Source organism: Polaribacter sp. (assembly GCF_024639685.1).
GTDB lineage: Bacteria > Bacteroidota > Bacteroidia > Flavobacteriales > Flavobacteriaceae > Polaribacter.
On record NZ_JAHEHX010000018.1, the window covers coordinates 57672 to 173014 of the forward strand.

Annotated in this window: 102 protein-coding genes, 6 tRNA genes and 2 pseudogenes (2 of these 110 cut by a window edge); 59 read left to right on the plus strand and 51 right to left on the minus strand. The window is 31.3% G+C overall.

Annotated features, from left to right (window positions below; genetic code table 11):
* From Q0L44_RS05320 to Q0L44_RS05440, 25 genes are all read right to left on the minus strand, one after another.
* A protein-coding gene (locus tag Q0L44_RS05320) for a DUF3467 domain-containing protein (protein ID WP_296636266.1) crosses the window boundary here: on the minus strand, positions 1-281 show its 5' portion. Its footprint begins 31 nt before the window's first position; the window shows 281 of its 312 coding nt (coding positions 1-281); it begins with the start codon at positions 279-281; the stop codon falls past the left edge of the window.
* Positions 282-395: 114 nt separating this feature from the next.
* Positions 396-4670 (minus strand): DNA-directed RNA polymerase subunit beta', encoded by a 4275-nt coding sequence (rpoC, locus tag Q0L44_RS05325; protein WP_296636269.1) that lies wholly within the window; start codon positions 4668-4670, stop codon positions 396-398.
* 78 nt (positions 4671-4748) lie between these two features.
* On the minus strand, positions 4749-8558 hold the full coding sequence (gene rpoB, locus Q0L44_RS05330) for a DNA-directed RNA polymerase subunit beta (protein WP_296636272.1): 3810 nt from the start codon (positions 8556-8558) through the stop codon (positions 4749-4751).
* 143 nt (positions 8559-8701) lie between these two features.
* Complete coding sequence (gene rplL / locus Q0L44_RS05335) at positions 8702-9079, minus strand: 50S ribosomal protein L7/L12 (protein WP_296636274.1); 378 nt, start codon at positions 9077-9079, stop codon at positions 8702-8704.
* A 49-nt stretch (positions 9080-9128) separates the two neighbouring features.
* Complete coding sequence (rplJ, locus tag Q0L44_RS05340) at positions 9129-9647, minus strand: 50S ribosomal protein L10 (RefSeq protein WP_296636277.1); 519 nt, start codon at positions 9645-9647, stop codon at positions 9129-9131.
* Between the two features lie 19 nt (positions 9648-9666).
* Positions 9667-10356, minus strand: coding sequence for a 50S ribosomal protein L1 (gene rplA / locus Q0L44_RS05345; RefSeq protein ID WP_296636280.1), 690 nt, complete (start codon positions 10354-10356; stop codon positions 9667-9669).
* A gap of 19 nt (positions 10357-10375) precedes the next feature.
* Positions 10376-10813 carry a 50S ribosomal protein L11 gene (rplK, locus tag Q0L44_RS05350; RefSeq protein ID WP_296636284.1) on the minus strand — a complete coding sequence of 146 codons (438 nt, stop codon included), beginning with the start codon at positions 10811-10813 and terminating at the stop codon, positions 10376-10378.
* A 70-nt stretch (positions 10814-10883) separates the two neighbouring features.
* Positions 10884-11432: a transcription termination/antitermination protein NusG gene (gene nusG / locus Q0L44_RS05355; protein ID WP_296636287.1), complete on the minus strand. Its 549-nt coding sequence runs from the start codon at positions 11430-11432 to the stop codon at positions 10884-10886.
* Positions 11433-11441: 9 nt separating this feature from the next.
* On the minus strand, positions 11442-11630 hold the full coding sequence (gene secE, locus Q0L44_RS05360) for a preprotein translocase subunit SecE (RefSeq protein WP_015480735.1): 189 nt from the start codon (positions 11628-11630) through the stop codon (positions 11442-11444).
* A gap of 20 nt (positions 11631-11650) precedes the next feature.
* Positions 11651-11722: transfer RNA gene (locus Q0L44_RS05365), tRNA-Trp, on the minus strand.
* A gap of 78 nt (positions 11723-11800) precedes the next feature.
* Positions 11801-12988, minus strand: a complete 1188-nt coding sequence (gene tuf / locus Q0L44_RS05370; protein WP_296636299.1) for an elongation factor Tu — start codon at positions 12986-12988, stop codon at positions 11801-11803.
* 60 nt (positions 12989-13048) lie between these two features.
* A tRNA-Thr gene (locus tag Q0L44_RS05375) sits at positions 13049-13121 on the minus strand.
* A 13-nt stretch (positions 13122-13134) separates the two neighbouring features.
* Positions 13135-13207 (minus strand) — tRNA-Gly (locus tag Q0L44_RS05380).
* 15 nt (positions 13208-13222) lie between these two features.
* Positions 13223-13304 (minus strand) — tRNA-Tyr (locus Q0L44_RS05385).
* Positions 13305-13342: 38 nt separating this feature from the next.
* Positions 13343-13416 (minus strand) — tRNA-Thr (locus tag Q0L44_RS05390).
* Between the two features lie 106 nt (positions 13417-13522).
* Complete coding sequence (gene raiA / locus Q0L44_RS05395) at positions 13523-13831, minus strand: ribosome-associated translation inhibitor RaiA (RefSeq protein WP_296636301.1); 309 nt, start codon at positions 13829-13831, stop codon at positions 13523-13525.
* 3 nt (positions 13832-13834) lie between these two features.
* Positions 13835-14722, minus strand: coding sequence for a tyrosine-type recombinase/integrase (locus Q0L44_RS05400; RefSeq protein ID WP_296636304.1), 888 nt, complete (start codon positions 14720-14722; stop codon positions 13835-13837).
* A 99-nt stretch (positions 14723-14821) separates the two neighbouring features.
* Positions 14822-15019 (minus strand): 30S ribosomal protein S21, encoded by a 198-nt coding sequence (gene rpsU / locus Q0L44_RS05405; protein WP_114425069.1) that lies wholly within the window; start codon positions 15017-15019, stop codon positions 14822-14824.
* 237 nt (positions 15020-15256) lie between these two features.
* On the minus strand, positions 15257-16423 hold the full coding sequence (locus Q0L44_RS05410; RefSeq protein WP_296636312.1) for an acyl-CoA dehydrogenase family protein: 1167 nt from the start codon (positions 16421-16423) through the stop codon (positions 15257-15259).
* 19 nt (positions 16424-16442) lie between these two features.
* Complete coding sequence (locus tag Q0L44_RS05415) at positions 16443-17021, minus strand: helix-hairpin-helix domain-containing protein (RefSeq protein ID WP_296636316.1); 579 nt, start codon at positions 17019-17021, stop codon at positions 16443-16445.
* Positions 17011-17343, minus strand: coding sequence for a hypothetical protein (locus Q0L44_RS05420; protein WP_296636318.1), 333 nt, complete (start codon positions 17341-17343; stop codon positions 17011-17013). Before Q0L44_RS05420 ends, Q0L44_RS05415 begins: the two co-directional genes overlap by 11 nt.
* Positions 17344-17357: 14 nt before the next feature.
* Positions 17358-18941, minus strand: a complete 1584-nt coding sequence (locus tag Q0L44_RS05425) for an alanine/glycine:cation symporter family protein (protein ID WP_296636321.1) — start codon at positions 18939-18941, stop codon at positions 17358-17360.
* A gap of 86 nt (positions 18942-19027) precedes the next feature.
* Positions 19028-19927: an SDR family oxidoreductase gene (locus Q0L44_RS05430; RefSeq protein ID WP_296636324.1), complete on the minus strand. Its 900-nt coding sequence runs from the start codon at positions 19925-19927 to the stop codon at positions 19028-19030.
* Positions 19928-20926 carry a potassium channel protein gene (locus Q0L44_RS05435; protein WP_296636327.1) on the minus strand — a complete coding sequence of 333 codons (999 nt, stop codon included), beginning with the start codon at positions 20924-20926 and terminating at the stop codon, positions 19928-19930.
* Positions 20927-20928: 2 nt separating this feature from the next.
* Complete coding sequence (locus Q0L44_RS05440) at positions 20929-21165, minus strand: PspC domain-containing protein (protein WP_296636330.1); 237 nt, start codon at positions 21163-21165, stop codon at positions 20929-20931.
* 99 nt (positions 21166-21264) lie between these two features.
* Between Q0L44_RS05440 and uvrA the strand changes: the two genes are divergently transcribed.
* The 6 genes from uvrA to Q0L44_RS05470 all read left to right on the plus strand — a co-directional run bounded on the left by uvrA (position 21265) and on the right by Q0L44_RS05470 (position 34089).
* On the plus strand, positions 21265-24087 hold the full coding sequence (uvrA, locus tag Q0L44_RS05445; RefSeq protein WP_296636332.1) for an excinuclease ABC subunit UvrA: 2823 nt from the start codon (positions 21265-21267) through the stop codon (positions 24085-24087).
* Between the two features lie 58 nt (positions 24088-24145).
* Positions 24146-24853, plus strand: coding sequence for a TIGR00730 family Rossman fold protein (locus tag Q0L44_RS05450; RefSeq protein ID WP_296636335.1), 708 nt, complete (start codon positions 24146-24148; stop codon positions 24851-24853).
* A gap of 3 nt (positions 24854-24856) precedes the next feature.
* Entirely contained in the window at positions 24857-26134 is a 1278-nt protein-coding gene (locus Q0L44_RS05455; protein ID WP_296636337.1) for a T9SS type A sorting domain-containing protein, read from the plus strand.
* Between the two features lie 115 nt (positions 26135-26249).
* Positions 26250-28943, plus strand: a complete 2694-nt coding sequence (locus tag Q0L44_RS05460; protein ID WP_296636339.1) for an aminopeptidase — start codon at positions 26250-26252, stop codon at positions 28941-28943.
* 146 nt (positions 28944-29089) lie between these two features.
* Positions 29090-31543 (plus strand): thiamine pyrophosphate-dependent enzyme, encoded by a 2454-nt coding sequence (locus Q0L44_RS05465; protein WP_296636342.1) that lies wholly within the window; start codon positions 29090-29092, stop codon positions 31541-31543.
* A gap of 122 nt (positions 31544-31665) precedes the next feature.
* Positions 31666-34089 (plus strand): zinc-dependent metalloprotease, encoded by a 2424-nt coding sequence (locus Q0L44_RS05470; protein WP_296636344.1) that lies wholly within the window; start codon positions 31666-31668, stop codon positions 34087-34089.
* Between the two features lie 3 nt (positions 34090-34092).
* On the opposite strand, the pseudogene Q0L44_RS05475 reads toward Q0L44_RS05470, so the two are convergent.
* A pseudogene (locus Q0L44_RS05475) lies at positions 34093-35312 on the minus strand (DUF2851 family protein).
* 112 nt (positions 35313-35424) lie between these two features.
* Between Q0L44_RS05475 and Q0L44_RS05480 the strand changes: the two are divergent.
* The 9 genes from Q0L44_RS05480 to Q0L44_RS05520 all read left to right on the plus strand — a co-directional run bounded on the left by Q0L44_RS05480 (position 35425) and on the right by Q0L44_RS05520 (position 43538).
* The gene (locus Q0L44_RS05480; protein WP_296636346.1) at positions 35425-36057 is read left to right on the plus strand and encodes an NAD(P)H-dependent oxidoreductase; all 633 of its coding nucleotides are present in this window, start codon (positions 35425-35427) and stop codon (positions 36055-36057) included.
* Between the two features lie 85 nt (positions 36058-36142).
* Positions 36143-37612 carry an aminoacyl-histidine dipeptidase gene (locus Q0L44_RS05485; protein WP_296636349.1) on the plus strand — a complete coding sequence of 490 codons (1470 nt, stop codon included), beginning with the start codon at positions 36143-36145 and terminating at the stop codon, positions 37610-37612.
* A 169-nt stretch (positions 37613-37781) separates the two neighbouring features.
* Complete coding sequence (locus Q0L44_RS05490; protein WP_296636351.1) at positions 37782-38546, plus strand: AAA family ATPase; 765 nt, start codon at positions 37782-37784, stop codon at positions 38544-38546.
* A gap of 1 nt (position 38547) precedes the next feature.
* Complete coding sequence (locus tag Q0L44_RS05495; RefSeq protein ID WP_296636354.1) at positions 38548-39432, plus strand: ParB/RepB/Spo0J family partition protein; 885 nt, start codon at positions 38548-38550, stop codon at positions 39430-39432.
* On the plus strand, positions 39433-40032 hold the full coding sequence (locus Q0L44_RS05500) for a DUF5683 domain-containing protein (RefSeq protein ID WP_296636356.1): 600 nt from the start codon (positions 39433-39435) through the stop codon (positions 40030-40032).
* A complete protein-coding gene (gene dapB, locus Q0L44_RS05505; RefSeq protein ID WP_296636359.1) occupies positions 40033-40734 on the plus strand; it encodes a 4-hydroxy-tetrahydrodipicolinate reductase in 702 nt (233 codons plus the stop codon).
* Positions 40735-40814: 80 nt separating this feature from the next.
* Entirely contained in the window at positions 40815-42515 is a 1701-nt protein-coding gene (gene lepB, locus Q0L44_RS05510) for a signal peptidase I (protein WP_296636361.1), read from the plus strand.
* Between the two features lie 28 nt (positions 42516-42543).
* Positions 42544-43140, plus strand: coding sequence for a WbqC family protein (locus Q0L44_RS05515; RefSeq protein ID WP_296636365.1), 597 nt, complete (start codon positions 42544-42546; stop codon positions 43138-43140).
* 92 nt (positions 43141-43232) lie between these two features.
* On the plus strand, positions 43233-43538 hold the full coding sequence (locus Q0L44_RS05520) for a DUF6122 family protein (RefSeq protein WP_296636368.1): 306 nt from the start codon (positions 43233-43235) through the stop codon (positions 43536-43538).
* Here Q0L44_RS05520 and Q0L44_RS05525 read toward each other — a convergent pair.
* The 5 genes from Q0L44_RS05525 to Q0L44_RS05545 are packed head-to-tail and all read right to left on the minus strand — an operon-like array spanning position 43519 to position 50173.
* Complete coding sequence (locus Q0L44_RS05525) at positions 43519-45015, minus strand: oligosaccharide flippase family protein (RefSeq protein ID WP_296636370.1); 1497 nt, start codon at positions 45013-45015, stop codon at positions 43519-43521. The genes Q0L44_RS05520 and Q0L44_RS05525 overlap by 20 nt on opposite strands.
* A gap of 1 nt (position 45016) precedes the next feature.
* Positions 45017-46276 carry a glycosyltransferase family 4 protein gene (locus Q0L44_RS05530; protein ID WP_296636375.1) on the minus strand — a complete coding sequence of 420 codons (1260 nt, stop codon included), beginning with the start codon at positions 46274-46276 and terminating at the stop codon, positions 45017-45019.
* Entirely contained in the window at positions 46273-47463 is a 1191-nt protein-coding gene (locus Q0L44_RS05535; protein ID WP_296636380.1) for a glycosyltransferase family 4 protein, read from the minus strand. The genes Q0L44_RS05530 and Q0L44_RS05535 overlap by 4 nt, the downstream gene beginning before the upstream one ends.
* Complete coding sequence (locus Q0L44_RS05540) at positions 47460-49880, minus strand: YfhO family protein (protein WP_366085154.1); 2421 nt, start codon at positions 49878-49880, stop codon at positions 47460-47462. Before Q0L44_RS05540 ends, Q0L44_RS05535 begins: the two co-directional genes overlap by 4 nt.
* Before the next feature lie 38 nt (positions 49881-49918).
* Complete coding sequence (locus Q0L44_RS05545; RefSeq protein ID WP_296636383.1) at positions 49919-50173, minus strand: DUF4834 family protein; 255 nt, start codon at positions 50171-50173, stop codon at positions 49919-49921.
* 161 nt (positions 50174-50334) lie between these two features.
* Here Q0L44_RS05545 and Q0L44_RS05550 point away from each other — a divergent pair, with 161 nt between their 5' ends.
* From Q0L44_RS05550 to Q0L44_RS05575, 6 genes are all read left to right on the plus strand, one after another.
* Positions 50335-51354 carry a transporter gene (locus Q0L44_RS05550; RefSeq protein WP_296636385.1) on the plus strand — a complete coding sequence of 340 codons (1020 nt, stop codon included), beginning with the start codon at positions 50335-50337 and terminating at the stop codon, positions 51352-51354.
* Positions 51355-51373: 19 nt separating this feature from the next.
* Positions 51374-52519, plus strand: coding sequence for a GTP cyclohydrolase (locus Q0L44_RS05555; protein ID WP_296636388.1), 1146 nt, complete (start codon positions 51374-51376; stop codon positions 52517-52519).
* 124 nt (positions 52520-52643) lie between these two features.
* On the plus strand, positions 52644-53351 hold the full coding sequence (locus tag Q0L44_RS05560; protein ID WP_296636391.1) for a 16S rRNA (uracil(1498)-N(3))-methyltransferase: 708 nt from the start codon (positions 52644-52646) through the stop codon (positions 53349-53351).
* 40 nt (positions 53352-53391) lie between these two features.
* Entirely contained in the window at positions 53392-54033 is a 642-nt protein-coding gene (locus Q0L44_RS05565) for a DUF4159 domain-containing protein (protein ID WP_296636395.1), read from the plus strand.
* Entirely contained in the window at positions 54017-54961 is a 945-nt protein-coding gene (locus Q0L44_RS05570; RefSeq protein ID WP_296636397.1) for a bile acid:sodium symporter family protein, read from the plus strand. Before Q0L44_RS05565 ends, Q0L44_RS05570 begins: the two co-directional genes overlap by 17 nt.
* A gap of 109 nt (positions 54962-55070) precedes the next feature.
* Positions 55071-56132, plus strand: coding sequence for a 1-acyl-sn-glycerol-3-phosphate acyltransferase (locus tag Q0L44_RS05575; protein ID WP_296636400.1), 1062 nt, complete (start codon positions 55071-55073; stop codon positions 56130-56132).
* 111 nt (positions 56133-56243) lie between these two features.
* Here the strand turns inward: Q0L44_RS05575 and Q0L44_RS05580 are convergent, their stop codons facing one another.
* The 5 genes from Q0L44_RS05580 to azu form a co-directional block, all read right to left on the minus strand.
* The gene (locus tag Q0L44_RS05580) at positions 56244-59162 is read right to left on the minus strand and encodes a glycoside hydrolase family 3 N-terminal domain-containing protein (protein ID WP_296636403.1); all 2919 of its coding nucleotides are present in this window, start codon (positions 59160-59162) and stop codon (positions 56244-56246) included.
* 21 nt (positions 59163-59183) lie between these two features.
* Complete coding sequence (locus Q0L44_RS05585; RefSeq protein WP_296636406.1) at positions 59184-59669, minus strand: ABC transporter ATPase; 486 nt, start codon at positions 59667-59669, stop codon at positions 59184-59186.
* 91 nt (positions 59670-59760) lie between these two features.
* The gene (locus Q0L44_RS05590) at positions 59761-60588 is read right to left on the minus strand and encodes a 3'-5' exonuclease (protein WP_296636409.1); all 828 of its coding nucleotides are present in this window, start codon (positions 60586-60588) and stop codon (positions 59761-59763) included.
* A 206-nt stretch (positions 60589-60794) separates the two neighbouring features.
* Positions 60795-62117, minus strand: a complete 1323-nt coding sequence (locus tag Q0L44_RS05595; protein ID WP_296636410.1) for a vanadium-dependent haloperoxidase — start codon at positions 62115-62117, stop codon at positions 60795-60797.
* A gap of 44 nt (positions 62118-62161) precedes the next feature.
* On the minus strand, positions 62162-62698 hold the full coding sequence (gene azu, locus Q0L44_RS05600; protein ID WP_296636413.1) for an azurin: 537 nt from the start codon (positions 62696-62698) through the stop codon (positions 62162-62164).
* A 79-nt stretch (positions 62699-62777) separates the two neighbouring features.
* On the opposite strand from azu, the gene Q0L44_RS05605 reads away from it, so the two are divergent.
* The 5 genes from Q0L44_RS05605 (at position 62778) to Q0L44_RS05625 (ending at position 65346) form a co-directional block, all read left to right on the plus strand.
* A complete protein-coding gene (locus Q0L44_RS05605; protein ID WP_296636573.1) occupies positions 62778-62978 on the plus strand; it encodes a LacI family DNA-binding transcriptional regulator in 201 nt (66 codons plus the stop codon).
* A 9-nt stretch (positions 62979-62987) separates the two neighbouring features.
* Positions 62988-63842 carry a substrate-binding domain-containing protein gene (locus Q0L44_RS05610; protein WP_296636575.1) on the plus strand — a complete coding sequence of 285 codons (855 nt, stop codon included), beginning with the start codon at positions 62988-62990 and terminating at the stop codon, positions 63840-63842.
* A 76-nt stretch (positions 63843-63918) separates the two neighbouring features.
* Positions 63919-64080 carry a hypothetical protein gene (locus Q0L44_RS05615; RefSeq protein WP_296636416.1) on the plus strand — a complete coding sequence of 54 codons (162 nt, stop codon included), beginning with the start codon at positions 63919-63921 and terminating at the stop codon, positions 64078-64080.
* Positions 64077-64883 carry an SGNH/GDSL hydrolase family protein gene (locus tag Q0L44_RS05620; RefSeq protein ID WP_296636419.1) on the plus strand — a complete coding sequence of 269 codons (807 nt, stop codon included), beginning with the start codon at positions 64077-64079 and terminating at the stop codon, positions 64881-64883. Before Q0L44_RS05615 ends, Q0L44_RS05620 begins: the two co-directional genes overlap by 4 nt.
* Positions 64846-65346 (plus strand): cupin domain-containing protein, encoded by a 501-nt coding sequence (locus Q0L44_RS05625; protein ID WP_296636422.1) that lies wholly within the window; start codon positions 64846-64848, stop codon positions 65344-65346. Before Q0L44_RS05620 ends, Q0L44_RS05625 begins: the two co-directional genes overlap by 38 nt.
* Before the next feature lie 60 nt (positions 65347-65406).
* Here the strand turns inward: Q0L44_RS05625 and Q0L44_RS05630 are convergent, their stop codons facing one another.
* From Q0L44_RS05630 to Q0L44_RS05660, 7 genes are all read right to left on the minus strand, one after another.
* On the minus strand, positions 65407-65664 hold the full coding sequence (locus tag Q0L44_RS05630) for a hypothetical protein (RefSeq protein WP_296636424.1): 258 nt from the start codon (positions 65662-65664) through the stop codon (positions 65407-65409).
* A gap of 3 nt (positions 65665-65667) precedes the next feature.
* Positions 65668-65976, minus strand: coding sequence for a thioredoxin family protein (locus tag Q0L44_RS05635; RefSeq protein WP_296636427.1), 309 nt, complete (start codon positions 65974-65976; stop codon positions 65668-65670).
* A gap of 63 nt (positions 65977-66039) precedes the next feature.
* Positions 66040-66681, minus strand: a complete 642-nt coding sequence (locus Q0L44_RS05640; RefSeq protein ID WP_296636430.1) for a peroxiredoxin — start codon at positions 66679-66681, stop codon at positions 66040-66042.
* A gap of 225 nt (positions 66682-66906) precedes the next feature.
* Positions 66907-68070, minus strand: a complete 1164-nt coding sequence (locus tag Q0L44_RS05645; RefSeq protein WP_296636431.1) for a sigma-54 dependent transcriptional regulator — start codon at positions 68068-68070, stop codon at positions 66907-66909.
* A 9-nt stretch (positions 68071-68079) separates the two neighbouring features.
* Positions 68080-68940, minus strand: a complete 861-nt coding sequence (locus Q0L44_RS05650; RefSeq protein ID WP_296636436.1) for a mechanosensitive ion channel domain-containing protein — start codon at positions 68938-68940, stop codon at positions 68080-68082.
* Positions 68941-70266 (minus strand): ABC transporter permease, encoded by a 1326-nt coding sequence (locus Q0L44_RS05655; RefSeq protein ID WP_296636439.1) that lies wholly within the window; start codon positions 70264-70266, stop codon positions 68941-68943. It abuts the gene before it with no gap.
* A gap of 5 nt (positions 70267-70271) precedes the next feature.
* Complete coding sequence (locus Q0L44_RS05660; RefSeq protein WP_296636442.1) at positions 70272-71201, minus strand: ATP-binding cassette domain-containing protein; 930 nt, start codon at positions 71199-71201, stop codon at positions 70272-70274.
* A gap of 176 nt (positions 71202-71377) precedes the next feature.
* On the opposite strand from Q0L44_RS05660, the gene Q0L44_RS05665 reads away from it, so the two are divergent.
* The 5 genes and pseudogenes from Q0L44_RS05665 (at position 71378) to Q0L44_RS05685 (ending at position 78016) form a co-directional block, all read left to right on the plus strand.
* Positions 71378-71833 (plus strand): MarR family transcriptional regulator, encoded by a 456-nt coding sequence (locus Q0L44_RS05665; RefSeq protein ID WP_296636445.1) that lies wholly within the window; start codon positions 71378-71380, stop codon positions 71831-71833.
* A gap of 16 nt (positions 71834-71849) precedes the next feature.
* Positions 71850-74255, plus strand: a complete 2406-nt coding sequence (locus Q0L44_RS05670; RefSeq protein ID WP_296636448.1) for a 3-hydroxyacyl-CoA dehydrogenase/enoyl-CoA hydratase family protein — start codon at positions 71850-71852, stop codon at positions 74253-74255.
* Positions 74256-74340: 85 nt separating this feature from the next.
* Positions 74341-75531 (plus strand): acetyl-CoA C-acyltransferase, encoded by a 1191-nt coding sequence (locus tag Q0L44_RS05675; protein WP_296636450.1) that lies wholly within the window; start codon positions 74341-74343, stop codon positions 75529-75531.
* A gap of 22 nt (positions 75532-75553) precedes the next feature.
* Positions 75554-77362: an acyl-CoA dehydrogenase family protein gene (locus tag Q0L44_RS05680; RefSeq protein WP_296636454.1), complete on the plus strand. Its 1809-nt coding sequence runs from the start codon at positions 75554-75556 to the stop codon at positions 77360-77362.
* A 208-nt stretch (positions 77363-77570) separates the two neighbouring features.
* A pseudogene (locus Q0L44_RS05685) lies at positions 77571-78016 on the plus strand (KTSC domain-containing protein).
* 65 nt (positions 78017-78081) lie between these two features.
* On the opposite strand, the gene trxB reads toward Q0L44_RS05685, so the two are convergent.
* Together trxB and Q0L44_RS05695 are read right to left on the minus strand one after the other, a co-directional pair.
* Positions 78082-79029, minus strand: a complete 948-nt coding sequence (gene trxB / locus Q0L44_RS05690; protein ID WP_296636457.1) for a thioredoxin-disulfide reductase — start codon at positions 79027-79029, stop codon at positions 78082-78084.
* 116 nt (positions 79030-79145) lie between these two features.
* Positions 79146-80231, minus strand: coding sequence for a PQQ-dependent sugar dehydrogenase (locus tag Q0L44_RS05695; RefSeq protein WP_296636460.1), 1086 nt, complete (start codon positions 80229-80231; stop codon positions 79146-79148).
* Positions 80232-80365: 134 nt separating this feature from the next.
* Between Q0L44_RS05695 and Q0L44_RS05700 the strand changes: the two genes are divergently transcribed.
* From Q0L44_RS05700 to Q0L44_RS05830, 27 genes are all read left to right on the plus strand, one after another.
* Positions 80366-80440, plus strand: a tRNA-Pro gene (locus Q0L44_RS05700).
* Between the two features lie 129 nt (positions 80441-80569).
* Positions 80570-81196 carry a flavin reductase gene (locus tag Q0L44_RS05705; RefSeq protein ID WP_296636463.1) on the plus strand — a complete coding sequence of 209 codons (627 nt, stop codon included), beginning with the start codon at positions 80570-80572 and terminating at the stop codon, positions 81194-81196.
* Between the two features lie 2 nt (positions 81197-81198).
* Positions 81199-82623 carry an SDR family oxidoreductase gene (locus Q0L44_RS05710; RefSeq protein ID WP_296636466.1) on the plus strand — a complete coding sequence of 475 codons (1425 nt, stop codon included), beginning with the start codon at positions 81199-81201 and terminating at the stop codon, positions 82621-82623.
* Between the two features lie 4 nt (positions 82624-82627).
* A complete protein-coding gene (locus Q0L44_RS05715; RefSeq protein ID WP_296636469.1) occupies positions 82628-82768 on the plus strand; it encodes a DUF2256 domain-containing protein in 141 nt (46 codons plus the stop codon).
* Positions 82738-84048 carry a DASH family cryptochrome gene (locus Q0L44_RS05720; protein ID WP_296636472.1) on the plus strand — a complete coding sequence of 437 codons (1311 nt, stop codon included), beginning with the start codon at positions 82738-82740 and terminating at the stop codon, positions 84046-84048. Before Q0L44_RS05715 ends, Q0L44_RS05720 begins: the two co-directional genes overlap by 31 nt.
* A gap of 1 nt (position 84049) precedes the next feature.
* Positions 84050-85582, plus strand: a complete 1533-nt coding sequence (locus Q0L44_RS05725) for a cryptochrome/photolyase family protein (protein ID WP_296636475.1) — start codon at positions 84050-84052, stop codon at positions 85580-85582.
* Positions 85572-87062, plus strand: a complete 1491-nt coding sequence (locus Q0L44_RS05730; RefSeq protein WP_296636478.1) for an FAD-binding domain-containing protein — start codon at positions 85572-85574, stop codon at positions 87060-87062. Before Q0L44_RS05725 ends, Q0L44_RS05730 begins: the two co-directional genes overlap by 11 nt.
* A 95-nt stretch (positions 87063-87157) precedes the next feature.
* Positions 87158-87586: a hypothetical protein gene (locus Q0L44_RS05735; protein WP_296636481.1), complete on the plus strand. Its 429-nt coding sequence runs from the start codon at positions 87158-87160 to the stop codon at positions 87584-87586.
* A 12-nt stretch (positions 87587-87598) separates the two neighbouring features.
* Positions 87599-87874, plus strand: a complete 276-nt coding sequence (locus Q0L44_RS05740; RefSeq protein ID WP_296636483.1) for a TIGR03643 family protein — start codon at positions 87599-87601, stop codon at positions 87872-87874.
* Positions 87875-87936: 62 nt separating this feature from the next.
* A complete protein-coding gene (folE, locus tag Q0L44_RS05745; RefSeq protein ID WP_296636485.1) occupies positions 87937-88635 on the plus strand; it encodes a GTP cyclohydrolase I FolE in 699 nt (232 codons plus the stop codon).
* A gap of 2 nt (positions 88636-88637) precedes the next feature.
* A complete protein-coding gene (locus tag Q0L44_RS05750) occupies positions 88638-88862 on the plus strand; it encodes a hypothetical protein (protein WP_296636487.1) in 225 nt (74 codons plus the stop codon).
* Between the two features lie 75 nt (positions 88863-88937).
* A complete protein-coding gene (locus tag Q0L44_RS05755) occupies positions 88938-89153 on the plus strand; it encodes a hypothetical protein (protein WP_296636490.1) in 216 nt (71 codons plus the stop codon).
* Positions 89154-89156: 3 nt separating this feature from the next.
* Positions 89157-89840: an SDR family oxidoreductase gene (locus Q0L44_RS05760; RefSeq protein WP_296636493.1), complete on the plus strand. Its 684-nt coding sequence runs from the start codon at positions 89157-89159 to the stop codon at positions 89838-89840.
* 11 nt (positions 89841-89851) lie between these two features.
* Positions 89852-90325 (plus strand): glutathione peroxidase, encoded by a 474-nt coding sequence (locus tag Q0L44_RS05765; RefSeq protein WP_296636495.1) that lies wholly within the window; start codon positions 89852-89854, stop codon positions 90323-90325.
* A gap of 2 nt (positions 90326-90327) precedes the next feature.
* The gene (locus Q0L44_RS05770; RefSeq protein WP_296636498.1) at positions 90328-90495 is read left to right on the plus strand and encodes a Lacal_2735 family protein; all 168 of its coding nucleotides are present in this window, start codon (positions 90328-90330) and stop codon (positions 90493-90495) included.
* Between the two features lie 136 nt (positions 90496-90631).
* Positions 90632-91420, plus strand: coding sequence for a DUF3050 domain-containing protein (locus Q0L44_RS05775; RefSeq protein WP_296636500.1), 789 nt, complete (start codon positions 90632-90634; stop codon positions 91418-91420).
* Complete coding sequence (locus Q0L44_RS05780) at positions 91421-91903, plus strand: SRPBCC family protein (RefSeq protein WP_296636502.1); 483 nt, start codon at positions 91421-91423, stop codon at positions 91901-91903.
* Positions 91887-93191 carry a deoxyribodipyrimidine photo-lyase gene (locus Q0L44_RS05785; RefSeq protein WP_296636504.1) on the plus strand — a complete coding sequence of 435 codons (1305 nt, stop codon included), beginning with the start codon at positions 91887-91889 and terminating at the stop codon, positions 93189-93191. The genes Q0L44_RS05780 and Q0L44_RS05785 overlap by 17 nt, the downstream gene beginning before the upstream one ends.
* A 48-nt stretch (positions 93192-93239) precedes the next feature.
* Positions 93240-93932: a hypothetical protein gene (locus Q0L44_RS05790; RefSeq protein ID WP_296636507.1), complete on the plus strand. Its 693-nt coding sequence runs from the start codon at positions 93240-93242 to the stop codon at positions 93930-93932.
* A gap of 155 nt (positions 93933-94087) precedes the next feature.
* Positions 94088-94750, plus strand: a complete 663-nt coding sequence (locus Q0L44_RS05795) for a TetR family transcriptional regulator C-terminal domain-containing protein (RefSeq protein ID WP_296636510.1) — start codon at positions 94088-94090, stop codon at positions 94748-94750.
* A 3-nt stretch (positions 94751-94753) separates the two neighbouring features.
* Positions 94754-96064, plus strand: a complete 1311-nt coding sequence (locus tag Q0L44_RS05800; RefSeq protein ID WP_296636513.1) for an AarF/UbiB family protein — start codon at positions 94754-94756, stop codon at positions 96062-96064.
* 45 nt (positions 96065-96109) lie between these two features.
* On the plus strand, positions 96110-96715 hold the full coding sequence (udk, locus tag Q0L44_RS05805; RefSeq protein WP_296636516.1) for a uridine kinase: 606 nt from the start codon (positions 96110-96112) through the stop codon (positions 96713-96715).
* A complete protein-coding gene (locus Q0L44_RS05810; protein WP_296636519.1) occupies positions 96716-97042 on the plus strand; it encodes a septum formation initiator family protein in 327 nt (108 codons plus the stop codon).
* On the plus strand, positions 97035-98381 hold the full coding sequence (locus tag Q0L44_RS05815; RefSeq protein ID WP_296636521.1) for a methylmalonyl-CoA mutase subunit beta: 1347 nt from the start codon (positions 97035-97037) through the stop codon (positions 98379-98381). The genes Q0L44_RS05810 and Q0L44_RS05815 overlap by 8 nt, the downstream gene beginning before the upstream one ends.
* On the plus strand, positions 98374-100437 hold the full coding sequence (gene scpA / locus Q0L44_RS05820; protein ID WP_296636524.1) for a methylmalonyl-CoA mutase: 2064 nt from the start codon (positions 98374-98376) through the stop codon (positions 100435-100437). The genes Q0L44_RS05815 and scpA overlap by 8 nt, the downstream gene beginning before the upstream one ends.
* A gap of 151 nt (positions 100438-100588) precedes the next feature.
* Entirely contained in the window at positions 100589-103792 is a 3204-nt protein-coding gene (gene ccsA, locus Q0L44_RS05825) for a cytochrome c biogenesis protein CcsA (RefSeq protein WP_296636526.1), read from the plus strand.
* Between the two features lie 101 nt (positions 103793-103893).
* Positions 103894-104409, plus strand: a complete 516-nt coding sequence (locus tag Q0L44_RS05830) for a DUF2892 domain-containing protein (RefSeq protein WP_296636529.1) — start codon at positions 103894-103896, stop codon at positions 104407-104409.
* 71 nt (positions 104410-104480) lie between these two features.
* Here Q0L44_RS05830 and Q0L44_RS05835 read toward each other — a convergent pair whose 3' ends face one another.
* The 6 genes from Q0L44_RS05835 to porU all read right to left on the minus strand — a co-directional run bounded on the left by Q0L44_RS05835 (position 104481) and on the right by porU (position 114165).
* Positions 104481-106109, minus strand: coding sequence for a LysM peptidoglycan-binding domain-containing protein (locus Q0L44_RS05835; RefSeq protein ID WP_296636531.1), 1629 nt, complete (start codon positions 106107-106109; stop codon positions 104481-104483).
* The gene (gene guaA, locus Q0L44_RS05840; RefSeq protein WP_296636533.1) at positions 106100-107635 is read right to left on the minus strand and encodes a glutamine-hydrolyzing GMP synthase; all 1536 of its coding nucleotides are present in this window, start codon (positions 107633-107635) and stop codon (positions 106100-106102) included. The genes Q0L44_RS05835 and guaA overlap by 10 nt, the downstream gene beginning before the upstream one ends.
* A gap of 83 nt (positions 107636-107718) precedes the next feature.
* Complete coding sequence (locus tag Q0L44_RS05845; protein ID WP_296636536.1) at positions 107719-108783, minus strand: 3-oxoacyl-ACP synthase III family protein; 1065 nt, start codon at positions 108781-108783, stop codon at positions 107719-107721.
* 263 nt (positions 108784-109046) lie between these two features.
* A complete protein-coding gene (locus Q0L44_RS05850) occupies positions 109047-109529 on the minus strand; it encodes a cytidine deaminase (protein ID WP_296636538.1) in 483 nt (160 codons plus the stop codon).
* Positions 109530-109599: 70 nt separating this feature from the next.
* Positions 109600-110727, minus strand: coding sequence for a type IX secretion system outer membrane channel protein PorV (gene porV, locus Q0L44_RS05855; protein ID WP_296636541.1), 1128 nt, complete (start codon positions 110725-110727; stop codon positions 109600-109602).
* 39 nt (positions 110728-110766) lie between these two features.
* A complete protein-coding gene (gene porU, locus Q0L44_RS05860; protein ID WP_296636544.1) occupies positions 110767-114165 on the minus strand; it encodes a type IX secretion system sortase PorU in 3399 nt (1132 codons plus the stop codon).
* Positions 114166-114367: 202 nt separating this feature from the next.
* Between porU and gldJ the strand changes: the two genes are divergently transcribed.
* On the plus strand, positions 114368-115343 hold the 5' portion of the coding sequence (gene gldJ / locus Q0L44_RS05865) for a gliding motility lipoprotein GldJ (RefSeq protein ID WP_296636547.1). It continues 707 nt past the right edge of the window; only the first 976 of its 1683 coding nucleotides appear in the window; it begins with the start codon at positions 114368-114370; its stop codon lies beyond the right edge, outside the window.

Here is a 115343-nt window from a genome sequence, read left to right on the forward strand (position 1 = left end):
GGAATTGGTGGCTGTTCATAATCTTTAATATCTCCATGTTGCTGCTCAAACTTTTTAATATTATCTGCTAAAGCTTTAGACAAACGTTTGGCATGCTGAGGTGTTAAGATTATTCTAGACTTTACTTTTGCTTTGGGTACACCTGGCATAATATTAATAAAATCTACAATAAATTCTGAAATTGAATGATTTATAATAGCTAAATTAGAGTAAGTCCCCTCTGCTACTTCTTGGCCTAATTCTATATTTAATTGACCCTCTTTATTTTTATTTTCTTCCATTAGTTTTAATTATTTGAATAAAAATACAAAAAATAAAAAAGTTGAATTGAATACTGTAAGGTTTTACAATAAACAATTCAACTTTAAATTTATGAAACGTATTTACGTTTTATATTAGAAACTTTGTTCTATTTCATCTTTTGGTCCAACAATTACTTTGTCATATGATCTCATTCCTGTACCTGCTGGTATTTTCTTACCTACAATTACATTCTCTTTTAATCCTTCTAAAGTATCTATTTTACCACTAACAGCTGCCTCATTTAATACTTTTGTAGTTTCTTGGAAAGAAGCTGCAGAAATAAATGATTTAGTTTGTAATGATGCTCTTGTTATACCTTGCAAAACTTGTTCAGCTGTCGCAGGTCTTGCATCTCTAGCTACAACTAAGTTACTGTCGTTCCTTTTTAATAAAGAATTTTCATCTCTTAATTGACGTGCAGAAATAATTTGACCTGGTTTTAGGTTTTCAGAATCTCCAGCATCTTCAACAACTTTCATTCCGTAAATTGCATCGTTTTCTATAATAAAATCATTTTTATGAATCAGTTGGTTCTCTAAGAATAGAGTATCTCCTGAATCTATAATTTTAACTTTACGCATCATTTGGCGGACAACAACTTCAAAATGTTTGTCGTTAATTTTTACACCTTGTAAACGGTAAACCTCTTGAATTTCATTTACTAAGTATTCTTGTACTGCAGATGGTCCTTTAATTCTTAAAATATCAGAAGGTGTAGTTGCACCATCAGATAATGGCATACCAGCTTTAATAAAGTCATTTTCTTGAACTAAAATCTGATTAGAAAGCTTTACTAAATACTTACTAATATCTCCAGTCTTAGACTCTACAATAATTTCTCTATTACCTCTTTTAATTTTTCCGAAAGAAACAACACCATCAATTTCTGAAACTACAGATGGATTAGAAGGATTACGTGCTTCAAATAATTCTGTTACACGCGGTAAACCTCCTGTAATATCACCTGCTTTTCCAGATTTTCTTGGAATTTTTACTAATGTTTTTCCACTTTCAACAACATCTCCATTATCTACCATTAAGTGTGCACCTACTGGTAAACTATAAGAACGTAATGTATTACCATCATTATCCTCAATTATTAAAGAAGCAATGATTTTTTTGTTCTTAGAATCCGTAATTACTTTTTCTTGGAAACCAGTTTGTTCATCAATTTCTACAGCATAGTTCATACCTTGCTCTAAATTGTCGAACTTCACTTTACCAGCAAATTCAGAAACAATTACACCGTTAAATGGATCCCATTGTACAATAACATCTCCTTTTTTAATTGACTTTCTATCTTTATCAAAAATGATAGAACCATAAGGTAAAATATTTGTACTCTGAGTAATATCTGTTTTCTTATCAATAATTTTAATTTCAGCAGTTCTCGATATTACGATATCTACTTCTTTACCATCATTGTCTTTACCAACTACAGTTCTTAAATCATCGATAACTACTTTACCATCAAATTTAGCAACTAGTTTATTTTCTTCAGAAATGTTTCCGGCAACTCCACCAACGTGGAATGTACGTAATGTTAACTGTGTACCTGGCTCACCAATAGATTGTGCTGCAATTACACCAACAGCTTCCCCAATTTGCACTTTATTACGTGTAGATAAACTTAACCCGTAACATTTTGCACATATACCTCTAGAAGATTCACAAGTTAATGCAGATCTTACTTCTACAGAATCAATACCTGATTCTTGAACAGCGTCAGCTAATTGAGAAGTAATTGATTGATTTGCTTCTAATAAAAGTTCTTCTGTAACTGGATGATATACATTATTTAAAGAAATACGGCCTTCTATTCTATCTGATAGAGATTCAACAATCTCTTCGTTTTTCTTTAATGGAGTAACTTCTAAACCTCTTAATGTACCACAATCTTCTTCATTAATAATAACGTCTTGAGAAACATCGACTAATCTACGTGTTAAATAACCAGCATCTGCCGTTTTTAATGCGGTATCTGCTAATCCTTTACGAGCACCGTGAGTTGAGATAAAGTATTCAAGAATTGATAATCCTTCTTTAAAGTTAGAAAGAATTGGATTCTCGATAATCTCTCCACCACCAGCGGTAGATTTTTTAGGTTTTGCCATTAATCCACGCATACCAGTTAACTGACGAATCTGTTCTTTAGATCCACGAGCTCCAGAATCAAGCATCATATATACTGAGTTGAATCCTTGTTGGTCTTCACGTAAATTTTTCATTGATAATTCAGTTAATCTGTTGTTGGTAGAACCCCAAACATCAATTACCTGATTATAACGCTCTTTTTGCGTTAACATACCCATATTATAGTTTCCTACAATACCATCTACTTCTTTGTTTGCTTCATCAATCATAGATTGCTTTTCTTTAGGGATAATGATATCACCTAATGAGAAAGATAGTCCACCTTGGAATGCAAACTTATAACCCATATTCTTAATTTCATCTAAGAAAGCACCTGTTGTAGGGATATCTGTAGCTTTTAAAATACCACCGATAATTCCACGTAAGTTTTTCTTAGTTAAAACCTCATTAATATACCCAGCTGCAGCAGGAACTTTTTCATTAAATAAAACTCTACCTACTGTAGTTTTAATAATTTTAGTTACCTGTTCTCCGTTTTCATCAATATCTTGAGTTCTAACGTTTATAGATGCATTTAAGTCTACTTTTTCTTCATTAAAAGCTATCGTAACTTCTTCTGGAGAATAGAAAGTTAATCCTTCTCCTTTAATTGGCACTTCTGGAGTAGAGATTCTTTCTTTTGTCATATAATATAATCCAAGTACCATATCCTGAGAAGGTACAGTAACTGGAGCACCATTTGCAGGATTTAAGATATTATGAGAAGCTAACATTAATAGTTGTGCTTCTAAAATAGCTTCTGGTCCTAATGGTAAGTGAACAGCCATTTGATCTCCATCAAAATCCGCATTAAATGCAGAACATGCTAATGGATGTAATTGTATTGCTTTACCCTCAATTAATTTTGGTTGAAAAGCCTGAATACCAAGTCTGTGTAAAGTAGGAGCCCTGTTTAATAAAACTGGATGACCTTTAATTACATTTTCTAAGATATCCCAAACAACTGGTTCTTTTCTGTCGATTATTTTCTTGGCAGATTTAACTGTTTTTACAATTCCTCTTTCAATTAATTTTCTAATTACAAAAGGCTTGTAAAGTTCAGCTGCCATATCTTTTGGCAATCCACATTCAGACAATTTCATTTCTGGTCCAACAACAATTACAGAACGTGCAGAATAATCAACACGCTTTCCTAATAAATTCTGACGGAAACGTCCTTGTTTACCTTTTAATGAATCTGATAAAGATTTTAAAGGTCTGTTAGATTCAGTTTTTACTGCAGATGATTTTCGTGTGTTATCAAATAATGAATCTACAGATTCTTGTAACATACGTTTTTCATTACGTAAAATAACTTCTGGAGCTTTTATTTCAACTAATCTTTTTAAACGATTGTTCCTAATAATAACTCTTCTATATAAATCATTTAAATCTGAAGTTGCAAAACGTCCTCCGTCTAGTGGAACTAAAGGTCTTAATTCTGGTGGTATAACCGGAATTGCCTTCATAATCATCCATTCTGGATTGTTTTCTCTATTCTTCTGAGAATCTCTAAATGCTTCAACAACATTTAAACGTTTTAATGCTTCTGTTTTTCTCTGCTTAGAAGTTTCAGTATTAGCCTTATGTCTTAGTTGAAATGATAATTCATCTAAATCAATTCTAGCTAATAAATCAATTAAACATTCAGCACCCATTTTAGCGATAAACTTGTTTGGGTCTGAATCATCTAAATATTGATTTTCTTGTGGTAACTCATCAGCAATATCTAAATATTCTTCTTCAGTTAAGAAATCCATTTTTTGTAATGGCTCTCCTTCCACATTTTTTGCTATACCTGGTTGAATTACTACGTATCTTTCGTAGTAAATAATCATATCTAACTTTTTAGATGGCAAACCTAAAAGGTATCCCATTTTGTTAGGTAATGATCTAAAGTACCAAATATGAGCAACAGGAACTACCAAATTGATATGCCCTACTCTATCTCTACGTACTTTCTTTTCTGTTACTTCTACACCACATCTATCACAAACAATACCTTTGTAACGTATTCTTTTGTACTTTCCACAAGCACATTCATAATCCTTTACAGGGCCAAAAATACGCTCACAAAATAAACCATCTCTTTCTGGTTTGTGTGTACGATAATTTATAGTTTCTGGCTTTAGTACTTCACCTTTAGAAACTTCTAGAATAGCTTCTGGTGATGATAAACCAATTGAAATTTTGTTAAACTTTTTTACAGTGTACTTTTCTTGTTTTCTTGCCATGTCTTTTAATAAGTATTCAGTTGGCAGTATTCAGTTTTCAGTAACAAAATGCTACTAAAAACTGGTTACTGAAAAAATTTATTCTTCTAATCTAACGTCTAATCCTAAACCTTTAAGTTCATGCATTAATACGTTAAACGATTCTGGTAATCCTGGTTCTGGCATAGCTTCACCTTTAACAATACTTTCGTATGTTTTAGCTCTACCCATAACATCATCGGATTTTACAGTTAAGATTTCTCTTAAGATACTTGATGCACCATATGCTTCAAGTGCCCAAACTTCCATCTCTCCAAAACGCTGACCACCAAATTGTGCTTTACCACCTAATGGTTGTTGTGTAATTAAAGAATATGGTCCTATTGAACGAGCATGCATTTTATCTTCAATCATGTGCCCTAACTTAATCATATAAATGATACCAACTGTTGCTGGTTGATCGAAACGTTTTCCTGTTCCACCATCATATAAATAAGTGTGTCCAAATCTTGGTACTTCTGCTTCATCTGTAATTCCATTAATCTGGTCTAAAGATGCACCATCAAAAATAGGAGTTGCATATTTAGTATTTAATTTTTGACCTGCCCAACCAAGAACAGTTTCATAAATCTGACCAATGTTCATACGTGAAGGTACACCTAATGGATTCAGTACAATATCTACTGGAGTTCCATCTTCTAAGAACGGCATATCTTCAGCTCTTACTATACGTGCAACAATACCTTTATTTCCATGACGCCCAGCCATTTTATCACCTACTTTTAACTTACGTTTTTTAGCGATGTAAACTTTAGCTAATTTTAAAATTCCTGCTGGTAATTCATCTCCAACTGAAATTGTAAATTTCTGACGTCTTAAAGAACCTTGTAAATCGTTTACTTTAATTTTATAGTTATGAACTAATTCACCAACTAAAGAATTTAAGTCACTATCAGTTGTCCAAGAACCTGTTAAATGTACATAGTCATCTACAGAGTTTAACATTTTAAGAGTGTACTTTTTACCTTTTGGTAAAACTTCTTCTCCTAAATCATTAAATACCCCTTGAGAAGTTTTTCCACTAATTAAAGTGAATAATTTCTCGATTAACTCATCTTTTAAACCTTCAAATTTAGAAACGAAAGATTGCTCTAAAGTAGCTACTGCTTCTCTATCTCTAATTCTTTTATTTTTATCTTTTACAGCTCTTCTAAACAATTTTTTATCAATTACTACACCTCTTAAAGATGGAGAAGCTTTTAATGATGCATCTTTTACATCACCTGCTTTATCGCCAAAAATAGCACGTAATAATTTTTCTTCTGGAGTTGGATCAGATTCTCCTTTTGGTGTGATTTTACCAATTAAGATATCACCAGGATTAACTTCTGCTCCAATTCTAATCATTCCATTTTCATCCAAATCTTTTGTAGCTTCTTCAGAAACGTTAGGAATATCGTTAGTTAACTCTTCAGTTCCTAATTTTGTATCTCTAACATCTAAAGAATACTCATCAATATGAATAGAAGTAAATATGTCTTCACGAACTACTTTTTCAGAAATTACAATTGCATCCTCAAAATTATACCCTTTCCAAGGCATAAAGGCTACTTTCATATTTCTACCTAAGGCTAGTTCTCCTTTTTGTGTTGCATACCCTTCACAAAGTACCTGACCTTCTGTTACTCTATCACCTGTTTCTACGATAGGCTTTAAGTTAATAGAGGTACCTTGGTTTGTTTTTCTAAATTTAATTAAGTTATAAGAAACTTCATCAGAATCAAAACTTACTAGTCTTTCTTCATCAGATTTATCATACTTAATTGTTATTTTGTTAGCATCAACATAAGTTACTTCACCTTCTCCTTCAGCGTTTATTAAAATACGAGAATCTTTTGCAACTCTTCTTTCTAAACCAGTACCAACAATTGGAGATTCTGGTCTTAATAATGGCACAGCTTGACGCATCATGTTTGATCCCATCAATGCTCTGTTTGCATCATCGTGTTCAAGGAAAGGAATTAAAGATGCAGAGATAGATGCAATTTGATTTGGTGCAACATCCATATAATCAATCACTTCAGGATTAACTACAGGAAAATCACCTTCTTCACGAGCAATAACTCTTTCTAAAACAATAGATCCATCTTTTTTAAGTTCTAAATTAGATTGGGCTATTTTTTTACCTTCTTCTTCTTCTGCACTTAAATATATAGGTTCATTTCCTTCAACAACACCATTATTCACCTTTCTGTACGGAGTTTCTATAAACCCTAAATTGTTCACTTTTGCAAACACAGAAAGTGAAGAGATAAGACCAATATTCGGTCCTTCTGGAGTTTCAATCGGACATAAACGACCATAATGTGTATAGTGTACATCACGTACCTCAAATCCTGCTCTTTCTCTTGATAAACCTCCTGGCCCTAATGCAGATAATCTACGTTTGTGAGTAATCTCTGCTAATGGATTTGTCTGATCCATAAATTGAGATAATTGGTTTGTACCAAAGAAAGAATTAATTACAGATGATAATGTTTTTGCATTAATTAAATCTATTGGGGTAAACACCTCGTTATCACGAACATTCATTCGCTCACGAATTGTTCTTGCCATACGTGCTAAACCAACACCAAACTGACCTGCTAGTTGTTCTCCAACTGTTCTTACACGTCTGTTAGATAAATGATCAATATCATCTACTTCTGCCTTAGAGTTAATTAACTCGATTAGATACTTAATAATAGTTATTATATCTAACTTTGTTAGTACTTTCTGATCTATAGGTTCGTTTAATTGAAGTTTGGTATTCATTCTAAAACGACCAACCTCACCTAAATTATATCTTTGTTCAGAAAAGAATAATTTATCGATGATTCCTCTTGCAGTCTCTTCATCTGGCGGTTCTGCATTACGTAATTGTCTATAAATATGTTCTACAGCTTCTTTCTCAGAATTTGTAGGATCTTTCTGTAGAGTATTATGAATGATAGCGTAATCTGCCATATGATTGTCTACTTTATGAAGTAAAATCGTCTTGGCACCAGCTTCTATAATTTCTTCTATATGTTCTTTTTCTAAAACAGTATCACGATCAAAAACTATTTCATTTCTTTCGATTGATACTACTTCTCCTGTATCTTCATCTACAAAATCCTCGTGCCAAGTTTTTAAAACTCTAGCAGCTAATTTGCGACCTAATACTTTTTTTAAACCTGCTTTAGAAACTTTAATTTCTTCTGCAAGATCAAATATTTCTAATATATCTTTATCTCTTTCAAAACCAATGGCTCTAAATAAAGTAGTTACAGGTAATTTTTTCTTTCTATCAATGTAAGCATACATTACTTGATTGATATCTGTGGCGAATTCTATCCAAGAACCTTTAAAAGGTATTACTCTTGCTGAATACAACTTAGTCCCATTTGCATGGAAAGATTGCCCAAAGAATACACCTGGTGATCTGTGTAATTGAGAAACTACAACTCTTTCTGCTCCATTGATTACAAAGGTACCAGAGTTGGTCATATACGGAATAGTACCAAGATAAACATCTTGTACAATAGTTTCAAAATCTTCGTGTTCTGGGTCTGTACAATAAAGTTTTAGACGTGCTTTTAAGGGAACACTATGTGTTAGACCTCTTTCAATACATTCTTGAATTGAATATCTTGGTGGATCTACAAAGTAGTCTAAAAATTCTAATACAAATTGATTTCTTGTATCTGTAATTGGAAAGTTATCCATGAAGGTTTTGTACAAACCTTCTTCTCCTCTTTCTTCTGCTTTAGTTTGAAGTTGGAAAAAATCTTGAAAAGATTTTACCTGAATATCCAAAAAGTCTGGATACTCTTTTATCATTTGAGAAGTTGCGAAGTTGATTCTTTCAGTAGTGTTTTTCGTTGCCAAAAGAGAATATTTTTTTGATTAAAATCTGAATTAAAATAAAGAACGAATATATACACAAAATGGTTTAGGCCTAAAAACAGTGTTTTTAGAACCTAAACCTAAATTTGTTATCCCGAATGTTAAATAGGTTCGGGAGTTGTAGCTTACTTAAGCTCTACTTCAGCTCCAGCTTCTTCTAAAGATTTTTTAAGACCTTCTGCCTCATCTTTAGTTACACCTTCTTTAACTGCTGCAGGAGCGCTATCTACGATACCTTTAGCTTCTTTTAATCCTAAACCAGTTAATTCCTTAACTAATTTAACTACAGCTAATTTAGAACCACCTGCTGCTGTTAAGATAACATCAAAATCAGTTTTCTCATCTGCTGCATTATCTCCACCACCTGCTGCTGGACCTGCTACTGCAACTGCTGCAGCTGCTGGCTCAATACCATACTCATCTTTTAAAATAGTAGCTAATTCATTAACTTCTTTTACTGTTAAGTTAACTAATTGTTCTGCGAAATCTTTTAATTCTGCCATTTTAGTTTGTTTTAAAAATTTGTTGTTTTATTATAGTTTATTTGTGCGCTTATTCTTTTTCAGATAAAGTTTTAATAATACCTGAAAGTGTTTGTCCTCCTGATTGTAATGCTGAAATAACATTCTTAGCAGGCGACTGTAATAGTCCAATGATTTCTCCAATTAATTCTTCTTTAGATTTTATATCTACTAAAGCATCTAATTGATCATCTCCAATATAAATAGATTCTTCTGCGAAGGCACCTTTTAAAATTGGTTTTTTAGATTTTTTCCTGAATTCTTTTATCAATTTTGCTGGAGCATTAGCTGCTTCAGAAATTAACATTGAAGTATTACCTTTTAATGTTGTTGGAAGTTCACCAAAATCTTTATCTGATGCTTCCATTGCTTTTGCAAGTAACGTATTTTTAACAACTGACAACTGGACACCAGCTTTAAAACAAGCTCTTCTTAAATTTGAAGTAGTTTGTGCGTCTAATCCAGAAATATCTGCTAAATATAATGTGTTTGTATCTGCTAATACTGCCGTTAAATCTTGTATTACTTGTGATTTTTCTTCTCTAGTCATAATTATAAGTTTTAACGTATTAAACAGTTTTTACTTCAACAGGAATACTAGGACTCATAGTACTAGACATAAAGACACTCTTTACATAAGTTCCTTTAGCTGTTGTAGGTTTCAATTTAATAATAGTTTGTATAAGCTCGTTTGCATTTTCTTCAATCTTTTTAGCATCAAATGATACTTTTCCAATTGCAGCGTGAACAATACCTGTTTTATCAACTTTAAAATCTATTTTACCAGCTTTAACATCTTGTACAGCTTTTGCAACATCCATAGTTACAGTACCTGTCTTTGGATTTGGCATTAGTCCTCTTGGACCTAATACTCTACCTAAAGGACCTAATTTTCCCATAACACTAGGCATGGTAATAATTACATCTACATCTGTCCAACCTCCTTTGATTTTTTGAAGATACTCATCTAATCCAACATAGTCTGCACCAGCTGCTTGAGCTTCTGCTTCTTTATCTGGAGTTACTAGAGCTAAAACTTTTACATCCTTACCAGTTCCATGAGGTAATGTAACAACACCTCTTACCATTTGATTTGCTTTACGTGGATCTACTCCTAAACGTATCGCTAAATCTACAGAAGCATCAAACTTTACATTAGTAATGTCTTTGACTAGCGCTGAAGCAGCTGCTAAATCGTAAGATTGTGTATTATCAACCTTAGCGTAAGCCTCTTTTTGCTTTTTTGTTAATTTTGCCATTTTACTACTTTTTATAAAGTTATGCAGGTGCATTACCTTTTACTGTTAATCCCATAGAACGTGCTGTACCTGCAATCATTTTCATTGCTGAAGATACTTCAAAGGCATTTAAATCTACCATTTTATCTTCTGCAATTACTTTAATTTGATCCCAAGTAACTGATGCTACTTTCTTCCTATTTGGTTCTCCTGAACCTTTTTTGATTTTGGCCGCTTCTAGTAACTGAACTGCTGCAGGTGGAGTTTTTACAACAAAATCAAACGATTTGTCTTTGAAAACAGTAATAACAACAGGTAATACTTTACCTTGTTTGTCTTGCGTTCTAGCATTGAACTGTTTACAAAACTCCATAATGTTAACACCAGCAGCTCCTAAAGCGGGTCCAACCGGCGGCGACGGATTCGCTGAGCCTCCCCTTACTTGTAACTTAACTACTTTACTAACTTCTTTTGCCATTTTAAAAATGTTTAATAATTTATTTTAAGTTGGAAGCCAAAAAATAAATCGGTATATATCTGTGTAACAATTATATCTTTTCTACTTGCATATAACTTAATTCTAATGGTGTTTTTCTTCCGAATATTTTCACCATTACTTCAAGTTTACGCTTCTCTTCATTTACTTTCTCGATGGTACCATCAAAACCATTAAAAGGACCATCTACTACTTTTACTGTTTCTCCAACATTAAAAGGAATTGCAATATTGTCATCTTGAATAGATAACTCATCAACCTTACCAAGCATCCTGTTTACTTCTGATTTTCTCATTGGCACAGGCTCACCACCTTTAACTTCACCAAGAAAACCAATTACACCTGTGATTGCTTTAATTACGTGAGGTACTTCTCCTGAAAGATTTGCCTCAACCATAATATAACCAGGAAAATAAACCCTTTCTCTATTTACTTTTTTTCCGTTTCTTATTTGAACAACTTTTTCTGTAGGTACTATTACTTGATTTACATAGTCAGATAAACCTACTCTAGAAATCTCTGTTTCTATATAGTTTTTTACTTTACTCTCTTGTCCTCCAATGGCTCTAACAACATACCATTTCATTACCGAATCAGCCATAGTTATGTTTTAAAATAATTTAAAGAAGTTATCTAAACCTGTTTGAAAAACATAATCAATACCAGCAACAGCTAAGGCAAATACAATTGTAAAAACCGCAACAGTTACCGTAGTTTTTTGAGCATCTTCTTTAGAGATCCATGTCATATGGTTACTAAGCTCATCAAAAGAGTCTTTAATATATTGAATAAAGTTCATTTTACTATATTTTTTTATTGCACGGGCGGAGAGATTCGAACTCCCGACAGCTGGTTTTGGAGACCAGTGCTCTACCGCTGAACTACGCCCGTTTCCTATTCATTGATAAAGGTATTCCGTAAAAAAACGAAATACCTTTATGATTTTGAAATAATAAAACTAATAAAATATTAGTCTAATAATTCAGTAACCTGACCTGCTCCTACGGTTCTACCTCCTTCACGGATCGCAAAACGTAAACCAACATTTAATGCAATTGGTTGAATCAAGTCTACTGTAATTGTTAAGTTATCACCTGGCATAACCATCTCAACACCTGAAGGTAAATTGATAGTACCAGTAACATCCGTTGTTCTTACATAGAACTGTGGACGATAGTTATTATGGAATGGAGTGTGACGTCCACCTTCTTCTTTCTTAAGAACATATACCTCTGCTTTAAAGTTAGCGTGAGGAGTTACAGAACCTGGTTTACAGATTACCATACCTCTTTTAATATCTTCTTTCGCAATACCTCTTAATAAAATACCAGCATTATCTCCTGCTTCTCCTCTATCTAAGATTTGACGGAACATTTCGATACCAGTAATAGTAGAAGACATCTTCTCTGCTCCCATACCAATAATATCAACAACATCTCCTGTATTAGCAATACCAGTTTCGATACGACCTGTAGCTACAGTTCCACGACCAGTAATTGAGAATACATCTTCAATAGGCATTAAGAAATCTTTATCAACTTCACGTGTTGGCTCTTCAATCCAAGCATCAACCTGCTCCATTAATTCTAAAACAGTATTAACCCACTTCTCTTCTCCATTTAAAGCTCCTAAAGCAGAACCAGAAACAACAGGACCATTATCTCCATCATATTCATAGAAAGATAACAATTCTCTTACTTCCATATCTACTAATTCTAGTAACTCTTCATCATCAACCATATCCACTTTGTTTAGAAAAACAACGATACGTGGAATACCTACCTGACGACCTAATAAGATATGCTCTCTTGTTTGAGGCATTGGTCCATCAGTTGCAGCAACAACTAAAATTGCACCATCCATTTGAGCAGCACCTGTAACCATGTTCTTTACATAATCCGCGTGACCTGGACAGTCTACGTGAGCGTAATGACGATTAGCAGTTTGATACTCAACATGTGATGTATTAATTGTAATACCTCTCTCTTTTTCTTCTGGTGCATTATCAATCTGATCAAAAGATCTAGCTTCAGAGAATCCTGCATCAGCTAATACTTTAGTAATAGCCGCAGTTAAAGTTGTTTTACCGTGATCTACGTGTCCGATAGTACCAATGTTTAAGTGTGGTTTCGAACGGTCAAAAGTTCCTTTTGCCATAATTATTGATTTTAATTCTTAGTTTAAATATATTTAGTGTGTAATAATACTTTTCTAATGAGCCAATGATGGGATTTGAACCCATGACCTCATCCCTACCAAGGATGCGCTCTACCAACTGAGCTACACCGGCTTTGTTGATTTTGAGCGAAAGACCGGGTTCGAACCGGCGACATTCAGCTTGGAAGGCTGACGCTCTACCAACTGAGCTACTTTCGCGTAAAATGTAAAATGTGGGGAGAGCAGGATTCGAACCTGCGAAGACATAGTCAACGGAGTTACAGTCCGTCCTCGTTGGCCGCTTGAGTATCTCCCCTTATTTACTATTTTAATGAACTTTTAGTTTTTTATTAGAGCCGATGGAGGGACTCGAACCCACGACCTGCTGATTACAAATCAGCTGCTCTAGCCAGCTGAGCTACATCGGCTTTTTCTTGCAAAAAAACATCCGCTATTTCTAACGGATTGCAAATGTATAAAGTTTTTTTAAATTCCAAAACTTTTTATTATTATTTTTTTTCTTTTTTTTTAAAATTATGAGATTGATGTATCCCTTAGTTTTTCCTTTGATTTTTTTAATTGTCTTTTTAAACTATCAACCCCTAAATTAACACCCTCCTCAAAGGTTTTTGTTTCTCGCTTAACGATTAATTCACTCCCAGGAATATTAATCTTTATTTCTGTAATTTTATTTTCTTTATCACTTGTGTTTTGGACTTTCAAAAAAACCTCTGCATCCACAATTTTGTCGTGAAACTTTTCTAAACTTTCAATTTTTTTTTCTGTAAATTGAATCAACTTACTGTCTGCGTTAAAATTAACTGATTGTGTAAATACTTTCATAATCTATTCTTTTTTATTGCCCTTTGGGTGAGCTTTGTTATAAACTTTTTTAATTGCATCAAGACTGTTATGTGTATAAACTTGAGTCGAAGCTAAAGAAGAGTGTCCCAATAATTCTTTTACTGAATTTAAATCTGCCCCCTCGTTTAACAGATGTGTAGCAAAAGAATGTCTTAATATATGTGGGCTTTTTTTAACTTTTGATGATACTTTACTAAAATAGGAATTTATTATTCGGTAAACAAGTGTTTCGTATATTTTAATTCCTTTTTCTGTAATAAATAAATGGTTTGAAGTGCTAGAAATTGCACTTCTTAAAACTAAATAGTCCTGAAGTGTCTTTGATGTTGTTACCAATAAAGGAACTAAACGTTCTTTATTTCTTTTCCCAAGTATTTTAATAACCAAGGATGAAAAATCTATATCAACAAGTTTTATATTTATCAACTCAGCTCTTCGGATTCCTGTAGAATAAAATAGCTCAACAATTAATTTATTTCTTATACCTATGAAATCATTCTCATGATCTAAATTATTCAATACACTTGTAACCTCATTAACGGAAAATGGGATTTGAACTTTTTTAGCTGTTTTTAATGATTTATGCTTTACTAGTGGACTTACGTCCAAAATTTCTATTTTTTGCAAATAGCTATAAAAAGATTTTAAAGAACTTATTTTTCTGTTAATAGTTCGGTTTGAATTATTAGATTCTACCAAAAACACTATCCAACTTCGAATTTGCGGATAAATTACATTTTGTAAGTCATGTTCATCAAATTCTTTCGCTACAAACTCTTTAAAATTAAATAAGTCTTTATTGTAAGCTAAGATTGTATGCTTTGAATATTTTTTTTCAAGTAATAAATAGTCTAAGAAAGAAGAAATCAAATATGTAGGTTTATATAGTAAAAATACAAAAAAATAGACCACAAAAAAACTCGTATCAATTTTAGATCGATACGAGTTTAGTTTTTATAAGTTATTTCACTAACCTACTTCTTCTTGTGTTCTTAATCTTTGAACGTAAGAGGCTTTTATTTTTTGAGCTCTTTTAGCTACAGAAGGCTTTGTAAAGTTTTTTCTATTACGCAAGTTCTTCATCGTCTTTGTTCTGTCGAATTTTCTTTTGTAACGCTTTAAAGCTCTATCTATATTCTCTCCTTCTTTTACAGGTATAATTAACATAAGTTTGCACCTCCCTTCATAAGTATCTTAAATATTTTAAAGCAGTTTAACTGCTGATTTGTATTTTTTTGGATTGCAAATGTACTTATAAAAAATGAATTAAAACTTTCTAAACTATTATTATTTAAAATAACACCTTATTGACATACTATACCTTCAAAAATATGGTATAATTTTTCGAAAAATCCAGTATGCAATACTTTATAATTACTTTTAAATTTAAGTAAAGGATAAATTTTAAGTTGCTGGTTTGTATTCCTTCTTATCGATAACCATTTTTGCAATAATCTCTTTTAAGATTTCAGAAGTACCTCCTCCTATCGGGCCAAGTCTACTGTCTCTTAGTAAACGTGCCATAGGATATTCTTCCATGTACCCATAACCTCCTAGTAGTTGTAAAGCATCATAAATAACCTCATCTGCAATTTTTGTTGATAACAATTTAGACATACTTGCTTCCTTTACTACGTAAGTCCCCATGTCTAACCGTTTTGTTATCGAATAATTGTACTCTTTACACATGTCAACTTTACTAGACATTTCTGCAATTTTATGACGCAAAGCTTGAAACTTTGAAATAGATTTCCCAAAAGCTTCTCTCTCCTTCATATAGTCTATAGAGTATTCAGTTGCATATTCTGCTCTAGCATGAGCATTTACACCCATTAAAAGTCTTTCTAAGGCAAAATGTTGCATAATATATGGAAAACCCTTCCCTTCTTCTCCCAGAAGATTTTCAGCTGGTATTTCTACATTGTCAAAAGCTATTTCAGCAGTATCTGACGCTCTCCATCCTAACTTATCTAATTTTGTTGATGATATCCCTTTTGTAGATCTATCGACAATAAATATACTAATCCCATTATATTTATCTTCAGGATTAGTCTTAGCAGCAACTATTAAATAATCTGAGTAAACACCATTAGTTATAAAAGTTTTTGAACCATTTAAAATGTATTTGTCACCCTGCTTTACAGCTATAGACCTCATACCTGCCACATCGCTTCCACCAAAAGGTTCAGTAATACAAAGACAACCAATCATGTCACCTTCAAGACTTGGAACAAGGTATTTTAGTTTTTGCTCATGATTTCCTTCTTTATTAAGGTGAGTCATTGCTAAATATTCATGAGCCCAAATTGCAGCAGCAAAACCTCCTGAATTTATTTTTTGCATTTCTTCCAAGAAAATAATTGTATAAAAAAGGTCCAAATCTAAACCTCCATACTCTTCAGGAGTAGACAGACCGAAATATCCCATCTCTCCAAATTTCTTCCAAATGAATCGCTCTATGGTTCCTGTTTTTTCCCATTTATCAATATAAGGAACAACTTCTTTCTGTAAAAAATCTTTAAAACTCGCACGAAAAGCGTTATGCTCTTCAGTAAAATACATACTGCTCATTTAGAGTAAATTTAAATTATTATTCAGCTACCAAATATAAGACTATTCTATTATATTTATCCAAAGGAAATCCATCTATATTTTTTAATTCTGCTATTGTCTGCAACTCTGCAACTTCATCTCTATAATTAAAAATCTTTTTACAAAGTTCATAATTTATGTAAGGGTTTTTAAGTAATTCCTTAAACTCAACAGTATTTACATTTACTCTTTGAATACTTGGTTTTTGTTGAATTTTAAAAACCGCAATCACTTTATCTGCTACTTCTTTTTCTAAACCCCAAACTTCATAAAGTTGATTAAGGAACGAAAATCCTTGTAATTTAATACGATACTTAATGATTCTCTCTGATAAAGCAGAGCCAATTCCGTTTATCGTTCTTAAATCTTCTACAGTTGCTAAATTAATGTCTTTGGTTGATAGCTTAATTACCTTTTTATTGTAGTTTGTTTTATCATAGGAGGTATAACGGTTTGTACTTTTCCTTTGGTTATTTCTCTTTACAACCCAGTCTGGAAATTTAAAGTAAGGTGCTATTTTATTTATTAAAGAATCTGATACCTTCGTAACATTTTGAAACTCTTTTTTAGAATTCACGAACTTGTTTTTTTTCACGAAAAGCCAATAATCTGTCTATTTCTTCTAAAGACATTCCTAGTCTTTCACCTTTAAAGTCTGAAATATAGTTTGGATTAAAGGGGAATATTTTTGGCTTCCTTTTTTGAATTTCAACTAGCCTGAGACTATCTAATTGTTTTTGAAAAGTCAATAATTTACTTTTTCCTAAATCAATCTTTTCATTAGTAGAAAATGGTGAGGCAAATATTATTACTTGTAGTATAAATAATACTATGACTAATAAAAAAACCCCATTTCTTTGGTTTTTAGTATACCAGAAATGGGATTTTAAAAATTTCATAATTTTAAAAGAGATTAATTCTCTTTAATTGCATTCATATATTTTTTTAATTCTTCTTTTACTTTTGGAGCTAAAATGATTAATCCTACCATATTAGGAACCATCATTGCAAAAACCATAGCATCAGAAAAACCTATCACAGAGCCTAAACTCGCGGCTGCTCCAATTACAACAAATACACAAAAAAGTACTTTATAAGTATATTCCATTTTTTTAGATCTACCAAACAAGTATGCCCATCCTTGAAAACCGTAATAAGACCAAGAAATCATAGAACTAAATGCAAATAATACAACTGCAACTGTTAAGACGTATGGAAACCAAGATATCGCAGATTCAAAAGCACCTGAAGTTAATAAAATAGCATCTGCATCATTTAAAGATGCGTTTGCAGAAGTTACGTTTCCTGTTATAATTAGTACTAAGGCTGTCATTGTACAAACAACAACAGTATCTATAAACGGTTCTAATAATGCAACCATACCTTCACTTGCTGCATATTTAGTTTTAACTGCAGAATGAGCAATAGATGCAGAACCAATACCGGCTTCATTTGAAAATGCTGCTCTTCTAAAACCTTGAATCATAACACCAACTGCTCCACCAGCAATACCCTCAGAACTAAAAGCACCTTCAAATATTTGACCAAATGCGGCACCAATCATATCGTAATTATAAAAAATAACATATAAAGAAGCAGCTACATAAATAGCTACCATAAAAGGAACAATCTTATCAGTTACTTTTGCAATTTTCTTAATTCCACCAATAATTACAATACCTACTAAAAATGCCATAACTAAACCAAAAGCCCAACCATAACCATTTAAAAAAGATACTTCACCACCAGTTATATTTTGCACTAATTGAAATGCCTGGTTTACTTGAAACATGTTCCCACCTCCAAAAGAACCTCCGATTACGAAGATTGCGAATAAAGCTGCTAAAATTTTACCCAAGGTTTTGTTTTTTAAACCTTTTGTTAAGTAATACATTGGACCTCCATACACAGTTCCATCAGCTTCAATATCTCTATATTTTACACCTAATGTACATTCTACAAATTTTGACGCCATTCCTAAGAAACCTGCAACAATCATCCAAAAAGTAGCACCTGCTCCACCAATAGAAACTGCAATTGCAACACCTGCAATATTACCCAAACCAACTGTTGCTGATAACGCCGCCGTCAACGCCTGAAAATGTGAAACTTCTCCGTCATTCCCTTCAACTCTGGCTGTGTCTGGATTATCACCATCTGAAGTAGACACATTACCATCTACTACAATTGCTTTATTCTCTCCTTTACCTTCTAAACTATCGTATTTTCCTCTAACAATATTTATAGAAGTGAAAAATCCTTTGAAATTGATAAAATTAAAGTAAAAAGTAAAATAAGTTGCACCTAAAATTAAAGGAAATAGCACCCAATAAATACTAATTGTATCTGTGAATGGAATTTGATAAAATATAAAATCTACAAACCATCCAGTCGCGTTTCCAAAAGCTTCATCTATTTGCTGATCTAGACCCTTTTCTTGAGCATTTATTAAAATTGGAAATGTTAAAAAAAGTAATGAGAGAAAATTTTTCTTCATAATTGATTTCTATTATTTTAAATTATTAAAGTGCAAGATCTTAAAAAATTGAAGTTTTGCAAAGTTTTATACGTTAAATATGTTTTTTACATTAAGGTTTCTTTAAATCTTTGTAAATCATCTTTAAATGTCTTTGGATAGAAGTTGAGTTCTTTATTTGTTTTTGATAAATCGAAACCAGTTTTAATAGGTCTATTTGCGGTTTGATTTAATGTGGATGTAGAAATTGGTTTTATGTAAGAATGATCTAAGTTAAATACCTCTGCAATTTGTTTGGCAATCTCATAAATACTTAATAATTCTGAAGAAGCAATATTAAAGACTCCAATTGCATTTATATCTATAGAAATTTTACAAGCCATAGCTAAATCTTCCACATATGTTGGTGTTCTAAACTGATCATTTACTATGGTAATTTCTTTCTTATTTTCTAAAGATTCTTTTACCCAAAGCACAATATTACTTCTACTCATATCAAAAACTTTTCCGTACACCAAAATAGTTCTTAATATGGTATAATTAATAGTTGATTTTTCTAAAACCTGTTCTGATTTTAATTTAGATAAACCATAGTAGCTTAATGGATTGGGTTTATCTGATTCTGTATACCAACCTTTTTTCCCATCAAAAATAAAATCGGTAGAAATATGAATTAAATGTGCGTTTATGTTCTTACAAATTTCTGACAACCATTTTACTACTTCTACATTTAAAATATCACAAGCAGCCTTCTTGATTTCACAATCATCAACTTGAGTCATTGCTGCTGTATTAATAATATAGTTGGGATTTATATTTCGAAGTTGCTCTTTTAGATTATCTCTGTTGGTAATATCTATAGACAAATAATTAAAATCGGCTCTACCACTTCTATTTTCACCCAAAGAAAAACCATAAACTCTGTATTTATTTTTTTCTTTTAGCAATAAATTTAAAAGAGATTGTCCTAACAAACCATTGCTACCAGTAATTAGAACTTTAACCATTTAAAATAATTCTCTTAACTTTATGATCTGCTCTGGCCTACCCAAAACAATTAAATGTGCACTGTCTACTAAAACTGTAGATGCCTCTGGGTTAATTATATAATCCTTATCAGGATTTTTAAACCCTATAACTGTACAGCCAGTTTGTCTTCTTAGATCTAAATCCAAGATTGTTTTTCCTCTGTATTTTTGAGGTAAATCGTCCACAATAATCTCTTCTAGATTAGCAGTAGTTTCACCTTCTATCGTTAAACGATCTACAAATTCAATCACATCTGGAGTAGTTACTAAAGAAGCCATATGATCTCCTCCCAATTTATCTGGCATAATTACATTATCTGCACCAGCAATTTTTAATTTACTGTAAGAACTTTCATTTGAAGCCCTGCTAATAATTTTCATTTTGTTATTTAATTGTCTTGCACTTAACACAACAAATAAATTATTTGCATCAGAAGGTAACGCTGTTATTAAATTATCTGCCTCTAAAATACCTGCAGCAATTAAGGTTTCATCTAAAGTTGCATCGCCCTGAATGCATAAATGACCAGCGGCCTCTATCTCTTCTACAATCTCTTTATTTAATTCAACGATTACAAATTTCTGATTGTAATTCATTAGTTTTACAATAGCTTGCCTTCCATTTCTTCCATAACCACAAACAATCGAATGACCTTTTAATTTTGTTATTTTTTTTTCCACTTTTCTATGTTTAAAATAATCAAATAACTTACCACTTACCAAATATTCTGAAAAGGTAGATACCGCGTAACCCAAAATAAAAATACTTGTTAATATTAAAAAAATAGTAAAAATTTTATCTTCAGGTGTAAATGGTTTCACTTCACTAAACCCAACAGTTGTTACTGTTATTACAGTCATATATAAAGCATCTACAAATGAATACTTAGAAATCAACATATACCCTAAAGTACCTGTTGCTAAAACTGATACAATAAGCATTACAATCTTATTAATTTTTGAATCTAATACTTTCATTTTTATAAATCGAAAACAGAACTTCTTTTTGTGTAAATTAAATCTTTTAATTTCATAGCAAAAACAAACGTTAGGTAAAAACCAAATGATAAACCTACTGTAAAGAAAGTTACATAAATAAAGTAGATTCGAACGTTTTTTGCACGCATTCCTAACCTATCTGCTAATCTTTGAAAAAAACCAAAACCGTGTCTTTCAAAAAAATGACGAATTGTATGTATAAACCTTGTGTTTTTCATTTTAATGCAAGATAACAATTCTATTGATTTTTGTTCTTCAGTTTTAAATTAAAAATGCTTTAGAATCCTTAACTTTGTTCTTTTGCAAAAACACCTTATTTGAAAGATCAAGAATACATAGAAGTTTACGGAGCTAGAGCACACAACTTAAAAAATATTGATGTAAAAATACCAAGAGAAAAGCTAGTTGTAATTACTGGTTTAAGTGGTAGTGGAAAATCATCTCTAGCATTTGATACCATTTATGCAGAAGGCCAAAGACGTTATATAGAAACTTTTTCTGCTTATGTACGTCAATTTCTTGGTGGGTTAGAAAGACCAGATGTTGATAAGATTGATGGCCTATCTCCTGTAATTTCTATAGAGCAAAAAACAACAAATAAAAGTCCAAGATCTACTGTTGGTACAATTACAGAAATTTATGATTTTTTAAGACTTCTTTTTGCAAGAGCTGCTGATGCATACTCTTACAATACTGGAGAAAAAATGGTGAGTTATTCTGATGAACAAATAAAAAAATTAATATCTTCAGATTTCGCCAATAAAAAAATTGCAGTTTTAGCACCATTAATCAAATCTAGAAAAGGACATTATAGAGAGTTGTTTGAGCAGATTTCTAAACAAGGTTTTGTAAGAGTAAGGGTTGATGGCAAAATTAGAGAAATAGAAAAAGGCATGCGTTTAGACAGATACAAAACGCATGATATAGAAGTTGTTATAGATCGACTTTTAGTGAATAAAAAATCAGAAAAAAGGTTAGAAGAAACTATAAAAACAGCTTTATATTCTGGTAACAATATAATGATGGTTATTGATGTTGATAATGAAAAACCTCGTTATTTTAGTAGAGAGTTAATGTGTCCAACAACAGGAATTGCTTATCCAAATCCAGAGCCAAATACATTTTCTTTTAACTCACCAAAAGGTGCTTGCCCAACTTGTAATGGTTTAGGCACAACTCAAGAAATCAACTTAAAAAAGTTAATTCCTGATGATAGTGTATCTATCAAAAATGGTGGAATTGTTCCTTTAGGTGAACAAAAAAGCAGCTGGATTTTTAAACAAATTCAGAATATTGCAGAACGTTATAAATTTAAATTAACAGACGCAATTAAAGATATCCCAGAAGACGCTTTAAACATCATCTTAAATGGTGGTAATGAGTCTTTTAATATCGAATCTAAAACAGTTGGTGTAACAAGAAATTATAAAATTGATTTTGAAGGGATCATATCGTTTATAGAAAATCAATACAACAATGCAGAAAGCACTTCTATAAAACGTTGGGCTAAAGGTTTTATGGATGAAGTTACCTGTAAAACTTGTGATGGTAAACGTTTAAAGAAAGAAGCACTTCATTTTAAAATCACAGACAGAAGCATTAGTGATTTAGCTCAAATGGATGTTACTGAATTGGCTAAATTATTTAAAAATATTGAACAGTATCTTTCTGAAAAACAAAACACAATTGCATCAGAAATATTAAAAGAAATTAGAACTCGAATTCAATTTTTATTAGATGTTGGTTTAAACTATTTAACGTTAGACAGAACTTCAAAATCACTTTCTGGAGGAGAAGCACAAAGAATTCGTTTGGCCACTCAAATTGGCTCACAGTTAGTAGGTGTATTGTATATTTTAGACGAGCCAAGTATTGGATTACACCAAAGAGATAATCAAAAACTAATAGATTCTTTAGTAAAATTAAGAGATGTAGGTAACTCTGTGTTGGTAGTTGAGCATGACGAAGACATGATGAAAAAAGCAGATTATGTTTTAGACATTGGGCCAGGTGCAGGTAAACATGGAGGTCAAATTGTAAGTATTGGTACTTATGATGAAATTATAAAAGATGAAACCCTAACTACAGATTATTTAACTGGCAGAAAAAAGATTGCAGTTCCTAAAAAGCGTAGAGAAGGTAATGGAAAAACCATAAAACTTAAAGATGCTTCTGGTAACAATTTAAAAAATGTTTCAGTCGAATTTCCTTTAGGGAAAATGATCTGTGTTACTGGTGTTTCAGGTAGTGGAAAATCTACTTTAATCAATGAAACCCTCTACCCTATTTTAAATGCACATATTTATAGAGGTGTTAAAAAACCTATGCCTTACAAAAAAATTGAAGGCTTAGAAAACGTAGATAAAGTAATTGATATAGATCAATCTCCTATTGGTAGAACACCAAGATCTAACCCTGCAACTTACACCAAAACCTTTGATGAAGTTCGTAGTTTGTTCGCAAAAACTCCAGAAGCTGCAATTCGTGGTTACAAAGCTGGCAGATTCTCTTTTAATGTAAAAGGTGGTAGATGTGAAACCTGTCAAGGAGGAGGAGTTAGAGTTATAGAAATGAACTTTTTACCTGATGTACAAGTAGAATGTGAAACTTGTCAAGGAAAACGTTTTAATAGAGAAACTTTAGAAATTAGATACAAAGGAAAATCTATTTCTGATATTTTAAATATGACTATTGAAGATGCAACAGAATTCTTTAAAAACATTCCTAAAATTCACAGGAAACTAAAAACTATAAAAGATGTTGGTTTAGGGTATATTACACTTGGCCAACAATCTACAACTCTTTCTGGTGGTGAAGCTCAGCGAATAAAATTAGCTTCAGAATTGTCTAAAAGAGATACAGGAAATACCTTTTATATTCTTGATGAACCTACAACTGGGCTCCATTTTGAAGATATTAGGGTTTTAATGGAAGTTTTAAATAAATTAACAGACAAAGGAAACACTGTATTAATTATAGAACACAATTTAGATGTAATCAAATTAGCAGATTACATTATTGATGTTGGTATGGAGGGTGGAAAAAATGGGGGTAAAATATTAGTAAAAGGAACTCCAGAGCAGGTTGCTAAACATAAAACAAGTTACACAGCCAAATTCTTAAAGAAGGAGTTAAATTAAAATTTTAAGTAAACATTAATTAACTAATTTAGCAATCCTTCAGAAAAAAAAAAAGATTATGACGAACGACGATAGAAAGATTAAAGAAAAATTTCAAACAAAAACCTGGAACGAAATTAAAACTAACGATTCGTGGGCCATTTTTAAAATCATGGCAGAATTTGTAGAGGGTTATGAACGTTTAAGTAAAATAGGACCTTGTGTATCTATTTTTGGATCTGCAAGAACAAAACCAGAGCATCCTTATTACAAATTGGCAGAGGAAATTGGTTTTCAATTAACACAAGCAGGTTTTGGCGTTATTACTGGTGGAGGACCAGGAATTATGGAGGCTGGTAACAAAGGAGCAAATAGAGGAAAAGGACTTTCTGTTGGTTTAAATATTGAATTACCTTTTGAACAACATGATAATCCTTGGATTGATACAGGTAAAAGTTTAGATTTCGATTACTTTTTTGTTCGTAAAGTAATGTTTGTAAAATACTCACAAGGATTTGTGGTTATGCCTGGAGGCTTTGGAACTTTAGATGAGCTTTTTGAAGCAATAACCTTAATTCAAACTAAGAAAATAGGACGATTCCCAATTGTATTGGTAGGCTCTAAATTTTGGGGAGGTTTATTAGACTGGATCAAAGACACCTTAATCACAGAAAAAAATATTGGCTTAGAAGATTTAAGCTTATTTAGAGTTGTAGATACTGCTGAAGAAGCTGTTGAACATTTTAATAAATTTTACGCGAAATACAAATTAAAACCTAACTTTTAGACTATGTTTCTAAAGAAACATTTCTTTGTTTTATTTATTTGTTTTGCCTCTTATTTAAATGCACAAACGAACATTAAAGCAATGTTTTACAACACTTTAAACTACAATTCGGACACTAAAAGTCAGGATAGAACATCATACCTAAAAACAATTTTAGATGATATTCAGCCAGATATTTTTATGATTTGTGAACTTAAAAATGAAATAGCATCTAACTACCTCTTTGAAAATGCTGTAGTTCCTTTTAACGCTAATTTTAGTAAGGCTGAATTTAAACCAAGTGAATCGCCTGCAACAAGTTTACTGCAAATGGTTTACTATAATTCTAATAAATTAGAATTGGAATATAATGAAGTTATTCCAACAGCTATAAGGGATATAAATCATTATACATTTATAGTAAAATCAGAAAATTCTAATGACGAAATTAACAGAATTGAAGTTTTTATCACACATCTAAAAGCATCTAGAGGTACTGATAATATGCAAAAAAGACTGGCTTCAGTAGAAAATTTCATAAGAGAACTAGAAAGATTACCAGAAGATAGTTTTGTGCTTTTTGCTGGTGATTTTAATTTTTACACTAGTAATGAACCTGGTTTTCAAAAAATTATTGATGAAAATAATTCCATTCAATTAATAGATCCAATTGATAGACTTTGTCCTGCCTTTCCTGAAAATGGTATTAATTATTTTAATGAAGATAATTACGATTCAACTTATTTTTGGAATAATGAGTCTTTTGCTGATGTACATTCTCAATCTGCTAGAAATGGACAGGTAAATGGAGACGGTTCTGGAGGAGGAATGGATGACAGATTCGATTTTATTATGATGTCGAAAAACTTTACAACTAGCTCTACTTTATCTTATAAAACAGGTAGTTATAAAACTGTGGGTAACAACAGTAACTGTTACAACTCTTTTGTAAGCAACTCAACATGTACAGGCGAATTCTCTCAAGAGTTAAGAAATGCGCTTTATTTTTTTAGCGATCATTTACCTATAACTATGGAAATGGAGTTTAAAGCTAGTGCATTAAATACAAAAAACAACAGCATCATAAATTTTGTAGACACAAACATTGCCAAAAATAGCATTGAGATAAATTTGTCAAAAAATGTAAATCAAATTTTAATTTATAATCAACTAGGTCAGAATGTATTTCATTTAAAAAATGTAATTTCGAATACTTTAAAAATTGATACAGAAAGCTTTGCAAAAGGGATTTATTACATTAAAGTAGACAATTATAAAATTGAAAAAATTATAAAGATTTAATTTGAAGCATTTTTTTAACCTCTTATTTACGATTCTATTTTATACAACGTGTTTTTCGCAAGAGAATGCTATAAAAATAAAAGCCACCTTAAATAGTCTTGAAAACATACTTTTAGTGCAACAAGAAATACTTTTTGTTAATGACTCAGATTCAATTCTCAAAAAAATCTATCTACACAATTGGGCAAATAGTTATAGAGACAGAAAAACACCTCTCTCTAAGCGATTCATTAAAGATTACAATAAAAACCTATATTTTGCCCCAGCACACAAACTTGGTGCAACTGAAATTAAAAATATTACTGTAAATTTTGAGAATACTGATTTTAAAGAAGTAAAAAATAAAGCTGACATTCTAGAAATTGGTTTAAAAAAACCTCTTTTCCAAAAACAAAGTTCTAAAATTAATATTACCTATAGTTTAAAAATTCCTAGTTCAGAATTTACAGGGTATGGAAAAACTGAGGATGGATATCATTTACGATTTTGGTATATAACCCCTGCAGTTTACAAAAATGGCTGGAAATTAATGAGTAATCTAAATATCGATGATTTGTATGAAAAAGCAACAGACTTTGATATAGAAATAGACATTCCAAAAAAATATGTGCTAGAAAGTACACTTTATCAATACAAAACAAAAAAAGACAGGACTGATTATTATTATTTAATAGGTAAACAGAAAACAGATGTTATTATAAGTATTCACGAGAAAAAAAAATATGAAACTTTCAAGACAGACGGAATTAATGTTTACACAGACCTTTTAGATAAAAATATAAATAAGAAAAAAGCATCACAAATTTTAGATAAACAACTTAAGTTTATTCAAAAATTTTTAGGAAGATATCCCTATAAAGAAATCCACATCGATAAGGTTACACAACGAAAAGATCCTGTACACGGGTTAAGCCAATTACCCGATTTCTTAAGTCCTTTTCCTGAACATTTTAAATGGGACTTTACAATGTTTAAAGCATTAAGCAAAAAATTTATTGAAAACACCTTGCTTTTTAACAAAAGAGATGATTACTGGTTCTTAGACGGCTTACACAACTATTTAATGTTAGAGTATATTGATCAAGTATATCCAAATACAAAACTCTTAGGTAGTTACGCCAACTACTGGTTTTTAAATACTTATAACTTATCAAAATTAGACTTTAATGATAAGTACCCATTAGTATATCAATTTAGTTCTCGTAAGTTTTTAGACCAAGCACTTACAACTCCAGCAGATTCGCTTTCTAATTTTAATAGAAAAATCGCAAACAGATACAAAGCAGGATTGGCTTTTAGATACCTTAAAGGCTATTTAGGAGACAGTATCTTAAACAATAGTATACAAGAATTTTATCAAAAAAATAATAATAAAATAATTGCTAGCTCTGACTTTCAAGAATTAATAAATTCTAAAACAAACAAACCATTGGACTGGTTTTTTAATGATTTTATAAAAACAAATAAAAAAATAGACCACACAATAAAACAAATAAAAACGAAAGGAGACAGTATTCATGTAACAATTAAAAATAAAAGAAACATGAATACCCCTGTGTTAATTTACGGTTTAAATAACCGAGAAATTAAATTTAAAAAATGGGTAAATAATATAAAAGATATAGATACTGTCACTATCCCAAATTACGGCATCAACAGAGTTGCTCTAAATTATGAAAATTTCTATCCAGAATTAAACACGTTTGACAATTGGAAAAGTTTAGAAAATAAAATTTTTAATAAACCATTAAAAATTAGCTTAGTAAAAGATGTTAATGACCCTTACTACAACCAAATATTTTACCAACCAAATGTTAATTATAATTTTTACAACGGTCTAATTTTAGGAGTAAAACTTCATAACAAAGCATTAATAAAACGAAACTTTGAATTTAAATTCGCACCCTCATATGCAACAAAGAGCAAGAGCTTAATAGGATCTTTTTCTAGCATATATAATCAATATTTTGAAAAAACAGACATTTACAAAATAATGTATGGCATATCTGGTGTAAACTTAGACTACGCTCCAAATTTAAGTTATAGGGCATTACTCCCTTTTGTGAATGTTGTTTTTAAAAGAAAGAGTTTAAGAGATGCAACCTCAGAATTTATTGGAGCCAAGTTAGTACACATTAACAAAGAGACTCCTGATGGACAATTAAGAACTAGCCAAGACAGTTATAGTGTATTTAGCTTACGATACAATTATATAAATCCAGATATCATCAAAGAATTTAGATATGATTTTGGACTAGAACTCGCAGCACAATTTTCTAAAATCTCTGCAGATATAAGATATAGGTCTTTGTCTACTTCAGATACACAATTAGATTTTAGAGTTTTTATTGGTGCTTTTTTGAAAAATAATTCTACAGGAAATTACTTTAGTTTTGGGTTAGACAGAGCTAATGATTATTTATTTCAACTAAATTATTTTGGAAGATCTGAAGCTACAGGAATTTTTAGCCAGCAATTTATTATCGCAGAAGGCGGATTTAAATCAGTTTTACCTGTAAGGTTTGCTAACCAATATATGATGGCTTTTAACTCTAGCTTTGGTATTTGGAAATGGATAGAATTTTATAATGATGTCGCTTTCTTAAAAAATAGAGACAATTCCCTTTATTTTGCATATAATAATGGCATACGGTTTAATTTTATTCATAACATATTAGAAGTATATTTCCCATTATATTCCAATAACGGCTGGGAAATTAGTCAAAATTCTTATCCTCAAAAAATAAGGTTTACGCTTTCTGCAAATGTAAATCAGATCTATAACTTATTTAGAAGAGGATTCCTATAAAATCAAACAAAAGAGGTTTAATTGTATAATTATCAACAAAACCTAGTTTTAATACTTGATTTTTAACATATCCTTAACCAATCTTGATATTTTTAAATATCAACTAAAAAAACTATCTTTGCAGCAGTAAAAAACTACAAATCCATATGTCAACAAAAACTGCGATACAGTCTGCTCAAGAAATTTCTTTTAGCGATTTTAAAAAGGAAGTATTACAAGATTATAAAATTGCAAAAATTAGCAGGGAATGTAGTTTATTAGGAAGAAGAGAAGTTTTAACAGGAAAAGCTAAATTTGGTATTTTTGGTGACGGAAAAGAAGTACCACAATTAGCAATGGCAAAGGCCTTTAAGAAAGGAGATTTTAGATCTGGTTACTACAGAGATCAAACTTTTATGATGGCAATTGGTGAGCTTACAGCTCAACAATTTTTTGCAGGCTTATATGCACATACAGATATTGAATCAGACCCTATGTCTGCAGGTAGACAAATGGGTGGTCATTTTGCTACACATAGTTTACAAGAAGATGGTAGTTGGAAAAATTTAACTCAACAATACAATTCTAGTTCAGATATTTCTCCTACAGCTGGTCAAATGCCTCGTTTATTAGGTTTGGCTCAAGCCTCTAAGGTTTACAGAAACGAAAAAAGTGTAGCTCATAAAACAGATTTTTCTAATAAAGGAAATGAAGTTGCTTGGGGTACTATTGGAAATGCAAGTACAAGTGAAGGTATATTTTTTGAAACTATAAATGCTGCTGGTGTTCTACAAGTGCCAATGGTTATGAATGTTTGGGATGATGAATACGGAATTTCTGTACACGCAAAACATCAAACTACAAAAGAAAGTATCTCAGAAATTTTAAAAGGATTTCAAAGAGATGAAAAAAATAAAGGATATGAACTCTTTGTAGTAAATGGCTGGGATTATGTTCAGTTGATGGATGTTTACCAAAAAGCAGCAAAAATAGCTAGAGAAGAACATGTACCAGTTTTAATTCATGTAAAAGAATTAACACAACCACAAGGACACTCTACTTCTGGGTCTCATGAACGTTATAAAGATCAAGCTCGTCTACAATGGGAAAAAGATTATGACTGTTTAACTAAAATGCGTGAATGGATTTTAGATTTTGAGTTAGAAACAGAAACAGGAGAAACGTTACGTTTTGTTGAAGGTGAAGAAGAATTGATTCTACTAGAAAAAGAAGCAAAAAAAGAAGTTACCAATGCAAAAAGAAATGCTTGGAACGCATTTTTAAACGAAATAAAATCAGAACTTTTAGAAGTTTCAGATATATTAAAAAAACTAGCATCAAAAAGCGTTAATGAAAACTTTATCAATAAATACATTAACGATTTAAATGCCATAACAGAGCCTACAAGAAAAGATGTTTTATCTGTTGCTAGAAAATGTTTATGGTATGTTAGAGACAAAAATATTGCAGGTAAAATTGAGTTACAAAACTTTATTAAAGATGCATTAACTCAAGCTCATGATAAATATTCATCTCACTTATTTAGCGAAACTAAAGAAAGCGCATTATGCGTTCTAGAAGAAGCGCCAACCTATGCTCAAGAACAAAACCTTGTGGATGCAAGAATTGTAATGAGAGATAATTTTGATGCTATATTAACTAAACATAAAGATGTTTTAATCTTTGGAGAAGATGCCGGTTTTATAGGCGATGTAAATCAAGGGTTAGAAGGTTTACAAGAAAAATTTGGTGATATCAGAATCTCAGATACAGGTATTAGAGAAGCTACAATTTTAGGACAAGGAATAGGTTTAGCTATGAGAGGTTTACGACCAATTGCAGAAATTCAGTATTTAGATTATCTTTTGTACGCTTTACAAATTATGAGTGATGATTTGGCTACTTTAAGATATAGGTCTTTTGGAAAACAAAAAGCTCCATTAATTATAAGAACAAGAGGTCACAGGTTAGAAGGTATTTGGCATGCAGGTTCACCTATGGGAGCTATTATAAACAGTTTAAGAGGAATACATGTATTAGTACCCAGAAACATGACTAAAGCAGCAGGTTTTTACAATACTTTATTAGAAGGTGATGATCCTGCCTTGGTTATTGAGTGTTTAAATGGTTATCGTTTAAAAGAAGAATTACCAACTAATTTAGGTGAATTTAAAACAAAAATTGGTATTGTAGAAACTATTAGAGAAGGTAAAGACATTACTGTGGTTTCGTATGGTTCTACTTTAAGAATTGTAGAAGATGCAGCTAAAGATTTAGCTCAAGTAGGTATAGATATCGAAATTATTGATGCTCAAAGTTTATTGCCTTTTGATTTAAATCACGATTGTGTAAAAAGCTTAGCCAAAACTAATAAACTATTAGTAGTAGATGAAGATGTGCCTGGAGGAGCTTCTGCTTATCTTTTACAAGAAATTTTAGAAACTCAAAATGGTTATCAATATTTAGATAGTAAACCATCAACTTTATCTGCAAAAGCACATAGACCTGCTTATGGTACAGATGGTGATTATTTTTCTAAACCATCTTCAGAAGATATTTTTGAGAAAGTTTATGCTATTATGCATGAGTTTAATCCACAAAAATTTAAGAGTTTATATTAAAAACAAAAACTATAAAAAATCCCAATCATCACTGATTGGGATTTTTTATTTTAACACATTCCATATCTCATTTCTTTGCAAATTTTCTTAATTTAGAAAACTTAAATTCAAACTAAACTTACATGAGAAAATTACTACTCTTTTCTTTGATTTTGGCGTTTAATTTTCAAACTGAAGTTATCGCTCAAAAAAAGGAATCAAGAAAAAAGCAAACTGAACAAGTTGCTCCAAAACCCAAAAAAAGTAAGAAACCAAAATATTCAGATTTTGTAAAATTGAATACTAAAACAGATGATGGTTTATTTAAAGTTCATTTAACTAATAATAAATACATGTACGAAATTCCAAAGGCTCATTTTGGAAAAGAAATGTTATTGGTTACCAGAATTAAAGATATTCCTGCTGGTTTAGGAGGCGGCTATGTAAATGCTGGTTCTAAAATCAATACCCAAGTTGTTGTTTGGGAAAAGTTTCAAAATAAGATTTTACTTAAAGTAAAATCTTATAATGCCATAGCAAATGATTCTTTACCTATTTACAAATCTGTTAAAGCAAACAATTTAGAACCAATTATTTATGCTTTTGATGTAAAAACACAAAATGAAGATTCAACATCAGTTTTGGTTGATGTTACTAAATTTTTCACGTCAGATATAAAAGCAATTTCAGCTTTACCTACCAGATATAGAAGAACATACAAAGTAAGAAGATTAGACGCTTCTAGAAGTTTTATCAATTCGATTAAAAGTTATCCAAACAATATTGAGGTTGTTCAAGATTTTACTTTTGATGCAGATGCTCCACCAAGTAATTCTAGAACAAATACCATCACAATTAGAGTAAATCAATCTATGATTGTTTTACCAGAAGATAAAATGATGCCAAGAATTTACGATAAAAGAGTTGGATACTTCTCGATTGGAAATGTAGATTACAGTTCTGAAGCATTAAAAGCAGATGCTAAAAGATATATTAGAAGATGGAGATTAGAACCAAAAGACGTTAATGCGTACAATCGTGGAGAATTAGTAGAGCCAATTAAACCCATTATATATTATTTAGATCCTGCTACACCAGATAAACTTAAAAAATACATTAAACAAGGTGTAGACGATTGGCAAAAGGTTTTTGAAACTGCTGGTTTTAAAAATGCAATTATGGCAAAATATGCTCCAACTAAAGAAGAAGATCCAGAGTTTAGTATGGAAGACGTACGTTATTCTTCTATTAGATATGTTGCAAGTACTACTAGAAATGCAACAGGACCAAGTGTTTCTGATCCTAGAACAGGTGAAATTCTAGAAAGTGATATTATTTGGTATCACAACCACTTACGTTCTTACAGAAATAGATATTTATTAGAAACAGGAGCCGCAAATCCTTCAGCTAGAACTTTAGACACACCTGCTGAAGAAATTGGTGAAATGATGCGAATGGTAATTTCTCACGAAATCGGCCATGCATTAGGGTTACCTCACAATATGGCTGCAAGTTATGCGTATCCTGTAGATTCTTTACGTTCTGGAAAATTCACTCAGAAAATGGGAATTGCTGCTACAATTATGGATTATGCACGTTATAATTACATTGCACAACCAGGAGATAAAAACATACGTTTTATTCGTCAACTAGGGCCTTATGACCATTATGCAATTAATTGGGGTTATCGTAAATTATCTTGGGCTAAAAACCCAGAAAGTGAGGTTTCTACTTTAGATAAATGGATTGAAGACAAAGCAGATAATCCTATTTACAGATTTGGAGGTCAGCGTTTTGACCCATCTGCACAAACAGAAGGCATTGGAAATGATCAAGTAAAAGCATCTACTTACGGAATGAAAAATTTAAAAATAGTTGCTACTAATTTATCTAATTGGACTTCTAAACAAACCAATAATTACGAAGACTTGTCAGAATTATATGGTGAGTTATTAGGAGTTTGGAGTAGATATGTAGGCCATGTTTCAGGAAATATTGGTGGTATTTACGAATTCAATAAAAAACCATCTCAAAAAGGCTCTGTTTATAAACCTGTAACCAAGCTAAAGCAAAAAGAAGCTATGAATTGGTTACAAGAAAATGCTTTTAAAACTCAAGAATGGTTATTAAATGGTAAAATCTTGGCAAATATTGATGAAAGTGGTTACACTAATAGAATGTTAAGTTTACAAAACAGACAGTTAAATGGTTTATTAAATAAAGTAAAATTAGAAAGAATGATAGATGCTTCTGTAATTGACCCATCTACGTATGAAGCTATTGACATGATTCGCGATTTAAGAAATGGAATTTTTCAAGAAGCTAACTATACAAGAAATGTAGATGTTTTTAGACGTAATTTGCAAAAGTCCTTTATTAATAGAATGAGCATGTTACTGAATTCTAAAAACGTTCAACATGCAGATATTAACTCTATTGTTAGAGGTGAGTTAGAATCACTAAATTTCCAATTAACAATTGCGAAGAATAGAAGAGTAAATAGAATGACAAAATATCATTACAGAGATTGTATTGCTAAAATTAAGGAAGCTTTAAATCCTAATTAAGCATTAATTTCTCAACAAATTATTACCTATTGCACAGTTTAAACATTTTTTTGCTGTGCAATAGTTGTTTTTAAGCTGCAACAAAGCCTGACTTTCCATTGCGTTTTTAGAAGAAATACCCAAATTTAAAAACTTAGAAATTATACCATTCTTTTCTGATGAAACTTCTTGAATCAAATTAAGAAAAGTATCTTCACTTAACTCCCCTCTGTTTTTTAAATAAACAAACTTTAAAGGAACAGTGGTGTTTATTAATAATAAATCAATAAAAGAATTTGTTAGTTTTTTGGGTGATTTTTTAGAAGTTGTTTCAAAAGTATAATGCTCTTTCCAGAAATCATCTAAACTAAAGGAGAATAGTTTATAGTAGTCTTTCTTCTTATCTAAATAAATTATTTTAGAAAATAAATTTTTATGCTGAGTAAACAATGCAGCCAATTGTGCAATTCTAATAGTAGGAAAGTTAGTTGGGTGCATTCTAAAAAACTGAAAACTATTATTAAGCTTTGGCTGTAGTTTAAACTTGTGTTTTAAATAAACAAACTCTCTTTTAAGATTTAAATAATATTCACTTTCTATTTCAAATTCTAAAAAACCTGCCATTCCAAAAAGCAGTGATGATAGCTTCGTTTGATCATCAGCTACTTTTCGAATTATCGAGAAGTCTATAGCTTTCGCCAAATCTAGAAAAACCTCGGCATTTATTTTTAGTCCGAAATTTTTAGCCTCTCTATGGTTAAAGATTTCTGATCTAATCGCTCAAAATACAAGCGTTCTTGCCAATTTTTAATTAAAAAAACATCAAGAGTGTGAATTTGATTTTCACAAGGAATCCAATTTCTTTTCGTAAATAAAAGATTTTTGTAATTATTAAGAATTGAATTTTTCACATAATCTTGTAGCACTAATGTTATTAAAGGCTCATTATTTTTAGTGTAAATGACAACATCATTTTCCCAAACTACATGTAAAATTACAGCGTCATAATTGGGATCTGTTTCATGTTCATGCAAATACCAATCTGATGCTTTTACATGCATTTCTATATTTCCAGCCCATAATTGACCATCAATATACAATTGAGCATTTAAAAAATCTGGCCCAGTATGTTTATTAAGTAAACCTGTTTTTTTGAGCTGTATCTTTTTACCTTCGGAAGTTTTTAGATTTAACGGAGAAAAAAGTTGGTATTGCCAAACATAATACAAAAATTCTTCTTTCATTAACTTTTTATTTCCAATGTACAAAAAATTTTATAAGCTTATAAGTTTTAATAATACACAAAAGAATTGGAATTGCATTTTAAGCTTTATTTTTGTGATCTAAATAAGAAAAATGAATACTATAGAAAGTTTACAATGGAGATATGCAGTTAAGAAGTTTAATCCAAAAAAAGATCTTGATGACTCTCAAATAAATATCCTTAAAGAAGCTTTTAATTTAACAGCAACATCTTACGGATTACAACCTATAACATTGTTGGTTATTAAAAACAAAATGCTTAGAGAAAAGTTGGTCACTCATTCTTATAATCAAACTCAAGTAATAGACGCCTCTCATTTATTGGTAATTTGTACACCGCAGGAATACCATACAGAAGAGGTTCATAAGTATTTTAACCTAGTTCAAAAAATAAGAAAAACTGAGGATAGCATCATTACCCCTTTCAAAAATTTTTTAACAGCTGAAATTGAAAAAAAATCACAGGAAGATCTGTTAAAATGGACTAAAAATCAGGCATACTTAGCATTAGGGAATCTACTAACTGTATGTGCTATTGAAAAAATTGATGCGTGCCCAATGGAAGGTTTTATTGCTGAAAAATATAATGAAGTTTTAGAGTTAAAAAATAAAAACCTTACGGCTGTTCTATCACTACCTGTAGGGTATAGAGCGAATGACGACTATATGAAAGATCTAAAAAAAGTTCGAAAAAACACAAATGATATTGTCTTAGAATTCAATTAAAAATATAGAACCTTCTTAACAAAGAAGGTTTTTTTTTGCCCTTTTAAAATCGTATTTTTGATGTATAAAACAGAATTGTTTTCTTATGAGTCAAGATATCAGAAATATAGCACCACAGAACGTTTGGAATCACTTTGCAGATTTAAATGCTGTACCTAGACCTTCTAAAAAAGAAGAAAAAGTTATACAGTTTATGGAAGATTTTGGTAAAAGCCTAAATCTAGATACTTCTGTAGATAAAGTTGGTAATATTATCATAAAAAAACCAGCTACTTCTGGAATGGAAGATAGAAAAGCTATTGTAATGCAAGGTCATGTAGATATGGTGCATCAAAAGAATGCTGATACTGATTTTGACTTTGAAAAAGAAGGCATTAATATGTTTGTTGATGGTGATTGGGTAAAAGCAAAAGGCACCACTTTAGGTGCAGATAATGGTTTAGGTGTTGCTGCAATTATGGCTGTGTTATCTTCTACAGACATTCAACACCCAGCAATAGAAGCACTTTTTACTATTGATGAGGAAACAGGCATGACAGGTGCAATGGGGTTAGAAGCAAATGTTTTAACTGGTGAAATACTGTTAAATTTAGATACTGAAGAAGATGATGAAATAGGCATTGGCTGTGCAGGTGGTGTTGATATAACTGCTACAGGTAGCTATTCTTCAGAGCCAATACCAGAAAACACTAAAGCGTTTAAAATTTCTGTAACTGGTTTAAATGGTGGTCATTCAGGTATGGATATTCATAAAGGTTTAGGTAATGCTAATAAAATTATGAATCGTTTAATGTTTGATGGTTATGAAAAATATGGTTTACGAATTTCTAGCTTAAATGGAGGTAGCTTAAGAAATGCTATTCCAAGAGAAAGTTTTGCAACTGTGGTTATAGGTAATGCATCAGAAAAATTATTCTTAGAAGAAAGTGCTATTTTAATTAATAAAATTAAAAATGAATTTGCTTCTTTAGAACAAAGCTTAACCATAGAAATTACAGAAACTGAAACACCCACAAACATTTTAGATATAGCCTCTCAAAATAAGTTTATTAAAGCAATTTATGCAGCTTTAAATGGTATGTATAGAATGAGCCCAGATGTTGAGGGTTTAGTAGAAACTTCTAATAATATTGCTAAAATAACAGTTGAAACTGGTGAAATTAAAATATTATGTCTTACGAGGTCTTCTTCAGAGAGTAATAAATGGGATTTAGCAAATTCAATAAGATCTGCTTTTGAATTGGCTGGTTTTACAGTAGATTTCTCAGGTTCTTATCCTGGTTGGTTACCAAATATGAACTCTTCTATTTTAAACGTTGTAGAGAGCACTTACATAAATTTGTTTAAAGAACAGCCTAATGTAGCTGCTTGTCATGCAGGATTGGAATGTGGAATTCTAGGGAAAAACTATCCAGAAATGGAAATGATTTCTTTTGGTCCAAATATTAAAGGAGCACATTCTCCAGATGAGAGAGCCCAAATTTCATCAACTCAAAAATTCTGGAAATTATTGCTTGAAGTTTTAAAAAACATTCCTAAAAACACTTCCTTTTAATTTATAAAAAAAAAAATAAAAAAAGAAATTAAATTGTTTAAAAAATATTTAAATATAGATTTAACAAACTAATTTACAAAGAAGTACTACTCTACATTATTGTTAACATCTTTCATTGAAATAAAACAGAAAAAAATGTAATTTTACTTTGAAGTAACAACATCTTTTCATGGGAAAAATAATAGCTATTGCAAATCAAAAAGGAGGTGTAGGTAAAACTACAACAAGCGTAAATCTTGCAGCTTCTTTAGGTGTTTTGGAAAAAAAAATTTTATTAATAGATGCTGACCCCCAAGCAAATGCTTCTTCTGGATTAGGGATTGAAGTGGAAAGTGTCGAATTTGGAACCTATCAGGTTCTAGAACACACCATTTCTGCAAAAGATGCTATTATTTCCACCAATTCTCCAAATGTAGATATTATCCCTGCGCATATAGATCTTGTTGCTGTTGAAATTGAATTAGTTGATAAGCAAGAAAGAGAATACATGCTTAAAAAATCATTAGAAAAAACTAAAGACAATTATGATTTTATAATTATTGATTGTGCCCCTTCTCTAGGATTAATTACTTTAAATTCTTTAGTAGCAGCAAACTCTGTTATCATCCCAATTCAATGCGAATACTTTGCTTTAGAGGGATTGGGAAAATTACTAAACACTATAAAAAGTGTTCAGAAAATTCATAATACAGATTTAGATATAGAAGGCTTACTTTTAACAATGTTTGATTCTCGCTTACGTCTATCTAACCAAGTTGTAGATGAAGTCCGTAAGCATTTTTCTAGTATGGTTTTTAATACAATTATTAGAAGAAACACTCGTTTAGGAGAAGCCCCAAGTTATGGAGAAAGTATTATTGCGTATGATGCTACTAGTAAAGGTGCTGTAAATTACTTAAATTTAGCACAAGAATTATTAAAAAAGAATTCATAACATGGCAAAAGCAACCAAAAAACAAGCTTTAGGAAGAGGATTATCTGCTTTGTTACAAGAAAGCCCTAATATAAACTCTGCATCAGATAAAAACGCAGATAAATTAGTGGGAAGTATTATTGAATTGGAATTAAGTTCTATTGAAGTAAACCCATACCAACCAAGGACTTATTTTGATGAAGAAGCTTTAAATGAACTTGCAAATTCAATTAAAGAACTTGGGGTTATTCAACCAATTACTGTAAGAAAACTAGATGGCAGTAAGTTTCAATTAGTTTCTGGTGAACGAAGATTTAGAGCCTCAAAATTAATTGGTAACACAACAATACCTGCCTATATAAGAATTGCGAATGACCAAGAAATGCTAGAAATGGCATTAGTAGAAAACATTCAGCGAAAAAATTTAGATCCTATAGAAGTAGCGCTTTCTTATCAACGCTTAATTGACGAAATTCAATTGACTCAAGAGGAATTGAGTACTAGAGTTGGTAAAAAACGCTCTACAGTAACCAATTACTTGAGACTTTTAAAATTAGATCCTATTTTACAAACAGGTATGAGAGATGGCTTTATTTCTATGGGACATGGACGTGCTATGATTAACATAGAGGATACAGAAGATCAACTAACAATTTATGAAAAAATTTTAGAACAAAAATTATCTGTAAGACAAACTGAAGAACTTGTAAAAGAGTTAAAAACAGGAACAATTGCTAAACCAAAAAAGAAAGTAATACCTGCTTTTATAAAAAACAATAAACAAACATTTAATGACTTTTTTGGTCATAAAATTGATATTAGTGTAAGTCCTAATGGAAAAGGGAAAATTAGTATTCCGTTTCATTCTGAAGAAGATTTTAATAGAATTAAAAAACTACTCGAGTAAGTGTTCCTTAAAAAATCTATACTTTTCGTTATAATTGCTTTTTTATCTCTGAGTTTATCTGCTCAGAAAGATTCAATTACAGATGTAAAAAAAATTCAAGATTTAAAGATTAAAGGTAAGATTAAAACCACACAAGGTATTTATAATCCTTTAGCACCCTCTAAAGCTGCCTTTTATTCAGCTATTTTTCCTGGATTAGGACAAATGTATAATAAAAAATACTGGAAGGCTCCTATTGTTTGGGGAGCATTGGCAATACCTATATATTATCATCAAATTAATAACTCTGATTATAGGAGGTTTAGAAATGCCTATCGGTTAAGAAAAAATGGGCTAGTTGATGAATTTACAGTAAATGGTATAGAAACGGTTTCTACACAAACTCTAGAAACTGCACAAAAACAATTAAGAGAAAATAGAGATTTATCATTATTATCAGGAGTCATAATTTATATACTACAAATAGTAGAAGCAAGTGTTAATGCACATTTAATGCAGTTTAATACTGATGATAACTTAACTTTAAAACCTACTTTAATTCAAGATCCAATCTCTTTTGATGCGCCTGCAGTAGGGTTAACAATTAAATACAACTTTTAGATGAAAATTGCACTTTTAGGATATGGAAGAATGGGAAAAGAAATTGAAAAAATTGCAATTTCTAGAGGTCATGAAATAGTAATTCGAAAGGAGGAAGCAACAAAAATCGATATTACTTTAGCTGATGTTGCTATTGATTTTAGTGTTCCTTCTTCTGCATTTGAAAATATTACCAACTGTTTTAAAAATGATGTTCCAGTAGTGTCTGGAACTACTGGTTGGTTAGAAAAATATGAAGAAGTGTTAAAAGTTTGTGAAACTAACAAAGGAGCTTTTATATACGCATCCAATTTTAGTTTAGGTGTCAATATTTTCTTTGAACTAAACAAACAGTTTGCCAAATTGATGAATAATATAGACAATTATTCTATTGCCATGGAAGAAACACACCATACTAAAAAATTAGATGCACCAAGTGGAACTGCGATTACTTTAGCAGAAGATATTATTGCTAAAACAGATAAAGAAAATTGGGCATTAGGTAAAAGTGATACAGCTTCTACAATACCTATTGTTGCCAAAAGAGTTCCAGATGTACCTGGCACTCACTCAGTTTGGTATCAGTCTGAAGTAGATAGTATAGAAATAAAACATACTGCTCATAATAGAAAAGGGTTTGCTTTGGGAGCTGTGGTAGCTGCAGAATGGTTACTTAATAAAACAGGAGTATTTACAATGAAAGATGTGTTAAACATCTCATAAATACTGTAACTTTTTTTATTATTTTGCGCCTTATAAAACATTAAAGATTCTTTTCTTCTTGAAAAAATAAAATATACGTTATGACATTTACACAATGGTTTCTATTTTTCTTAGTTGTACAATTAATTCATTTTTTAGGAACTTGGAAATTATATATTAAGGCTGGAAGAAAAGCTTGGGAAGCTGCAGTACCTGTTTACAATGCAGTTGTATTAATGAAGATTATTAATCGTCCAAAATGGTGGGTAGTACTTCTATTTATTCCTATTGTAAACCTATTAATGTTTCCTGTTATTTGGATAGAAACCATTAGGACTTTTGGATTTTACAGAAAAATAGATTCTTTATTTGCCACAGGAACACTTGGATTATATATATTTTATATTAATTATTTTACAGAAGCAACATTTAATTCTGATAGAAGTTTAAAACCTCGCTCTGAACTAGGAGAATGGATAAGTTCTATCACTTTCGCCATTATTGCAGCTACTTTGGTGCATACCTATTTTATGCAACCATTTACTATTCCTACGTCTTCATTAGAGAAATCTTTACTAGTTGGAGATTATTTATTTGTAAGTAAGTTTCATTACGGAGCCAGGGTTCCATCTACTGTAATTGCTGCTCCAATGGTTCATGACTCATTACCTCTTACAGGAACTAAATCGTATTTAAAAAGTCCACAATTGCCTTACACTAGGTTGCCAGGTTTACAAAAAATTAAAAATAATGATATTGTTTGTTTTAATTGGCCTGCAGATTCATTAGCCACTATGTGGGGAGATACCTCTGGTAGATTTACCTATAAACCTTTTGATAAAAAAACAAACTATGTAAAACGTTCTGTGGGAATTGCAGGAGATTCTTTAGAAATGAAGAACGGTTATATTTATATTAATGGCAAAAAAAACGAATTACCTTATAGAGCAAAACTTCAATTCTATTATACATTTGAGTGTAAAGAACCTATAAGTCAAAGCTCATTTCCAAAATTTTTATTAAACAAAGAAAGAACAGGTGTTTATAAAATTTTATCTGAATATTGGAATAATGAAAAAGTCCAAAATGCTATTAAAGAAAATGGAAGCCTTTCAAAAATTGGCGAAGATTCTTTATATACAGAAGTTGCTGGAGGTATAAATCCGCAATTTGCTCAACGTTTAAAAATGATTAGTGTTGAAAATAAAATCAACATTAATATGACAAATGAAGAAGTAGAACGTCTTAAAAAATATCCACTCACGATTTCTGTTAAAAAAGTAAATCATGGAGCTGATGATGCCATATTTCCTCACATAAAAGAATTAGGTTGGAGCCAAGATAATTTTGGACCTATTTACATTCCTAAAAAGGGTGCTACAGTTGAACTAAACTCAGAAACAATTCCTTTTTATGAGCAGATTATAAAAAATTATGAAGGAAACAATTTAATGGTAAATGGAAACGATATTTTTGTAAACGGACAGAAAGTAACTTCTTACACTTTTAAACAAGATTACTATTACTTAATTGGAGATAACAGACACAACTCATTAGATGCTAGATATTGGGGTTATGTACCTTTTGACCATGTACTAGGAAAACCTGTAATGATTTGGTTTAGTTGGGATGCAGATGCACCTTCATTCTCTGATAAATTAAAATCTATAAGATGGGATAGGATGTTTACTACTGTTCATGGTGAAGGAGAACCAGTTTCTTACAGATATATAGTATTTGCTTTAATTGCTCTTTATATTGGTTACAGTTTCTACAAAGGAAAGAAGAAAAAATCTGAATAATTATTTAGTTATAAACTTATAACAAAGAATGGCTTTATTCATACCAACCTACTTCTCACCTATTTCTCAGTATTCAGAAATGATAAATGCTAGTGAGATTGTATTTGAAATGGAAGATAATTTTCAGAAACAAAGCTATCGAAACAGATGTTACATTTACAATTCTAATGGCAAACAACTTTTAAGCATACCTGTAAAACACATATATAAAGAGGGTCGTAAAAAAACAAAAGATACTCTAGTAGAAAATAATTTTCCTTGGCAAGACCAACACTTTAAGTCCTTAAAATCTGCTTATAGAACTTCACCTTTCTTTGATTTTTTAGAAGAAGAAATAGCGCCAATTTTTAACAAGAGATATAAATATTTACAGGATGTAAATATTGATACTTTTTTATTTGTAAAAGATATTTTACAATTAGAAGAAAGCTTTACACAAACAAACTCTTACAAACATGAATTTGATTCTAAAGATTTTAGAATTCTAGCAGATAGAAAACACGAACCCCAAAAAAAAATTGACAAATACATACAGATGTTTGACGACAAACATGGTTTTATTCCTAATTTATCCATCTTAGATTTAATATTTATGGAAGGTCCAAATGCATTAAGTTACTTGTAATTTTCTGATTTTAATCCTTATTTAGAGAAAAGTATTGGTCATCAAAATAAAGACATTACACAAAAAGGGCATTCTTTTAATAAACTAAAAACATGATAAACTTTATCATTCACTATTCCCTACATTTCCTATTTCCCCTACTCATATGCTTTGTATTTTTTAAAACAAAATGGAAAACTGCTTACCTAGTTTTTCTGGCTTCTATGTTAGTAGATGCAGATCATTTATTAGCAAATCCAATCTTTGCTGAAAACAGATGTAGTATTAATTTTCATCCTTTACACACCTATTATGCAATTTGTATTTATTTTATAGGATTGTTTTTTAAAAAAACAAGACTACTAGCAATAGCACTACTGTTTCACATGCTAACTGACTTTATTGATTGCTATTTGTAAAGCGCTTATAAAGTCTTGTAAAATCATTAGAAATATTAAATTTAATAATAATATAAAAGTATAATAATCCAATTAATATGCTTTTTAAAGTAATATTAATAATTGGGTGAATTGGAAATTTAAATATGTAAATATCAGTAAGATTAAAATCCCAAAAGTTAAACCCTAAATACATTAAGGCTATTATTAGGAGCATTATCAATGATTTATTTGTAAAAGGAGTCATAGAAAATTTACTTTTTACAAACAAAATTTTACCTGTATTGGCTGCAAAAATGACTATTAATGTAGCTAAAGCCAAACCATCTGTACCCATTTCTAAATTGTAATAAAACAATCTGTTTAAAAAATATACAGACAAAGCCATACCAACACTAAATGGTAAAGTAATCCTATAATATTTAGAATTATTAATGATAGCTCCATTATTTCCTAAAAATCCATTATACATTTTAAGTAGCGAAATCATAAAAACAACTAATGCACCTCCTGAATATTCTTGTGGTAATAAATTGAATAATTGCTGCACATTAGTATTAATTAAAACAAAAAAGAAACCACTTATTAGTAGTAAATTTATAGAGCTCTTTTTATACAAAGAAGCAACCTCTGCGTGATTTTCTTCGTTTAATGTTTTAGAGGTTAAAGGTTGTAGAATATTTAACATTGCTCTACTTGGTGCCTCTATAAAAGATCCAATAAAAACAGCAACAGCGTAATAAGCTGCTTTTTCTAAAGATTCTTTACCTGGAATCATAAATTTATCTATATCTAGAATTATAGCTCCTGCACTACCTGCAAGAATAATATAGATAGAATAACGCATTATTTCATTAAAGTTCTCAGGTCTAGAAAAAGTAAATTTTGGAAAATATAGCCTAAAAGCATAAAACATCATTACAAACATTCTTAGAAAATAAGCCCCTGTTAAGTAATATATAAATTCTGCCTTTGTAATAAAATCAAAATAAACTGCAAAAAGTAACATCATTACTACAACTCTATTCCATAATTCTTTTAAAATATTACCAAAAACTGACTGAAATTGCACTTTTGCCCAAGCATAAAAAACCTCAAAGTAAGCACATGTAAACGCTATAAGATAAATAACAAACGTATAATCTTTTATAATAAGGTTTTCTTCAGACAAATAATTACTAATTTGTCCGTAAAAAACATTACCTAAAAACCCAATTGGTAATGCAACCAAAAGAGGCAGGAAAAGAATTGAAGATAAAAACTTATCTTTCTCTACCTTTTTGTAATAACTAGAGAAAAACTTAACAATAGTATGATGAATACCTAAAGCTATTAAAGGCATTAATAAATTTGATGAAGACAGTAGAAAAGTAACCAAACCATAGTATTCCTCCTCTAAAAAACGAGTGTATAAGAACAATGTATTTATTCCTCCAAAGGCAAAACCTAAATAGATAAATAGGGTATTCTTAAATGATTGTTTTAAAACTATTCCCATTTTATAGAGATTTTATAACTGCAGCTAATTGTTCTGTTAACTGTTTTCTATGATACTGATCTATATTTTTTGAGGTTACTTCTAAGCCATTACCTTTAAAATCTTCGTACATCTTCAAGATCTTTGTTTTAAGACCAGTTTTATCGTTATAATCAATAACGTCACCAGCTTCTGTATTTTGTAAAATTTCTGACAAATCACTTTCTTTAGGCCCAATTGCTAAAATAGGTCTTTTTGTAGTTAAGTACTCAAAAAGTTTACCTGTTAAAATTCCTTCAGCATTTTCTACATTAGGGATTAATAATAATAATACTTGAGACTTTTTCTGGAATTCAATGGCTTTTTGGTGAGAAACATAACCAACAAAATTTGAATTATTAGTTAATTGATTTATTTCAATCTCTTTTAGAACTTCATCAGAAATATCACCAATAAAATTTAATTCTAAATCTCGTTGAAAACTTTCATTTTCTAGACAAACATCCTTTAAAACATCAAATAAAATTTTTGGATTACTTTGTTTTGGCAATAGACCAATATATGAAATAGAAAATTTAGCATCTAGCTTAACATTAAAATCTTGAAAAACTTCATCATCAAAACCATTTGTAATGACCTCTACTCTATTAGCGTTTTTGCTAAACTCTTTTTTCAAAGAGTTACTTACAGTTAATACACAATCAGCGTTGTTTAACACTGATTCTTCTAGTTTTAAGTTTTTCTTTCTGGTAAAATCTAGCTGTTTAAACTGTTTGTTGTAATATAGAGTTGACCATGGGTCTCTAAAATCTGCTAGCCACTTTATATTAGTTTGTTTCTGCAATTGCTGTGCAATTAAATGCATGCTATGTGGTGGTCCTGTTGAAATAACTGCATTAATTTTATGTGTATTTAAATAATTTTTTAAAAAATTAACTGAAGAAGTTACCCAAAACACTTTTGGATCTGGAATAAAAAAATTACCTCTAATAAATGATAATAATTTACTATTTGTATTGTTAGAAACACCTTTCTTCTGTTGTTGCTTTTTCTTCCAAAAAAGAATATTAGTTGGCTCCCAAATTGGTTGCTTTAAAATAGTGATATTGTTAGGAACCTGGCTTTCTAATGAAACATCACATTTAGGATAGTTTGCATCATCTACTGTGTAAACAATTGGCTCAATACCAAAATCTTGTAAATATTTTACAAATTTTAACCAACGTTGAACGCCAGAACCACCTGCAGGTGGCCAATAATATGTAATTATTACTACTTTCAAACCTGAAGGTTATTATAAAAGTTTAAGAGTTTTTGAGAGGTAATTTCCCACGAAAATTCATTTTTTATAAAATCTTCACCATTCTTACCTAATTTTTCTCTTAACCCTTTGTCCTTATAAAGCTGTATTACTTTTAAGGAAAAATCTACAGAATCTTTCTCATTATGTACTAAACCAGAATGCTTTTTAGTTACTAGTTTTTTTTGTGCTATTGCGTTACTTACTAATAATGGTTTTGCAAAACTCATGTATTGAAAAATCTTATTTGCATAAGCGACATCATGTTGTAAGTTTCTGTGTAAAGGAGAAATACAAACATCACTCGCTTTAATATAGGATTGAAAGAGGGTTACATCTTTCCAACCCTCAAAATCTACAAATTTTTCAATTTTCAAATCTTTAACCTCTTGTTTTAAAATTGAATCAGTAGTATTCTTACCAACAATTACTAATTTTATATTTGGAATCTCTTTTCTAAGTTTAGGTATTGCAGCAATGGCTGTTTGTAGACCTCTTCTTAAGTGTGTATCTCCTAAATATAATAATACAAAATGTTTTTTATACTTAACTAATATGCTTTTGTCAATTGTGAAATTTTTATAAAAAGAAGTTCTAATTGTATTAGGTACTAAAACAAATTTACTTTTTTGAGATGGTAATCGCGTTTTAAGAGTTTTTATAAATTCTGGAGAAACTGTTATCACCTTATCTGCCTTAAAAATAAACTCTTCTTCTTTATTTTTCCATTTTTTTGGAGAAATAAGGTACTTTCCTGGAAATTTCTGTAAGTGAGGATACAGCTTCATAACTTCAGGAAGATTGTCATGTAAATCTAATACAATTGGTAATGTCGTTTGCTTGTTTGCCTTAAAAACAGCCTCCGCAACTCTAATATCATGAATATGTAAAACTTGTACTTTAGTTTCTTTTATAAATTTTCGCACTTTCTGTTGCATTAAAAAAGTATAAATAGGAATCGTATATGCTAAAGCAGATAATTTATACTCAAACTTATTAGAAGAATAACGTTTTACATTTATTCCATTTATAAGTTCGTTTTTCTGTTCTTTAGAATATGATAAGCAAAACAGGAAGACGTCGTGTCCGTTTTGGACTAAAGAAACTGCTTCATTCTCTACTCTTGGGTCTGGAGGAAAACTAGCATCGAGAACCATTCCTATTCTCATGCTTTATCTTGATTTTTCTTCTTATTATATAAAATACATCCTAAAGAAATAATAAATAAAAATGCGTAAGAACTTAAAGATAAAAAACTTCCTTTTTGAATAACTTTGGGCTCAAATTTAAATACAATTTCATGATTTCCTTCAGGTACTCTCATTCCTCTTAAAACATAATTCACTCTATAATGTGGCGTCAATTCTCCGTCAACATAAGCATTCCAACCATCTTTATAATATATTTCAGAAAAAACAGCAAATTGCTCTGTTTTAGCATTTGAAGTATATTTTAATTCTGTAACACCATACTTATCTAAAGAGATACTTGCTGTAGTATCTTTCTGAAAATTGAAAGTACTATTCTCTAAAAGCTTGCTTTTATCTATAACTGCACTTAATTGTGTACTAAGTGAATCTAACGTTTTCATTTCTTGGTCTGCAGAAGTCACTAATAGTACATTTTGTACAAACCAAGCATTACCATATGCATCTGGATTTAATTGTGCTTGTGGTTGATTATTTTGATCTGCAATAATAAAATATTTAGTGTTTAACATATTTAAAACACGCATATTGTTCTTTGCTATTTGATAATCAAACAACTCTTTATACCTACCCATTTTTGCAGCATGATAACCTCCTATTGATTGATGAAAATAAGAAGTAGAACCGTCTTGCATAGGATCTACTGTAAAATTTGCTACTCTATAATGAGATTCGTCTTTTAATATTTGTTTAGATGCATTTGACGCTATAAATGGTTTTTCGACTTTTCTCGAAGATCTAAAATCAGATTCATTCACATAACGTTTATCTATAGAAAGTAAATCGATAAGAATAAATATAACCAATGCTATAATTGCATATTGCTTCTTTAATTTTTCTTTTAATGTAAACCATAAAATGCCTGCTGCTAGAATCACGAGACCTATAGACCTAAGAGAATCCATTAATAAAATCGATTTCCTATCTGCAATAACTGCATCTAATAAACCTGGCAGATCATTATAACTTGCATCCCTTAGTCCTTCGAAAGTTGCAAAGCTCTGAGCTAATAAATACCCAAAAACAATTAATCCTGAAAAGGTGAAAAATGCATTTTTTAATGCTTCCTTTTTCTTTTTATTAGAAATTCCTGGTGAGAAAAATTCTTTTAACGCTAATACTCCTAATATTGGAACACAAAGTTCTGCTATAATTTGTATTGATGAAACTGCCCTGAATTTATTATATAAAGGAACATAATCGATAAAAATATTCGTTAAAATCTCAAAATTTCTACCCCAACTTAATAAAATAGAGAATACTGTGGCTGCTACTAACCATTGTTTTAATTTTCCTTTTACTAAAAAAATACCAAGAAAAAATAAGAAAAATATTACAGCTCCTATATATGCAGGTGCTTCAATAATTGGCTGATCTCCCCAATAAGTAAGTACTTGTTTAGAGTAATCATTAGCAACTTTTTTTCCAGCAGTTTTAGCTATTAACTTATAAAACTCAGAATCATCACCCAATTCTTCAACGGTTCCTCCACCCATAAATCTAGGAACAAATAGGTTGAATGTTTCTAGCTTAGCATAACTATATTGAGTAATATAGCTTTTATCTAAACCTTGTGTTTCTTGTTTTTTAGAACCATCTGCATTAATGGTTAATTCAGATTTTCCTCTAGTACTGAAATCTGTATATTCTTTCATAGCCATTAATCTTGGTGCATTTGCTCCAATTCCTAAAATAACAGCGGCTATAATTACTATAGCTTGTTTTATAAAACGAGATAATTCACCTTCTTTTATGGCATGAACCAATTCTACAATTCCCAGTATTAACAAACAGAAACCTAAGTAATATGTCATTTGTATGTGGTTTGCATAAATCTCTAATGCCATAGCTAAACCAGTTAGAATGAAACCTAACACAAACTTTTTTCGAAAAACCAATAAAACCCCAGCAACTACTAATGGCATATAAGCTATAGCATGTGCTTTGGAATTATGACCCGGTATAAAAATAATTATCAAATAGGTAGAGAAGCCAAAGGATAAAGCTCCTAAAATTGCCAATCTCCATTTAACTTTTAATGCCAACATTAGCACGAAAAAACTTAAAAAATACAAAAATGTATAATCTGCAGGTCTTGGTAAAAAACGGAATACTTTATCTATAGTTCTTACAAAATCATAAGGGTAATAGGCGCTTATTTGGTAAGCTGGCATTCCACTAAATGAAGCACCTGTCCAATAAGGTTCTGCGTCATTATTAGCTCTATAATCCTTAATTTCTTTAGCCATGCCTATAAACTGAGTAATATCTGACTGAGCTAATTTTTGACCCTTTAAAACAGGATGGAAATAAAGTAAAGATGCAATAACAAAAAGAAGAAATGCAACTGTATATGGTAAAATCTTTTTTAGTTTCAAACTTAAAATTTAAAATGGTGATAATTCTTCAAAAAACATTAATCAATCTCCTCAAAATCGATATACTCTCCAACGTTTTTCTTACTCTGAGCCTCTTTTCTTGGTGCTTTATCTATAATTGTTTCCCCTTCTTTAACAGTACTTTTGGCTTGTTGTTTACCAAATTGCTCTGCTGCTTTTTGCTGCATAGTGCTAGCTACTTTATTCAATAAAAAAGGAGCGAAAAGTTTCGCTACAAATTTGAATGCATAGTAAAATAAAACTATAAAGAAGATCGTTTTTAACAAACCCATTTAAAATACATATTTAATTAATATCAAAAGTAACAATTTGGCAACAATTGATACGTTAACAAAGTACAAAATTTAAGATTTACAAAAAAGTATGCATTCCTTTTTAAAACACCATTTTTATGCTATGTTTGTTTACATTTTTATTTAAAACAAGTAAGTAAATGGTTAAAAATTGTATTAAGGAATTACTTTTTGCAGTTATTGTGTTATGTTTTTTTTCAATCTATGGACAATACACTAGTGTAATAAACTCAAACAAACCAGGGTTTTCGGAGAGTCCTTACAGTGTGGGAAAAGGTGTTTATCAGTTTGAAAGCAATTTATTTTGGAGAAACACATCTATAGAAACTACTTTCTCTAGACCACAATCTTTTGGACTAGACTTTCTATTTAGAACCAGTTTTTTATCAGAAAAACTAGAGTTGAATACACAAATAAGTTATAAAAGAGATGAAATTGCTTTTAAAAACATCTTTACATCATCTTACTTTACCAATGGTTTTGGCAGATTTACGATTGGAGCAAAATATTTGCTTTTTCAGCAAGAATATGAAGACAAAACCAAAGAGGTTAGAAGTTGGAAAAGAAGAAATGCTTTCGATAAAAAAAGGTTGATACCTTCTGTAGCCATTTATGCTGGTTTAAATACAGATATGGTTAATGACATATACAAAACAGGTAGTATGTCTCCGAAAGCAGGTATATTATTACAAAACAATTTAAGTTCTGATTTTAATATCATAACCAATGTCTTTTATGATTATATAGGTACTGATTTTGCTGAATTTTCTTATATAATTACTGGGACTATTAATTTAAGTGATAGATGGTCTACCTTTTTTGAAAATCAAACTATATTTCAAAAAGAACAAACCAACTCTAATCTGGGTACTGGTTTGGCTTTTTTATACAGTAGAAATCTACAAGTAAATGCCTCTGGTAGGTTTCTATTTGAAGGAAAAGCACAAGGTTTCTACGCAGGTTTTGGAGTATCTTACAGAATAGACAGGCATAAAGACAGCTATAAGGAGTTAGATGAAAATGGAAAAGAATTAAAAGACACTCCAATTTCTAACTACAATAAAAAACAGAATGGCTTTTTTAGTAGGCTTTTTAGTATTTTTACCAAAGATAAGAGCAAGAAAAAAACTAGAAAAAGAGTAAAGAGAAAAAGAAACTAACAAAATCAAGTATATCTAAATGATTACTATTAAAGAAGTGCACACGAAAAGTGAAATCAAACAATTTGTTATGTTTCCGTTTTCAATTTACAAGGACAATCCCTACTGGGTACCTCCTATCGTTAAAGATGAAATTGCAAATTTTGACACAGATAAAAACCCTGTTTTTAAAAATGCAGATGGCAGGTTTTTTTTAGCTTTTAGAAACAACAAAATAGTTGGTAGAGTTATTGCTATTATTAATTGGTATGAGGTAAACAATCAAAACATTAAAAAAATGCGTTTCGGTTGGTTTGATGTTATAGATGACATAGAGGTTTCCAAAGCTTTATTACAAAAAGTAAACCAAATAGGTAAAGAGAACAAATTAGAATATATAGAAGGACCTGTAGGTTTCAATAATTTAGATAAAACTGGAGTTTTAACAGAAGGTTTTAATCATTTAGGCACTATGATTACATGGTACAACCACCCGTACTATAAAGATCATTTAGAGCAACTAGATTTTGTAAAAGAAAAAGAATATTTAGAAAATAAATTCAAATTTAAAAATGTAGATGCTGTCTACTTTAATAGAATTAGCACTATTATAAAAAAACGTTTTAACCTTAAAGCTTTAGATTTCACAAAAACCAAGGATATTCTACCTTATGTAGACGAAATGTTCGAAGTCTTTAGCGCTTCCTACGCTAAACTTTCTACTTTCGTTCCTATTTCTGATGCTCAAATAACCTATTTTAAAAAGAAATACATCTCCTTTATTAATCCTGAATACATCAAATTTGTGGTAGATGAGAATAATAAATTAGTTGCTTTTGCAATTGTTATGCCTTCATTCTCTAAAGCACTTCAAAAAACAAAAGGTAAATTATTTCCCTTTGGAATTTTTCATTTATTAAGAGCAAGAAAACACTCTAAAGATGTAACGTTTTATTTAATTGGTGTTCATCCAGATTACCAAAATAAAGGAATACATGCAATTATTTTTGATCAATATACCAAAACATTTACTCCTCTAGGTATTGATAATTGTATTAGAACACCGGAGTTAGCAGACAATGAAGCAATCAGAAAATTGTGGGAAAAGTTTGATCCTGTTACCCATAAAAGAAGAAGGACGTATAGAAAAGACATAAATACTCAACTAGATATCAATTTGAGTTAATTTATGAAGAATAAATAAATTTGTATAGAGAACTAATTATAAAAACTTCTCGACACAAAATTTCTAAAAAAAGAAATTTCACACGAAGTGACAGTTTCTTTCAACTTTGAATCTAATTTAAAAAATGCAACTATTTTATAATTCAGAAATTTCTAAAGAAACTACTCAAATTACTTTCGATAAAACCGAAAGTAGGCATATTGTGCGTGTTTTGCGAAAAAAAGAAAATGATGTTTTAAAAATAACCAATGGTAAAGGTTTTTTCTTTGATACTAAAATTACAGTTGCTAATGATAAAAAATGTATTGCTCAAGTTATCAATATTTTAGAAAAAACAAAACCTTGGAACTACTACTTGCATATAGCCATTGCTCCTACAAAAAATAACGATCGTTTTGAGTGGTTTTTAGAAAAAGCTACAGAAATTGGTGTAGATGAAATTACGCCAATTATTTGTCAGAATTCAGAGAGAAGAGTGGTAAAATTAGAGCGTTTTGAAAAGATTTTACAATCTGCCATGAAGCAATCTTTAAAATTTACATTACCAAAATTGAATACCCCAATTAAGTTTAACAATTTCATACAACAAGATATAGAAGGCTTAAAATGTATTGCTCATTGCGAAGAACAAAAGAAAAATCATTTAAAAAATGTTGCTAAAAACGGGAAGAGAATTACTATTCTTATAGGTCCTGAAGGAGATTTCTCTTTAAATGAAATTAAAAAAGCATTAGAAAATAACTATAACCCTATTTCTTTAGGAGAAAGCAGATTAAGAACAGAAACTGCTGCTTTAGTTGCGGTAAATACTGTTTCTTTAATACAAGAGTAATTTCATTTTTCATATATTGCTTTAATATTCATTATAAATCATGAGGCAACTTTTATGTATATTAATACTAACTCTTTCTGTAAGTTCTTACTGTCAGGATGTTGCTATTTTAAAATACAATGGTGGTGGAGATTGGTATGCAAATCCAACTGCTATTCCAAACTTAGTGGCATTTACCAATAAAAATATAAAAGCAAATATTTCTAAAAACCCACAAACAGTAGCTGTTAACAGTACTGATATTTTTAATTTTCCTATTCTTTTTATGACAGGTCATGGAAATATTTACTTCACAAAAGAAGAAACTTCTAACCTACAAAATTATTTAATTTCTGGCGGATTTTTACACATATCCGACAATTATGGTTTGGATAAATTTATAAGAAGAGAGTTGAAAAAGGTTTTTCCTAATTTAGAATTTAAAGAAATACCAATCAATCATCCTATTTATAATCAAACATTTAAATTCCCAGACGGAATTCCCAAAATCCATGAACATGATAAAAAACCTGCGCAAGGTTTTGGTTTGTTTTATGAAGGAAGATTACTTGTTTTTTATGATCATGAAACTGATTTAAGTGATGGCTGGGAAGATGGTATTATACATAACAATCCAAGAGAAGTTAGAGAAAAAGCTTTAAGAATGGGTTCAAATATTATAGAATATGCTTTTACAAACTAATGCCAATATTAATATTGATGATATTAAAATAAACTTTGACTCTAGTGGTTTATGGGTTTTAAATATTGCCATTGCTATTATAATGTTTGGAGTTGCTTTAGCAATTACTGTAGATGATTTTAAACGATTGTTTAAAAATCCAAAAATTGTTTTTGTTGGGGTATTATCGCAATTTATTTTATTGCCATTATTTACTTTTTTAGGTATATTATTAATAAAACCTCATCCAAGTTTTGCATTAGGAATGATGATGATTGCAGCTTGCCCTGGTGGAAACGTCTCCAATTTTTTTAGTAAAATGGCCAAAGGTAATGCAGCATTATCTGTAAGTTTAACAGCTTTTGCAACATTAATCTGTATTTTTATGACTCCCTTTAATTTGCAATTTTGGGGCAGTTTATATGAACCAACCAATGAAATTTTAAAAAAAGTGGAACTTAATTGGGTAGATTTATTAAAGTTAGTTTCTTTAATTTTAGGAATACCTTTAGTTTGTGGAATGCTCATTAAACATTACCATTCAGAAATGGCTGGTAAAATAGAGAAAATTCTTAAACCTTTATCAATGCTAGTTTTTATAGCTTTAATATTTACTGCATTTTCACAAAATTTAGATGTTTTTGTAAATCATATACACCTTGTATTAGCTTTGGTTGTTTTTCATAATATTTTTGCATTTATTTTAGGGTATTGTTCAGCAAAAACCTTCAAATTGAATAAACAAGATTGTAAAACTATTTCTATGGAAACTGGAATTCAGAATGGTGGCCTTGGTTTGTTATTAATTTTTGGCTTTTTTGATGGCTTAGGAGGAATGGCTTTATTAGCAGCTTTTTGGGGGATTTGGGACGTTTTTTCTGGAATGCTATTGGCTACTTTTTGGGGGAAAGATAAAAAGGTATCACTTAATAAATCTTCAGCAAAATAAACATCTACTAATTAACCCAGTTAACTTAGACAAATTACCAGAAATATTTATCAGCAAAATACTTAAAAGCGTTATAACCTTGACTTTGGTAATCATTTAAATTTTACATATGATTTTAAAGAAAATTTGGTATAATTATGTAAAACTATTCTTAAGAATTAGTCTGAATTTCTATGCTAAAGAAATTAAAGTTTTTGGGAAAGAAAATGTGCCTAAAAAGGGGGCAATTCTTTTTGCAGTCAACCATCCAAATGCTTTATTAGACCCACTTTTTGTTACCACTTTTAACAATAGAGAAAATCATTTTTTAGTTAGGGCAGATGTTTTTAAAAGACCATTGGTAAAAAAAGCATTAGCTTCTTTAAACCTAATGCCCATTTACAGAATTAGAGACGGAAGAAAGCAATTATCAAATAATGAAGAAGTTTTTAAAAAGTGCTTTAACATATTAGCCAGAAAAGAAACATTAATTATTTTTCCACAGGGAGGACACTCTAGAGATAGAAACATTAAATCCTTAAGTAAAGGGTTTACTAGGATTGTATATGGTGCTTTAGAAAAAAACAGTAATTTAAAAATTACTGTAATACCAGTTGGAGTAACTTACCAAAACTCATCTAGTTACCCAAGCAAAGTTTGCGTTCAATTTGGAGCACCAATTGACGCTAAAACTATTTATATAAATAATGAAAAAGCTAAAGCAGTAAACGTTTTAAAAGAACAGGTAAGTAATCAATTAAAACAATTAACGGTTCATATTCCTAATGATGAAAATTACCATGAAACCTTAAAAAAGCTAAATGCTGCTAATGTAGATTTTACAGAAGTTAATACGATTAATGAAATGATTCGGAATCAAAAATTTCCTGAACCAAAAAAGAAAAAAATTAATTATTTAAAACCAGTATACTACCTTATTTTACTCAATAGTATTTTACCTTATTTTATCTGGAAAAAATTCTCAAAAAATATTAGCGAAATTGAATTTATAGACACAATGCAATATGGTATAAACGTAGTTACCTTTCCTTTATTCTATATATTACAAAGCATTCTATTATCCTTTTTATATGGCTGGCAATTTGCTACTTATTACTTTATACTATCTGTTTTTATAGTCTATGTTTATACAAAATTAGCACCAGTAAATACTGAAAGTAATATCAAGTAAAATAATATACCAAAGCAATTTAGTGTTGTTAGTAAAGTTAAACTCTTGAATAATTTGAAACTGAAATACATTCAGCACAAAAAAGATAGGAGTAAAAACAGAATAAAGTTTCTAATTTAAAATAGCATCTTGTATTACTTGCTGAATCTTAGTTCGCATATCGGTTTCTATGAGGCCTGTATTCTTCATATCAGGATATATTCTGTTTGATAAAAAAACATAAATAATACCACTTTTAGGATCTGCCCAAGTATAAGTGCCAGTAAAACCAGAATGACCAAAACTTTCATCAGAAACACAACCACAAGTTGCTTTGATAGTTTTATCTAATTGAGGTTTATCAAAACCTAAGCCTCTTCTTACTCCTAAATCTTCAAAATAACGCTTATTAAATTTCGAAATGGTCTCTGATTTCAAGTACCTCCTACCTCCATAATAGCCTTTTTGCAAATACATTTGCATGATTTTTGCAACATCATTTGCATTCGAAAATAAACCTGCATGACCTGCAACACCTCCTAACATAGCTGCTCCCATATCATGAACAGTTCCGTGTATTAATTGATTTCTAAAATAATCATCATTTTCTGTAGGAACAATAGATTGCTTTTTAAATTTACGTAATGGCAAATATGCGGTTCTATTTAAACCCAAAGAAGCATAAAATGTTCCATTAAGCATTTTATCTAAAGACTTGTTGTATTTTTCTTCTAGAGCTTGTTTAAACAAATAATACCCCAAATCACTGTATTTATACCCCTCTTCCTCCCTTTGCTCTGCTTTATTTATATATTTGTAAATACTGTCTTTGTATGTATTTAATAAATAAAGATTTTCAGCAACTTTTACTCCATATTTTTTAGTTTTTTTAGCGCTATAAAATTCTTTTAAATTTACTCCTGTAATACTATCTTGTGTATCTTTATAAAAGGGAATCCAAGCTTTTAAACGTGCAACGTGAGATAAAATTTCTTTTACAGTAAGCTCTGCTTTATTAGAATTCTTAAAGCTGGGTAAAATAGTTTGTAAATTAGCATTTACTGGTATTTTTTGATCTTCGTCAGCCTTCATTAATAAGGGTAACGAAGCTAAAATCTTAGTTAAAGAAGCCAAATCATATAAATCTGTATTTTTTACTTGTATTTTTTTTCTATCTGTATGGTATCCATAACTTTTTTGAAAAAAAACTTTGCCGTATCTAGCCGCTAGAACCTGGAACCCTGGAGTCATTTTATCTTCTAGGATTACATTAGCTAAACTATCTATCTCCTTAAGTTTTAGAGATGACATATTCACAGCTGCTGGAATTGTATACTGCAATCTGCTTAAATTATTTGTAGATAGGCCAAAACCCTCTTTGAAATCTTCTTTAATAGAAACTGGTAATTTACCATTAGCTGCAAAAGCTCCAAAAAGCATTTGTGCAGAAAGTTCTTGTGCTAATTTACTATTTTGATATGAAATTAAAATAGTCGAAATATTGGTAAAACTTTTTAATTGAAGTAAACTATAAGGACTTGTAAATACGTCTAAAATAGTTTCTTTATTTCTCGCTATTTCTTGTAACCAAACCAGTTCTTTGCCTTTAAATTTATAACTTTTCCAAGGATGTGCGTTAGATTTATGAAAGCCTACAATTACTTTAGTATAAGGCTTTAATTTTTTTAATAACTCATTTAAATTAGGTGCAGTAATCTCATCTACTTTCGTGTAATTTTTTAACATAGTTAAAAAATGATTTCCAGAATCGTCTCCTAATTTTACATATGCAATTTTTTGCTTTTCTAAATTTAAAAAAGGTACTGTTTGTTGTTTATTTTTTATTAATGTTAATGAGTGCTTAACCAATTTTCTATGCAATAACTCGTCTTCAGCGCTATTCAAATCTTCATCAAGATTTGAAATTGACACAGGAGTGTAGCTATGCAATCCCATCCAATATTTTGCTTTTAAAATCTTTCGAACAGACAGGTTCAATCGGTCCTCTGTAAGCGTATTTAAAATCAAAGCTTGTTTAATAAGCTTTATGGTAGCAGGTACATCTTGCGGAATTAAGAGTAAATCATTACCTGCTTTTATTGCTGCTAAGTCTATTTCGGATGAAGAAGCATAATTTGCTGCACCCTTCATATTTAAACCATCTGTAATAATTAAACCATTAAACCCTAACTCTTGTTGCAATAAATTTGTAACAACATTTTTAGATAATGAGGTAGGTAAGTTTGGAGTAGGTTCTAAACTTGGTATGTTTAAATGTGCAGTCATTACACTTCCAATACCTGCATCAAATATTTGCCTATAAGGATATAGTTCAATAGAATCTAGCCTTGGTTTATCAAATTCTAAAAAAGGGAGTGTATAGTGAGAATCTGAGTCAGTATCTCCATGACCTGGAAAATGTTTTCCATTCGCCATTACCTTATATTTTTGCATTCCTTTAGTAAATGCAATTGCTTTTTGACTCACATTTTCTTTGCTTTCCCCAAAAGAGCGATTTCCTATTATTGGGTTAGCTGGATTCACATTAACATCTAAAACAGGTGCAAAATTAATATGAATACCCAAACGTTTGCAGTGCTTACCAAGTTGCTCTCCAAAGGCTTTTATAAGAGAATCGTTTTTAATGGCCCCTAAAGTCATGTTCCATGGAAACTTATAAGTATTATCTAAACGCATGTCTAAACCCCATTCACCATCAAAACCAATCATCAAAGGTAATTTAGAAATAGATTGATATTTGTTATTTAAAATAGCTTGTTTTTCTGGAGTCCCTTGCATAAATATCAAATTACCTACATGATATTTAGTAATCATCTCTGTAATGAAGTCCTCATGTTTTTGATCTAAATTAGAATAGGCTTGCACCATAAATAGTTGACCTATTTTTTCGTCAATAGTCATCGAATTTATGATACTATCTACCCAAATTTCTTGAGCTTCAGAATCTTTCGTAATTAAAGGGTCTACTCTTTGCGATTGTGCTTTAAAAGCAAAGCCAATTAAAAACAATAGGACTATTCTGTTTGTCATATGCTTTTGTAAATTCAATATTTATATCAAAAAACGATTGTGCCAGCTTTCTTTAGCTGGTATTTCCCATTTTTTCTCAAAATCTTCTTTTGTATTTACCATATTATTAAATACAATAGTATTTTTTGTTATTTTTTTTTCTTTTATATACTTCTGAAAATCAGATAGTTTTACTAAATTTATTATATCATTATCTTTAAATGTTACATTCATTTTATTCATTAAATCGATATTTAAATCGTTTTGAAGTTGCTGAATAAAATGTACAGAACTATCTATAGAACAACCAGAAACATTATTAAAGCCCTCATCGACAGCTAATACTAAAAATTGATTGTACTTTATGGTAAATGATCCCTTTAAATTATCTCCATGTCTGGTCCAAGAATTAATAAATTGTTGGGTTTTAGTTGATATAAATTCGACTTCTTTTTGGGTAAACTCCCTATTTGCTTGGTAAACCCAAATACGACCATTATTAGGTATGTTTTTATATTCTGTAAACATATTTTATGTCTTTAGATTATTAAATTTTTAAATGGTTTAGACTATTTAAGATTACTAAATATTTAATAATCTAAGAGTCTAAAAATCCCATTTATCTTAAATTAAATTTTTGTTGTAATGCTTTTAATTTTTCGTCATCTGTCATTGTCTCTTTAGGGGTAGACATGCGTTCTTTAATTTGTTTTAATACTTTTTTAGTATATAGCGGAAAATCTGCATTCTGAATCCAATTATGATAACCAGGGTTTTCTGTTAATACTTCTTCAACAGTTCTTCCTTTGTATTTTCCGAATGAAAAAACTTCCTGATTTTCTTCGTTCATTAAAATAAAACCAGCAAAGTCTGCTCTTTTGCCATGAGTAGAAAACTCACTTAAAGTATCTACTGAATTTCCTATATCATCATATTTATCTACTTGTGCTAATAAAATTTCATAGGTTGCATTTGTATCTGCTTCTGCACCATGTGCACCTTCTAATTCTTTACCACAATAAAATTGATAACCAGCTCCTAATGTTCTTTGTTCTTTTTTATGAAAGATTACTTGAACATCGATTGCTTTTCTATCTTGCATATCAAAATCGATACCTGCACGCATTAACTCTTCAGCTAGCAGAGGAATATCAAATCTATTTGAATTAAAACCCGCTAAATCACAACCAGCAATCATTTCACTTACTTTACCAGCCAACTCTTTGAATGTAGGCTCTGTAACTACTTTCTCATTTGTAATTCCGTGAACATCTGCAGCTCCTTGAGGAATTTCTACTTCTGGATTTACCAACCAAGTTTTACTCTCTTTATTTCCGTTTGGAAATACTTTCAGTATTGAAATTTCTACAATTCTATCGGTTGCTATATTTACACCTGTTGTTTCTAAATCAAAAAACACAATAGGTTTAGTCAGGTTTAAATTCATAATATGTTACTTATCGGTTAAATAAAAAGCAAAAATATTTTCAATGACCTGATAATAATTGATTTGCAGATCACATTAATTTTTTAAATATTTCTTTAAATATAGAAAAATAGGAGTTAAAACTCTTTAAATAAAAGCTTGAATTATGAAAATTTTATTAATTTTTTATTTGAATATAATTTAAGGTTACAATTAGATAAAATTAATTACCTGATCAATTGATTAATGTATGTACCAATTTCTTTTCCTTGTTTTAAGCCTAAATCTACAGCTGATCTATAATGTATACCTCCATACATTCTACTAATTGCAGCTTCACCTGCAGCATCTGAAAAAGAATCAAAACTTCTAATAGGCAAGCCAAAAGGTACTTCTGTATCATCATCAAAAGAAAAATTGTCTCCAAAAATTGAAGTTAAAACTGTTGATGCTGCTCCTGAAACAACAGAGTGACCACTTGTATACTCTGGAAAAGGAGGTGTCTGTAAAATTGGCACCCAATCTCCATCTATATTTTGATTGATTAGCGTTTCAGGGCGAATTAAGTTACTCCTATATTTTTCATCCCAACAACTAATAAAAGCATCTGCAATAGCTAAAGAAGTTTTAGTATATGCATTTACAGTTTCCATAAAATTAGCATCAGCTTTTTTAGCTGCTATTTTAACAATTCCAATCCAGTGTGCTCCTGGAGAAATTTTCTTAGTGGCAAACATAAAATGACCACGGGTAACTGTTACAAAGGGATTACAATCCCAAAATTGAGCTATTGCAACTTCTTCTGAGGCATCACCTTCTTTAGTAATTTCCTCACTAATGGTATACACTTCTAATAACTCCTTAAAAAAATCAGAATTTTTATCTAAAGAAAATTTTGGTGGTGGAATTGGTTTAAACTGATCTGGAGTTTCTAAAAGAAATGGTCTAATCTTACCCCAATGTGGTTCTATCCCTTCCATATATGCAGGAGGTGTTGGCTGCCAACGAGAAGGATCATCTGTATCTACAGTAAACTTTTCCATAGTTCTTGTTTGGTTGTAATTGTCTTTATCCATCCAAGATTTTATATGGCCAACTACTTCTAACGCATATTTTTTAGAAGCAACAAATTCTTTTTCGTTGATATCTTCCCATTTTACAAATAATGAATCTTTTACAACATCTATCCTATCTTCAGAAAAAACTAGCATTTTACTAATTTCCATATGTGCAATTAAAGCAGACAATTTTAAATTTATAGGTTCAGTTTCATTGGCTTTAGGTATTGCTTTTAAACCTGTAACAGCATTAGATAAGGTAGTATACGCACTATCTTTTTGTACTAAAATTTCGTAAGCAGCTACATTTGGATAAGCAAAAACCCTACTTGCAACTGGAGGAGAAAAAATATCATGAACCATTACGTCAGATAGTTTATCTACTTGTAGGTGAAAATCTTCAGAAGATATAATTATCGGTTCTGATTTTAAATTACAGCTAGAAAAAAACGAAACTAGCAACAAAAAAGAAAAATAATTAAAGTACTTCATTTGGGTTTTAATATCAGAATTTTTTAATGGTTTAAATTCTATTGTTATTCTACAATAAACTTACCTTTCATCATTGCAAAATGTGCAGGAAAACTGCAGATAAAATCATACTCACCTGAGGCAGGTGCATTAAATTCTATAGTTGTAGTTTCACCCCCACCAATCATTTTTGTATGCACAATAACTTCATCAGATCCTTCAGGAATGAAATCATTGTCTTTTGAGGCAGCTGCAGCAGAAGCAAAAGTAGACATTTTTACACCTTGCTTTAGAATTACTACATTATGCCCCATAATTTTTTTATCTAATTTACCTGTATGATTTAATGTCAATTTTACCTTTTGATTAGCTTTTACGTTTATTTTTCTAGTACTAAATTTCATTTTATCACTAGTTGAAATAAACACATTTGCAACACCATTTTCATCAACAATTACAGTAGGTTTTTTCTCTTCTTTTTTCTTTTTTACAACTGCTGTTTTCCTAACCTTTTTCTCAGTAGTTTTAGCTTCTTTTTTCTTATCATTTCCACAACTTAAAAAGAGGGTAGCTACTATTAATACTAGTAAAATTCGTTTCATTATATGTTAATTTGATTATTTAATAAATATATAAATTTTTGCGCTAAAAGCATACAGTTTACCCCTTAAATTTTTCTAAATAAAGAATAAAAATGGCACCTTACTAAAAACTAATTTAAAAGAGATTGCAAAAACACTTGGACTTTCTGTAGCAACAGTTTCTAAGGCGTTAAATGGCTACTCTGATGTTAGTGAAAAAACAAAGAAATTAGTCTTAGATTTAGCTGAAGAATTAAACTATACACCTAACTCATTTGCAGTTAATTTAAGAACCAAATAATCTAAAACCATTGGTGTTATAATACCAACAATGGTGCATTATTTTTTTTCTAATATTATTGATAGCATTTTAAAAGATTGTGAAGAAAGAGGTTACATGGTTATTATCATGCAATCAAATGAAAATTATGAACTAGAAAAAAAGCAAGTAGATTTACTTTTAAGTAAAGGTGTAGATGGTATTTTAATTTCCTTATCAAATAAAACAAGAGATACTTCTCACCTTAAAAAAATCATAAATTCAGGAATTCCCTTAATTCTCTTCGATAAAATTGACAAGAACATAAAATGTTCTAAAATCATAAATGATGATAGAAAAGCAGCTTATGATGCTGTATGTCATCTTATTAAAAATGGAAACAAAAGAATCGCTCATTTTAGAGGCGCACTAAACCCTCAAAATTCAATTGATCGATTTTTAGGATATAAAAAAGCTTTAACGGATAATTATATTGAATACGATACTTCTTTAGTCTACGAATGCAAAAACAACAATAGAGATGATTTTGTTGAGGGTGCAGAATTAGCAAAACAATTAATGATAGATCATAAAGATAATGTTGATGCTATTTTTACAGTTAATGATTTAATTTCTATTGGAACTTTAAACTATTTTAATAGAAATAATATAAAAGTACCCAATGAGGTTGAATTATTTGGATTTAGCAACTGGTTTATGACAAACGTTACAACACCATCTATTTCATCAGTAGAACAAAATACCAATAAAATAGGTGAAAAGGCTGCAGAAATTCTTTTTAAAGAGCTAGAACAAAAAGCCAATGAAGAAGCAATTTTACATGAAACACATATCATTGAAACTGAATTAATTTTTAGAGATTCTACTAATAATAAAATTAAATAATTATCTCTAAATTAGCAATTCACTAGTAATACTAAAATTTTTATATATACCTTATCCCTAAAATAATCGAATAAAAATGCCAAAAAAAGGGAAAGAAAAAAACACGGCCAATAAAGCAAAACATTCTAAGCTGATGCAACAAAAAATCAGTAAGGTGAAGTTAAAAAAACAACTTCACAAAGATCGTTTAAAAGCTATCATACAAAAAGTTAATCAAGAAAAAAAGAAAGAAGAATGAGCATAAAATATTACTTAGGTAGTATTGTATCTCTACCTCTTTTACCCATATTGTTTTTACAAGGAAAAAAAATAAGAACAAATATTCCAAAACTTCCAGAAGCGAGAGAACCTGATGGCTACGTTAAAAAAAATAGTTCTAAGATCATTGAAATTTTATGTATTGGAGAAAGCACAATAGCTGGTGTTGGAGTAGATTTTCATAAAAACGGTTTTATTGGTGCTTTAGCTAATACCATTTCAGATACAAAAGTTATTTCTGTAGCATGGAAAGTGTATGCAAAAAGTGGATATACCGTTAAAATGGTTAGAGAAAAAATAGTTCCAATCATAAAAGAAAATAGAACAGATCTTATAATAATAGGATTAGGAGGCAATGATGCTTTTCTGCTCCATAGTCCCAAAGTTTGGATAGGAGAAATTGAACAATTAATTACTAAACTACAAGTTAAATTCCCAAAGACACCTATTTATTTCACTAATATGCCACCTATTAAAGAGTTCCCTGCATTTACAAAATCAATAAAATTTGTGATTGGAAATTTAGTTGAGCTTTTAGGAAAGCATTTGTATAGAAGAATTAAAAATAAAGATAATGTTTATTATAATAATGAAGTCATTACTTTAAAAAGTTGGCAAAAAAAATATAAATTATCCGGTGATATATCTACCTTTTTTAGTGATGGTGTTCATCCATCAAAATTAACTTATCAACTTTGGGGAAAAGATATGGCGAATTTTATACTTAAAATAAAAGCTTTTAATCATGGATTCACAAGAAATCATAGAACATTTTCAGCTTAAAGAACATCCAGAAGGTGGATATTTTAAAGAAACCTACAGAAGTTCAATTACTGTAAAATCAGAGAACTTAGAGCATCAATTTAATGGAAATCGAAATTTATGTACTAGTATCTTATTCTTATTAACATCGCAAAAATTTTCTGCTTTTCATAAAATTAAGCAAGATGAAATTTGGCATTTTTACAAAGGAAGCACTTTAAAACTACACATGATTTCACCTGAAGGTGATTACAGTTCTAAACTTATTGGTACTAATTTTGCTTTAGGAGAAATTCCTCAATATACAGTACCTGCTTATTGGTATTTTGCAGCAGAAGTTATTGCACCAGATTCATTTTGTTTTATGGGTTGTACTGTTTCACCAGGGTTTGATTTTAAAGATTTTACGCTTCCTTCTTACCAAAAATTATCACAAGAATTCCCTGAACATAAATCAATCATAAAAAAACTTACACACCATTAACTAAAAAAAGCTCTAAATATTAAAATTCAGAACTTTTTTTAGTTAATTGAAATTACTATTTTATTTATCGATAGAACCTAAAACACGATTCATAAATGAATTTAAGGCTTCTTTTTTTGAAGCACCATCTTTAATCATTTTATCTACTTCAATTGCTCCATACATGTTAGAAATTAACTCTCCAATAACATCTAATTCTTCATCTTTTAAAGAAGGAACTTCTGTTAAAGCTTCTAGAGTTTCAATAGTTTCTAAAACATAGTCTTGATCATTTTCTTCAATAAAACTTGTTAAATGTTTAATTACTGGTAATTTCATAATTTATTGAATTTCTGATACTAAGTCTTTTAAAACATCAAACTTGTTAGTTTGTGTTTGATTCTTTTTTTCTCCTGCTACAAAAGTGGCAAACGTTGGCAAATTACTAACATCTGCTAACTTTCTACTTTCAGGAAATTTTTCAGCATCAACAATAACAAATTTAATTTGATCGTTCTCTGATGCTAATTTTTTGAATTTTGGTTTCATAATTCTACAATTACCACACCAAGTGGCAGAGTACTGTACTATTACCTTTTGATTTGCATCTACTATATGCTGTAAATTATCTTCTGTCAATTCTTGCACCATAATGATTAAAATTTTAAAATTATGAGTTGCAAAAAAAACTGCAACTCATAAGTATAATTAAATTTAGTGACTAGCTAAATATTCTTTTGTTCCTTTTGCATTAGCTTGCATAGCATCTTTACCTTCTTCCCAGTTTGCTGGACAAACTTCTCCGTTTTTTTGGACATGTGCATAAGCATCAATCAAACGTAAAAATTCGTTTACATTTCTTCCTACTGGCATGTGATTAATTCCTTCATGAAAAACAGTTCCTTCCTCATCTATTAAATAAGTAGCTCTATACGTTACGTTATCACCCTCTACCTGAACAGTTCCTGTCTCTTCATCATAAACTTCATTGGTAATATCTAGAATACCTAAAATAGAAGATAAGTTTCTGTTACTATCTGCTAATATTGGATAAGTTACACCTTCTATACCTCCATTATCTTTAGAAGTACTTAACCAAGCAAAATGAACTTCGGCTGTATCACATGAAGCACCAATTACTACTGTATTTCTTTTTTCAAATTCTGGTAATGCTGCTTGAAACGCATGTAATTCTGTTGGACATACAAATGTAAAGTCTTTTGGATACCAAAATAACAATACTTTTTTATTATTATTTACTGCCTCTTCTAATACATTTACTTTAAATGTATCTCCCATTTCGTTCATTGCATTTACATTTACGTCAGGGAATTTTTTACCAACTGCTGTTGCCATTTTTATTTATTATTTATAATTAATATTCGTTTTCTAATGCAAATATATTTTTTAATGAGAATAATATAACCATCATCATAAACTATTTAATTTATAGTAGAATAAGATTTGATTATTTTAAAAAAATCAAGTATTTGCTATTGGTAAATCTATTGTAATATAATTACAATAGATTAGTTTAAAATTTTATAAAGATTTTAAAAGGAAATGTAAATTAGGATAAAACTACTTATTTGCAAATAATTTAATATCATTCTCAGAAACCGTATTTTCCCCAAGTATAATTAAACGCTCTACAACATTTCTTAGCTCTCTGATATTTCCTGTCCAATCGTACTTCTGCAATAATACTATTGCCTCTTGTGAAAAAGCTTTTTTTGGTGCCCCCTGCTCTCTTGCAATTTTTGAAGTAAAGAAATCAACTAATAAAGGAATATCATCTCTTCTTTCATTTAAAGACGGTACTTCAATTAAAATTACAGCTAATCTATGATACAAGTCTTCCCTAAATCTACCTTCTGCAATCTCTTTTTTTAAGTTCTTATTAGTTGCAGCTACAATTCTTACATTTACCTTAATATCTTTTTCCAAACCAACTCTTTGTATTTTATTTTCTTGTAATGCACGTAATACTTTTGCTTGTGCAGATAAGCTCATGTCTCCAATTTCATCTAAAAAAATAGTCCCTCCATTTGCAGCTTCAAATTTACCTGCTCTATCTTTATTTGCCCCTGTAAAAGAACCTTTTACATGTCCAAAAAGCTCACTTTCTATTAATTCTGACGGAATTGCAGCACAGTTCACCTCTATCATTGGTGCTTTAGAACGAGCAGACTTTTCATGAAGCCAATGTGCAACTAGCTCCTTACCTGACCCATTAGGACCTGTAATTAAAACTCTAGCGTCAGTATCTGCAACTTTTTCTATAATATCTTTAATGTGAGAAATTGCATCACTCTCACCTACCATTTCGTAATTCTTGCTTACTTTTTTCTTAAGCCTTTTATTCTCTACAACTAAAACCTTTTTGTCTAAGGCATTTCTAACTGTATTTAAAAGTCTATTTAAATCTGGTGGTTTAGAAATATAATCAAAGGCTCCTAAACGCATTGTATTTACAGCTGTATCTAAATCTCCGTGACCAGATATCATAACCATTGGGATTTCTGGTTTTATTTTTTTTGTTTTTTCTAGCACTTCAACACCATCCATTTTTGGCATTTTTATGTCACAAAGAATTAAGTCATACTCATTATTTTTAATCATCTCTAGGCCTAAAAGACCGTCTTCTGCTTCAGAAACATCATAATTTTCATTCTCTTCAGAAATAATTTTTTTTAAAACTCTTAGAATAGCAGCTTCGTCTTCTATGATTAAAATTTTAGCCATTGTTTTCTTTTATTTTATTAGGTGAACGTCTCTTTGCGGAAAAGGAATAGAAATTTGATGTTCTCTAAATGCTTTATCTATTTCAAAACGTATATTACTTTGCGTAAAACGGGCTTCAAAACTATTATCAAGTGTAAAAGCTACTTTAAAATTCAAACTACTTTCAGCAAAATCTGTAAATAAAACAATTGGAGCTGGAGTTTTTAATACGTTAGGCTGATTAGTAGCAATTTCTAATAGTATCTTTTTTACCAAACCAATGTCGGAACCATAAGCAACCCCCACTTCTACACTTTCTCTTGTTTCTGTTCCATTTTCTGTCCAATTGTATAAAATATTGGTTAAATATAAATGATTTGGAATTACCAAAACTTTATTATCTACTGTAACAGCTCTTGTTGTTCTTAGTCTAATATCTAAAACTCGTCCTACTTTACCCTCTAACTCTATAATATCACCTACATGTACAGATTGATCTACTAAAATAAAAATTCCAGAAATAATGTCTTGAAACAAGGTTTGTAAAGCTAAACCAACACCAATTAAAAGTGCCGCTGAAGCTGCAAATATTGCAGTAACATTTACACCTGAAGTATTCATAGCAATTAGAAATATGGTTAAAAAGACAATCCATCTCATATAACCAAAAACAGAAACGAATTTTTGTTTATCGTTTTCAGGCATTTTTCTAGTTACAAATTTCCTAAATAATTTTAGTACAAAAGAGGTTATTACTAGAGCTATTGCAACAAAAAGCAAGCCTTTAATAGTAATACTTATTTCGTTACTAAAAACGAAGGTATAATCTAAAATAGAAGTTATTTCTTCTACAATTGTTTTTTTTACCTTTTCTAAACTGTCTTGATACATTTAACCTTTATATTTTATCCACTTATACAAATCCTTATAGGTTGGTTTTTTACCATACATTAAAATTCCTACCCTATAAATTTTAGCTGCAAACCAAACCATAAATACAAAAGTAACTATTAATAAGGTCATAGAAATTACTAATTCATACCACAATACACCGAATGGAACTCTCATTAACATCACAATTGGACTTGTTAATGGTATGTATGAAAAAGCAACAGAAATAGGTCCATGAGGGTCACTAATTACTGTAGCAAAACCTACATATACAGCTAAAATTAAAGGCAACATAATTGGCAACATGAACTGCTGTGTATCTGTTTCGTTGTCTACAGCTGCCCCAACAGCAGCAAATAATGAACTGTACAACATATATCCTCCCAAGAAATAAAAAATGAACAATAAAAATAATTTCAAAATTGGAAGTCGTAGTATTTCTTGAATGACCAATTGTAATTTATTTGCCCCCGTAATTTGTTTCGCAGTTTCTAATTGTTGCGCAGAAATAGCACTAGTTTGCATTTCTACCACATCTACTCCAAAAAAAGAAGATAGAACAGTTGTAATTATAAAAATTATAATTCCCCATATAAAGAATTGTAATAAGCCTGCAGTAGCATTTCCAATTATTTTACCTAACATCAATTGAAAAGGTTTTACAGAGGATACAATAATTTCTATAATTCTACTTGTTTTTTCTTCAATAACACTCCTCATTACTGAAGTTCCGTAAATAATAACAAACATCATTAATAAGTAGCCTGTAATTGCTCCCACCCCAATTTTTAAACCATTAATAAGCTTAGAAAACTCTTCTCCAGAAAAATTAAACATCTTAATATCTGATCGTATTCTAGAAGCATTAATTTTATTAATATCTATACCAAAGTAGTTTAATTGCACATTCCTAAGTTTGGTTTCTATTTTATTCTCTAAGGAGTTAATAATTGAAATACCAGGTGAATCTTTTGAATAGAATTCTACAGAGCTAGCCAGAATAGCCAAACTGTCGTTTTTAGGTATGATTAAGGCGCCGAAAAAATCACCTTTCTCAACTTTTTTCTTAGTTGCTTCTAGTCCAAGAGAAGTAAAATCTTTATAGTGTAATGTTTTTGTGTCTTTAAAATCTTCTTTAGAGAATAAACCTGAATTGTCTACATATACAATTTCTTTAATTTTCTGATCGTTCTTTTTCATTAAAAAGAAGACTAAAGCCCCCATAGCCAGCATTATTAATGGACTTAAAAAAGTCATTATGATGAATGATTTATTTCTAACTTTAGCAATAAATTCTCGCTGTATAATAAGTTTTAGTTTACCCATCTTTTTTATTGATTTTTATGTACAGCTTGAATAAAAATATCATTGGCACTAGGAATTAATTCTAAAAAGTGCTGCACCTGACCTTTACTCGCTAAAAGTGATAATAAATCGTTAGCGGCGGCTGTAGCACTAAGCTTTACATTTGTAGTATATTCATTCCCTAACAACTTAAAATCTGAAGGAAAAACTTCAAAATTTTCTTTCAAGAGAGCCTCTAACTCTTTTGGGTTTTCTGTTTGCACCCCAATTTGAAAGGTATTTGTTCTAAATTCGTTCTTTATAGCATTTAAAGTTCCATCTAAAATTTTATTAGATTTATCTATTAATGCAATTTCATCACACATTTCCTCTACAGATTCCATTCTATGTGTAGAAAAAATAATAGTGGCACCTTCATCTCTTAATTGTAAAATTTCTTTGGCAATAATTTGTGCGTTTATAGGATCGAAACCAGAGAATGGTTCATCAAAAATTAAAAGTTTAGGATTGTGCATTACTGTAACAATAAATTGCACTTTTTGAGCCATACCTTTAGAAAGTTCTTCTATTTTCTTGTTCCACCAAGCCATAATATCAAACTTTTCAAACCAGTATTTTAATCTTTTTTTAGCTTCAGACTTTGACAACCCCTTTAATTGCGCTAAATACAAGGCTTGCTCTCCTACTTTCATGGATTTATATAATCCGCGCTCTTCAGGCATATAACCAATATCGGCAGTATGTTTAGGAGTTAATAAATCTCCATCTAAAAAAACAGTCCCAGAATCTGCCATAGTAATTTGATTAATAATTCGAATCAAAGAAGTTTTACCTGCACCGTTAGGACCTAACAAACCGTAAACACTTCCTTTTGGAATGTGAATAGATACGTTATTTAATGCTCTAAAATCTCCATAATTTTTAGTAACATTATTAATTTCTAATACATTTTTCATTTGTTTTTTTAATTAATTGTGATTAAAAAAAACTCTTCTTACAAACTTACATATTTTAATTAGTTATGAAAACATAGAAATTGTTACAAATAAACGAAATGTTAATTTTACTATGCATGCATAACTTTTTTAAATATACTATGCGTGCATAGTATATTTTTTATATCTTTGGTACTATGGATAAAAATAAATCTATAGATCATCAATTACGAGCAACTTGGCAAGCAGTTGCAAAAATGTATAATGAGCAAGCCACCAATTACAACAGTACTATGGCTACAGCTTTTGTGTTGCTTACAATAGACAAAGAAAATGGCACACCAAGTACAGCTTTAGGACCTTTAATGGGCATGGAACCTACGAGCCTTTCAAGGATTTTAAAATCTATGGAAGAAAAAGGAGCTATTTTTAGAGAAAAAAACCCAGAAGATGGTAGAAGTGTTATTATTAAACTAACAGATTATGGTTTAGAAATGCGCAAGTTTTCTAAAAGTCATGTCTATCAGTTTAATAATGTGGTAAGAGAACATGTAACTGAAAACGAATTGGAAGCATTCTTTAAAGTAATGGTAACCATAAACAAACTTATTGCCGAGAAAAAAATTTTTGAACCCGTACATCAAGACAACTAAAATTAAACTTATATAAATGAGAAGAAGAATTAAAAAAGTAGCTATTATCGGATCTGGTATTATGGGATCTGGTATTGCTTGTCACTTTGCAAATATTGGCGTAGAAGTTCTTTTATTGGATATTGTTCCAAGAGAATTAAATGATAAAGAAAAAGCAAAGGGACTTACATTAGAAGATAAAGCAGTTCGTAATCGTTTAGTAAATTATGCTTTAGCAGCTTCTTTAAAATCAAAACCATCACCTATTTATAGTCAAAAATTTGCGAGTAGAATTACTACTGGTACTATTGATGATGATCTGCACCTTATAAAAGATGTAGATTGGGTAATGGAAGTTGTTGTAGAAAGATTAGACATTAAAAAAGCTGTTTTTGAAAAAATTGAAGAACACAGAACTCCTGGTACTTTAATAACATCAAACACTTCTGGTATACCTATCAAATTTATGAACGAAGATAGAAGTGAAGATTTCAAGAAACATTTTGCTGTAACTCATTTCTTTAATCCACCAAGATATTTAAAACTTTTCGAAGTTGTTCCTGGGCCAAATTGCAAACAAGAAGTTACAGATTTCTTAATGATGTATGGTGATAAATTTTTAGGTAAAACTTCTGTTTTAGCAAAAGATACACCAGCATTTATTGGAAATAGAATTGGTATTTTCGGTATTATGAGTTTGTTCCATTTTGTAAAAGAAATGGACTTAACTATAGAAGAAGTAGACAAATTAACTGGCCCAGTGATTGGGCGTCCAAAATCTGCTACATTTAGAACCATTGATGTTGTTGGTTTAGACACTTTAGTACATACTGCAAACGGAGTTAAAGACAATTGTCCCGAAGATGAAATGAGAGCGCAGTTTGTAATTCCTGATTTTGTAAACCATATGATGGAAAACAAAATGTTAGGAAGCAAAACAAAGCAAGGTTTTTACAAAATGACAAAAGATGCCAATGGCAAAAAAAACATTTTATCATTGGACTTAAATACGTTAGAATATAGAGAAAAGAAAAAAGCAAAATTTGCAACTTTAGAATTAACAAAAACGATTGATAATGTTGCAGAGCGTTTTAAAATTTTAGTTGCCGGTAAAGACAAAGCTGGGGAATTTTATAGAAAGTCATTTGCAGCAATGTTTGGGTATGTACAAAATAGAATTCCTGAAATTTCTGACGAAATCTATAGAATAGATGACGGTTTAAGAGCAGGTTTTGGTTGGGAACATGGCCCTTTCCAAATTTGGGATGCTGTGGGTGTAGCCAAAGGTGTAGCAATTATGAAGGCAGAAGGTCATGAAGTTGCAGCTTGGGTAGAAGAAATGTTAGCAAATAATAACGATTCTTTCTACACTGTAAAAGATGGTGCAACATATTATTATGATGTAGTAACAAAAACACTAACTAAAAAACCAGGTCAAGATTCATTTATCATTTTAGATAATATTAGAAAATCAAACCAAGTTTGGAAAAACTCTGGTGCAGTAATTGAAGATTTAGGAGATGGAATTTTAAACTTAGAATTCCAATCTAAAATGAATACTATTGGTGGTGATGTTTTAGCAGCTATAAACAAAGCAATAGATTTAGCTGAAAAGAATCACCAAGGTTTAGTTGTTGGTAACCAAGCAGCAAACTTTTCTGTAGGTGCCAATATTGGTATGATTTTTATGATGGCTGCAGAACAAGAATATGATGAGCTAAACATGGCTATCAAATATTTTCAAGATACAATGATGCGTATGCGTTATTCTGCAATACCAACAATTTCTGCTCCTCATGGAATGGCTTTAGGTGGTGGTTGTGAAATTTCTTTACACGCAGATAAAGTAGTTGCAGCAGCAGAAACGTACATGGGTCTTGTAGAGTTTGGAGTTGGTGTAATTCCTGGTGGAGGTGGTTCTAAAGAAATGGCCTTAAGAGCTTCTGATAAGTTTGATAAAGGTGATGTTCAACTTAACGTTTTACAAGAACACTTTTTAACTATTGGTATGGCTAAAGTAGCCACTTCTGCTTATGAAGCTTTCGATTTAGGATTATTACAAAAAGGGAAAGATGTTGTTGTTGTAAATAAAGACAGACAAATAGCGCAAGCTAAAAAACACGCCCTTTTAATGGCTGAAGCTGGTTATACACAACCTGTAAAACGTAAAGATGTTTTAGTATTAGGTAAGCAAGCATTAGGGATGTTCTTAGTAGGAACAGATTCTATGGAAGCTAGTAACTACATTTCTGCTCACGATCAAAAAATAGCTAATAAATTAGCATATGTAATGGCTGGAGGAGATTTATCTGAACCAACCAAAGTATCAGAGCAATATTTATTAGACATTGAACGTGAAGCATTTTTAAGTTTATGTACAGAACGTAAAACTTTAGAAAGAATTCAGCACATGTTAAAAACAGGAAAACCCTTACGTAACTAGATAACAGAAAAAAGAGCCAAGAATAAAGACAAAAGATACTTTTCTAATTTCTCTTCTCTATTCTCTCTTTTCTTAAAATAAAAATATGAAAACAGCATATATAGTAAAAGCATATAGAACAGCAGTTGGTAAAGCACCAAAAGGATTGTTTAGATTTAAAAGAGCAGATGAATTAGCTGCAGAAACCATTCAATATATGATGAATGAACTGCCTGATTTTGATAAAAAAAGAATTGATGATGTAATTGTAGGTAATGCAATGCCCGAAGGTTCTCAAGGGTTAAACATGGCACGTTTAATCTCTTTAATGGGGTTAGATATTGTTGATGTTCCTGGAGTTACTGTAAACCGTTTTTGTTCATCAGGACTAGAAACAATTGGTATGGCTGTTGCAAAAATTCAATCTGGAATGGCAGATTGTATTATTGCAGGTGGTGCAGAAAGCATGAGTTCGGTGCCAATGACAGGTTTTAAACCAGAATTAAATTATGATACTGTGGCTTCTGGTCATGAAGAATATTATTGGGGAATGGGTAATACTGCAGAAGCAGTGGCTAATGAATTTAAGGTTTCTAGAGAAGACCAAGATGAGTTTGCTTTAAACTCTCATTTAAAAGCCTTGAAAGCTTTAGAAGAAAACAGATTCCAAGACCAAATTGTACCTATTGATGTAGAACAGACTTACGTTGATGCAAATGGTAAAAAAGCTACTAAAAAGTACACCGTAAATAAAGACGAAGGACCAAGAAAAGGTTCTAACCTTGCAGGTTTAACAAGATTACGTCCTGTATTTGCTGCAAATGGTAGTGTAACCGCTGGTAATTCATCTCAAATGAGTGATGGTGCTGCTTTTGCAATGGTTATGAGTGAGGATATGGTTAAGGAATTAAGCCTAGAACCAATTGCAAGAATGGTAAGTTATACTGCTGCTGGTGTACCTCCAAGAATTATGGGTATTGGTCCAGTTGCTGCAATTCCAAAAGCATTAAAACAAGCAGGTTTAAATCAAAACGATGTAGGTTTAATTGAGTTGAATGAAGCGTTTGCTTCTCAATCTTTAGCTGTAATTCGTGAATTAGGCTTAAATCCAGATATCATCAATGTAAATGGTGGTGCAATTGCTTTAGGTCATCCATTAGGTTGTACAGGTGCTAAATTATCTGTTCAATTATTTGATGAAATGCGTAAAAGAGAAATGAATAACAAATACGGAATGGTAACCATGTGTGTTGGAACAGGACAAGGTGCTGCTGGTATTTTTGAATTTTTAAACTAAACTCCCCAAAAAATATAATATTATGGAAACAACAAATAAAGAAATTTTAAGAGGAGGACAATTCCTTGTAAAAGAATCAAAGTGCGAAGACATTTTTACTCCAGAAGATTTTTCTGAAGAGCAAGTAATGATGAAAGATGCTGTAAGAGAATTTACAGACAGAGAAATTGTAGCAAATAGAGATCGTTTTGAAGCTAAAGACTATGCTTTAACAGAAGAAGTAATGAAAAAAGCTGGTGAACTTGGCTTTTTAGGGGTAGCCGTTCCTGAAGAATATGGAGGAATGGGTATGGGCTTTGTATCAACAATGATTACTTGTGAGTACATTTCTAGTGGAAATGGCTCATTTAGTACAGCTTTTGGTGCGCATACAGGAATTGGTACTATGCCAATTACCTTATATGGTACAGAAGAACAGAAACAAAAATATGTGCCAAAATTAGCTACTGGTGAATGGATGGGTGCCTATTGTTTAACGGAACCAGGTGCTGGTTCTGATGCTAACTCTGGTAAAACTACTGCAAATTTAACAGAAGATAGAAAATCATATAAAATTAACGGACAAAAAATGTGGATCTCAAATGCAGGCTTCTGTAATTTGATGATTGTTTTTGCACGTATTGAAAATGATAAAAACATTACAGGTTTCATCGTTGAATATGATGCTGCAAATCCGAATGGAATTACCTTAGGAGAAGAAGAACATAAATTAGGTATTAGAGCAAGTTCTACAAGACAAGTATTTTTTAACGATACTGTAGTCCCTGCAGAAAATATGTTATCTGTTAGAGGTGGTGGATTTAAAATTGCAGTAAATGCTTTAAATGTTGGTCGTATTAAATTAGCTGCTGCTTGTATAGATTCTCAAAGAAGAGTGTTAACAACCGCATTACAATATGCTAACGAAAGAAAACAATTTAAAACTCCTATTGCAGATTTTGGTGCCATTAAAGCAAAATTAGCAGAAATGGCTACTAATTGTTATGCAGGTGAATCTGCAAGCTATAGAGCTGCTAAAGATATTGAAGACAGAATTGAAATGAGAATGGCTTCAGGTAACCCTCATCAAGAAGCAGAATTAAAAGGTGTAGAAGAATATGCAATTGAATGCTCTATTCTTAAAGTAACCGTTTCTGAAGATGTACAAGCTTGTGCAGACGAAGGAATTCAAATTTTTGGAGGAATGGGATTCTCTGAAGAAACACCTATGGAAGCTGCTTGGAGAGATGCTAGAATATCTCGTATTTACGAAGGTACTAATGAAATTAACCGAATGTTATCTGTAGGGATGCTGATAAAAAAAGCAATGAAAGGGCATGTAGATTTATTAGGCCCAGCAACAGCAGTAGCAGATGAATTAATGGGAATACCTTCTTTTGATACACCAGATTATTCTGAGTTGTTTGCAGAAGAAAAAGAGATGATTGCCAAATTAAAGAAGGTGTTTTTAATGGTTGCAGGTGCTGCAATTCAAAAATACGGACCAGATTTAGAACAACATCAACAACTATTATTAGCTGCTGCAGAAATTTTAAATGAAGTGTATATGGCAGAATCTACTTTACTACGTGCAGAGAAAAATGCAAAACGTTTTGGAGAAGATGCTCAAAAAGGTCAAATAGCCATGGCTAAATTATACTTGTATAATGCTGTAGAAATTATTGCAAAAAATGGTAGAGAAGGTATTATTTCTTTTGCTGAAGGTGATGAACAACGTATGCTATTAATGGGATTAAAGCGTTTTACGAAATACACAAATTACCCAAATGTAGTTGCTTTACGTAACCAAATTGCGGATACTATGAAAGCTGAAAACAAATACTGCTTTTAAATACATATAACGTTATATTCTAAATACCAAAGACCATTTTTTTTAAAAAATGGTCTTTCTTCTTTGTAGAAAAATCGCATCAGCTAAGAAAAAATAAATTTTGTTCCATACTATTATCATCTTAAAAAATAGAAAACCTAAATTGTACTTTTTTTATACTTTACTCTACTAATTATGAATACTTTTGTGCAAAATAGTAATTCAACATATGAAACGTATTAAAGAATACAAGAAGCTTTTTGGCGTAGAAGACGCTATAGAATTAAAGCTTTAAAGAGTACTTATAGAAACTTAGTAAAAGAATGGCACCCAGATAAGTTTACAGATGTAAGTAAAAAAGCAGAAGCAGAAATAATAAGTACTAAAATCATTGATGGATATCATTTTTTAGTAAGTATCGCACCTGAAACTAAAGAGGCAAATTTAGAGGCATATAAAACAACAATAACAGATTTTCAAGTTGCAGATTGGCATCACAAAAGTATGTTACTAGAGGTTACTTTTACAGATGGTAATACCTATGAATATTTTGGTGTTAGTAAAATTTTATTCGGAAAATTCATCAACGCAAAGTCAATTAACAAATTTGGTAAGCGAAATATTTTCAATAAATTTTTATATCGAAAATCAAAAAAAGCAAGTGCTATGGCATAATCTTCAAAGAAAAAAAGAAAAGGCCTTTAAAAAATAAAGACCTCCTTTTTTTTAATTAAAATACATTATTCTATAGCACCTAAATAACGTTCTGCGTCTAAGGCAGCCATACAACCAGTACCTGCAGCTGTTACAGCTTGTCTGTATTCCTTATCTTGTATGTCGCCTGCTGCAAAAACACCTGGCATATTTGTTTTTGTAGTTTTACCTTCAGTAATTAGATATCCTGTTTCATCCATGTCTAAGAGACCTTTAAACAAGTTAGAGTTTGGCGTATGACCAATAGCAATAAAAATACCTGTTACCGAAATTTCTGTAGTTTTTTTTGTTTGATTGTTAATAGCGGTAACTCCAGAAACCACGTTATCTCCCAATACCTCCTCTACTTCTGTATTGTATAAAACTTCTATATTTTCGGTTTTATCAACTCTATGTTGCATTGCTTTAGAAGCTCTCATATGGTCTTTACGCACCAATAAATATACTTTAGAACAAATATTTGCAAGATACGTAGCTTCTTCAGCAGCAGTATCTCCACCACCCACTACTACTACTTCTTGCCCTTTATAAAAAAAACCATCACAGGTAGCACAAGCAGAAACACCACCGCCAATAAGGCGTTGTTCGCTTTCTATACCTAAATATTTCGCAGTAGCACCAGTAGATATTATTATCGTATTTGCCTCTATCTCTTTATTTTCATCAACAATTACTTTATGAACACCTCCAACCTCATCACTCAAAGTAACAGCTGTAACCATTCCGAAACGAACATCTGTACCAAATCTTTCTGCTTGATGTTTTAAATCCATCATCATTGCAGTTCCGTCTGTACCATCTTTATAACCAGGAAAATTATCTACTTCTGTGGTTGTAGTCAACTGTCCACCCATTTGCATACCTGTATACATTACAGGTTTCATATCTGCTCTGGCTGCATATATAGCTGCAGTATACCCTGCAGGACCAGATCCTATTATTAAACATTTTATTTTTTCTGTAGCTTCTGACATAATTCAATTATCTTTTAAAAAAAGTAAAAATATAGTTTTTTAAAACTTCTTTTAAGCATTGTTTATAAGTTTTAATAATGAAAAAATAGACGATTAAAATGACTTTATAAATTCTATTACAATGTAGGCAAGAGTTTAATTATTCCTAATCTTTCTACCCCTACATAGATAAAACCATCTTTACCTTGCACTATAGATCTTACCCTACCAATATCTTTCAAAAGTTTTACCTCTTTATAAACCTGATTCTTTTTTATAATACACCTGCTTAAATATTGAAACTTAAGTGAACCAACCAATAAGTTCCCTTTCCAGTTTCCATAAACATCACTATTAATAAAAGCCATACCACTTGGCGCTATTGAGGGTGTCCAATAATGAATAGGGCTTTCCATTCCCTCCATATAGGTTTTATCTGTAAATTTTGTACCACTATAATTTACCCCATAACTTACTTTGGGCCATCCATAGTTTTTGCCCTTTTTAATAATATTAATTTCATCACCTCCTTTGGGACCATGCTCATGAGACCAAATTTCATCTGTAAATGGATTGACTACCATTCCTTGAGGATTTCTGTGTCCATAACTGTAAACGGCTTTCTTTGCTGTGTTTGAAGACGCAAACGGGTTATCTTTAGGAACGGATCCATCATCATTTAAACGATATATTTTTCCTCCATCTCTATTTATGTCTTGAGGATTAACATCTCGATCCCCTCTATCTCCTACACTAAAATAAACACAATTTTCTGAGTCAAAAACAATTCTAGAGCCAAAATGCTGACCTTTTGTTGTATTTGGTGTTGCTTTATAAAGCACTTCTTGACTTACTAAACTGTTATCTTTAAGCTTGGCACGCATTAAAGTTGTATTCCCTCCTCTTCCACTTCCAATACCCGAAGCATAAGTAAAATATATCCATCCATTATTTTTATAATTAGGATGCAATTCTATGTCTAACAAACCTCCTTGACCTCTTAAATAGATTTTGGGTGTATTTTTTATTTCGGTTTTAACTCCATTTTTAAAATGAATAATCTTTCCAGACTTTTCATTTATCATCATAGCATTATCTGGTAAGAATACAAAACCCCAAGGATTATCTAAATTAGGCACTATAAGCTCGTAGCTTTGTTGTTGAGCATTCACTATAAAGTTAGAAACAAATAAGAAAATAAGGCAGGAAGTTATCTTATACATAGACATAAAATCTTTAATTTTAATTACAATATATAAATATTATTCTATATTTGCAGTCCTTGAATTGATGACTATTATCGAGGTGTAGACTCTCGACGTTTCTCGAGATAAACTATACTACGATTTTACACTTTCGGGGTGTAGCGTAGCCCGGTCATCGCGCCTCGTTTGGGACGAGGAGGTCGCAGGTTCGAATCCTGCCACCCCGACTAAAGCCTTTAGAAAATTTCTAAAGGCTTTTTTTATTTCTTTTAAAAATTTAACTTTTATTTTTGTTTAACATAAATAATAATACCTTAAACAATTTGTATCTTTGTTTTAATCACCAAAACAAAAAGATGCAATTTTTCAATCAAGAAGACATTTATAACCTCAATAAAATCTACAGAATCAACTTAATTAATAGTTGTTCTGGATTTAAATCAGCAAACTTATTAGGTACCATATCAGAGGAAGGCATCACAAATGTTGCTGTTTTTAGCTCTGTAACACATTTAGGCTCTAGCCCTCCTACATTAGGTTTTATTCTAAGACCAACTACTGTGCCTAGAAATACCCACAAAAACCTTAAAGATTTGGGCCATTTTACAATTAATCATATTTGGGAGGCTATAATTGAAGATGCACACCATACCTCTGCTAAATATGCAGACGAAATTTCTGAGTTTGACATGACCAATCTTGAACCTGAGTTTAAAGGTGCACATAAAGCACCTTTTGTAAAGGATGTCCCTGTACAAATGAGTATGAAATTTATTGAAGAAATATATGTACCTTCTAACGATGTAATGCTTATTGTAGCTCAAATTGAAGAACTTTACGTAAAAGATGAATTATTAGAAAATGATGGTTTAATAAACCTTTCTAAAGGGAATGTTGCTACTATTAACGGATTAGACACCTATGCAATACCAAAGTTTAAGAAGCAATTATCTTATCAAAAACCAAAAGAGATTAAAAAATAAGAATGAAAATTTTAGTAACAGGTGCAACTGGTTATATTGGCAAACGTCTAATTCCTTTATTATTAAATGATGGACATACCATTATTTGCCCTGTTAGAGATAAAATTAGAGCTGAAAGCTATTACAAACATCAAAAAAACATTCAGCTAATTGAGGCCGATTTTCTAAAAAACACAAGTTTAGAGGTCATTCCAAAAGATATAGACGTGGTTTATTATCTAGTTCACTCCATGTCTAATTCTGCAAAAGAATTTCACATTTTAGAAGAAAAATGTGCAATAAATTTTAAACAGTTTGCAGAGAGTACGCCTTTAAAACAGGTTATCTATTTAAGCGGAATCACCAATGATACTAAACTATCTAAGCATCTATTATCTAGAAAAAATGTAGAAAACACATTAAAATCAAACCATTACGCGCTTACCACTTTTAAAGCTGGTATAATTGTAGGCTCTGGTAGTTCATCATTCGAAATCATTAGAGATTTAGTTGAAAAGCTGCCCATTATGGTAGCCCCAAAATGGTTAAATACCAAAACACAACCGCTATCTATAAGAGATGTATTGTCTTTTTTACATAAGGCTCTTGGAAAAAAGGAGTTATATAATACATCCTATGATATTTTTGGTCCAGAAGTGCTTACTTATAAAACAATGCTATTACAATTTGCAAAAGCAAGGAAGCTAAAGCGAAGTATTATTACTGTTCCTGTAATGACGCCAAAATTATCTTCTTACTGGTTGTATTTTGTAACCTCTACCTCTTACAAATTAGCAAGTTCTTTAGTAAATTCAATGGGTGTTGAAGTAATTGGGGAAAAAAGTAACATTAACCAACTTTTAGACATTAAACCCATGTCATATAAAAAGGCAGTAAAACTTGCTTTTAGAAAAATTGAGCAAAACAGCATTATTTCTAGTTGGAAAGATTCCTATATCAGCAGTGGAAAACTAAAAAAATATGTTCACGAATTTATAAATGTCCCAGAATTTGGGTGTTTTAAAGATTTTAAATCTAAAAAAATAAGAAACTTAGAAAAGACGAAAGATAAAATTTGGTCCATTGGCGGAGAAACTGGCTGGTATTATGGAACCATTTTATGGAAATTAAGAGGTTTTATCGATCAATTTTTTGGAGGTACAGGTTTGCGAAGAGGCAGAAGACACCCAACTGAATTAAACTTAGGAGATGCATTGGATTTTTGGAGAGTTATTTATGCTGATAAAGAAAAAGGAAAACTATTATTATATGCCGAAATGATTTTACCAGGTGAAGCTTGGTTAGAATTTAAAATTAAAGAGGGAGTACTACACCAAACAGCTACATTTAGACCACATGGAATTGCTGGTAGGCTGTATTGGTATGCTGTAGTACCCTTTCATTGGTTTATTTTTAATGGAATGATTCGTAAAATAAGTAAACCATAATCTTTTGAAAAAACAACACTTACCCACAAAGAACTGTCCTGTATGCAACAGACCATTTACTTGGCGAAAAAAATGGGAAAAAAACTGGGATAACGTAAAATATTGTAGCGAAAAATGCAGAAGAAACAAAACACAGCAGGCTTAATTTGGTTTCGTAATAATTTACGAACACAAGACAACAAATCAATTCAAAAAGCAATTGAAAACCATAGTAGGGTAATTGCTGTCTATTTTTTTGATCCAAAATACTTTAAAAAAAACTCATTTGGATTTGAAAAAACAGGGAAATACAGAGCCCAATTTTTAATTGAAACAATAACAGACTTAAAAACGCAACTTCATAATTTAAATATAACACTACTCACTTACTTTGATGCTCCTGAAAATGGACTTTCAAAAGTTGTTGATGAATTAAACATTCAAACCATATACACACAGAAAGAATGGACAAAAGAGGAAGTTAACACCAACAACTTGATTAAATCAACTCTTGATAAATCTATAGCTATTTTAGAAGACTATGATCAATTTCTGTATCACCCAGAAACTGTATCTAAAAACTTTAGCAACATACCAGATGTATTTACGCAATTTAGAAAAAAACTAGAAAAATACGTTAGCATTAAGGATGAGATTAAGATTGATAAACTTCCTGAAAGCAATCTAACCTCTAACAGCACTAAAATACCAACACTTCAAGAATTAGGTCTTAACGATTTCACACAGCATTCAAAAACTGCTTTTCCATTTAAAGGAGGAGAATCTGCTGCTTTAAAAAGGCTCAACTATTATTTATTTGAAAGTAAAAAGGTTGGCTTTTACAAGAAAACTAGAAATGGTTTAGTTGGCTTAGATTATTCTACAAAATTTTCTCCATGGCTTGCCAATGGAAGTTTATCTGCAAGAACCATTTATCATCAAATAAAGAAATACGAAGCCGAATTTGGATCAAATCAATCTACCTATTGGGTGATTTTTGAACTGATTTGGAGAGATTATTTCAAATACATATCCTTAAAATACGATGCTAAAATATTTAAAATAGGTGGTATTTTAGAAAGAGAGTATCACTGGAATACAGATAAAGATATAATACAAGATTGGATAAATGGAAATACAAAAGATGATTTTGTAAACGCAAATATGATTGAACTTAAGGAAACTGGGTGGATTAGTAATAGAGGAAGACAAAATGTAGCCTCTTACTTTGCAAAAGAGCTTTTGTTAGATTGGAGAATTGGTGCTGCCTACTTTGAATCGCTTTTATTAGATTACGACGTGCATAGCAATTATGGAAACTGGATGTATGTTGCTGGAGTCGGTAACGATCCTAGAGACCGAAAATTCAACACCCAATTACAAGCAGAAAGGTATGATACAAACCATAAATTTAGAAAACTATGGTTAGAAAAAACTTTATTTTAATATGAAAACGTTACGTTTAATTCTAGGAGACCAACTAAATAGCCAACATTCTTGGTATCATAGTAATGATGAAAACATTACCTATTGCATGTTCGAAATGCGTCAAGAAACAGACTATGTAACACATCATATTCAAAAAGTAGCTGGCTTTTTTGCTGCAATGAGAAATTTTGCTAAAGAATTAAAAGCAAATCAACATCGAATAATTTATTGGAAATTAAATGATGAATCTAACACTCAAAGTTTAACCGAAAATATTTCAACTTTAATTGATAAAGATAATTTTGAGAAATTTGAATATCAAGCTCCAGATGAATACCGATTAGACCATCAACTAAAAGAATTTTCTAAAAAGCTAAACATTGAAAATAAAGTTTTTCCTACGGAACATTTTTATACAGAGAGAAATGAGTTAAGTACCTTTTTTAAAGGTAAAAAACAGTTTTTAATGGAAAGCTTTTACAGAAATATGCGAAAAAAGCACCAACTCTTAATGATCGATCAACAACCTGAAGGTGGCAAATGGAATTATGACGCAAGCAATAGAAAAAAATGGAAAGGTGAAACTTTAATTCCCACTGCTAAAAATTTTGATAACGATGTTTCTCAAATTGTTGCTGAAATAGAAGATGCTGGTGTTAAAACTGTTGGGAAAATTAATGCAAAATACTTTGAATATCCCATTTCTAGAAAACAGGCACTTGAACAGCTAACATATTTTTGCGATCATTTATTAGTACATTTTGGAGACTACCAAGATGCTATGCACACGAACCAAATATTTCTTTTTCACTCAAAAATATCATTTGCTATGAATAGTAAAATGATATCCCCTAAAGAAATTGTAGATGAGACTTTACAAACGTATAGAAAAAGAACAAATGAAATTGATATTTCTCAAGTAGAGGGTTTTATTAGACAAATCATTGGTTGGAGAGAATACATGAGAGGTATGTATTGGATGTTAATGCCAAATTATAAAAAAGAGAATTTTTTAAACAATAAAAATAAATTACCTGATTTCTTCTGGACAGGTAAAACCAAAATGAATTGTCTAAAAAACGTAATCAATAATTCTTTAGATAATGGATATGCACACCATATTCAGCGTTTAATGATTACAGGTAATTTTGCGCTATTAACCCAAATAGATCCAGCTGAAATTGACGCCTGGTATTTAGGAATTTATGTTGATGCTATTGAATGGGTTCAACTACCTAACACAAGAGGAATGAGTCAATTTGCTGACGGTGGTAAAATTGCAACAAAGCCCTACGTTTCTAGCGGAAGCTACATCAGTAAAATGAGTAATTACTGTGATTCTTGCAGCTATAAAAAAACTAAAAAATATGGTGATGATGCATGCCCTTTTAACAGTTTATACTGGAATTTTCTAGAAGAGAAAGAGTCCCAATTGTCTTCTAACTTTAGAATGAGAATGATGTATAGTTTGTTAAACAAAATGCCAATCGAAGAGCGAACAAAAATTAAAGAAAAAGCAAATCATATAATCAAAAACTTAGATGCCTACTAACAAGGAAGAAATTAATGTTGTATGGTTTAAACGCGATTTGCGTTTGCAAGATAATGAGGCTATACACAATGCGCTTTGTGCAAAAAAAAAGGTGCTTTTTCTTTATGTTTTTGAAAAATCGCTACAAGAAGATCCCCATTACGATAGTCGCCATTGGAACTTTATCAAAGAGTCTATAAGAGATATAAATTCAGATTTAGCTGCATATAACTCCAAAATACTTGCAATAAATTCAGAAATAATTACTGTCTTTAATCAACTACAGAATTTTTATAAAATAAATACTGTATTTTCACACCAAGAGACAGGCTTACTTAAAACATTTACTAGAGACAAAGACTTTACAAGATATTGTAGAAATAACGAGATTCAGTGGAAAGAAAACATTAACAATGGTGTTTTAAGAGGGTTATTAAATAGACACGATTGGATTGAAAAATGGGAAAACTATATGTATGCCCCACAATTAAAAAACAACTTAAAAAAAGCAACTATATTTGATGCAGAGGAGTTAAAAGCTATTGAAGCTTACTTTGAAATTACAGATTTAAAAACACCAAAAGAAACACCGTTTCAAAAAGGAGGCACTCTACTTGGTTGGCGTTATGCAGATAGCTTTTTTGAAGACAGGCATCAAAACTACATGAACCACATTTCTAAACCCACCTTGGCAAGAAAAAGTTGTAGCAGGCTCTCTCCTTACATTGCTTGGGGAAACTTATCTATAAGACAAGTATATCAAAGAGCCATTCTATCTAAAAACAAAGACAATAAAAAACCTTTAGGCGCATTTGCAAGTAGATTAAGATGGCAAGCTCATTTTATTCAAAAATTCGAAATGGAACATACCATGGAAGAAGCGAGTTTAAATAAAGGGTATCATAAACTTAAAAAAGCAATTTCAGAAACTTATCAAAAAGCGTGGAGATCTGGTACTACTGGGTTTCCTATTATAGATGGTGGCATGAGATGTTTAACAGAAACTGGGTATTTAAACTTTAGAATGAGATCTATGCTAGTTTCATTCTTTACACACATACTATGGCAACCTTGGCAAGACGCATCACAACATCTTTCAAAATTATTTTTAGATTTTGAACCTGGAATCCATTTTCCACAATTAAATATGCAAGCAGGAGAAACAGGTATTAATGATATTAGAGTATACAATCCTGTTAAGAACAGTATTACTCACGATGAAGATGGTAGTTTTATCAAAAAATGGGTTCCTGAGTTGGCCAATTTACCAATTGCATTTATACATCAACCTTTTTTAATGACACCTCTAGATGAACAATTTAATAACTTTGAACTTGGCAAAGACTATCCAAAACCCGTTGTAGACTTTAAAGACGCAAGAAAAAGAGCAACAAAAACACTTTGGGACATGAAAAAAGACCCAGAAGTTCAGAAAGAAAGTTATCGAATTCTAAAAAAACACACACTTTTAAATAGAAAGAAATTACTTAGAAACGAATAATCTAGAGAAATTCACAAATCAAAATATTTTGTTAATTTTTGTTTAACTGTTTAAAGTTTACGTTAAACAAAATTTATTTTGATTATCTTTGAATTGTGATTTTTAACACTACACATACCGATAAAGAGAATTCCAAAGAAATAGACACTTTGTTAGGTAAACCTTTTAACTTCTTACAATCCATAAAATTAAGAGGTACTGGGTCTAAAAGAATGATTATAGATGAGGTTAGTGTTGGATTTAAAAATATAATGAATACCGTTTCTGATCTTAATTACGGTAACATTGAATTAAGAGAAAAAGGAATCCTAGTTCACATTAACAAAGGACTCAAAAACTTTAGTTGGGCGATACCTTTTTACCAATTACATATCTATAAAACAAGTGGTTTTAGTATTCATGGTCAAGGAAATTTTGTGCGGTTTAAAAGCAATAAATTACTGAAAGAAAATAAAAAGTTTATCGAAAAGTTAATGGATTGCAAAATTAAAAATGATGAACAGTACGATTTTCAAAGCATTTAAAATAACAAAAAAATGAGCACTTTAAACAACATAGAAATTGATAGAATTATAGAAATGGCTTGGGAAGATAGAACCACTTTTGAAGCCATTCAATTTCAATTTGGGTTAAAAGAGCAAGAAGTTATAAACTTAATGCGAAAAGAAATGAAGCCAAGCAGCTTTAGAATGTGGAGAAAAAGGGTTCAGGGTAGAAAAACAAAACATGAAAAATTAAGGACATTCGAAAAAGGAAGATTCAAATGTTCTAGACAAAAATCAATATCAAATAACTCTATAGCAAAAAGATAACTAACCGTGCTTTGCTTTTAAGTTTAGGGTACTTAAAGACAGCACATAAAAAAGACAAGGACATGATTACAGATGTAGTACTTAAGGAAAAACAAACAGACCAAAATTTAAATGACTTTTCATTTGAAGACATAGGTGACGATCACCTATTTACAGGTATAGAAACTCCAATGAAAAAAGATGCTTTTAAAATTTCTGATGAAAAGAAGAAAGAAAAAATAGCTGGTCTTTTTAAAGAGATTATGAATGTCATGGGCCTAGACCTCACAGATGATTCTTTGCAAGGAACTCCACAAAGGGTTGCAAAAATGTATATTGATGAAATATTTTCAGGACTAAATCCTGCTAATAAGCCTAAAGTAGCCCTATTTGAAAACAAGTACAAATACAACCAAATGTTGGTTGAAAAAAATATTACATTTTACTCTAATTGCGAACATCATTTTGTTCCAATTATAGGTAAAGCTCACGTTGCCTATATTTCTTCAGGTAAAGTTATTGGCTTATCTAAGCTAAATAGAATAGTACAATACTATGCAAAGAGACCTCAAGTACAAGAGCGTTTAACCAATCAAATTGCTGAGGAGTTAAAGGGAGTATTAGGCACAGAAGACGTCGCTGTAATCATAGATGCAAAACACTTATGTGTTTCTTCTAGAGGTGTTAAAGACAATACCTCAGCTACAGTAACTTCTTACTTTGGAGGTAAATTTAATACCCAAGAAAAAATAGTCGAATTACAAAACACTTTAAATTACTAGTTATGGATTTAGTTAACAAAGCCATTGAATTTGAAAACAGAAAAATGAGATTTCCAACAACGAGTGATCGTATTTTAGCTTCTAGAGAAGCAAAATCTTTAATCTTAGCATTAAACGAAATCTACAAAGAAACAAAAGATGGGAAGCTTATGGACATTATGAAACGCTTAACCGCTAAGAAGCAAAAAATTGAAAAACGCTTAAAAGGTAAACCATTAACAGCTTAATAAAGTTGGTATTTTTCTTGATTTTCTAACAAATATAATTATATTGCCATTTTAGAAAATTACCAAAAATACATAATGGAGTTATTAGAAAGAGCAACTGAGTTCGAAAATAGAAAATTTTCGTTTAAAACGACAAGTGACAGAATTTTAGCCTCTAGAGAAGTTAAAGCACTTATTTTAGAATTAAACGAAGTATATAAACAAAACAAAGATCCAGAATTAATGGATCAAATGAAGCGACTTACAGCAGTAAAACAAAAAATTGAAAAGCGCTTGAAAGGAAGACGATAAAATATGAAAAACATTATAGTTATTGGAGGAAGTAAAGGAATTGGAAAAGCAATTGTACAAGCTCTTCTAGAAAACAACAAGGTGTACAATATTAGTAGAACAGCACCGGGACAACAACACAATAACTTAATACATCACTCTTTAGATGTGCTTGCAGATGTTTTACCAGAAATACCTTCTGCAGATGCACTTATTTACTGTCCTGGAAGCATTAATTTAAAGCCAATCTCTAGACTAAAACTAGATGATTTTAGAAACGATTTCGAAATTAATGTTATTGGTGCAGTAAAAACAATTCAACATTTTTTACCCTCATTAAAGAAAGGTACACAACCGGGTATTCTTTTATTTAGTACAGTAGCTGCTAAACTAGGTATGCCTTTTCATGCTAGTGTTGCAGCAGCAAAAGCTGCAGTAGAAGGTCTTACAAAATCTTTAGGAGCTGAATTTGCACCACTTATTCGCGTTAATGCAATAGCACCTACTGTTACAGATACAGGCCTTGCTTCTAAACTTTTAAGAAATGACAGGATGATAGAAAATATTACTGAACGTCATCCTTTAAAAAAATATTTACAGCCAAACGAGGTAGCAGATTTAGCTACATTTCTAATTTCAGAAAAAGCAGCTTCTATTTCTGGTCAGATTTTTGAGCTAGACTGTGGAATTGTAAGTTTTAAAATATAAACTTTTAAAAAATGACTACAATCTACGATATTAAAATGAATAACTTACAAGGTAAACCTATTCATCTAAGTGACTATAAAGGTAAATTTATATTTTTTGTTAATGTTGCTTCTAAGTGTGGATTTACGCCACAATACAAAGACCTAGAAAAACTTCACCGAGAACACAAAGAAAAACTCGTAGTTATAGGTGTTCCTTGTAATCAGTTTGGTAAACAAGAACCAGGTGATGCGAATGAAATACAAGAGTTTTGTGAAGCCAATTATGGGGTAAGTTTTTTAATTACAGAAAAAATAGAAGTAAAAGGTCCAGAACAACACCCACTTTACCAATGGCTTACCTCTAAAACCTTAAACGGAAAGAAAAATTCTTCTGTGAAATGGAATTTTCAAAAATACTTGGTATCAACAGAAGGAAAATTAATAGACTATTATCTTTCAATTACGAAACCATTGAGTCCTAAAATAATAAAACACATTTTGTAATTATGTTTGGTTTATTCAAAAAAAAATCTGAAGAAGAAAAACTTCAAGAAAAATACAAAAAACTAATGGAAGAGGGCTTTAAACTCCAATCTATCAACAGAAGTGATAGTGATCAGAAGTATTTAGAAGCTGATGCTGTTTTAAAAAAGATTGAAGCGTTAAAAAAGTAAAAATCTGCTCCTTTAATCACAATAATTTAAGCAGTTTATTTTAATTTTGTGACAGTTTTTTAAAGCAGACAAATTCATTTTTTTAAAATAAAAATAAAGACAATTTATTCGCTAAGTTCTAACTTTTACCTCCATAATGAAGAACATACAATTCATAGAAAATCAATTACTAGATCTAAGAAATCAACTTAAAAATCATGAGCTCTACACAAATCTCCAAGAAATAGAAGATGTAAAGCTATTCATGCAAAACCATGTATTTGCTGTTTGGGACTTTATGTCACTATTAAAAAGTTTACAGAATAAACTTACCAACACACAAGTTCCTTGGACGCCTGCTAAAAACCCAAACCTTGCACGATTTATAAACGAAATAGTATTGTGCGAAGAAACGGATGTAAATGAACTTGGTGAACCTAAAAGTCACTTTGAAATGTATTTGGATGCTATGACACAGCTACAAGCAGAAACTACACAAATCAATCAATTTTTATCGTTCATCTATGCAGGTAATTCAGTTAAAACAGCTTCAGAGAAAGTGAATCTTTCTAAAAATATAGCAGAATTTATCAATTTTACATTTTCAATAATTGAATCCAATAAACCACATGAAATCGCTTCAGCATTTACATTTGGTCGAGAAGATATTATACCTGACATGTTTTTAAGCATCATTAAAGAAAATGGAGCACAACAAGAAGCAACACGTAAATTAAAATATTATTTAGATCGTCATATAGAATTAGATGGAGATGAACATGGCCCTATAGCACTGCAATTAATTTGTGAATTATGTGGTAATGACTCTTTGAAGTGGAAAGAAACGTTAACTGCTGCTAAAAGATCTTTAGAGAAGAGAGTAGAACTATGGGACACTATTAACGCGTTAATACTTAGCAAGAAAGAAGTAAGTAATTTAATGTAAATGAAAATATATACACTCCAAAAATCACAAAAACTACCAATCAGCCTGGATAAAGCCTGGGATTTTTTGTCAAATCCAAAAAACTTAAAAATAATTACGCCAGACTATATGTCTTTCGATATACTTTCAACAATTGATAGACCATTATATACAGGACAAATTATACAATATAATGTAACTCCTCTTTTAGGTATAAAAACCAAATGGGTTTCCGAAATTACCCATATAGAAGAAAAGAAGTACTTTGTAGACGAACAATTATATGGACCTTATGCACTCTGGCATCATAAACACTTTGTAAAAGAGATAAATGGTGGTGTATTATTAGAAGATATTATAGACTATAAAGTTCCTTTAGGATTTATTGGACAACTTGTACATCCTTTATTAGTAAAACCTAAACTAGAGGAAATTTTTAAGTACAGACAAGAAAAATTAACAGCACTTTTTGGAACATACAATGAACATGAAAGAGAAGATTAGTATTTTTTGGTTTAGAAGAGACCTCAGATTAGAGGATAATGTAGGACTTTTTCATGCTTTAAATGGAAAATACAAGGTATACCCAATTTTTATTTTTGATACCGAAATATTATCCAAACTCCCAAAAAATGATGCTCGAGTTGCATTTATTCACGAGTCTCTTCAAAAAATGCAAGCTGAATTAACAGCAAACTTTGGTAGTGATATTGCCTTATTTAACAACAGTCCTAAAACTGTATTTAAACAATTAATAGAAGATCATGAAATTGACACTGTATACACAAATCATGACTATGAGCCTTATGCAAGAGAAAGAGATACTACTATTGCAGAAATGTTAAAAGAAAACAACATTAAATTTAACACCTATAAAGATCAAGTAATCTTTGAAAAAAATGAAATTTTAAAAAAGGATGGTACCCCTTATAAAGTATATACTCCATACATGAGAGTATGGAAAGAAACGTTTAAAAAACAAGGGATACAAGAATTTAATTCAGAAGACCTATTACAAAATATTGTAAAAGTAAATACTTACCCAAATCTATCCCTTGCAGCCATCGGTTTTGAAAAACCAACTCAAAAAATACAAGCATATTCAGTAGCTGCGTCTCTAATAAAAGCTTACGAAGAAACAAGAAATTTTCCTGCGCAAGATACTACCTCTCGCCTTGGACCGCATTTACGCTTTGGTACTGTAAGTATCCGAAGAATGGTAAAAAAAGCAATTGATGACACTAATGAAACATTTTGGCAAGAATTAATTTGGAGAGAATTCTTTATGCAGATTCTTTGGCATTTCCCACATACAAACAAAAGCGCATTTAAAGAAAAATACGATAGAATTGAATGGCGAAATAATGAGTCGGAATTCGAAAAATGGTGTAAAGGAGAAACTGGTTATCCTTTGGTAGATGCAGGGATGAGGCAGTTAAATGAAACTGGTTTTATGCATAACAGAATCAGAATGTTAGTTGGTAGTTTTTTATGCAAGCACTTATTAATAGACTGGAGATGGGGAGAAGCTTATTTTGCCGAAAAACTTCATGACTATGAAATGGCGAGCAATGTTGGAAATTGGCAATGGGTTGCAGGTTCTGGTGTAGACGCATCTCCTTATTTTAGAATTTTTAATCCTACTACTCAGATTAAGAAGTTTGATAAAGACTTAAAATACATCAATAAATGGGTGAAAAATGTTAACGAATTTAATTATCCAAAAGAAATTGTTGATCATAAAGAAGCGAGAGAACGTTGTCTTAGAGTTTATAAAGAAGCGGTAAGCTAAAAAAAGTTTTAACAAAAAATTCAATACTATAATCCTAATAAAAATTATATGGCTGCAAAGAAATCTAAAAAAAAGGGAGAAGATAAAATAGAAAAAACAAAAGCAATTCTAAAAAGAGTGCAAAACGATTTTATTGATACTGTTTTTGATACTTTAGAAAACAAAGTAAGCAACAAAAAAAGATGGAGAAAACTTGCTAAAAAAATAGCTAAAAAGGCGAAACCAATTCAAAAACAACAACTAAAATTTGCAAAAGAAGCAGCTGCAATAGTTAAAGATCAAATTAAAGATGATAAAGTGCGCTTTAAAGAACTAACTTGGGAATCTGAGACCCTAGAAGACCTTAAAAAAACAATAACTGAAAATCCGATAGCTGATAAAGTTGAGGAATTTAAAGATCGAATAAAAACAAAGATTAAGGATACGAAAAATAAAAAAAAGTCAAAACAAAAACTGACTAAAGAGAAAGCTGTTTCAAAAAAAACAAAAAGAAAGCAAACAGCTAAAAAAGACAACTTAAAAGTTATAAAAGGTATCGGACCTGTTTTAGAAGAATCGTTAAATAAATTGGGAATTACTAATTATACTCAATTAGCTTCTATGACAGAAGAAAACTTAAGTGAACTTTTAAAAAAAGGGGGCATAAACCCAAAAAGATATGATTTGCATGGTTGGAAAACACAAGCAGCGCTCGCTGAAAAAGGAGATTTTAATGCTGTAAAAAATTTTAATAAAAAATAGCTCAGCTGTTGGATAATATCTCTGAAAATAAAAAAAAACTACTTACAAAAGAAAAAAACCAAGTAAAAATTTAACTTGGTTTTTTGTTTTTTATACCCCTTGATCTTCTTTTTTAGACCAAACGTTTCGTATTTTTGTTTAAAGTTTTAAGAGAAATGGAAAACAAAAATAAAATATCAAAAATTGACATCATAACACTTTATATGGAGTTGGTTTCAGAAAGTAAAAAGAGACCAAAAAGCATAAAGCAATTTTGCAGAAAGACTGGTTTAGACAAAAAAGTTTTTTACCATAATTTTTCATCCTTAGAAAAAGTAGAAAAATTCATATTTAAAACACTCTTTAAAAACTCATTGGCTGTTTTAGAGGAAAGCGAAGAGTTCGGTTCTTTTGATAAAAAAAATAAACTAATTAGTTTGTACTTTACTTTTTTTGAAAATTTAACCTTAAACAAAGACTATTTAAATATTGTTTTAAAAGGGTGCAAAAACAAATTGCAAGCTCACAAAACACTCTCGAGTTTAGAAAAAAGTTTTAAAAAGTTTATAGATACTTTAGCTTTAGGTGAAAACAAATTACCTATAGAAGGGTTAGAAAAAGTACAAAAAAATGTAATCCGTCAATCTGCTTGGGTACAATTATTAGTTACTATGCATTTTTGGCTAGAAGACAACTCTGATTCCTTTGAAAAAACTGATATTTTTATCGAAAAATCAATCAATACTAGTTTTGATTTACTAGAAAACAAGTTCTTAAAAAACGTACTCGACTTAGGGAAGTTTGTATACAAAGAAAGATTTCAAAAAAGTACGGATTAAAGTATGAAAAAAGCAAGTAAAATTCCAATTACAAAGATTCAAAGAGCCTCTAAACTTGTAAAAACAGGTGCAAAAGTGGGTGTGAATTATTTAAAATATTATGGTGATAAAATTACCAAAACCAAAGAGGATGCAAGAGATCAGTTAAATAAAAGTAATGCAGAAGATATTTACGATAGCTTAAAAGAGTTAAAAGGAAGTCCTTTAAAAGTAGCACAAATGCTAAGTATGGAAAAAAGCATATTGCCTAGAGCATACGTAGAAAAATTTTCTCTAGCTCAATTTTCTGTACCTCCATTGTCTGAAGCCTTAGTGCTAAAAACATTTAAAAGGAGTTTTGGCCAATTTCCTTCAGAAATTTATGATAAATTCAATACAAAAGCATACAATGCTGCTAGTATTGGTCAAGTACACAAAGCTGAAAAAGACGGAAAAAAGTTGGCTGTAAAAATTCAATACCCTGGTGTTTCAGATAGTATTAAATCAGACTTAGCTTTATTAAAACCATTCGTAATTCGAATGTTTAATATGAAAGGAAAAACATCTGACGAATACTTTTTTGAAGTACAAGACAAACTTTTAGAAGAAACAGACTATTTTTTAGAAGTAAAACAGAGTCAAGAAATTGTAGACAGTTGTAGTCATATACCAAACTTAGCCTTTCCAAAATATTATCCAGAATTGTCCTCTAAACAAATAATTACGATGGACTGGATGAAGGGAATTCATTTGTCTGAATTTACAGCTGCAAATACAAATCAAGAAAAAGAAAATGCGATAGGCCAAGCATTGTGGGATTTTTATATGTTTCAAATTCACAAGTTAAAAAAAGTACATGCAGATCCGCATCCAGGTAATTTTTTAGTATCAGAAAAAGGTGCGCTTATTGCATTAGATTTTGGTTGTATGAAAACCATTCCGTTAGATTTTTATACACCTTACTTTATTCTAGCTAAAAAAGAAACGCTTGCAAATAGACCACTATTTGAAGAAAAAATGTTTGAATTAGATATTTTAAGAAAGGAGGACAGTAAAGAAGAATTCGACTTTTTCAACACCATGTTTCATGAAATGTTATCCATATTTACACAACCTTTTCACGAAGAAGTTTTCGATTTTTCAGACCCTGTTTTCTTTGGTAAAATTGCTGAATTTGGAGAAAGCTACTCAAAAAATGTTGAACTAAGATCTTATGATGCAAGCAGGGGTTCAAAACATTTTATTTATATGAACAGAACGTTTTTTGGGTTGTATAATTTAATGTTCGATTTAAAAGCTCAAGATATTAAGATTAATAACTTTATGAATTTGTAAAATCTTTACTACTTTCGTGCTAAAGAATACAAAGGAACAAATGGTATGCTAATTATTGGAATTGCTGGCGGAACAGGTAGTGGGAAAACTACCGTTGTTAATAAAATTATCAAACAACTCCCTTTAGACGAAGTTTGTGTAATATCTCAAGATTCTTATTACAAAGCAACGGATGACTTATCGTATGATGAACGCACAAAAATTAATTTTGATCATCCAAGAGCAATCGACTTTGAATTGTTAATTAAACAACTCAAAGAATTAAAAAAAGGAAAAACAATTCAGCAACCTGTCTATTCTTTTGTTACCCATAACAGAACAAAAGATAGTGTAAAAACACACCCTCGAAAAGTAGTGATTGTAGAAGGTATTTTAATTTTTAATAGCGAAGAATTACGTAACTTATTTGATATTAAAATCTTTGTACATGCAGAAACAGACGAACGATTAATACGAAGAGTTCGAAGAGATATTACAGAAAGAGGTAGAGATATAGACGAAGTTTTAGGTCGTTACCAAAACACCTTAAAACCTATGCATCAACAATTCATAGAACCAACAAAAAATTATGCAGATATCATTATACCAAACGATAGGCATAATAACGTAGCGATAGACATTGTTAGAAGTGTAATTAACGAGCGGCTGTAAATGAATAAATATCAAAAAATAAAAAACAATAAGTACTTTAAATTCTTCACGAATGTGTACGCAATTATTTTAATTCCATTCTTGATTTGGATGGCATTTTTTGATGAAAATTCATACATTACTCACCGTAAATTTAATAGTGAAATTAAAGATTTAGAAAGTACCATTTTCTTTTATAAAGACAAAATTGCTAAAGATAAAGCAACCATAAAAAAACTCAAAGACTCTTTAGAATTAGAGCGTTTTGCAAGAGAAAAGTATTTGTTGAAAAAGGGAAATGAAGAGATATATATAATTGAATTTGATAGCTTAAAAAAGAATGACTAAGTTTTTGTTTGATGACTTTAAACCTGTATCTGCAGCTACTTGGAAACAAAAAATTCAAGTAGACTTAAAAGGGAAAGATTATAATGACACTTTGCGCTCTGAAACTAACGAGGGCATTACTATAAACCCTTTTTACACAAAAGAAGATCAATCCAATTATAAGATTAAAGTTCCTACAAAAGGATACCTCATCTGCCAGACTATTTTTATAGATAATGAGAAAATTGCAAATACACTAGCTGTAGATGCACTTCGAAGAGGGGCTAACTCCATTCGATTTAAAGCCACAAAACCTTTTGATCCGAAAACCTTACTAAAAGGATTTCCTGGGAAAACACCGTTATACTTTTCGCTTTCTTTTTTTGATGTATCATTTAAAACAGCACTCGCTTTATTTTGCGATAAAAACAATACATACATTCAAACAGATATTATTGGTCATCTTGCTGAAAGTGGTAATTGGTTTCAAAACCTTCAAAAAGACTTTAATCAATTAGATGACCTTGTAGAAAAAGCAAACAACTGTATCGCTATTTCAGGAGATTTATACCAAAATGCAGGTGCAAACAGCACACAACAACTAGCATACACACTGGCACATGCTAACGAATACTTAAATCGTTATGGCAAAGAAGTAGCATCTAAAATAAGTTTTAATTTTGCAGTAAGTGCTAATTACTTTTTTGAAATTGCAAAATTACGTGCCTTTCGCTTGTTATGGGATTCCTTACTAAACGAATACGACACATCAGTAAAAGAAGCGCATATCTTTGCACAACCCAGTCACAGAAATAAAACAATTTACGATTATAACGTGAATATGTTAAGAACTACGTCTGAATGTATGAGTGCTATTTTAGGAGGTGCCAATTCCATTTCTAACATTTCATATGACAACCTATACCAAAAGTCAAACGAATTTGGCGAACGTATTGCAAGAAACCAACAACTTATCTTACAGGAAGAAAGCTACCTTTCTGAAGCTCAAAACATTGCAGACGGAACGTATTACATCGAAAAAATCACCTCTCAATTGGCCGAAAACGCACTAGATATTTTTAAAACAATTGAAAAAGGTGGCGGATTCTTAAAGCAGTTAAAAGAAGGCACAATTCAACGAAAAATTAGTGAAAATGCTCAAAAAGAAGCCGCTGATTTTAAGACCAAAAAAATGGTGTTATTAGGCACAAACTTACAAGTAAATTCAGCGGATAAGATGAAGCAGAATTTAGAATTATATCCATTTGTAAAGCAAAGAAATAGTAAAACATTAATTGTTCCAATTGTTAGAAAACGACTTGCAGAAACAATTGAGAAAGAACGTTTAGATAATGAGTAGAAAAGAGGTTTCAAACATACAATTGGCAAAAAGCCTAGAACCAAAAAGAAAAGGCTTTGCTCATGAAGATTTTGTGGCTGGTATTGCTCCTAATCTAAGAGGACCATATGCAACAATGTATGTACAAAGACCTTGGACAATAAGACAGTATGCGGGTTTTTCAACGGCAGAAGAAAGCAATGCATTCTACAGAAGAAATTTAAAAGCCGGTCAAAAAGGACTTTCTGTTGCCTTTGATTTGGCTACCCATAGAGGCTATGATTCTGATCACGAACGTGTTCAAGGAGATGTGGGTAAGGCAGGGGTGGCTATAGATTCTGTAGAAGACATGAAAGTCCTTTTTGATCAAATTCCGTTAGATAAAATGTCGGTTTCTATGACTATGAATGGTGCAGTTTTACCCATTTTGGCTTTTTATATTGTAGCTGCAGAAGAACAAGGAGTTGCAGGCGAGTTATTGTCAGGAACTATTCAGAATGACATTTTAAAGGAGTTTATGGTAAGAAACACTTACATCTATCCTCCTTCTCCGTCTATGAAAATAATTGCTGATATTTTTGAATACACCAGTAAGAAGATGCCGAAGTTCAATTCGATTTCTATTTCTGGTTATCACATGCAAGAAGCTGGTGCTACTGCAGAAATCGAGTTAGCGTATACCTTAGCAGATGGTTTAGAGTATATAAGAAAAGGAATCGAAACAGGCATGGATATTGATACTTTTGCACCGCGATTGTCTTTCTTCTGGGCTATTGGAATGGATCACTTTACAGAAATTGCGAAATTAAGGGCAGCAAGAATGTTATGGGCAAAAATTGTAAAACAATTCAATCCTAAAAATCCAAAATCGCTTTCATTGCGAACGCACTGCCAGACAAGTGGTTGGTCACTAACAGAACAAGACCCTTTTAATAATGTAGCAAGAACCACTATAGAAGCTATGGCTGCTGCCTTTGGAGGTACACAAAGCTTACACACCAATGCATTGGATGAAGCAATTGCTTTACCCACAGACTTTTCAGCTAGAATTGCAAGAAATACACAAATTTACCTCCAAGAAGAAACACAAATTACAAAAACGGTAGACCCTTGGGCAGGGAGTTATTACTTAGAGAAAAGAACTGAAGAAATTGCGAATAAGGCTTGGGAACTTATTCAGGAGGTAGAAACTCTGGGAGGCATGACCAAAGCTATTGAAAAAAGTATTCCTAAACTACGTATCGAAGAAGCTGCTGCTCAAAAGCAAGCAAAAATAGACAGTGGCAAAGATGTAATTGTGGGCGTAAATAAATACCAACTAAAAAAAGAAGATCCACTTCATATTTTAGAAGTAGATAATGAAGCTGTTCGTCTTTCACAAATAGAGCGATTAAAACACTTAAAAGCGACAAGAAATAGAAAAGCAGTACAAACTAGTTTAGATAATTTAACAGCTACTGCAAAATCATCTGAAGGTAATTTATTAGATTTAGCTGTAAAAGCAGCAAGAAATAGAGCCACTTTAGGGGAAATATCAGATGCGTTAGAAGTTGTTTTTGGAAGACATAAGGCAGTAACAAAAACCATATCTGGAGTGTATAGCAAAGAAATTAAAGAGGATAAACTTTTTAAAAAAGCGGCAGATTTAGCAAATAAATTTGCTGAATTAGAAGGCAGACGCCCACGAATTATGATTGCAAAACTTGGGCAAGATGGGCATGATAGAGGCGCAAAAGTAGTTGCTACTGGATATGCAGACTTGGGCTTTGATGTAGATATTGGTCCTTTATTTCAAACTCCACAAGAAGCCACCAAACAAGCTGTGGAAAATGATGTACACATCTTAGGAATTTCTTCACTAGCTGCAGGTCATAAAACCTTAGTTCCACAAGTAATTGCAGCACTTAAAGAATATGGCAGAGAAGATATAATGGTAATTGTAGGTGGAGTTATTCCTGCCCAAGATTACCAATACCTTTTTGACGCTGGTGCTGTTGGTGTCTTTGGACCAGGTACAAAAATAGCACAAGCAGCTATAGATTTAATATCAATATTAATAGATAGTATCGCAGAATAACTTCTAGACAACTTTCTTTAAACATCAATTTTTAGGCAAGCTACACTTGTCTTTTAAAAGCTTTTTTAACATTTAAAAATTAGCGAACAAGACTACTTTTTTGGGCATTTATGCTTAAATTTGTAACTCGTATAAAAGCCTATTTTTTCTTATGAAAAAGTTTATAAATTTCCTCTATTCTACCCGCTTAATGGCAATTTTATTTATCCTATTTGCGGTTGCAATGGGTGTTGCTACTTTTATTGAAAATGATTACGGAACACAAACCTCTAAAGCTTTAGTTTACAATGCTTCGTGGTTTGAGGCCATTATGGTACTCTTTGTTGTTAACTTTTTTGGAAACATTTTTAGGTACAAATTATACAAGAAAGAAAAATGGCCAACATTAATGTTTCATCTTGCTTTCTTATTTGTTATTATTGGTGCTGGGGTTACCAGATACATTGGTTATGAAGGTATAATGCTTATAGACGAAGGAGAAACGGCTCAAACATTTTTATCAGAAACCACATATGTAAATGCAATCATAGACAATAATGAGGTTCAAAAAAACAACCATGAACCAATCTTATTAAGTGCTTGGGGAGAGAACAGTTGGTCGTATTCAGATAATTTTAAAGGTACAGATTATAGTGTTCAGCTAGTTGATTACATACCGTGGGCAGAAGAAAAATTTATTGAAGATGAAAACGGTACAAAGCACTTGTTTTTAGTTGAATCTTCAAGTGGAAACAGACACGAGCATTATATTAAGTCTGGAACTGTAGCCAATATTCACAACATTTTAGTAGGCTATAATGCAAAAGAAGATAACGCTACCATACAGATTTTTGAGGAAAATAATCGTTTAAAAATCAAAACAAAATTCGACGGTAATTATAAAATCATGGCTACGTTAACGGATGGAAGTATTCGTAAAGATAGCGTTCAAGATTTTAATTTACGTTCGTTATATACAGTTGCAGAGCTTCCTTTTGTAGTTCCTGAATTTCCTAAAAAAGGAAATATGGAAACGGTTAGTGGCCCTAAAAATGATGAAAAACTAGACGTTATTGTGCTAGATATTACTTCAAATAACACCACAGAAAGAGTTTCTTTGACTGGAGGAAAATTTAATATCGATAATACAAAGCAATTTACTTTGAATGGATTAAACTTTAGGATATGGTATGGTGCTAAAATTTTAAATACTCCTTTTAGCATAAAACTTAACGACTTTCAACTCGAAAAATATCCAGGTTCGGAAAGTGCTGCCTCTTATGCAAGTGAAGTCACCGTAATTGATTCTGAGGAAACTTTTGATTATCGGATTTTTATGAATCATATTTTAGATCACAAAGGATACAAATTTTTTCAATCGAGTTATGATTTGTCAGGAGATAAAGAACAAACTCATTTGTCTGTAAATCATGATTTCTGGGGAACATTCATCACCTATTTAGGATATTCTCTATTATATACAGGTATGATTTGTATTTTCTTTGCCAAACACACACGTTTTGATTCTCTAAAAAAATCATTGCGAAAAATTAGAAAGAAAAAAGTAGCCATGAGCATTCTAGCTGCTTTATTTGTTTCTTCTTTTGCAATAGGACAAGAATCAGACCATGACCACTCAGACCCAAATCATGTTCACGTTGCTGCACTATCACAAAACAAAAAGCAACAAAAAGATCCTCATGCTGTAAATAGAATTACAGATGCACAAATAGATTCTATTTTGCAGGCTAATTTAGTTTCGGTGACACATTCCGAAGAATTCAGTAAACTGGTCATTCAAGATGCTGGTGGAAGAATGAAACCTGCGCATACTTTTGCCTCAGAATTAGTGCGTAAAGTGAGCCAAGCTGAAACACTACATGGCATGAAACCAAGCCAAGTACTTCTTTCTATTATTGAAAACGCAAGACTTTGGTACGAGGTTCCCGCTATTTATTTAGAGGAAAAAAACATGAAGATTCGCGAGCAATTGGGCTTAGCAGATACCACAACCTACGCTCGTTTGTCAGACTTTTTTACCAGTAAAGGTAGCTACTTAATTCGTGAGCAAGTCGCAGAAGCGCAAAAGAAAAACGTACAAAATAAGTTTGAAAAAGACCTTATAAAAATAGATCGTAGAGTTGGTTTATTATATTCAGCAATTGGAGGGGGAATCTTAAAGATTTATCCTATACCCAACGAAGAAAACAACAAATGGGTTTCTCAGCCAGAAACATTATTAGAAAAGAGATTCAATCCATCAGACACCATCTTTGTTCGTAAATCTCTGCCTTTGTATGTACAACTGTTGCAGACTGCAAAAAAATCAAATGATTATACCAAAGCAAATCAAGTTTTAGAAGGTATAAAAATATACCAAAAAACATATGGAGCAGACGTATATCCTTCAGCAGATAAAATCGATTTAGAAATTGGATATAACAAGTACAACATCTTTAAAAAGTTAGTACGTTACTATGGGTTTATTAGTTTACTATTAATTGGCTTTGTAGTTGCTCAAATATTTAGTACTAAAAAATGGATCACCATTGTTGTTAAAGCACTCATTGGTGTAACTCTAGGACTATTTTTATTACACACAGCTGGCTTAATAGCACGTTGGTACATTAGTGGAAATGCCCCATGGAGTAACGCTTATGAATCTATTATTTATGTGGCATGGACAACAATGCTTTTTGGTTTTTATCTAGGAAGAAAATCAGCCTTAACCATTACAGCAACTACATTTATAACATCTATTATTCTATTTACAGCAAGTATGAACTGGCTAGACCCTGAAATTGCCAACTTACAACCTGTATTAAATTCGTGGTGGCTACTTGTTCATGTATCTATTATTGTAGCAAGTTATGGCCCATTAACATTGGGTATGATCTTAGGAATATTTTCACTTTTTTTAATAGTTTTCACAACTAAAAAGAACAAAAAGAAAATGGATTTAAATATCAAAGAAATTACTGTTATTAATGAAATGGCAGTGACTGTTGGTCTAGTAATGCTTACGATTGGAAACTTTTTAGGAGGTATGTGGGCAAATGAAAGCTGGGGACGTTATTGGGGTTGGGATCCTAAAGAAACCTGGGCGCTAATTTCTATTATGATATATGCCTTTGTGTTGCATATGCGATTAATTCCTGGACTCAGAGGTAGATATACCTTTAACTTATGGACGGTAATAGCGTATGCTTCTATAATGATGACCTATTTTGGTGTAAACTTTTACTTATCTGGACTGCATTCTTATGCAAGTGGAGATCGTGTAATTACGCCAAGTTCTGTCTACTATTCAATTGGCTTTGTTGCCATTTTAGGGACATTTGCTTGGTTCAAATACAAGAAGTACTATAAAAAATAGGAAACAAAAATTACGCCTTTCCATAATTTTGTAAGAAGTAGGTTGCTTTTTACGATAAAAATGTATTTTTGCATTTCAATTTTAACTATTAAAAATAACTAATGTTTCATAAAAACATAAAATTAATAATCGCTACTCTTATCTCAATTTGGGGAGTGTATGAATTTACTGAAGTACATATTTTAAATGGAATTTCTATTCTTTTATTAGCTGGAATTTTTGTATTATTCTATTTTAAAAATGAGTTTATATTATTGGCTTTTTTACAACTTAGAAAACAAAATTTTCCTGGAGCTCAAAAATGGCTTACCTATATTAAAAAACCAGAAGCTGCTTTAACCACAAAGCAACAAGGGTATTACAATTACTTACATGGTATTATGCTAAGTCAAACGAATATGACTCAGTCAGAAAAATACTTAAGAAAAGCCATTCGTTTAGGCCTATCTATGGATCATGATTTGGCCATGGCTAAATTACAATTAGCAGGTATTGCTATGACAAAAAGAAGAAAACGTGAAGCTACTAATCTTATGGCTGAAGCTAAAAAGTTAGACAAACATGGCATGCTAAAAGAGCAAATGCAAATGATGAAACAACAAATGAAAAAAATATAAGTTTTCTCATTACTCCATAAAAAAAATCCGCAGTTGCGGATTTTTTTATGCATTGTAGTTAAACAAAACTATCACTTTAACTTGTTTAGTGTTAAGTCTTTATTGTATTGAATAATATAGAGTCCTTTATTTTCTTGAGCATCTTCTCTAAAATCGAATCTAGTCTCTACTCTTTGCGATGCTCCTTCTTTAAACGTGGTCTCAAGAGATTTTCCTGATGCCAAACGAATTAAGATATCGTAAGTAATGTCAAACCCTTTTGTTGCGTAATAAGAAGGCAAGGTGTAATTTTTCTCTTTATATTGTTGGTTAAATAGCGTTGACATGGGTGCATTAACCTCATAAAAATCTTCACTTACAAACGTGAAGCCTAATTTTGCCAATTTTCGGTTGTCTTCATTATCGTAAACTCTTCCTTTCGTAAAGGTAAACAGCTTTGCAAATGTTTCTTCAGGCAAACTAATTAAACTATTAATTACATCAGAAACAACTACGTTTTTATCCGTTGCAAGTACAACCCAATTTTTTCTGTTTGGTTTTAAAAGTTCTAAGAAACGTTCTTTTTCAATATAACCATCTATTGGAGTAATTACAGTTACCGTATCTATATAAGATTCACCCAATTTTAAATTGGTTTTCATAGTATTAGCAGCGAGAATAGTTGCTTGTTTTTCATCACTCACAATAATCACATTCCCACCAATTAAATACTCTTTGATGTACGTTGTTAACTCTTTTCGAAAAACTGTTTTGTCTGGAGATGTTTTAATAATATTTGAAGCTGTAAATTTTGACTGCCCACTTGAATAAACAGGATACACCAAAGGAATTGTATCTAAAGAGGTTGCTAATATTTGCAATTCATCTGAATACAATGGACCAAAAATAACATCATTGGTACTTAAATCAACTTGATTCACAATACTATCAAAAGTACTTCCCTTTCTAACACCTGTGTCATATACATTCAAAGCAATATCAATTCCTTTATTGCGCAAAGAATCTATAGCCAGCTCTGCGCCTAAATAAAAGTCTGTGGCAATATTTACTAGAGTTGCATTGGTTACAAAAGCCTCTTTTAGGCTTATGGAATCTGGCAAATAATTTGCTGCTCTAAAGGGCAATAACAATGCTGCTTTTAATTGTTGATTCGGTAATATTGAATCTTGATAGGTATAAATATCTACAAAAGCACGTCGAGGATTTCTTTTAATTTTTAGGGTAGCTCCCAAAGGTAAACCGTCAGATAGCTCAGGATTTAACTGAAGAAGTTGTGCCTCAGAAACTTCATAAAAATTGGCAAGGCTATAAAACGTATCGCCTTTTACAACTTCGTGCAATACAAAAGGTGCAACTATACTATCTGAAGCCATAGTTACTAAAAGACTATCTTTTTTAATAATTGTATCTTGTAATATGGCTTTGTATTCTTGCTTGAAAGTTTTTTTAATTTTAAAAAACCTTTTTTTCTTTGCAGGAACTACTAAAAAAGAATTGGCTTTGGGCTCTTTTTGAACATCTGGATTCAAACGCACCAAGTCCTTTTTTTTCATTTTTAATTTCTGAGCAATATTTCGCATGGTTTCCCCTTGCTGCACCTTATATTGGATATACTTATTTTGCTGACCACAAGAAATTGTAACCGACAAAATACTCAAAAAAATAAAAAATGTAATATGCTTCATATGTGTTATTCCCATTCTATTGTTGCAGGTGGTTTAGAACTAATGTCATACACCACTCTATTTACTCCTTTTACTTGGTTTATAATTTTATTGGATGTTTTTTGTAAAAATGTATAAGGTAAATCTACCCAATCTGCAGTCATTCCGTCTGTACTTTCTACTGCTCTTAAAGCCACTACTTTTTCGTAGGTTCTTTCATCACCCATCACACCAACAGAATTTACTGGAAGTAACATTGCACCTGCTTGCCATACTTTATCATACAAACCGTCTTCTCGTAAACCATTTATAAAAATAGCGTCTACTTCTTGTAAGATACGTACTTTTTCTTCAGTAACATCTCCTAGAATACGAATGGCTAAACCTGGTCCTGGAAAAGGATGACGCCCAAGTAGTTGTTTGTCTATGCCTAAAGAAGCCCCCACTCTACGTACCTCATCTTTAAAAATCATTCGCAATGGCTCTACAATTTTTAATTTCATAAAGTCTGGTAGACCGCCTACGTTATGATGACTTTTTATAGTTGCAGAAGGCCCTCCGTTTACAGAAACAGACTCAATCACATCAGGATAAATGGTTCCTTGTGCCAACCATTTTACTTCTTTAATTTGATTGGCTTCATCATCAAACACATCAATAAACGTATTTCCGATTGCTTTTCTTTTTGCTTCAGGATCGCTTAAACCCGCCAATTTGGTTAAAAAACGCTCAGAGGCATCTACACCCTTTACGTTTAGTCCCATTCCTTCGTACTGTTTTAAAACACTGCTAAACTCATCTTTTCTAAGCAAACCATTGTTTACAAAAATACAGTAGAGATTTTTTCCTATTGCTTTATGAAGTAACACTGCAGCTACAGAAGAGTCTACTCCTCCAGAAAGTCCTAGCACTACTTTATCGTTCCCCACTTTTTCTTTAATGGCATTTACTGTACTTTCTACAAAAGAATCAGGCGTCCATGTTTGTGCAACACCAGCAATGGTTACTAAAAAGTTTTCTAGCAATTGCTTACCATCTGTAGAATGGTATACTTCTGGATGAAACTGAATTCCAAAAGTAGTTTCTCCTTCTATTTTGTAAGCGGCATTGGCAACATCAGAAGTACTTGCTAATAAAACAGCCTGAGAAGGTAATTCTTTAATGGTATCTGAGTGACTCATCCAAACCTGACTTCCTTCAGAGATATTGGCAAAGAAAGGTTCTTCTTTTTTTACAAAAGACAAATTGGCTCTTCCGTATTCTCTTATATTAGACTCAGCCACCTTTCCACCAGAAAAATGAGCCAAATATTGCGCACCATAACAAACCGCTAGCATTGGCTTTTTACCACGTATCGCAGTTAAGTCTGGGTGTAAAACCAGTTCTCCTCTCACAGAATTTGGACTCCCAGAAAGAATAACTGCTTTAAAATTTTGTATGTTTTTTGGAACACTATTGTACGGATGTATTTCACAATAAATGTTTAATTCCCGAACTCTTCGCGCAATTAACTGTGTATATTGCGAACCGAAATCTAATATAAGTACTTGATGTTGTTGCATGCACAAAAATAATATTTTGAGATTAGATTACACATATTTAGCGTTTAGAATTTTATAATCTTTTAGAATTTGTAAAAGGACTCCTAAAATTTATAAACCACAGCATTAATATTCATGCCTGCTCCTACAGAGGCTAAGATTACAACATCTCCTTTTTGCACTTCTTGATCGGCTATTTCTCCCTTTAACACCAAATCTAATAGAGTGGGTACTGTAGCTACAGAGCTGTTTCCTAATTTGTGGATACTCATTGGCATTATACCCTCAGGAACTGGTTTTTTAAACAGGCGATAGAATCGTTTAATAATGGCTTCGTCCATTTTTTCATTCGCTTGATGGATAAAAATCTTTTGCACAGCATCTATGTCCAATCCACTATTATCTAAAGCGGTTTTCATGGCTTTGGGCACATGTGTTATGGCAAATTCGTAAATTTTACGCCCAAACATTTTTATATACCGTATGTCTTTATTGGCTTGTTGATCATAAGAACGTCCAAAAAATAAGTAATGTGCTTCTTCTTTGGCAAAGGTTTGTGAAGCATGACTTAGAATTCCTGCATCTTGTTCTTCTGTATATTCTACAATGCAAGCCCCTGCTCCATCACTATAAATCATGGAGTCTCTATCGTGTTTGTCTACCACTCTAGAAAGTGTTTCTGCACCAATTACCAGGCATTTTTTTGCGATTCCTGCCTTTATAAATGCTTGGGCTTGTATAACACCTTCTACCCAACCAGGACAACCAAACAGTATATCATAGGCCACACAATTAGGATTTTCTATGCCTAATTTGGCCTTAACTCTTGTTGCCAAACTTGGCAGCATATCTCCTTGTATTGCACCATCTTTTACATCGCCAAAATTATGCGCAAAAATAATATAATCGAGTGCTTCAGGATTAACGGCAGCATCACTAATGGCTTTTTCTGCCGCAAAAAATGCTAAATCAGACGTATTGTAGGTCTTTTTGGCATACCTGCGTTCTTCAATTCCGGTAATTGCTTTAAACTTTTCAATAATAATAGGGTTGGCATCCTCAAATTCAGAACCGTCATTGTTTAAAAAATCAACCCCTAAAAAATCGTTATTTTCTTTTCGCAATGAGGGAATAAATGTACCTGTACCTGTTATTTTTGATGAAATCATTCGTTTTTTATTTTCAACCTCCAATGTAATAAAATTATACGTTAAATTATAAAAACAAGGGAGAACTATGGAAAAGTCAATGGCTAAATGTCTACACTTTATATCTTAATTACAACAACTGCAAAATTAAAGAGAACGAAGCAAAACCCTATTTTCTCTTTATTATAATATAAATAAAGGAGATTTAGAACAACTTTTAAATAAGGGCATTAGATGAATATAAGCAGCTTGCACATTACAATACCCAACACCAAAAATATTTTTTATAAAAATGATTGATCAAAAGAAAAAGGCAATAATGACACTAGAGAATCAGTAATAATAACTTCGCCTACTTCTCCCATAAGCAACATTTTAAAAGGTGCCGCCTGTTTTATTTCGTATTCTAACAAAGATTGCCTACAGGCTCCACAGGGCCCTACTGGCTTTGTAACGGGATTGTTCACAGAACTGGCGGTAACTGCTAATTTTACTACGTTCATGTTTGGATATTCAGAGCCGGCTTTCCAAATAGCCACACGTTCTGCACACATTCCAGAGGGGTATGCTGCATTTTCTTGATTATTTCCTAAAACAATTGCTCCATTGTCTAACAACAAGGCTGCGCCCACATGAAAATTAGAGTAAGGGGCATAGGATTTTCCTCTGGCCTCAATGGCTTTTTTCATTAAAAAAGCATCTTCTTTTTCTAAGGCATCAATACTTTCATAAAGCATTGCTGTTGTTTTTATTTCAATTTTTTTCATCCTGTAAAGGTCAAAAAAGCAGCCTTAAATAAGACCGCTTTGTGATATGTTTTGCGAGGTAAAGCAACAATTAATAGTTGTCAAAAATCTCTCCTAAATCGAAAGACAAACTAAAACGTAGCGAGTTTTCTAGTGGGTTGTTTACATCAGACGCATTTATCAAGTAAGACAAATCTACATTTAAAGCATTGGTTTTAAATCCAGCACCTAAGGTAAAATATTGTCTATTTCCTTTATCTTTACTTTCATGAAAATACCCTGTTCGTAGGGCAAAGGCATTGTTATATAAATACTCAGCTCCTAAAGCATAGGTAACCTCACTTAATTCTTCACTAAAACCACCTGGTGCATCTCCAAAAGAACCAAAAATACCTTGTATCCATCCTTTGTCTTCGTCAGTACCATCAGGTTGTGGTGTAGGCACTAGTAATTTTGTAAACTCAACGTTGGTAGAAATAATGTTATAATCATCTAAAATAAAATCGAAACCACCCCCTAACTTTAAGTTAGTTGGAATAAAATCTTCTTCACTAGGGGTATAAGAAACTTTAGGTCCAATGTTGGCAATATTAAACCCTAATCGATACCTTCCATTAAAATTTCCATAGTTTTCTTCAAACGACTGGTAATATCCAGAAACATCTACTGCAAAAGAATTTACAGGCTGTAACGTATTGGCTGCAGTTCCGTTAAACGCAAGGTTAGAGCGGATGTATTTTAGACCAACTCCCATAGAAAAAGTTTCGCTTAATTTTAAGGCATAGGCCCCAGAAAACACAAATTCATTCGGATTTATTGTTCCGTTTGGATTTCCTTGATTGTCGGTTAAATCTATCTGTCCTAGATTAAAATACCTAAACTCTGCTCCCCAAGCTGCATTTTCACTGAATCTATTGATGTAAGAACCGGCTCCAATAAAAATATCATCGGTTAAGTTACGTAACCAAGGTGAGTAAGTAAGCCCTGCTTTTATTTGTCGGTCTCCAAAAACAGTTTTTGCAGGGTTATGAAATAAAGACCATGCATCTGCAGATGTAGCAACTCCCATATCTCCCATACCTCCCGCTCTTGCATCAGGTACAATTAATAAAAAGGGTGTGGCAGTTGTAATACCTCCTGTTTGTTGTGTGTTGGTTTGTGCACTAAATTTCATGCTTACGAAAGCACAAAGTGCAATACAAATACCTATTTTTTTCATGGTTTATTATTGATGTTGATTTTACAAATATCTAACTTTTTATTGTAGGATAACTAATTTTTGATACTTCTCTGATACTAAATTACTTGTCGTATCATTTACGGTTAACTTATAAACATACACACCTTTTCCTATTTTATTCCCAAAATCGTCCAACCCATTCCAAGTAATATTTCTAGACAGCGTTCCTGTGGTTTGCACGTTTCTATTGATGGTTTTTACCAATTTACCAGACACCGTAAAAATTTGAACTTGCACTTCTAAGGGCGCATTCGGTTTGTTATGATTGAACCAAAATTCAGTATAATTTACAAATGGATTTGGGTAATTCAACACATTTTCTATGTTTAACTCCCCATCACTGACTACCACAAAACTTAACGTTTGTTCAGAAGAGTTATTGTAGGTGTCCCATGCTTTTATTTTTAAGGTATGCGGTCCTGTTGTTAAATCTCTGAATTTATAGGTTACTTTACCTGTCGTAAAATCGTTAAGTTCCGTTTGATAAAAATCATTTAGAAGAATAGGATTGGTGGTATCTCCATCTAAAACTCCTACAATATCATGATCTACTGCTGTTATCGAAGTATTTATTCCGTTTGCATCAGACAATACTGCAATTAAATTCGGAGATGCATTGGTATTGCCCCCATCTATAAATGATTCGTCGTTCATAAATAAACCAATCTCTGGCCCAAGGTTATCTTCGGGAGCGTTTTCATTAATTCCGCCAACAATCACATCAAAATTAGCTCCTGATTTTTCGATATCTCCGTTCTCTGCATAAAAACTCAGCTTACTTTTTCCGTAGGCTATTTTAATGTCTTTTGGCACTACAAAATTAAAGGTAAATGCTCCATTTTCTACCGTTGCTTTTCCTCGAAATAACTTGCTATCTTGCGTATCAAACTGCATGGTAACGCCAAACCCATCATTATCTAAGGTTGTTTTGTCTATTATTTTATCAAAAACAGTGGTCGATAATGTGCCATTGTAATCAGTTAACAATGTATTTGCAGGATCGGTTACCACGCCCTCAAACTTTACCTTAGACAAGGCTTTTAAGGTATCTAAAGCTTGTGTAATAGGTATATCGTTCATTTTAGTTATGCGCACATTGGGCTTGGGTATTGCCAGTTTCATGGCAGGATCTCCAAACGCATAAATAAAGAATTTTTGAGTGCTCGAAAACTCATTTTTAGCTACCATTAACGCTTCTGCAATGGAGTAATCTTCGTTGTTAAAAGAGAGTAAAACTCGAATTAACTGCTCGTTAAAACGCTGCCCTGTAGAAATAAACACCTCTCTCGTGGTTGTAATCATACTTGCTGCACCTCCATTTTGCTTTTTAAACGTAATTTCTCCTGCTGTAATTCGATTCGGGTTGTCAAAACGAGAAAAATCGCAGGTAACTGTGATTAGCAACGGCAGGGTTGTAGGGTTGGTAAACGATTGTATCTGAGGTACGTCTAAAATACGTTCAGTAGCAAAACCATCTTCTCCTCCATGGCCAAAATAATCAAAAAGTAACGTCCCTTTTTCAATGGCATTGGTAATGGCTTTGTTTACCTCTGGATAGCGTTCGCCTCCTGAAGAATTTTCTTGCACAAAGGCATCTACATAAATTTTATTTACGTTAAAAATAGGGGTGTTTTCTTTAATTTCATCTGCAATAGACTCAACACCTTCTTGAATTACTTGCTCTCCTGTTACATCAATATCATCAGCTAATAAAGTTATCGTATTACGCCAATCACCTATCGCTTCTTTATTGTAGTACGATAAAATTTTATCGACCACAATTTTTGCTTCTGAAGCTGTAGCCACAGGAATTCGGCTAGAAACTACATCTATGGTGTGTGTGGTTGCCATGGTCCCTTCTTGCGGCTCTAACATCACAAAAAAATCGTCGGTCACATAAGAACTCGCTAAATTAAAACTAAGTTTCGATAATTTTACAGGTACAATATTCGTATTGTTTGACAATCGGTCTTTGTAATCATAAGAGGCATCTCCAAAAAAACAAACAAATTTTAATTTGGTTTCTGCAGTACTATTGGTTTCGTAAAGGTGCTTTATAAAATCTCTTATACCAGTAATGTCTTTTGCACCCGAGGCAAACTCATTGTAAATTTCGGGTAAGAGTACTATTTTAGTCGTCAAATTACTGTTTTCTTGATGGTAATCGGCCAAACGTTGAGCTTCTGGCGCCAAATCAGACGTGGTAATAATCAAGTAATTAATATCTTGCAATGCATGTAAATTCTGATTGGCCACCTTTGAATTATCGACAAGTGTAGGTAGGTAAAAGTCAGATGCACCCAATACTACATATTCTCCAAAAACGCCAGGTGCTGCAGTAAACACAAAGTCGTTTCCTGTTGCCTCATTGCTAATTTGCTTTGGAGCTATCGGATTGGAAACATCCCACACGCCAAAAGCATTGGCTCCATTCTGTATTTCGTAGATTACTGGAGCTACAGCATTGACTTGAGCAAAACTTCGAAAAGAAAATTGATCCGCTGTAAAAGACAAGTTTTTTTTACCAAGAATGGCAATATAATCTAAAAAAGCATTTGCAGACGGATTCCCATTATTGTCATAGGTAATATTTACAGTAATGTTGTCATCACTGTTTTGTAGGGTTGCACTGCGTTCTAAAGCAAAGGCTTTGGTTAAGGAAGACGGATTTGTAGCAGGGTAATTAATGGTAAAAGCACTTTGTCCATTCACAGAGACCTCCATTGCCGAAGAAACCACAGAATTAGAAACACCTCTTACCCTAACTGTTAGTGATTCGTTTGCAACTGCATTCGGAAAAGGAATGGAAAAAACTTGGGTGTTTTCAATATTAAAATCCGCATTAAAAAACCATTGTGTACCTACAGCCAATAAATTTTTCTCGTCTTTTTCATGCACCACAAAATCATCGAATGTAGTTATGGTGGTGTTAGTAGGTTCAGTAATTGGGGTGTTTAACAGTATTCTTTTACCATCTGCATCGTTTATGGTAATAAAATAATAAGCTACATCTGTGTAAATATTGTGTCGATGTTGTGCTGTTTTGTTAGGCACATCTTCTTGCCAGTCATGTGGTCCCTTGGCATAAAATAAAATGTAATCGTCTGCATTAAAAACACCATCTGCTTCACCAGAAATATAAATGGCATTTTCCTGCAAATCATCGTACCTAAGATCGCTATTTTGTTCAGGTAAAAGCTGCCCACCATTTCCGTAAATGTGTATTTTTTTTGGATTTATTCCATTTGTACCAATCCCCATTTGTTGTAAAAAGGAACGGTCTATTTTAAAAACACCAGTCGTATCTACAGAAAACCGATACCAATCTCCTTCAGCAAGAACAGAATTAGAAACCTGAGCATGAATGTTTTGCAATAAAAAAAAGCAAAGTAAAAAAAGCAGTTTATTGTATCTCATTTATTTGTTTAAAAATAACGAAATCTTAGGCTCATTATTTTAAGTGTAACAAAGATAATTTATACTAAAGTAAAAATGCAATCGTTTGTAAAACATATACATACAAAACATGCGTTAAAAAAGTATATTTGCTTTTATAAAAGTATATTTTTATTGTAATTTGCACCTTTATAAGAAACCACTATCAATTTTTAATTAGATAATGAAAAACATATTTAAAATAACATTCTTCGTTTTGGCCAGTTTGCTATTTGTAAACTGTAAAAGTTCTTCATCAAACAAGTCAAGACTTACAGGGTTGTCATTTAACGATCCTAAAAATGGAAATTATATTAGAGCTAATTCATTGGCAGGCCAAGAAACTCCTTTAGGAATGGTTCTTGTAGAAGGGGGTTCATTTATAATGGGACAAGTACAAGATGATGTAATGTTCGATTGGAATACAACACCGAATAAAATTCATGTTCGTTCTTTTTATATGGATGAGGCAGAGGTAACCAACTCTGAATATTTTTTATATGTTCAATATATGAAAGATGTTTTTCCGCCTTCTGAAGAAAAATACAAAAATATTTACAGCTCAGTATTACCAGACACTTTAGTTTGGCGTAAAAGTTTAGGAAATACAGATATTCTTTCGGAAAACTACTTGCGTCATCCTGCATATGCAGACTACCCTGTAGTTGGTGTTAGTTGGTTGCAAGCTAATGAGTACTGTAAATGGAGAACCAATATCGTTAATTTAAAAACCTTGATAGACAAGGGGAACCTGAAAAACATTTTTGATCTAGATACCGTTAGTAACTTTTTTGATACAGATGTTTTTTTAGCAAACGACAGCAAATTATTTGATGGAGATACTACTGTGTATAAAAGAGGAGTTGGAAGAACTATCCGTAAACGTGGACAGGCAAGACCAAGCAGAGACGCTTTTCAAGGAAGAAAAATTTCGAAAGCAGATGGTATTTTAACACAACGTTTTCGTTTACCAACTGAAGCTGAATGGGAGTTTGCTGCAAAAGCGAATGTAGAAAACAGAGAGTACAATAACATTAGAGGCCGTAAAAAATACGCTTGGAACGGAAAATATACCCGTGATAAGAGCAAAAGAAACAAAGGAGACCAGTTGGCCAATTTTAAACAAGGTAAGGGTGATTATAGTGGCCCTTCTGGATGGA

Excerpts from the sequence above, each read along its gene's own strand:
- rpoC (WP_296636269.1), bottom strand. The coding sequence starts at position 4,670 with ATGGCAAGAAAACAAGAAAAGTACACTGTAAAAAAGTTTAACAAAATT.
- rplL (WP_296636274.1), bottom strand. The coding sequence starts at position 9,079 with ATGGCAGAATTAAAAGATTTCGCAGAACAATTAGTTAACTTAACAGTA.
- rplJ (WP_296636277.1), bottom strand. The coding sequence starts at position 9,647 with ATGACTAGAGAAGAAAAATCACAAGTAATACAAGATTTAACGGCAGTA.
- rplA (WP_296636280.1), bottom strand. The coding sequence starts at position 10,356 with ATGGCAAAATTAACAAAAAAGCAAAAAGAGGCTTACGCTAAGGTTGAT.
- rplK (WP_296636284.1), bottom strand. The coding sequence starts at position 10,813 with ATGGCAAAAGAAGTTAGTAAAGTAGTTAAGTTACAAGTAAGGGGAGGC.
- nusG (WP_296636287.1), bottom strand. The coding sequence starts at position 11,432 with ATGGCTGATTCGGTAATGAAATGGTATGTTGTTAGAGCCATTGGAGGA.
- secE (WP_015480735.1), bottom strand. The coding sequence starts at position 11,630 with ATGAACTTTATTCAATATATTAAAGACTCTTTTGATGAGCTTAGTAAC.
- tuf (WP_296636299.1), bottom strand. The coding sequence starts at position 12,988 with ATGGCAAAAGGAACTTTTGACCGTTCGAAACCACACTTAAACATTGGT.
- raiA (WP_296636301.1), bottom strand. The coding sequence starts at position 13,831 with ATGAAAGTATTTACACAATCAGTTAATTTTAACGCAGACAGTAAGTTG.
- rpsU (WP_114425069.1), bottom strand. The coding sequence starts at position 15,019 with ATGTTAATTATACCTGTAAAAGAAGGAGAGAATATAGATAGAGCTTTA.
- Q0L44_RS05410 (WP_296636312.1), bottom strand. The coding sequence starts at position 16,423 with ATGAGCAGTATGTATTTTACTGAAGAGCATAACGCTTTTCGTGCGAGT.
- Q0L44_RS05420 (WP_296636318.1), bottom strand. The coding sequence starts at position 17,343 with ATGAAATTTTTAAAATCCCATTTCTGGTATACTAAAAACCAAAGAAAT.
- Q0L44_RS05425 (WP_296636321.1), bottom strand. The coding sequence starts at position 18,941 with ATGAAGAAAAATTTTCTCTCATTACTTTTTTTAACATTTCCAATTTTA.
- Q0L44_RS05430 (WP_296636324.1), bottom strand. The coding sequence starts at position 19,927 with ATGGTTAAAGTTCTAATTACTGGTAGCAATGGTTTGTTAGGACAATCT.
- Q0L44_RS05435 (WP_296636327.1), bottom strand. The coding sequence starts at position 20,926 with ATGAAAGTATTAGATTCAAAAATTAATAAGATTGTAATGCTTATTGTA.
- Q0L44_RS05440 (WP_296636330.1), bottom strand. The coding sequence starts at position 21,165 with ATGAAAAACACAAGGTTTATACATACAATTCGTCATTTTTTTGAAAGA.
- Q0L44_RS05450 (WP_296636335.1), top strand. The coding sequence starts at position 24,146 with ATGACGAACGACGATAGAAAGATTAAAGAAAAATTTCAAACAAAAACC.
- Q0L44_RS05455 (WP_296636337.1), top strand. The coding sequence starts at position 24,857 with ATGTTTCTAAAGAAACATTTCTTTGTTTTATTTATTTGTTTTGCCTCT.
- Q0L44_RS05465 (WP_296636342.1), top strand. The coding sequence starts at position 29,090 with ATGTCAACAAAAACTGCGATACAGTCTGCTCAAGAAATTTCTTTTAGC.
- Q0L44_RS05470 (WP_296636344.1), top strand. The coding sequence starts at position 31,666 with ATGAGAAAATTACTACTCTTTTCTTTGATTTTGGCGTTTAATTTTCAA.
- Q0L44_RS05480 (WP_296636346.1), top strand. The coding sequence starts at position 35,425 with ATGAATACTATAGAAAGTTTACAATGGAGATATGCAGTTAAGAAGTTT.
- Q0L44_RS05485 (WP_296636349.1), top strand. The coding sequence starts at position 36,143 with ATGAGTCAAGATATCAGAAATATAGCACCACAGAACGTTTGGAATCAC.
- Q0L44_RS05490 (WP_296636351.1), top strand. The coding sequence starts at position 37,782 with ATGGGAAAAATAATAGCTATTGCAAATCAAAAAGGAGGTGTAGGTAAA.
- Q0L44_RS05495 (WP_296636354.1), top strand. The coding sequence starts at position 38,548 with ATGGCAAAAGCAACCAAAAAACAAGCTTTAGGAAGAGGATTATCTGCT.
- dapB (WP_296636359.1), top strand. The coding sequence starts at position 40,033 with ATGAAAATTGCACTTTTAGGATATGGAAGAATGGGAAAAGAAATTGAA.
- lepB (WP_296636361.1), top strand. The coding sequence starts at position 40,815 with ATGACATTTACACAATGGTTTCTATTTTTCTTAGTTGTACAATTAATT.
- Q0L44_RS05515 (WP_296636365.1), top strand. The coding sequence starts at position 42,544 with ATGGCTTTATTCATACCAACCTACTTCTCACCTATTTCTCAGTATTCA.
- Q0L44_RS05520 (WP_296636368.1), top strand. The coding sequence starts at position 43,233 with ATGATAAACTTTATCATTCACTATTCCCTACATTTCCTATTTCCCCTA.
- Q0L44_RS05525 (WP_296636370.1), bottom strand. The coding sequence starts at position 45,015 with ATGGGAATAGTTTTAAAACAATCATTTAAGAATACCCTATTTATCTAT.
- Q0L44_RS05535 (WP_296636380.1), bottom strand. The coding sequence starts at position 47,463 with ATGAGAATAGGAATGGTTCTCGATGCTAGTTTTCCTCCAGACCCAAGA.
- Q0L44_RS05545 (WP_296636383.1), bottom strand. The coding sequence starts at position 50,173 with ATGGGTTTGTTAAAAACGATCTTCTTTATAGTTTTATTTTACTATGCA.
- Q0L44_RS05550 (WP_296636385.1), top strand. The coding sequence starts at position 50,335 with ATGGTTAAAAATTGTATTAAGGAATTACTTTTTGCAGTTATTGTGTTA.
- Q0L44_RS05555 (WP_296636388.1), top strand. The coding sequence starts at position 51,374 with ATGATTACTATTAAAGAAGTGCACACGAAAAGTGAAATCAAACAATTT.
- Q0L44_RS05560 (WP_296636391.1), top strand. The coding sequence starts at position 52,644 with ATGCAACTATTTTATAATTCAGAAATTTCTAAAGAAACTACTCAAATT.
- Q0L44_RS05565 (WP_296636395.1), top strand. The coding sequence starts at position 53,392 with ATGAGGCAACTTTTATGTATATTAATACTAACTCTTTCTGTAAGTTCT.
- Q0L44_RS05570 (WP_296636397.1), top strand. The coding sequence starts at position 54,017 with ATGCTTTTACAAACTAATGCCAATATTAATATTGATGATATTAAAATA.
- Q0L44_RS05575 (WP_296636400.1), top strand. The coding sequence starts at position 55,071 with ATGATTTTAAAGAAAATTTGGTATAATTATGTAAAACTATTCTTAAGA.
- Q0L44_RS05580 (WP_296636403.1), bottom strand. The coding sequence starts at position 59,162 with ATGACAAACAGAATAGTCCTATTGTTTTTAATTGGCTTTGCTTTTAAA.
- Q0L44_RS05585 (WP_296636406.1), bottom strand. The coding sequence starts at position 59,669 with ATGTTTACAGAATATAAAAACATACCTAATAATGGTCGTATTTGGGTT.
- Q0L44_RS05590 (WP_296636409.1), bottom strand. The coding sequence starts at position 60,588 with ATGAATTTAAACCTGACTAAACCTATTGTGTTTTTTGATTTAGAAACA.
- Q0L44_RS05595 (WP_296636410.1), bottom strand. The coding sequence starts at position 62,117 with ATGAAGTACTTTAATTATTTTTCTTTTTTGTTGCTAGTTTCGTTTTTT.
- azu (WP_296636413.1), bottom strand. The coding sequence starts at position 62,698 with ATGAAACGAATTTTACTAGTATTAATAGTAGCTACCCTCTTTTTAAGT.
- Q0L44_RS05615 (WP_296636416.1), top strand. The coding sequence starts at position 63,919 with ATGCCAAAAAAAGGGAAAGAAAAAAACACGGCCAATAAAGCAAAACAT.
- Q0L44_RS05620 (WP_296636419.1), top strand. The coding sequence starts at position 64,077 with ATGAGCATAAAATATTACTTAGGTAGTATTGTATCTCTACCTCTTTTA.
- Q0L44_RS05625 (WP_296636422.1), top strand. The coding sequence starts at position 64,846 with ATGGATTCACAAGAAATCATAGAACATTTTCAGCTTAAAGAACATCCA.
- Q0L44_RS05630 (WP_296636424.1), bottom strand. The coding sequence starts at position 65,664 with ATGAAATTACCAGTAATTAAACATTTAACAAGTTTTATTGAAGAAAAT.
- Q0L44_RS05635 (WP_296636427.1), bottom strand. The coding sequence starts at position 65,976 with ATGGTGCAAGAATTGACAGAAGATAATTTACAGCATATAGTAGATGCA.
- Q0L44_RS05640 (WP_296636430.1), bottom strand. The coding sequence starts at position 66,681 with ATGGCAACAGCAGTTGGTAAAAAATTCCCTGACGTAAATGTAAATGCA.
- Q0L44_RS05645 (WP_296636431.1), bottom strand. The coding sequence starts at position 68,070 with ATGGCTAAAATTTTAATCATAGAAGACGAAGCTGCTATTCTAAGAGTT.
- Q0L44_RS05650 (WP_296636436.1), bottom strand. The coding sequence starts at position 68,940 with ATGTATCAAGACAGTTTAGAAAAGGTAAAAAAAACAATTGTAGAAGAA.
- Q0L44_RS05655 (WP_296636439.1), bottom strand. The coding sequence starts at position 70,266 with ATGGGTAAACTAAAACTTATTATACAGCGAGAATTTATTGCTAAAGTT.
- Q0L44_RS05660 (WP_296636442.1), bottom strand. The coding sequence starts at position 71,201 with ATGAAAAATGTATTAGAAATTAATAATGTTACTAAAAATTATGGAGAT.
- Q0L44_RS05665 (WP_296636445.1), top strand. The coding sequence starts at position 71,378 with ATGGATAAAAATAAATCTATAGATCATCAATTACGAGCAACTTGGCAA.
- Q0L44_RS05670 (WP_296636448.1), top strand. The coding sequence starts at position 71,850 with ATGAGAAGAAGAATTAAAAAAGTAGCTATTATCGGATCTGGTATTATG.
- Q0L44_RS05675 (WP_296636450.1), top strand. The coding sequence starts at position 74,341 with ATGAAAACAGCATATATAGTAAAAGCATATAGAACAGCAGTTGGTAAA.
- Q0L44_RS05680 (WP_296636454.1), top strand. The coding sequence starts at position 75,554 with ATGGAAACAACAAATAAAGAAATTTTAAGAGGAGGACAATTCCTTGTA.
- trxB (WP_296636457.1), bottom strand. The coding sequence starts at position 79,029 with ATGTCAGAAGCTACAGAAAAAATAAAATGTTTAATAATAGGATCTGGT.
- Q0L44_RS05695 (WP_296636460.1), bottom strand. The coding sequence starts at position 80,231 with ATGTATAAGATAACTTCCTGCCTTATTTTCTTATTTGTTTCTAACTTT.
- Q0L44_RS05705 (WP_296636463.1), top strand. The coding sequence starts at position 80,570 with ATGCAATTTTTCAATCAAGAAGACATTTATAACCTCAATAAAATCTAC.
- Q0L44_RS05710 (WP_296636466.1), top strand. The coding sequence starts at position 81,199 with ATGAAAATTTTAGTAACAGGTGCAACTGGTTATATTGGCAAACGTCTA.
- Q0L44_RS05720 (WP_296636472.1), top strand. The coding sequence starts at position 82,738 with ATGCAGAAGAAACAAAACACAGCAGGCTTAATTTGGTTTCGTAATAAT.
- Q0L44_RS05725 (WP_296636475.1), top strand. The coding sequence starts at position 84,050 with ATGAAAACGTTACGTTTAATTCTAGGAGACCAACTAAATAGCCAACAT.
- Q0L44_RS05730 (WP_296636478.1), top strand. The coding sequence starts at position 85,572 with ATGCCTACTAACAAGGAAGAAATTAATGTTGTATGGTTTAAACGCGAT.
- Q0L44_RS05740 (WP_296636483.1), top strand. The coding sequence starts at position 87,599 with ATGAGCACTTTAAACAACATAGAAATTGATAGAATTATAGAAATGGCT.
- folE (WP_296636485.1), top strand. The coding sequence starts at position 87,937 with ATGATTACAGATGTAGTACTTAAGGAAAAACAAACAGACCAAAATTTA.
- Q0L44_RS05750 (WP_296636487.1), top strand. The coding sequence starts at position 88,638 with ATGGATTTAGTTAACAAAGCCATTGAATTTGAAAACAGAAAAATGAGA.
- Q0L44_RS05755 (WP_296636490.1), top strand. The coding sequence starts at position 88,938 with ATGGAGTTATTAGAAAGAGCAACTGAGTTCGAAAATAGAAAATTTTCG.
- Q0L44_RS05760 (WP_296636493.1), top strand. The coding sequence starts at position 89,157 with ATGAAAAACATTATAGTTATTGGAGGAAGTAAAGGAATTGGAAAAGCA.
- Q0L44_RS05765 (WP_296636495.1), top strand. The coding sequence starts at position 89,852 with ATGACTACAATCTACGATATTAAAATGAATAACTTACAAGGTAAACCT.
- Q0L44_RS05770 (WP_296636498.1), top strand. The coding sequence starts at position 90,328 with ATGTTTGGTTTATTCAAAAAAAAATCTGAAGAAGAAAAACTTCAAGAA.
- Q0L44_RS05775 (WP_296636500.1), top strand. The coding sequence starts at position 90,632 with ATGAAGAACATACAATTCATAGAAAATCAATTACTAGATCTAAGAAAT.
- Q0L44_RS05780 (WP_296636502.1), top strand. The coding sequence starts at position 91,421 with ATGAAAATATATACACTCCAAAAATCACAAAAACTACCAATCAGCCTG.
- Q0L44_RS05785 (WP_296636504.1), top strand. The coding sequence starts at position 91,887 with ATGAAAGAGAAGATTAGTATTTTTTGGTTTAGAAGAGACCTCAGATTA.
- Q0L44_RS05790 (WP_296636507.1), top strand. The coding sequence starts at position 93,240 with ATGGCTGCAAAGAAATCTAAAAAAAAGGGAGAAGATAAAATAGAAAAA.
- Q0L44_RS05795 (WP_296636510.1), top strand. The coding sequence starts at position 94,088 with ATGGAAAACAAAAATAAAATATCAAAAATTGACATCATAACACTTTAT.
- Q0L44_RS05800 (WP_296636513.1), top strand. The coding sequence starts at position 94,754 with ATGAAAAAAGCAAGTAAAATTCCAATTACAAAGATTCAAAGAGCCTCT.
- udk (WP_296636516.1), top strand. The coding sequence starts at position 96,110 with ATGCTAATTATTGGAATTGCTGGCGGAACAGGTAGTGGGAAAACTACC.
- Q0L44_RS05810 (WP_296636519.1), top strand. The coding sequence starts at position 96,716 with ATGAATAAATATCAAAAAATAAAAAACAATAAGTACTTTAAATTCTTC.
- Q0L44_RS05815 (WP_296636521.1), top strand. The coding sequence starts at position 97,035 with ATGACTAAGTTTTTGTTTGATGACTTTAAACCTGTATCTGCAGCTACT.
- scpA (WP_296636524.1), top strand. The coding sequence starts at position 98,374 with ATGAGTAGAAAAGAGGTTTCAAACATACAATTGGCAAAAAGCCTAGAA.
- ccsA (WP_296636526.1), top strand. The coding sequence starts at position 100,589 with ATGAAAAAGTTTATAAATTTCCTCTATTCTACCCGCTTAATGGCAATT.
- Q0L44_RS05830 (WP_296636529.1), top strand. The coding sequence starts at position 103,894 with ATGTTTCATAAAAACATAAAATTAATAATCGCTACTCTTATCTCAATT.
- Q0L44_RS05835 (WP_296636531.1), bottom strand. The coding sequence starts at position 106,109 with ATGGGAATAACACATATGAAGCATATTACATTTTTTATTTTTTTGAGT.
- guaA (WP_296636533.1), bottom strand. The coding sequence starts at position 107,635 with ATGCAACAACATCAAGTACTTATATTAGATTTCGGTTCGCAATATACA.
- Q0L44_RS05845 (WP_296636536.1), bottom strand. The coding sequence starts at position 108,783 with ATGATTTCATCAAAAATAACAGGTACAGGTACATTTATTCCCTCATTG.
- Q0L44_RS05850 (WP_296636538.1), bottom strand. The coding sequence starts at position 109,529 with ATGAAAAAAATTGAAATAAAAACAACAGCAATGCTTTATGAAAGTATT.
- porV (WP_296636541.1), bottom strand. The coding sequence starts at position 110,727 with ATGAAAAAAATAGGTATTTGTATTGCACTTTGTGCTTTCGTAAGCATG.
- porU (WP_296636544.1), bottom strand. The coding sequence starts at position 114,165 with ATGAGATACAATAAACTGCTTTTTTTACTTTGCTTTTTTTTATTGCAA.